Annotated in this window: 61 protein-coding genes, 3 other RNA genes, 3 pseudogenes and 1 riboswitch; of the genes and pseudogenes, 41 read left to right on the forward strand and 26 right to left on the reverse strand. The window is 64.3% G+C overall.

Features of this window, described 5'->3' with window-relative positions:
• Positions 1-95: 95 nt before the first annotated feature.
• The 4 genes and pseudogenes from XdyCFBP7245_RS24925 to XdyCFBP7245_RS14580 form a co-directional block, all read right to left on the reverse strand.
• A pseudogene (locus tag XdyCFBP7245_RS24925) lies at positions 96-770 on the reverse strand (hypothetical protein); the annotation flags it as partial.
• A 2,332-nt stretch (positions 771-3,102) separates the two neighbouring features.
• Positions 3,103-3,708 (reverse strand): dephospho-CoA kinase, encoded by a 606-nt coding sequence (coaE, locus tag XdyCFBP7245_RS14570; protein ID WP_104616295.1) that lies wholly within the window; start codon positions 3,706-3,708, stop codon positions 3,103-3,105.
• Between the two features lie 13 nt (positions 3,709-3,721).
• Positions 3,722-4,585 carry a prepilin peptidase gene (locus tag XdyCFBP7245_RS14575; RefSeq protein ID WP_104616296.1) on the reverse strand — a complete coding sequence of 288 codons (864 nt, stop codon included), beginning with the start codon at positions 4,583-4,585 and terminating at the stop codon, positions 3,722-3,724.
• Positions 4,586-4,591: 6 nt separating this feature from the next.
• Complete coding sequence (locus tag XdyCFBP7245_RS14580) at positions 4,592-5,851, reverse strand: type II secretion system F family protein (protein ID WP_104616297.1); 1,260 nt, start codon at positions 5,849-5,851, stop codon at positions 4,592-4,594.
• Positions 5,852-6,195: 344 nt separating this feature from the next.
• Between XdyCFBP7245_RS14580 and XdyCFBP7245_RS24760 the strand changes: the two genes are divergently transcribed.
• Positions 6,196-6,603, forward strand: a complete 408-nt coding sequence (locus XdyCFBP7245_RS24760) for a prepilin-type N-terminal cleavage/methylation domain-containing protein (protein ID WP_104616298.1) — start codon at positions 6,196-6,198, stop codon at positions 6,601-6,603.
• 314 nt (positions 6,604-6,917) lie between these two features.
• Positions 6,918-8,639 carry a type IV-A pilus assembly ATPase PilB gene (gene pilB / locus XdyCFBP7245_RS14590; protein ID WP_104616299.1) on the forward strand — a complete coding sequence of 574 codons (1,722 nt, stop codon included), beginning with the start codon at positions 6,918-6,920 and terminating at the stop codon, positions 8,637-8,639.
• A gap of 299 nt (positions 8,640-8,938) precedes the next feature.
• On the opposite strand, the gene XdyCFBP7245_RS14595 is transcribed toward pilB, so the two are convergent.
• From XdyCFBP7245_RS14595 to XdyCFBP7245_RS14605, 3 genes are all read right to left on the reverse strand, one after another.
• Positions 8,939-10,333: a sigma-54-dependent transcriptional regulator gene (locus XdyCFBP7245_RS14595; protein ID WP_170068658.1), complete on the reverse strand. Its 1,395-nt coding sequence runs from the start codon at positions 10,331-10,333 to the stop codon at positions 8,939-8,941.
• A 371-nt stretch (positions 10,334-10,704) separates the two neighbouring features.
• A non-coding RNA gene (locus tag XdyCFBP7245_RS14600) (sX9 sRNA) lies at positions 10,705-10,779 on the reverse strand.
• Between the two features lie 51 nt (positions 10,780-10,830).
• Positions 10,831-12,447 (reverse strand): sensor histidine kinase, encoded by a 1,617-nt coding sequence (locus tag XdyCFBP7245_RS14605; protein ID WP_104616301.1) that lies wholly within the window; start codon positions 12,445-12,447, stop codon positions 10,831-10,833.
• Positions 12,448-12,679: 232 nt separating this feature from the next.
• Between XdyCFBP7245_RS14605 and sucC the strand changes: the two genes are divergently transcribed.
• From sucC to XdyCFBP7245_RS14630, 5 genes are all read left to right on the forward strand, one after another.
• Entirely contained in the window at positions 12,680-13,849 is a 1,170-nt protein-coding gene (gene sucC / locus XdyCFBP7245_RS14610) for an ADP-forming succinate--CoA ligase subunit beta (protein WP_104616302.1), read from the forward strand.
• A 24-nt stretch (positions 13,850-13,873) separates the two neighbouring features.
• On the forward strand, positions 13,874-14,749 hold the full coding sequence (sucD, locus tag XdyCFBP7245_RS14615) for a succinate--CoA ligase subunit alpha (protein WP_011038208.1): 876 nt from the start codon (positions 13,874-13,876) through the stop codon (positions 14,747-14,749).
• A 140-nt stretch (positions 14,750-14,889) separates the two neighbouring features.
• Positions 14,890-15,165, forward strand: a complete 276-nt coding sequence (locus XdyCFBP7245_RS24285; protein ID WP_211287707.1) for a hypothetical protein — start codon at positions 14,890-14,892, stop codon at positions 15,163-15,165.
• Positions 15,166-15,189: 24 nt separating this feature from the next.
• On the forward strand, positions 15,190-15,561 hold the full coding sequence (locus XdyCFBP7245_RS14625; RefSeq protein ID WP_104616303.1) for an endonuclease domain-containing protein: 372 nt from the start codon (positions 15,190-15,192) through the stop codon (positions 15,559-15,561).
• A 21-nt stretch (positions 15,562-15,582) separates the two neighbouring features.
• Positions 15,583-17,223, forward strand: coding sequence for an NAD+ synthase (locus XdyCFBP7245_RS14630; protein WP_104616304.1), 1,641 nt, complete (start codon positions 15,583-15,585; stop codon positions 17,221-17,223).
• Here XdyCFBP7245_RS14630 and XdyCFBP7245_RS14635 read toward each other — a convergent pair.
• Positions 17,217-18,194 carry a glycoside hydrolase family protein gene (locus XdyCFBP7245_RS14635; RefSeq protein WP_104616305.1) on the reverse strand — a complete coding sequence of 326 codons (978 nt, stop codon included), beginning with the start codon at positions 18,192-18,194 and terminating at the stop codon, positions 17,217-17,219. The two genes, XdyCFBP7245_RS14630 and XdyCFBP7245_RS14635, sit on opposite strands and share 7 nt — an antisense overlap.
• 253 nt (positions 18,195-18,447) lie before the next feature.
• Complete coding sequence (locus XdyCFBP7245_RS14640; RefSeq protein ID WP_055848912.1) at positions 18,448-19,329, reverse strand: outer membrane protein assembly factor BamD; 882 nt, start codon at positions 19,327-19,329, stop codon at positions 18,448-18,450.
• A 120-nt stretch (positions 19,330-19,449) separates the two neighbouring features.
• On the opposite strand from XdyCFBP7245_RS14640, the gene rluD reads away from it, so the two are divergent.
• The 4 genes from rluD to XdyCFBP7245_RS14660 are packed head-to-tail and all read left to right on the forward strand — an operon-like array spanning position 19,450 to position 22,210.
• Positions 19,450-20,445 (forward strand): 23S rRNA pseudouridine(1911/1915/1917) synthase RluD, encoded by a 996-nt coding sequence (rluD, locus tag XdyCFBP7245_RS14645; protein ID WP_104616306.1) that lies wholly within the window; start codon positions 19,450-19,452, stop codon positions 20,443-20,445.
• A 1-nt stretch (position 20,446) separates the two neighbouring features.
• Positions 20,447-21,262: a peptidoglycan editing factor PgeF gene (pgeF, locus tag XdyCFBP7245_RS14650; protein WP_104616346.1), complete on the forward strand. Its 816-nt coding sequence runs from the start codon at positions 20,447-20,449 to the stop codon at positions 21,260-21,262.
• Positions 21,259-21,789: a DUF4166 domain-containing protein gene (locus XdyCFBP7245_RS14655; RefSeq protein WP_244907825.1), complete on the forward strand. Its 531-nt coding sequence runs from the start codon at positions 21,259-21,261 to the stop codon at positions 21,787-21,789. The genes pgeF and XdyCFBP7245_RS14655 overlap by 4 nt, the downstream gene beginning before the upstream one ends.
• On the forward strand, positions 21,776-22,210 hold the full coding sequence (locus tag XdyCFBP7245_RS14660; RefSeq protein WP_244907821.1) for a thiol-disulfide oxidoreductase DCC family protein: 435 nt from the start codon (positions 21,776-21,778) through the stop codon (positions 22,208-22,210). Before XdyCFBP7245_RS14655 ends, XdyCFBP7245_RS14660 begins: the two co-directional genes overlap by 14 nt.
• 287 nt (positions 22,211-22,497) lie before the next feature.
• On the opposite strand, the gene XdyCFBP7245_RS14665 is transcribed toward XdyCFBP7245_RS14660, so the two are convergent.
• From XdyCFBP7245_RS14665 to XdyCFBP7245_RS14695, 6 genes are all read right to left on the reverse strand, one after another.
• Positions 22,498-24,366, reverse strand: coding sequence for a methyl-accepting chemotaxis protein (locus XdyCFBP7245_RS14665; protein ID WP_104616309.1), 1,869 nt, complete (start codon positions 24,364-24,366; stop codon positions 22,498-22,500).
• 730 nt (positions 24,367-25,096) lie between these two features.
• Entirely contained in the window at positions 25,097-27,535 is a 2,439-nt protein-coding gene (locus XdyCFBP7245_RS14670; protein WP_211287710.1) for a membrane-bound PQQ-dependent dehydrogenase, glucose/quinate/shikimate family, read from the reverse strand.
• 915 nt (positions 27,536-28,450) lie between these two features.
• Positions 28,451-29,818 carry an alpha,alpha-trehalose-phosphate synthase (UDP-forming) gene (gene otsA, locus XdyCFBP7245_RS14680; RefSeq protein ID WP_104616312.1) on the reverse strand — a complete coding sequence of 456 codons (1,368 nt, stop codon included), beginning with the start codon at positions 29,816-29,818 and terminating at the stop codon, positions 28,451-28,453.
• Entirely contained in the window at positions 29,815-31,593 is a 1,779-nt protein-coding gene (locus XdyCFBP7245_RS14685; RefSeq protein WP_104616313.1) for a glycoside hydrolase family 15 protein, read from the reverse strand. Before XdyCFBP7245_RS14685 ends, otsA begins: the two co-directional genes overlap by 4 nt.
• A 40-nt stretch (positions 31,594-31,633) precedes the next feature.
• Entirely contained in the window at positions 31,634-32,398 is a 765-nt protein-coding gene (gene otsB, locus XdyCFBP7245_RS14690; protein ID WP_104616314.1) for a trehalose-phosphatase, read from the reverse strand.
• Positions 32,399-32,653: 255 nt separating this feature from the next.
• Positions 32,654-35,089, reverse strand: coding sequence for a TonB-dependent receptor plug domain-containing protein (locus XdyCFBP7245_RS14695; RefSeq protein ID WP_104616315.1), 2,436 nt, complete (start codon positions 35,087-35,089; stop codon positions 32,654-32,656).
• Positions 35,090-35,434: 345 nt separating this feature from the next.
• Between XdyCFBP7245_RS14695 and XdyCFBP7245_RS14700 the strand changes: the two genes are divergently transcribed.
• Both XdyCFBP7245_RS14700 and XdyCFBP7245_RS14705 read left to right on the forward strand, forming a co-directional pair.
• A non-coding RNA gene (locus XdyCFBP7245_RS14700) (sX9 sRNA) lies at positions 35,435-35,510 on the forward strand.
• Positions 35,511-35,563: 53 nt separating this feature from the next.
• Positions 35,564-36,043: a DUF3574 domain-containing protein gene (locus XdyCFBP7245_RS14705; protein ID WP_170068659.1), complete on the forward strand. Its 480-nt coding sequence runs from the start codon at positions 35,564-35,566 to the stop codon at positions 36,041-36,043.
• Between the two features lie 97 nt (positions 36,044-36,140).
• On the opposite strand, the gene XdyCFBP7245_RS14710 is transcribed toward XdyCFBP7245_RS14705, so the two are convergent.
• Positions 36,141-37,217: an aldose 1-epimerase family protein gene (locus XdyCFBP7245_RS14710; RefSeq protein ID WP_104616348.1), complete on the reverse strand. Its 1,077-nt coding sequence runs from the start codon at positions 37,215-37,217 to the stop codon at positions 36,141-36,143.
• Between the two features lie 419 nt (positions 37,218-37,636).
• Here XdyCFBP7245_RS14710 and XdyCFBP7245_RS14715 point away from each other — a divergent pair, with 419 nt between their 5' ends.
• From XdyCFBP7245_RS14715 to XdyCFBP7245_RS14725, 3 genes are all read left to right on the forward strand, one after another.
• Positions 37,637-39,238 (forward strand): SulP family inorganic anion transporter, encoded by a 1,602-nt coding sequence (locus tag XdyCFBP7245_RS14715; RefSeq protein WP_104616316.1) that lies wholly within the window; start codon positions 37,637-37,639, stop codon positions 39,236-39,238.
• Positions 39,235-40,404: a lysozyme inhibitor LprI family protein gene (locus XdyCFBP7245_RS14720; protein WP_104616317.1), complete on the forward strand. Its 1,170-nt coding sequence runs from the start codon at positions 39,235-39,237 to the stop codon at positions 40,402-40,404. Before XdyCFBP7245_RS14715 ends, XdyCFBP7245_RS14720 begins: the two co-directional genes overlap by 4 nt.
• A gap of 246 nt (positions 40,405-40,650) precedes the next feature.
• The gene (locus tag XdyCFBP7245_RS14725; protein WP_104616349.1) at positions 40,651-41,466 is read left to right on the forward strand and encodes a DUF3014 domain-containing protein; all 816 of its coding nucleotides are present in this window, start codon (positions 40,651-40,653) and stop codon (positions 41,464-41,466) included.
• A gap of 210 nt (positions 41,467-41,676) precedes the next feature.
• Here XdyCFBP7245_RS14725 and XdyCFBP7245_RS14730 read toward each other — a convergent pair whose 3' ends face one another.
• Both XdyCFBP7245_RS14730 and XdyCFBP7245_RS14735 read right to left on the reverse strand, forming a co-directional pair.
• Positions 41,677-42,384, reverse strand: a complete 708-nt coding sequence (locus XdyCFBP7245_RS14730; RefSeq protein ID WP_104616318.1) for a glutathione S-transferase — start codon at positions 42,382-42,384, stop codon at positions 41,677-41,679.
• A gap of 46 nt (positions 42,385-42,430) precedes the next feature.
• Positions 42,431-42,760 (reverse strand): GIY-YIG nuclease family protein, encoded by a 330-nt coding sequence (locus XdyCFBP7245_RS14735; RefSeq protein ID WP_211287711.1) that lies wholly within the window; start codon positions 42,758-42,760, stop codon positions 42,431-42,433.
• A 249-nt stretch (positions 42,761-43,009) separates the two neighbouring features.
• Here XdyCFBP7245_RS14735 and XdyCFBP7245_RS14740 point away from each other — a divergent pair.
• The 22 genes and pseudogenes from XdyCFBP7245_RS14740 to XdyCFBP7245_RS14850 all read left to right on the forward strand — a co-directional run bounded on the left by XdyCFBP7245_RS14740 (position 43,010) and on the right by XdyCFBP7245_RS14850 (position 68,173).
• Positions 43,010-45,262, forward strand: a pseudogene (locus XdyCFBP7245_RS14740) (TonB-dependent receptor).
• A gap of 67 nt (positions 45,263-45,329) precedes the next feature.
• Positions 45,330-46,658, forward strand: a complete 1,329-nt coding sequence (locus XdyCFBP7245_RS14745; RefSeq protein ID WP_104616319.1) for an LLM class flavin-dependent oxidoreductase — start codon at positions 45,330-45,332, stop codon at positions 46,656-46,658.
• 16 nt (positions 46,659-46,674) lie between these two features.
• Positions 46,675-47,715 (forward strand): L-glyceraldehyde 3-phosphate reductase, encoded by a 1,041-nt coding sequence (gene mgrA, locus XdyCFBP7245_RS14750; RefSeq protein WP_104616320.1) that lies wholly within the window; start codon positions 46,675-46,677, stop codon positions 47,713-47,715.
• A gap of 11 nt (positions 47,716-47,726) precedes the next feature.
• A complete protein-coding gene (locus XdyCFBP7245_RS14755; RefSeq protein WP_170068660.1) occupies positions 47,727-48,695 on the forward strand; it encodes an aliphatic sulfonate ABC transporter substrate-binding protein in 969 nt (322 codons plus the stop codon).
• 49 nt (positions 48,696-48,744) lie between these two features.
• A complete protein-coding gene (gene ssuC, locus XdyCFBP7245_RS14760) occupies positions 48,745-49,539 on the forward strand; it encodes an aliphatic sulfonate ABC transporter permease SsuC (protein WP_104616322.1) in 795 nt (264 codons plus the stop codon).
• Positions 49,536-50,369, forward strand: coding sequence for an ATP-binding cassette domain-containing protein (locus XdyCFBP7245_RS14765; RefSeq protein ID WP_104616323.1), 834 nt, complete (start codon positions 49,536-49,538; stop codon positions 50,367-50,369). The genes ssuC and XdyCFBP7245_RS14765 overlap by 4 nt, the downstream gene beginning before the upstream one ends.
• Positions 50,370-50,569: 200 nt before the next feature.
• A complete protein-coding gene (clpB, locus tag XdyCFBP7245_RS14770; protein ID WP_104616324.1) occupies positions 50,570-53,155 on the forward strand; it encodes an ATP-dependent chaperone ClpB in 2,586 nt (861 codons plus the stop codon).
• A gap of 121 nt (positions 53,156-53,276) precedes the next feature.
• Entirely contained in the window at positions 53,277-54,188 is a 912-nt protein-coding gene (locus XdyCFBP7245_RS14775) for a DUF6624 domain-containing protein (RefSeq protein WP_104616325.1), read from the forward strand.
• A gap of 151 nt (positions 54,189-54,339) precedes the next feature.
• Positions 54,340-55,626, forward strand: a complete 1,287-nt coding sequence (locus XdyCFBP7245_RS14780) for an O-acetylhomoserine aminocarboxypropyltransferase/cysteine synthase family protein (RefSeq protein WP_104616326.1) — start codon at positions 54,340-54,342, stop codon at positions 55,624-55,626.
• A gap of 68 nt (positions 55,627-55,694) precedes the next feature.
• Positions 55,695-55,770: non-coding RNA, sX9 sRNA (locus XdyCFBP7245_RS14785), on the forward strand.
• A gap of 706 nt (positions 55,771-56,476) precedes the next feature.
• Positions 56,477-56,702, forward strand: a riboswitch (cobalamin riboswitch).
• A gap of 115 nt (positions 56,703-56,817) precedes the next feature.
• On the forward strand, positions 56,818-58,695 hold the full coding sequence (gene btuB, locus XdyCFBP7245_RS14795) for a TonB-dependent vitamin B12 receptor (RefSeq protein ID WP_104616327.1): 1,878 nt from the start codon (positions 56,818-56,820) through the stop codon (positions 58,693-58,695).
• A 251-nt stretch (positions 58,696-58,946) separates the two neighbouring features.
• Positions 58,947-59,540, forward strand: coding sequence for a hypothetical protein (locus XdyCFBP7245_RS14800; protein WP_104616328.1), 594 nt, complete (start codon positions 58,947-58,949; stop codon positions 59,538-59,540).
• Positions 59,537-60,148 (forward strand): hypothetical protein, encoded by a 612-nt coding sequence (locus XdyCFBP7245_RS14805; RefSeq protein WP_211287708.1) that lies wholly within the window; start codon positions 59,537-59,539, stop codon positions 60,146-60,148. Before XdyCFBP7245_RS14800 ends, XdyCFBP7245_RS14805 begins: the two co-directional genes overlap by 4 nt.
• The gene (gene cobO / locus XdyCFBP7245_RS14810) at positions 60,145-60,756 is read left to right on the forward strand and encodes a cob(I)yrinic acid a,c-diamide adenosyltransferase (RefSeq protein ID WP_104616329.1); all 612 of its coding nucleotides are present in this window, start codon (positions 60,145-60,147) and stop codon (positions 60,754-60,756) included. Before XdyCFBP7245_RS14805 ends, cobO begins: the two co-directional genes overlap by 4 nt.
• Before the next feature lie 74 nt (positions 60,757-60,830).
• The gene (gene cbiB, locus XdyCFBP7245_RS14815) at positions 60,831-61,745 is read left to right on the forward strand and encodes an adenosylcobinamide-phosphate synthase CbiB (RefSeq protein ID WP_104616352.1); all 915 of its coding nucleotides are present in this window, start codon (positions 60,831-60,833) and stop codon (positions 61,743-61,745) included.
• Positions 61,746-61,829: 84 nt separating this feature from the next.
• Positions 61,830-62,813: a threonine-phosphate decarboxylase CobD gene (cobD, locus tag XdyCFBP7245_RS14820; protein ID WP_104616353.1), complete on the forward strand. Its 984-nt coding sequence runs from the start codon at positions 61,830-61,832 to the stop codon at positions 62,811-62,813.
• Positions 62,810-64,285 carry a cobyric acid synthase gene (locus XdyCFBP7245_RS14825; protein ID WP_104616330.1) on the forward strand — a complete coding sequence of 492 codons (1,476 nt, stop codon included), beginning with the start codon at positions 62,810-62,812 and terminating at the stop codon, positions 64,283-64,285. The genes cobD and XdyCFBP7245_RS14825 overlap by 4 nt, the downstream gene beginning before the upstream one ends.
• A complete protein-coding gene (gene cobU, locus XdyCFBP7245_RS14830) occupies positions 64,273-64,794 on the forward strand; it encodes a bifunctional adenosylcobinamide kinase/adenosylcobinamide-phosphate guanylyltransferase (RefSeq protein ID WP_104616331.1) in 522 nt (173 codons plus the stop codon). Before XdyCFBP7245_RS14825 ends, cobU begins: the two co-directional genes overlap by 13 nt.
• Entirely contained in the window at positions 64,791-65,837 is a 1,047-nt protein-coding gene (gene cobT / locus XdyCFBP7245_RS14835; RefSeq protein ID WP_104616332.1) for a nicotinate-nucleotide--dimethylbenzimidazole phosphoribosyltransferase, read from the forward strand. Before cobU ends, cobT begins: the two co-directional genes overlap by 4 nt.
• Positions 65,834-66,448 (forward strand): histidine phosphatase family protein, encoded by a 615-nt coding sequence (locus XdyCFBP7245_RS14840; RefSeq protein ID WP_104616333.1) that lies wholly within the window; start codon positions 65,834-65,836, stop codon positions 66,446-66,448. The genes cobT and XdyCFBP7245_RS14840 overlap by 4 nt, the downstream gene beginning before the upstream one ends.
• Complete coding sequence (locus tag XdyCFBP7245_RS14845; protein ID WP_104616334.1) at positions 66,445-67,179, forward strand: adenosylcobinamide-GDP ribazoletransferase; 735 nt, start codon at positions 66,445-66,447, stop codon at positions 67,177-67,179. The genes XdyCFBP7245_RS14840 and XdyCFBP7245_RS14845 overlap by 4 nt, the downstream gene beginning before the upstream one ends.
• Positions 67,180-67,321: 142 nt before the next feature.
• Entirely contained in the window at positions 67,322-68,173 is an 852-nt protein-coding gene (locus XdyCFBP7245_RS14850; RefSeq protein ID WP_244907823.1) for an AraC family transcriptional regulator, read from the forward strand.
• A 213-nt stretch (positions 68,174-68,386) separates the two neighbouring features.
• On the opposite strand, the gene XdyCFBP7245_RS14855 is transcribed toward XdyCFBP7245_RS14850, so the two are convergent.
• From XdyCFBP7245_RS14855 to XdyCFBP7245_RS14890, 8 genes are all read right to left on the reverse strand, one after another.
• Entirely contained in the window at positions 68,387-69,286 is a 900-nt protein-coding gene (locus XdyCFBP7245_RS14855) for an SEL1-like repeat protein (RefSeq protein ID WP_146091678.1), read from the reverse strand.
• A gap of 257 nt (positions 69,287-69,543) precedes the next feature.
• Entirely contained in the window at positions 69,544-70,740 is a 1,197-nt protein-coding gene (locus tag XdyCFBP7245_RS14860) for a type III PLP-dependent enzyme (protein WP_104616337.1), read from the reverse strand.
• Positions 70,737-72,506, reverse strand: a complete 1,770-nt coding sequence (locus tag XdyCFBP7245_RS14865) for an IucA/IucC family protein (RefSeq protein ID WP_104616338.1) — start codon at positions 72,504-72,506, stop codon at positions 70,737-70,739. Before XdyCFBP7245_RS14865 ends, XdyCFBP7245_RS14860 begins: the two co-directional genes overlap by 4 nt.
• Complete coding sequence (locus tag XdyCFBP7245_RS14870; protein WP_104616339.1) at positions 72,484-73,668, reverse strand: MFS transporter; 1,185 nt, start codon at positions 73,666-73,668, stop codon at positions 72,484-72,486. The genes XdyCFBP7245_RS14865 and XdyCFBP7245_RS14870 overlap by 23 nt, the downstream gene beginning before the upstream one ends.
• Positions 73,665-75,467, reverse strand: a complete 1,803-nt coding sequence (locus tag XdyCFBP7245_RS14875; RefSeq protein ID WP_104616340.1) for an IucA/IucC family protein — start codon at positions 75,465-75,467, stop codon at positions 73,665-73,667. Before XdyCFBP7245_RS14875 ends, XdyCFBP7245_RS14870 begins: the two co-directional genes overlap by 4 nt.
• Positions 75,464-76,690, reverse strand: coding sequence for an ATP-grasp domain-containing protein (locus tag XdyCFBP7245_RS14880; protein ID WP_146091679.1), 1,227 nt, complete (start codon positions 76,688-76,690; stop codon positions 75,464-75,466). Before XdyCFBP7245_RS14880 ends, XdyCFBP7245_RS14875 begins: the two co-directional genes overlap by 4 nt.
• Before the next feature lie 363 nt (positions 76,691-77,053).
• A complete protein-coding gene (locus tag XdyCFBP7245_RS14885) occupies positions 77,054-79,195 on the reverse strand; it encodes a TonB-dependent receptor family protein (protein ID WP_104616342.1) in 2,142 nt (713 codons plus the stop codon).
• Positions 79,196-79,957, reverse strand: coding sequence for an HpcH/HpaI aldolase family protein (locus tag XdyCFBP7245_RS14890; RefSeq protein ID WP_104616343.1), 762 nt, complete (start codon positions 79,955-79,957; stop codon positions 79,196-79,198).
• A gap of 538 nt (positions 79,958-80,495) precedes the next feature.
• On the opposite strand from XdyCFBP7245_RS14890, the gene XdyCFBP7245_RS14895 reads away from it, so the two are divergent.
• The 3 genes and pseudogenes from XdyCFBP7245_RS14895 to XdyCFBP7245_RS14905 all read left to right on the forward strand — a co-directional run bounded on the left by XdyCFBP7245_RS14895 (position 80,496) and on the right by XdyCFBP7245_RS14905 (position 82,983).
• Entirely contained in the window at positions 80,496-81,074 is a 579-nt protein-coding gene (locus XdyCFBP7245_RS14895; RefSeq protein ID WP_104616354.1) for a hypothetical protein, read from the forward strand.
• Positions 81,071-82,384, forward strand: a pseudogene (locus XdyCFBP7245_RS14900) (Tle-like phospholipase domain-containing protein). Before XdyCFBP7245_RS14895 ends, XdyCFBP7245_RS14900 begins: the two are co-directional and overlap by 4 nt.
• 29 nt (positions 82,385-82,413) lie before the next feature.
• Positions 82,414-82,983: a relaxation protein gene (locus tag XdyCFBP7245_RS14905; RefSeq protein WP_104616345.1), complete on the forward strand. Its 570-nt coding sequence runs from the start codon at positions 82,414-82,416 to the stop codon at positions 82,981-82,983.
• The last annotated feature ends 238 nt before the right edge of the window (positions 82,984-83,221 follow it).

Here is an 83,221-nt window from a genome sequence, read left to right on the forward strand (position 1 = left end):
CAGCGCTTGATCTGTTCTTCGTCCATCACTGCACTCATCGATGTCTCCTCTGAAAACTAACACCTGAGCAGAGTTTCAGTGGGTCATTACAACTTGGTGTCCAGGCCCTTGGGGTCGGTGACCTTGGTGAGGTTGTCCAGCGCGTCGTAGTCGAAGGTGGTGTCGGCCTTGATGCCGGCCACATCCTGCAGGGTGCGCGAGAGGCGGTTGAGCGGGTCGTACTCGCTCTGCGTAGCGGTTGCCAACGCATCGGTGACCTTGGTGGGGTTACCGTTGGCGTCGTACTCGAAGTCGGTCGGATCGCTGGCCGCGGTAGCCTGGGTCTTGAGCTGGCCAAGCTGGTTGTAGACGCGCGAGAGCGTGCGCTTCAACGTGCCTGCCGCATCTTTGGTGTCTTCCTTGATGCGATTGCCGGCATTGTCCAGCGTGTAATGCAGGGTATTGCCCGCATTGTCGGTCATGTCGGTCAGCCGGTGCGCCGCATCGTAGGTAAAGGCAGTGAACGCACCATCGGGCTGGGTGACCTGCTTGACCAGGCCGGTGGGCCAATAGTCGATGCGGGTGATGCGGTCATCGGCTTCGCCGGACGCGTCGCTTCCGCGCACCTTGGTGGCAGTCAGCCAACCGCGCGGGTGGTAGCTGTAGTCGGTGACGATGCCATTGGCGTCCTTGATGGACAGCGGGCGGCCTGCGCCATCGTAGGCGAGGTGCTCGGTAGTTTGGCCGAGGGCGTTGATGGTCTTTTGCAGGTCGCCTTTGCGGTGAAGGCATGTGCCACCGAGCGAACCGCAGCCGACATCATCAGCATCGAAGTAGGCGTACCGAACGGCCTGTCCACGCGCGGTGGTCTGCTGGAGTAGTCCCTCCTGCGGACATCCCGTTTGCCCGGATGCATCGCAGTATTGATAGGTTGTCTGCCTCACTCCCGCAGGCGCCGACGATTGACTGCCGCATTCGTATACCGATGGTTGCGCAATCGCAGGGTCATAGCGGCACGATGACAGGATCAACCCTAGCGAGTTGTATGTCGATGTTTCGGCGCTGACTGTGCTGGATGGTGAAATAACGTTGCGACTGACGATACGGTTATTAGTATTACGCGTCACCTCAGTTGTTCTCAGTTGTCCGGCCTGCGAAGACAAGGTCTCACGGACTAATAGTCCGGTATCTGCGGTGTCTACGAAGTCTCGATACGTTGAAACGCCGTTACGATCCGTACCTCCTCTAGGCCTTCCTCGTTCATCGAAGATCGAACTAAGCGAGCCGCGAGAGTTGGTAATCCCTGTCACTTGCGGAAAGGGTCCAGGAGATAGTGTGTAGACCGACACCTCGCCAAGAGGGCCTGTCACGGTTGCTTGCCCTGCAGCGGAGTACGCGATGACTGTCTTGTCCACCAAGTTCGAGCCAGCATGCAGCATGCTGCCGCTCACGTTTCCTAGGGCGTCGTAACTGAACGTCGCATAGCGAACATCGTTATCAAAAATGCCGGTGAGCAGATGTTCAATGTCGGTTGGCGCAAGGTCTTGCTCATCATATCGATAGGATCTGGACGATCCATCCTGATAGGTGACTTTTGTAAGGTTCCTGCTTTGATCGTATTCATACAATGCACCCGAGCCATCATCCAGCGACACGCGCCGCAGCAGCCCATTTTCATATTGGAAATGCAGTGCTCTGCCAGTTCCATCCACTGCGGCTTCTAGTTGTCCAGATTTGTACGATAGCGCTACATCGTAAGCAGGTCCTCTCGAAGATAAAATTTCCTGCAAGTAGCCAGTTGAGGAGTACGTGCGTCGCTCACCATCCACACGGATCAACAGCCATGAGTCATCAGGCAGGTGCTGCAGACGATCCATTGCATTTTGATCGCCTCTATAAAAGCCGTTGCCGAGTGAAGTGAATCGCTGCAGATATCCTTGCTCTGTGTACAGATAAGGTGTGTCAAACGAACTGCTATGGCTGAGACGTTCTAGAAACGTGTGGCTCCAGCCATGCGCCACTGCGGCTGTAACTTGCAGTTCTTTAAGAGAATGATAATAACGCGAGAACTCGCGGCCTGCGAACGACAGGTCGGGTTCAATCCGCATCTTGTCGCCAGTGGCAGGGAAGCACGGATTTTCATTGGCCGGGCAGGACGGGGTCTGACTTGGTCCTCGCCTCCTCTTTTTGGTAACGCGCTCTATTGGCTTTCCTGCCGTACAAAGGTCTGGCCAATCTGCGATGTGGTCTGATCCGGGAGAAGCATATGCTGGATTGAATCCCCATTTTCCATTGTATCCAGCAGGGCAGTCATAAGTTTGAATCTTTGTAATATCGAACCAAGCTGTTCTGTTGTCTCCCTCCCCGCAGCTGATTTCGTGCTCCATTCGCCTGAAATCAGGTGCGTTAAATGTGAGAACGCCGTAGCCTGGTCCGCCTGCGCTGCTATAGTAGAATGGCTCTGCATAAAAGCCTCGTAGTCGTGTTCCCGTAAAGCTGCATTCAGGTGAGCGTTTTCGATGATAATCACTCATATTGAGTGCGATCTCGTCTTCGTCGGCGCATAGGTTTGTAATATGCGGGTTTGAGGATCTTGTGCAAAATCCTGGTATGAATTCGTAGCCCCATCCGCCCATGCGATATCCGGCGGGCTGGAACTTGGTCGGAGGTTTATCTGGTGCGATATATAGGTAATTTATTTCTGAGTTTGCTTGGGGTGCCTCAGGCGCTTCTGTTCCAAACCGTTCCAGGCTTGACCCGTAGGCGACTCTCCGGCGCATCTCTGTCTCTGCCTGCTGTAGCAATGGAAAGCATGAGCTTCCATAGCAGTATTCCGTTGTCTCGTTCGCAGCTAGGCCGGGTTCCGAAAAAAACAAGAGAGGGAGGATTGAAGTGATGGTCTTTAGAGTAAGTAGGATGTGACCTTTGACGGTGGCTTTCATGCTAATTCCATTTGGCAGTTCGGGATAATGTGAGCGTCGTGGGTCTTTAGAAGCTTCGCCAATTGTGTCGGCGAGCGTCTCGATTTGAAGGAGTCACTCGGGCGACGGTATGGCGAAGCGTGATCTTGAATGGCTTGAGTTGGGGTGCCTTAGTCGGCTCTTTCAGCAAGGCCCGTAAAGATTAATCAGCATCGCGACGATAACGGATGTCGAGGTCATAGGCCGCTTGAGTGAGGTGCGCGAGCTGACTTTTGTTTACAACGACATCATCGGCAATGGCCAGGCGTTGCTCGCGCGTAGCTTGTGTGGCAATCATCTGGTCTGCCAACTTTGGCGTGGCACCGTCCCTCTGCATCAAACGCGCATGTTGCAGAGCAACCGGCATATCGATAACAAGAATGCGATTTAACCAGGGATATGCGTTTCTTCCGCCTGCTTCGGTCAGCAGGGGAATTTCGACGATCGTATAGAGGCCCAAGGCTTCTTTGGCGGCGCGCTGCAGCTCCGCACGGATGGCAGGATGTGTTATCGCTTCTAACACTTTCCGTTGGGCTGGATCGGCGAAGACGATCTGGCGCAGCGCTAGGCGGTCCAGTGTCCCATCCGGTAACAGGAGCCCGTGGCCGAAGTGCTCGGTAATGGCATCGAGGATAGGACCATGCGCCACCACCTGCCGTGCAACAACATCCGCATCGATCACCGCCACGCCCAGCTTCTCGAACTCGGCGGCCAGCGCGCTTTTGCCAGAGGCAATGCCACCGGTGAGGCCGACGATGAAGTCGCTCATCGTCGTGCTCCGGTCAACGCAGGCCTGCGAAGTGCAGGTAGCCGTCCACTAGATCATTGCCCCAGAAGAACACCACCCAGCCGGCGATGGCCAGGTAGGGGCCGAACGGGATCGGCGTAGCGCGGTCGCGACCCTTGGCCGCCAGCCAGATCGAGCCGAGGATGGCGCCGACCAGCGAAGAGATCAGGATGATCGGCAGGATGCCTTTCAGCCCGCACCAGGCACCGAGCGCAGCTAGCAGCTTGAAATCCCCGTGGCCCATGCCTTCCTTGCCGGTGAGCTGCTTGAACAGCCACCACACGGTCCACAGCGACACATAACCGACCGCCGCACCCAGCAGGGCGGGCTTGGCGGGCATATAGAGGTTATCCATCGAGCCGACCAACCCCAGCCACATCAACGGCAGGGTCAGCTGGTCCGGCAGCAGCTTGTGGCGCAGGTCGATGCCGGACATCGCCACCAAAAAGCAGCTCAGCACGATCGCACCGAAGCCCTGCCAGCCGAAGCCGAAGCGCCATACGCTGGCCACGCAAAGGATAGAGGTGAGCAACTCGACCAGCGGGTACTGAATGGAAATCGGCTTGCCGCTGTAACGCGACTTGCCGCGCAGCATCAACCAGCTGACGAGCGGAACGTTCTCCCACCACTTGAGCTTGTCGCCGGTGACCGGATCATGGGACGGCTCCACCACGATCCCCGGCGGTGGCGGCTCGTATAGCTCCGGTAGCTCGAGGATTTCGCGCGCATCGCGCCGCCACTGCCACTCCATGCGCTTGGGCAAGCGCAGGATCACCACGTTCAGGAAGCTGCCGATCAGCAGTCCCAGTCCGGCCGCGGCAGGAAAGCCGAGACCGGGATGCTGGTCGAGAAATGCCATTACGTCTTATCCAACCACTGCGCCGAGTTTGAAGATCGGAAGATACATGCCGATGACCATGCCGCCTACCACGGTGCCCAAAAAAACCATGATCAATGGCTCCATCAAGCTGCTAAGCGCGTCGACGGCATTGTTGACCTCCTGCTCGAAATACTCGGCGACCTTGAACAACATGGTGTCTAGAGCGCCGGCCTCCTCACCGATCGCCGTCATCTGCACCACCATGTGCGGGAACAGATTGACTTGCTTCATTGCCATGTTGACCGGGTAGCCTACGGAGACGTCGTCGCGCATTCTTAGCACGGCTTCTTCGTAGACCTTGTTGCCCGTTGCGCCAGCCACAATGCCAAGTGCTTCAACCAGCGGGACGCCAGCTTTGAAGGTGACCGCTGTAGTGCGGGCAAATCGGGCGATCGAGCTGTTGTGCATGATCTGACCAATAATTGGAAATTTCAGGATCAGCCTGTCCATCGCATGCTGCATACGCAGTGAGCGTTTGTAAGCAAACATGAATCCAAAAAAAGACCCCGCCGCGATCAATAGCAGTAGCCACCAGTAGGCCACCATGAAGCGTGAGGCGTTGACGATGATTTGTGTAAATGCAGGCAGTTCTGCGCCGAAACTTTGGAAAACTTCTTCGAACTGCGGGACCACAAAGATCAAGAGGATTGCACTCACGACAATGGCAACTGCCACTACCATTGCTGGATAAAAAAGAGCCTTCTTGATTTTTCCTTTCAGAGCTTCGATGTTTTCCTTATAGGTCGCCACCGTGTCTAACACTGTTTCCAGTACGCCCGCTCCTTCGCCCGCGCGGACCAGGTTGCGGTAGAGCTCGTCAAATTGAACGGGATGTTTGGAGATGGATTCATGCAGCGATGAGCCGCCCTCGATATCGGCTCTCACCTGGCCCACCATCTGTTTCATCCGCGGGTTCTTATGGCCCTCGCCGATAATCTCCAGTGAACTCACAATGGGGATGCCAGACTTCATCATGGTGGCCATCTGGCGGCTGAAAAAAGCGATATCTTTGGTGCCTATCTTTTTCCCGGCAGCGCCGAACAGTGGCTTCGGCTTGGCCTTGACTACACTAGGCGTAATTCCTTGACGCCGGAGTTCTGCGCGTAACATGTTCGCGTTGCGAGCAGTCTGCTCGCCTTTCATCTTGACGCCACGTTTGTCCGTGCCCTCCCACACGAACGGCTGCTGGAGCGATGTGTTCCTGCTTACAGGCTGATTTTTGACGGCGTTACGGGCAACTGACATGTGACATCCCCAGGTCCGGCCTTCCCCAGGCCTTCTTGCTCGTAATGGTATCTGGTTTTGAGGAAGGTGCGTGCGGTCCGCCGTAAAGCTCAGGTTGCCTCAGGGGGGCTGCCTTCTTGCGCAAAAGGTGACCCATAGCGTCACTTCGGGTAAGGCGTCTCATGCTGTGGCTTTGAGCTTCAAAGCTATGCCGCAGAAGGTCTTGCTGCTTGCGGACGCCCTTGGAGAGGCTGGACAAGAAAGTTGGCACGCTATCTGCATATGCCTTTGTGCAGAACTTGCGGGGTGCTAGCGCAAGTTCAAGGCGCAATCTTACAAATCACCACTCTCTAGGGGACATACGCATGAAGAAGCAACAGGGCTTTACCTTGATCGAATTGATGATCGTCGTCGCGATCATTGCCATCCTGGCCGCGATCGCGCTGCCGGTGTACCGTGACTACACCTCCAAGGCCAAGATCGCCAATGCGGTTGCCAGCTTGGCTGGGGAGAAGATTAAGGTCGGCGAGAACTTTGGAGCGGGTAAAGCCACCACGGCTTTGTGTGATGGCACGCTTACTGGCGTTTGTGTCGGGTCGGGTACCGGCGTGGTATTGACCGGGAGCAACAAGACGACGGGTACTGCCGATACCACCGTCACCATCACTGCGACACTTCCTACCGACTCGACTGGCCAGATCACCTGGGTCTGCGCGGTAACCGCTTCGCCGACCGCGCGCTATAAAGATAAGAACTGCGACAACCTCGGTTAATCGCTGGTGTAGAAAAGCCCGGGTTGTATGACCCGGGCTTTTTTTATTATTCAAACTGTTAGGGGTAACCAAAGCGCTCGCCCTTAGTAGCATTTGTTTTGCTTCTGTGTCATATGCTTGGTTTCATTGCACTTCCATAAAAACCGTGATGTGGTTGTTTCGGCATCTGCTCCGATGTGAAAAATCCCTCGGCGGTCGTTTGAGGGGGCGTGACTTTGCGAGGCACTTGAAAGCTGGTGGCTCTTGTTAACTGGATATCCTCCGAGATGAGTGTTTTACTTCTACAGCCTTCTTGGCAGATATCGGGATCCTAGATGAATCAGAATTTGGTTGGCATCACCGGTATCGCGCGGCGTCTAGTTCAAGATGGCGTGATAGACGAGTCTGTTGCCCGCTCAGCAATGGAGCAGGCGTCAACGGCAAAGATTCCTCTGCCGCAGTGGTTTTCCGATAAGAAACTAGTTTCAGCGCCTCAACTTGCCGCTGCCAACGCAGTCGAGTTCGGCATGCCCTTGATGGACGTGTCTGTTTTCGATGCCAACCAGAACGCGGTCAAGCTGGTCAGCGAGGAGTTGCTCCAGAAGTACCAGGTGCTGCCGCTGTTCAAGCGCGGCAACCGGTTATTCGTGGGGGTGAGCAACCCAACCCAGACCCGGGCGCTGGACGACATCAAGTTTCACACCAATCTGGTGGTGGAGCCGATCCTGGTCGATGAGGATCAGATCCGCCGGACGCTTGAGCAGTGGCAGGCAAGCAATGCGTCGCTAGGTTCATCGCTCGGCAATGACGATGACGACATCGGTGACCTGGACGTGTCGTCCGGGGATGAGGACATGGGCGCCGGCGGGGATTCCGGGGTCGATGCCAAGGGTGACGACACGCCGGTGGTGAAGTTCGTCAACAAGGTGCTGGTGGATGCGATCAGGCGGGGAGCCTCCGACATCCATTTCGAGCCGTATGAAGACGACTATCGGGTGCGCTTGCGCATCGATGGGTTGCTGAAGAACGTGGCCAAGGCGCCGGTGAAGTTGAGTCAGCGCATTGCGGCGCGCCTGAAGGTGATGTCGCAGCTGGATATCGCGGAAAAGCGGGTGCCGCAGGACGGGCGCATCAAGCTCAACCTGTCCAAGACCAAGCAGATCGACTTCCGTGTGAGTACCTTGCCGACGCTGTTCGGCGAGAAGGTGGTGCTGCGTATTTTGGACGCCAGTGCAGCCAAGCTGGGTATCGAGAAGCTGGGCTACGAGGCGGACCAGCAGAAGCTGTTCCTGGATGCGATCCACAAGCCATACGGCATGGTGCTGGTGACCGGGCCGACCGGTTCGGGCAAGACGGTGTCGTTGTATACGGCGCTAGGCATCCTCAACGACGAGACACGCAATATTTCCACGGCCGAGGATCCGGTCGAAATCCGCTTGCCCGGCGTGAATCAGGTACAGCAGAACGTCAAGCGCGGCATGACGTTTGCGGCGGCGCTGCGCTCGTTCCTGCGCCAGGATCCGGACATCATCATGGTCGGCGAAATCCGCGACCTTGAGACAGCCGAGATCGCGATCAAGGCGGCGCAGACCGGCCATATGGTGCTGTCGACGCTGCATACCAACGATGCGCCGCAGACCATCGCGCGTCTGATGAATATGGGCATTGCGCCTTACAACATCACCTCGTCGGTCACGCTGGTGATCGCGCAGCGTCTGGCGCGGCGGCTGTGCAACAACTGCAAGCGCAAGTCGACGCTGCCGGAGCATGCGCTGCTGGCGGAAGGCTTCACGCCCGAGCAGATCGCGAACATCGAGCTGTATGAGGCGGTGGGCTGCGATGAGTGTACCGAGGGGTACAAGGGTCGTACCGGTATCTATCAGGTCATGCCGATGACCGACGAGATCGGCGCGATCGTGCTGGAAGGCGGCAATGCGATGCAGATTGCCGAGGCCGCACAGAGGGTAGGTATCCGCGATCTGCGCCAGTCGGCGTTGATGAAGGCTTCGCATGGGGTAACCAGCCTGGCGGAGATCAATCGGGTGACCAAGGACTGAGCGCCCTCATCCGCCCTTCGGGCACCTTCTCCCGCAGGCGGGAGAAGGGTCTTAAGCGTGCTTCGTGTTGCGGGTTGGTGCTGCCTTGGGCCGTCCTCGGGCAGTTTGGTGCGTGGATGTAAAGGGCCGAGCGGCGGGGAGTCGGATTGGGAATTAGGGAATCGAAGGCGAGCCATGCGCGTGCTGATATCGACTCAGCTTCGGCTCCGCGAGAGTAATCGAAGCTGCTACGTTTTCCCGATCCCGATCCCGATCCCGATCCCGATCCCCCCAATCACCAATCCCCAATCCCGGCCTCTCTACTCCATCCCCAACTTCTTGAGCTTGTAACGCAGCGCCCGAAAGGTAATGCCCAGCTGCGCGGCAGTCTTGGTCTTGTTCCAGCGGTTTTCTTCCAAAGCTTTCTGGATCGCGGCGCGCTCGAGTTGCTCGATGTAAGAGGGTAGTGCAGACGACGCGGGGTCGATATCCACCACGGCTTCGCGCGGTTCGACCGCTGCGCTGCCGGGCGTCGCGGCTAGGCGGTGGCCGCCGTGAGCGGGTAGGCGCAGGTCGGTGGCGCTGATCTGGTCGTCTTCGGCCAGGGCCAGGGCGCGTTCGAGGATGTTTTCCAGCTCGCGGACGTTGCCCGGAAAGCCGTAAGTATTCAGCGCGTCCAGGGCTGATTGGGTCAGCAGTGGAATCGGCCGGCCGTGGCTGCGCGCCAGGCGCGCGATGATGGCGGCGGCCAGTTGCGGCAGGTCGCCACTGCGCTCGCGCAGCGGCGGCACGCGCAGTTCGATCACGTTGATGCGGTAGTAAAGGTCATGCCGGAAGCGGCCGTCGGAGACCAGGTCGCCCAGGTCCTTGTGCGTGGCCGAGAGGATGCGCACGTCCACCAGCGTTTCGCCGGAGGCGCCGACCGGGCGCACCGATTTTTCCTGGATCGCGCGCAGCAATTTGACCTGCATCTGCAGCGGCAGCTCGGCCACTTCGTCCAGAAACAGCGTGCCGCCGTGCGCGGCCTGGAACAGGCCGGGTTTGTCGGCATGCGCGCCGGTGAAGCTGCCCTTTTTGTGGCCGAAGAACTCGCTTTCCATCAGTTCGGCGGGGATGGCGCCGCAGTTCACCGGCACGAACGGGCCGGCGGCGCGGGCGCCTTGCTCGTGGATGGTGCGTGCCACCAGCTCCTTGCCCACGCCGGATTCGCCGACGATATACACCGGCGCCTGGCTACGCGCGACCTTGCCGATGGTGGCGCGCAGGCTCTCCATCGCGGTCGAATCGCCAAGCAGACGGCTGGCCTGTTCGGGCGGCGGCGGGGGCGGTGCAGGGCGGTCGCGGTTGTTCAATTCCAGCGCGTGCTTGACCAGGCCGCGCAGCACACTGATGTCCACCGGCTTGCTGACGAAGTCGAAGGCGCCGGCCTTCAAGGCCTCCACTGCCAGATCCATGCTGCCGAACGCGGTGATCATGGCGACCGGCGTTTGCGGATAGTGCTTTGCGATTTCGGTAACCAGTTCGATGCCGTTGCCGTCGGGCAGCCGCATGTCGGTCAGGCACAGGTCGTAGGGGTTGCTGGCCAGCAGCTCGCGCGCTTCGGCCAGGTTGGCGGCGGTGCTGATGCGCAGGCCCATGCGGCCCAGGGTGAGAACAAGCAACTCGCGGATATCACGCTCGTCATCGACAACCAGGGCACTTTTGGGTTCGCTCATGGTGCGCACGATAGCCCAGCGTGATGACAATCGACAATTGCCTGCACCGACGGCGCGGCAAGCCTGTTCGAAGGAGCTGTCGGAACGCGGGCCCGCGTTGTTGGACGGCAATCAAGGCCTCGGCGCGCTTCCTTGGCACATGCGATCTTATTTGCACGCGGCCTTTTCTGAGAGTGAAACCTGCTTTTTCAGCCGTTTTCAAGCGTTTGAGCATCGGCATACTGTTCTCGAAAGCATCGGCCGTAGACCAAACTACAGCGTGGACGTCGCCGCATCTCGGACGCATGCCCACGCGCACTACAGCAGCGGCGAACCAACCCTGCCCACACACGCAATCGCGAAACGCCCGAATCGGCAAACTCACTTGGAGCGGCTCAAAAAACATAGCGAGCACGTCAGGTGGGCGCGGAAGGCGCGGAGGAAAACGGGGCGTACTGGAGGTGCATGCCGACGTCGAGCATCGGCCGCGCCCGCCCGGCGGGTACCCAGTCCTTCTGTTAGCTGCTCTTACCCTGCAAGGTATTGGGACCCTGCAATGCAATCCGGAAACACGCTCCACCACCGGGAACCGGTACATAGTCCAGTTGCGCCTGGTTGGCGCGACACAGCTCCTGGGCGATGTACAGGCCGAGCCCGGTGCCGTGTTCGGAGGTGGTGTAGAACGGGCGGAACAGTTGCGCGGCCACCGTCTCCGGGATGCCGGGGCCACGATCGACGACATCGATCACCGCCATGCGCTCCTGCCGCTCCACGCGCAGTTTTACCCGAGCCGGTTCGTCCATGACGCGGCCGTACTTGAGCGCGTTATGGACCAGGGCGGTGAGAATTTGATACAGGTGCTTGGGGTCGACCAGGGCATGTACCGAGCTGCCCTGGATGCTGGCCTCAAGGATGTCGGTTTCCATCGACAGGGTCTGCCGATATTCGACCACGAAGCGACGCACGAACGCGGCCAGATCCAGGTTTTCCGGGCTGGCGCGTTCGCGGCGGGCCAGGCCGAGGACGCTTTCGACGATGCCGTTGGTGCGCTGGCATTGCTGATGGATGATCTGCAGCAGGCGGCGGTCGGCATCGCCGATGTCGGGGGATTCTTCCAGCAATTGCGAGGCGTAGCTGATCGCGGCCAGCGGGTTGCGGATCTCGTGGGCCAGGCTGGCCGAAAACCGCCCCATGGCCGACAAGGTCAGCGATTCGGCGCGGCGCGAGACCACCGTGGCATCGTCCAGAAACACCAGCACCATGTCGCTGTCGGCGAGCAGGCGCACGAAGCGCGGCTGCACTTCCGGACGGTCGGCACCGAGTTGCAGCGGCGCTTCTTCCTGTCGCCAGCCGCTGCGCCAGCGCTGCAGCCTGCGTGCCAGTTCCGGGGTGAGCGCGGCCAGCGACAGATCCGCCGGCGCATTGCGTTGGTCGCCATCGCCAAGCAGTGCCAGTGCCGCCTCGTTGGCCAGGGTGATACGGTTATGCGTGTCGACCACCAGTACGCCGGTGCGCATGCGCCGGATGATCAGCTCGTTGATCTCGTACAGATTGGCGACCTGCGCGCCGCGTTCTTCGGCCAGCACCTGGTTGCTGCGCGCGCGCGCGGCGATCTGCTGGCAGATGTAGGCCACCGCCACGTAGCTGGTGGCAAACATCGCCAGCTCGGCCAGCGGGCGGGTGGCGCCGCCTTCGAGCAGCGTCCATAGATATTCGAGCACGATGGCGATGCTGGCGAGCACCGCCACGCTCATGCCGTAGCGCAGTCGCAGCAGAATCGAGGCGGCGGCGACGTTGAATAGCAGCATCATCGCGATGCCGGCGCTGGCGCCGGGCAGGGCGTGGGTGGCCAGGGTGGCGGCGAGGATGTCGGCCACCACCGCGCACAACACGGTGGCGGTCAGCCGGCGTTCGCTGCGGCCCCAGAACAACAGCGGGATGGCCATGCACAGGTAGCCGATCGCCACTCCGGCAGCCAGGCGCGGGTAGCGCGGCTCGGGAATGGCGTCGGACAAGGGACTGAACACCAATGCGGCGATCAGCCCGGCCACCAGCACCCGGTACAACGAAAAGAAGTACAGCTCGCGCTGCGGCGCGGACTGCACCCGGGCGATGAGCGATGCAATGGAGGTCAAGCCGATTCCCCGCCGTAACAAGCCGCGAGTATAGGCAGGTGCGGTCCTGGGCACAGCGCGTGCGCACATTGTCGGGCGGCGCGCAAGCGCGGCGATCGGACAGGCAATGCCGGCGAATTTTGCGCCGCACGGCGTGGTCGGCCACAATAGGCGGCCCGTTCGCGTCTTTCGACGTGCCGCCCCGGCGGTCTGCGTTGCACGCAGCGGTCGTTTCCTTTTCCCACGGTGACGCATGAATTTCCACGAATACCAGTCAAAACAGCTGCTTGCCGAGTACGGCATCCCCGTTCCGGCCGGCAAGGTCGCAGCGACCCCGGACGAAGCGGTTGAAGTCGCCAATTCCCTGGGCAAGGGCCCCTGGATGGTGAAAGCGCAGATCCACGCGGGCGGCCGCGGCAAGGCTGGCGGCGTCAAGTTCTGCAAGACCACCGACGATGTGAAGGCCGCAGCGGCCAAGATGCTCGGCACCAAGATGTCGACCTACCAGACCGCCGGCGTCGAGCTGCCGATCAACCTGGTGCTGGTGACCACCGCCGGCGAGATCGTCAAGGAGCTGTATCTGTCGATCCTAGTCGACCGCGGCACCAAGACCATCACCTACATCGCCTCGTCCGAAGGCGGCGTGGAGATCGAGCAGGTCGCTGCCGAAACGCCGGAGCTGATCCACGCGCTCAACGTCGATTTCGTCGAAGGCGTGCAGGGCTACCACGGTCGCGATTTCGGCTTCAAGCTCGGCCTGAACGCCAAGCAGGCCGGCCAGTTCGCCAGCATCATGGTCAACCTGTACAAGCTGTTCAACGAAAAGGACCTGGCGCTGGTTGAGATCAACCCGCTGGCGATCCTGGACGACGGCAACCTGTACGCGCTGGACGGCAAGTTCGACAGCGACGACAACGCCGCATTCCGTCAGAAGCAGCTGATCGCCATGCGCGACAAGACGCAGGAAGACGAGACCGAAGTGACCGCTTCGGAGCTGGACATCAACTACGTCACCATGGACGGCAACATCGGTTGCATGGTCAACGGCGCAGGCCTGGCCATGGCCACCATGGACGTCATCAAGCTCAATGGCGGCGAGCCGGCGAACTTCCTGGACGTGGGCGGCGGTGCGAACAAGCAGCGCGTCATCGAGGCGTTCAAGCTGATCCTGTCCTCGGCCAAGGTCGAAGGCATCTTCGTCAACATCTTCGGCGGCATCGTCCGCTGCGACATGATTGCCGAAGGCATCATCGCTGCGGTCAAGGAAGTGGGCGTCAAGGTTCCGGTCGTGGTGCGCCTGGAAGGTACCAACGTGGAAGAAGGCAAGCAGCTGCTGCGCGACAGCGGCATGGCCATCATCCCGGCCGACAACATCAACGACGGTGCCAAGAAGGTCGTTGAAGCTGTCAAGAACGCCGCCTGATTCACGACACCGAAGGAACTATCCATGTCCGTTTTGATTAACAAGAACACCAAGGTGATCGTGCAGGGCTTCACCGGCCAGCAGGGCACCTTCCACGCCACTCAGATGATCGAGTACGGCACCCAGGTCGTCGGCGGCGTGACCCCCGGCAAGGGCGGCACCACGCATATCGACCTGCCGGTGTTCAACACCGTGGCCGACGCCGTGCAGAGCACCGGCGCCGATGCGTCGGTGATCTACGTGCCGCCGCCGTATGCGGCCGACGCGATCCTGGAAGCGGCTGCGGCCGGCATCAAGGTCATCGTCTGCATCACCGAAGGCATCCCGGTGCTGGACATGCTGCGCGTCAAGAACGTGCTGACTCGCTCGCATCCGGACACCGTGCTGATCGGGCCGAACTGCCCCGGCGTGATTACCCCGGGCGAGTGCAAGATCGGCATCATGCCGGGCCACATCCACAAGCCGGGCAAGATCGGCATCGTGTCGCGTTCGGGCACCCTGACCTATGAAGCGGTCAAGCAGACCACTGAAGTGGGCCTGGGCCAGAGCACCTGCATCGGCATCGGCGGCGACCCGATCAACGGCCTGAACTTTGTCGACTGCCTCAAGCTGTTCAACGAAGACCCGCAGACCGAAGGCATCATCATGGTCGGCGAGATCGGCGGCGACGCCGAAGAAGCCGGTGCCGAGTACATCAAGCAGTTCGTGAAGAAGCCGGTGGTCGGCTTCATCGCCGGTGCGTCGGCTCCGGCCGGCAAGCGCATGGGCCACGCCGGTGCGATCGCATCGGGAGGCAAGGGCACCGCCGAAGGCAAGTTCGCGGCGATGGAAGCCGCTGGTGTCAAGACCGTCCGTTCGCCGGGCGATCTGGGTGCGGCGATTGCTGCGCTGGTGAAATAAGTACTCGCTGCGCGTAAGCCTGCGAGTTGAGAGAGGCCACCTTCGGGTGGCCTTTTTTTATGGCTCGGTAGTGCTTCCCTCATCCGCCCTTCGGGCACCTTCTCCCGCATGCGGGAGAAGGGAGTGACGCACACAGTTGCGTGGCTGATAGATGGCCGGAGCGGGAGCAGCAGCAGGAGCAGCAGCAGGAGCAGCAGCAGGAGCAGGAGCAGGAGCAGGAGCAGCAGCAGCAGCAGCAGCAGCAGCAGCAGCAGCAGCAGCAGGAGCAGGAGCAGGGCCGGACTACTTTAGCTTGGTGCCTTGGATTTCCCCTCTCCCGCTTGCGGGGGAGGGGTAGGGGTGAGGGCGGCTTTCCCCTACACCCCAAATCGATCGCAACCGATCGCTGGCACGGGCAGTTCCATAACACGCTGTGATCTGACAAAAACCCGATGCATCCAATGCGCGCTGGCGAAAAAATCCGATTCGCGAAAACCTTGCGGCGCCAGATGACTGCCGCCGAGCGTTTGCTGTGGTACCGCCTGCGTGATCGGCGCTTGCTGGGCTTCAAGTTTCGCAGGCAGTGTCCGGTCGGGCCGTACATCGCCGATTTCGCCTGCCTGGACTGCGCATTGATCGTCGAACTTGATGGCAGCCAGCATCTGAACGCTTGTTTCGATGCAATACGCGACGTCTTCCTGCAGCGCGAGGGCTTCCAGCTGCTGCGCTTCTGGAATAATGCGGTACTGGCGCGCACCGACGCTGTGTGCGACGCGATTGCGCAACGTCTGTGCGTCGCTCGTTCTTCACTTCCTCCTTCCGGCGTTCGGTAGGAACCGCAAAAGGCTGCCGATATGTCCCAGACCCTCCGCATCGCCATGGCACAGTTCGACTTCCCGGTTGGGGCGGTGGCAAAAAATACCGATCGCATCATCGAGTTCATATCCACGGCACGCGATGAGTTCGAGGCGGATATCGTGCTGTTTCCCGAACTGGTGATCAGCGGCTACCCGCCGGAAGATCTGCTGCTGCGTCCCGGATTTCTGGCGCACTGCGAGCAGGCACTCACGCGCATCGCGGCGAGTGCGCGCGGCATCGTCGCGGTGGTCGGCTGGCCGCAGAGTGCCGGCAGCGTGGTCTACAACGCGGCCAGCGTGTTGCGCGATGGCCGCATCGAAGCGACCTACCGCAAGCGCGAACTGCCCAACTACGCGGTGTTCGACGAGCGTCGTTATTTCGATGTGGATCCGGATGGCGACAATTGCGTGGTCACGGTCAAAGGCGTGCAGGTGGGCGTGGTGATCTGCGAAGACCTGTGGTTCGCCGAGCCGCTGGCCAAGACGGTGCATGCCGGCGCCGAGCTGGTGCTGGTCCCCAATGCCTCGCCGTACGAGCGCGGCAAGCACGCGCAGCGCGATGCGCTATTGGCCGAGCGCACGCGCGAGAGCGGGGCGGCGATTGCGTATCTCAACGTGGTCGGCGGCCAGGACGCGCTGGTGTTCGATGGCGCCTCGGTGGTGGCCGATGGCGACGGCACCGTGCATCCGGCCGCTGCCGCCTTTGTCGATCAATGGCTGGTGGTGGACTATGCCGCCGGCGAACGCCGCTTCACCCCGGTGGTCTGGGTGGACGATGGCGACGAGAGCATGGACGCGCTCGCCTGGCGCGCGGTGGTGCGTGGCCTGCAGGATTATTGCCGCAAGAACGGCTTCAGCAAGGTGTGGCTGGGCCTGTCCGGCGGCATCGATTCGGCGCTGGTGCTGGCGATGGCGGTCGATGCGCTGGGTGGCGATAACGTCACCGCGGTTCGGCTGCCGTCGCGCTACACCGCCGGTCTGTCCAACGATCTGGCCGAGGAGCAATGCCGTGCGATGGGCGTGAAGCTGGAAACCATCGCGATCGAGCCGGCCTTCGAAGGCTTGCTCGCCGCGCTGGGGCCGATGTTCGAAGGTACCCAGCCGGATGTCACCGAAGAGAATCTGCAGTCGCGCAGCCGTGGCGTGATCCTGATGGCGCTGTCCAATAAATTCGGCGGGCTGCTGCTGACCACCGGCAACAAGAGCGAATACGCAGTGGGCTACGCCACCATTTATGGCGACATGTGCGGTGGCTACGCGCCGCTGAAGGATCTCTACAAGACCGAAGTATTCGGCCTGGCGAAATGGCGCAATACCGTCGGCGGTGCGCCGGTCATTCCACCGGCGGTGATCTCGCGCCCGCCGTCGGCCGAGCTGCGCGACAACCAGACCGACCAGGATTCGCTGCCGCCCTACGATGTGCTGGACGGCATCCTATACCGCTATGTCGACCAGGAGCAGTCGCGCGATGAGATCGTCTCCGCCGGTTATGCCGCCGACACTGTCGAACACGTGCTGCGCCTGGTGCGGATCAACGAATGGAAGCGCCATCAGGCCGCGCCCGGGCCGAAGGTCTCGCGGCGCGCGTTTGGTCGCGAGCGGCGTTACCCGATCACCAACGGGTATTCCGGTCAGTAATCCGGCGCGTCGGCCATCGCTGCGGTGGCCGGCGGTTGCGCAAAGCGGGTGAGCAAATCAAGAGTTGGTTTGGGCCGCGTCAGGTCGTACATCAGGCCGAAATGGCCTTCTGCGCCCTGGATGGTGGTCTGGTCCAGCAACTCGTAGACATTGATCTCGGCAACCACGTCGGCATAGTTGGCGCGTACGTTGCGCAGCAGCTGCGCCAGGCTGTCGTAGCAGCCGCGGTCGCCTTCCGCGCCTCCGGTGGTGTTGCCGGTGTAGACCTCGGCGCAGTTCAGCTCGTTGAAGAACACCGGCGTGTTGTAGGTTTGCGCAGCCGTGCGCAGCTGGCCCAGGTATAAGTCCGTCCAGTAGCCGGCATCGTGGTGGAAGGCGTAATAGTGGAAGCTGATGTGGTCGAAGTCGAAGCCGGCGGCCTTGGCCTTGGCAAGAAACCAGAGCGAGCCATTACGGTCGCCCGGGCAGCGCGCGTTGGCGCTGCGGTCGTCGCTGTTGCAGGCGGTGATGTTGATGGTGAAGCGCAGGCCCGCGCCTAGTTCATTGGAGGCCTGGCGCATGCCCAGATACATGGTGGTCATCGCGGCGATGCGGGCATCGGCTTCGGCGCGCACCAGGTCCTGTTCGTTGCCGATCTCCCAGACCTTGATGTCGGCCGCATAGCGACGTGCCAGTTGGTAACCGATCTCGCGCGACATCGGGTAGACCATCGGGCGTAGCGTGATGCCGTACTGACGCGCCAGTGGGACCAGCGCATCCAGCGTTGCGTAATCGCGCGGATCCACATCGAAGCGGTAGCTGCGCAGATTGCGCGCGGCCAGCAATTTGAAGCGTGCCTCGGCCTGGTTCATGGGGTAGCCGGGGCGATTGTCGTGGGCGTTGACGCCGTAGACGATCGGGGCCGCGACTGAGACCGCGCTCAGTGTTGCCAGCGACACCGCGAGCAAAAATAGGGCGATGAGACGAGACATGCGGCCTCCTTGGCTGGCGCCGGCGGGGAGTCGGATCTTCTGGAGAGTTGAGTATAGGCAGGCCAGCCGGGCGGTTCGGTGATCTGGCGCCGGTTACGGGACGCGCGATGCGTGAGCGGGGGATCGGTCGGGTGCGCGCCTAGGCTAGAGCGGCATAGCGCTTTTCAAGGTGGCGACTGCTTGTTGCACCAATCTCGCTGCCACGAAAAAGGGGCCTTTCGGCCCCTCGTGAATTCGGCAGTGATTGCAAGTGTTAGTCGCGGCTCATCTGTGCATTGCGCTGACCGGTGGCGGCGGACTTCTCGCCGGCAAACGGGTTGAGCTTGCGGATCGCCCAGGGGTACTTCGGCCAATTGCCGGTCAGCCACGGGTGCTGCGGGCTGTTGAGTTCGAGCACGCGGCGTGCGTCTGCGGCCAGGGTCTTGTTGCCCAGGTGTGTGTAGGCCTCGGCCAGCACCGCAACGGCGTCGTATTGATAGGCGCTTTGCGGGTAGGTTTCCAGCAGGTAGTTGGCGCGGCCGGCTGCGGACACCCAGGCGTTGCGGCGCAGGTAGTACAGCGCGTTATCCAGCTCGTGCTGGGCGAACACGTCGCGCAGTTCGATCATCCGCTTGCGCGCGTCGGGCGCGTAGCGGCTGTTGGGATAGCGGTCGGTGACCGTGTTGAAGTCGTTGTAGGCCTGCTGCGGCGACGACAGATCGCGGCGGCTCGGGTCCAGCGACCACACCCGGCGCAGGAACACCGTGTCGCGGTTGCTGTTGGCCAGCCCGCGCAGGTAGTACAGGTACGAGATGTTGCGGTGCGTGGGATAGGTGCGGATAAAGCGGTCGACGCTGGACACCGTGTCGTCGTGCTTGCCGGCCTTGTACTGGGCGTAGGCGCTTTCGATCATCGCCTGCTCGGTGTACGGACCATACGGGTACTGGGCGATCAGGCGCTTGTAGCTGGCTTCGGCGCCAGCCCAGTTGCCTTTCTCCATCAGGCCGTGGCCTTTGCCATAGAGCTGCTCGACCGGCATGCCCTCATCGGGATTCTTGTCCTTGGCACCGCGGTGGCAGCCGGTGACGACGAACGCCATGACCAGCATGAGGGCAATCAGGCGCGCAGGCGCGGAAAACGTGGACCGTCGGATCATGGGTCTGGGCAGGACGCGTCAGGAAAACGAAAGCGCGATGATAGCCTAGTGGCCTGTCCGGCGACTGACTCCTGCCGCCCGGACCCCCAAATTCCCGTTTTTGCCTGAGTGCCCGTGTCCATGTCCGACCCATCTGCCGACCCCACCGACCCGTCCATCCGTCAGGCCATCGTGCCCGATAACGCCGCAGGTCGCCGTTTCGACGCGGTGTTGGCCGAGCTGTTCCCCGAATTCTCGCGTTCGCGGCTGTCGGAGTGGATCAAGTCCGGCGATGCGCTGCTGGATGGCGAAATGGCGCGTCCGCGCGACACCTTGCGCGGCGGCGAGAGCGTGCAGCTGCAGGTGGTGCTGGAAACCCAGACCCATGCCGCCCCGCAGGACATCCCGCTGAACGTGTTGTACGAAGACGACCAGGTGCTGGTAATCGACAAGCCTGCCGGCCTGGTCGTCCACCCGGGCGCGGGCAATCCGGACGGCACCCTGGTCAATGCGCTGCTGTTCCGCGACCCTGCGCTGTCGGCGGTGCCGCGCGCCGGCGTGGTGCATCGCCTGGACAAGGAGACCAGCGGCGTCATGGTGGTCGCGCGCACCGTGCAGGCGCAGACCGCGCTGGTGGAACAGCTGTCCGCGCGCGATGTGCATCGCCAGTATCTGGCGGTGGTGGTCGGTGCGCTGGTGTCCGGCGGCACCGCCAATGCGCCGATCGACCGCCACCCGCGCGATCGCCTGAAGATGGCCGTGCGCGACGACGGCCGCGACGCGGTCACCCATTACCGGCTGCGCGAACGCTTCCGTGCGCATACCGCGCTGGAATGCCGCCTGGAAACGGGGCGCACCCATCAGATTCGCGTGCATATGGCGCATCTGAAGTCGCCGATCGTCGGCGACCCGCTGTACGGCGGCGCGCTCAAGCTGCCCAAGGGAGCCACCGACGAACTGGTGCACGAACTGCGCACCTTCAAGCGCCAGGCGCTGCATGCCGAAACGCTGGAATTCCTGCATCCGGTCAGCGGCCAGCCGGTGCGCGCCACCGCGCCAGTGCCGGCCGACCTGCAGCGGCTGATGACCGCCCTGCGCGAAGACAGCGAACGTGCCGCCGAGCTGGCGCGCCGCTGACATGGCCGTGGCCGCACCGTTTGTGCTGGCGGCCGATTGGCCGGCGCCGCCACGCATCCAGGCGCTGACCACCTTGCGTTACGGGCTGGGCGGCTCGCTGCCGCCGTTCGACACGCTCAATCTGGGCAACCGCAACAGCCCAGAGGGCGATACGCCCGAGCAGGTGGAGCGCAACCGGGCACTGCTGGTCGAGGCGCTGGCGTTGCCGAGCGCGCCGCACTGGTTGCGGCAGGTGCACGGCGTGGAGGTCGTGCGCGTCGAAGCGCCGCTATTTGCATCCGATGCGCGGTCCAATGGCGCGGGCGATCACGCGCCAGCTGCGTCCGAGCCGACGGCCGATGCAGCCGTCACCGCCGTGCCTGGCGTGGTACTGGCGATCCTCACTGCCGATTGCCTGCCCGTGGTGCTGGCGGCGGCCGATGGCAGCGAAGTGGCGGCCGCGCATGCCGGTTGGCGCGGGCTGGCCGACGGCATGCTGGAGCGCAGCGTGGCCGCCATGCGCACGCCTGCATCGCAGTTGATCGCATGGCTGGGGCCGGCCGCAGGACCGCAGGCGTATGAAATCGGGCAGGACGTCTTCGACGCCTTCGTCGCCGACGATGCGCAGGCGCAGGACGCCTTCATCGCCACGCGGCCGGGGCATTGGCGTGTGGATCTCTATGCACTGGCGCGCCAGCGCTTGCAGCGTGCCGGCGTGCCGGCCAGCGCGATCCATGGCGGCGGGCTGTGCACCATTTCCGATCCGCAACGCTTCTTCTCGCACCGCCGCGACTGTCGCAGCGGACGCATGTCCACGCTGGCCTGGATCGCGCCCTGAACACGCCGTTGTTTGCGCAGGTACTGGGCCAGGATGCCTTTGCACAGCTGCCTGCGCCGGTGCGCGCGCTGCATTCGGTACAGCAGCGGCAGACCTTTGGCGGACGGGCGCAGATCCAGCGCGGTCGTCATGCCTTGGTGCCGTTGCTGGCGTTGCTGAGCCGGTTGCCGCGCAGTGGCGAGGTGGATGTCGAAGTGGAGTTTCTGGTCGATGCGCACGGCGAGCGTTGGCATCGGCGGTTTGCGGGGTTGCCGATGTATTCGCGGTTGTGGCGGGAGGGCGGCGCACTGCGCGAGCACCTGGGCGCGGTGCGCTTCGAATTTGCGCTGCGCGCCGATGCCGACGCGTTGTACTGGCAGGCCACGCGCGTGTGGGCGTTCGGCGTGATTCCGCTACCTGCGCGCTGGTTCGATCGGGTGCGTTGCCGCGAGCATGCCGACGCCGGCCGCTATGGATTTTTCGTCGACGTACACTTGCCGTTGGTCGGGCCGTTCATTCGCTACGAGGGTTGGCTTGCGCCACGTTGAATCCCCGCAGGTCGCTACGCGCAGTGCGCCGGCCACCATCGTGTTCGATGGGGTGTGCCTGCTGTGCAATGGCTGGGTCAAATTCCTGCTGCGCCGAGATCGGCGCGGGCGTTATCGCTTTGCTGCGATGCAGGGGCAAGCCGGGCGTGCGTTGTTGCAGCAGCACGGGCTGGATCCCGATGATCCGTTGTCGTTTCTGCTGGTGGACGGCACCGGCGCATGGACCGACAGCGATGCGATCGTGCGCGTGCTGGCCGGTTTGGGTGGCGTTTGGCGCTTGTTTGCCGTGTTGCGCGTGGTGCCGCGCGGCCTGCGCGACATCGGGTATCGCCTGATCGCACGCAATCGCTATCGCTGGTTCGGGCGCACCGAGCACTGCATGCTGCCAACACCCGAGCAGCGTGCGCGGTTCCTGGATTAGCCCTCTCCGCTGCGAAGCCATCCCCGCGTAGGAGCGCACCCGGGCGCGATGGGGCGTTATCGATAAAGCTTCGTCGCGCCCGGGTGCGCTCCTACGATAATCCGGCTATCTGCGAGATGGCTTTGCGGTGCGGCGTGTTGTTGGGCTGTGTGCGCTGCATCAAGCATGGCGGACACGCACGCTTGCCTTGCGTAGGAGCGCACCTGGGCGCGACGGGGCGTTACCGATAAAGCTACGTCGCGCCCGGGTGCGCTCCTACGGGGACTGCGATTCGCTGCGCTGGCGGTTTAGGCCGCCGCGCTGTTGAAGCTTGCGCGCACAACACTCGCGTTGCCGCTGTGCGCAGGCTGCAGGCGGAAGATCGAAACCGCATCGGCCAGTTCCACCGCCTGTTCTTCCAGGCTGCGTGCGGCCGCGGTGGCTTCTTCCACCAACGCGGCGTTGCGTTGGGTGACCTCGTCGAGCTGCGCGACGGTGCGGTTGACCTGTTCGATGCCGCTGGACTGCTCGGCGCTGGCCGAGGTGATCTCGCTCATGATGTCGGTGACGTGTTTGACCGAGCCGACGATCTCGCGCATGGTCGCGCCGGCGCGATGCACCAGCCCCGAGCCCAGCTCCACCTTGTCGGTGGAATCGGCGATCAGCGTCTTGATCTCTTTTGCCGCATCGGCCGAGCGCCGCGCCAGTGCGCGCACTTCGGAGGCGACCACCGCAAACCCGCGGCCCTGTTCGCCGGCACGCGCCGCTTCCACCGCGGCGTTCAACGCCAGGATATTGGTCTGGAACGCGATGCCGTCGATGACACCGATGATCTCACCGATCTTGCGCGAGGCGGTGCTGATCTGGCTCATGGTGGAGACCACATCGTCCATCACCTGGCCGCCGCTCTGCGCCACTTCACCGGTGCCTACCACCAGGCGGTTGGCCTGCAGCGCGCTCTCGGCGTTTTGCTTCACGGTGGAGGTGAGTTCTTCCATCGAGCTTGCGGTTTCTTCCAGGTTCGCCGCCTGCTGTTCGGTACGTTCGGACAGATCGGTATTGCCGGCAGCGATTTCCACCGCCGCCTGGCGGATGGTGTCCGATGCCGTCTGGATGCCGCCGATGATTTCGGTCAGACGGGCGACGGTCTGGTTGGTGTCGTCGCGCAGACGCGCAAAGATGCCGTGCGCATCGCCGTCCACGCGCTGGGTGAGGTCGCCTTCGGCCAGCGCGCCGATCACGCGCGCCAACGCGGCCAGGTGGGTTTCCACCGAGTCGTAGATGCGGTTGATGCCTTGCGCCAGCGACAGCAACACGCCGTCCATGCCGTCGACCTGCATGCGGCGGCTGAAATCGCCAGCCGATGCCGCGTCGATGATCTGCATCAGCGCCTGCTCGGCGTTCACCTGCGCGGTGACGTCCATCCACTGCGCGATGGTGCCCAGTTTGGTGCCGTCGGCGGCAATGATCGGGCTGTAGACGAAATCGATCTGGCGGCCGAAGAACGGGGCGCGCACGGCCTTGGATGCAGTCAAGGCGCGCATGCGATCGATGGCGGCCTGGCTGTCGGGATAGATGTCGCCGATGCTGCCGCCGACGAACCCTTCGGCATGGAAGCTGGGGCGGAAGCTCTGCACATCCGGCTCGATCAGCTTGAGCATCGCGAGCAGCTTGCGGTTGGCGAACAGCACCTGGCCGTCGTCGTCGGCGATGCGGATCATGGTGTCCAGATCGTCGAGTGCCTTGATCACGAATTGCCCATGGCGCAGGCCTTGTTCCATCACGTCGATGCGGATGGCCAGCTTGTCCTGGGCTGCCTGCAACGTCTGCAGCAGCGGTGCGAGCTCACCGGATGCGGTGCGCAGGTCCAGGCGCTGGAAGCGGCCTTCGCCCAGCGCAGCGACCGCATTCACTGCCTGCTGCAGCTGCGCGCTGTTGCGACGACGCGTCCACCACCATAGGCCAACGCTGGCCGCGCCGAGCACCAGCAGGGCCGGGAACAGCTTCGCGAACGCGCTACCGATGCCGCCGGGCACCAGCGTGGCGGCGTAGAACGTCAGCAAAGCCAGCAGCCCGAGGTGTGCGGCAGCGGGCATCCATGCAGTCCAGGTGGTACGCGCAACGTTTGCGCCCGCCGGTGGGCGGGAAACGGGTGCGGCATCGTGTGAAGGCAACATAGGCTGAGTCCAACTAGTGTTCTGGGATAGGGGGAACGGTGTGCTGCAGGAGTGGCTGCAATGGGGGTATCGGCGGCCGAGCCCGAATCATGATGGTGTGAAAGGACCGTTTATCGGAATGCGTGCTGCGGACCACGTAAAAAGCTGATGTGGTTGATTTGGAAGGGTTTTCAGTTGCGGTGCGTATGTTTTGAGCAACTCGCGGGCGCCCGGAATCGGTGTTGGTAGTTGTAAATTTCGCGTGAATTTAGATCGTCGTGAGGTCGGGCAATTCCGTGCTCCGATGGAGTGCACATGGGCTGTTTGCTTCCATCTAATCTGGTCGCGGCGACTAGCGCGCGTTGCACCATTGCCGCTAGTCCGACATCGCGCTGAAATCGGAGCGGGCACGAACCACCGCCATGGCAGTGCAACGGGCGTCGGGAAATCGCAGCAGGAGAACGTGAAAGGCAGCGATCCGAAAAACTTCGCCAAAGACCTCAATCGGACAAGGCTCGGTGCGATGCAGATGGTTCGCCCGTCAAACCGCAGTTCCGGCACACCTGTCATCGGCGGACGCAACACCGTGCAGTCAGGCGTACCGCCAGAACCACGGATTCCGACCGCACACCGCATGCTCCGCCCCACCTGGGCAACGACGATCCGGCCGATCGGCAGGCCGCACCCATAAAAAAAACCGGCCGTCTCGCGACGGCCGGTCTGTGGTGTCACTGCACGACGGGTCTGGCGATTACTTCGCTGGCGCCGCCTTTGCATCGTCCGGCAATGCCCAGGCGATGACGCTGTCGCCGGACTTGGTTTCCATGCGGTCGTGTCCACCCACGGCGGCCACGATGTACTGCTTGCCATCGATGGTGTAGCTCATCGGGGCAGCCTGCGGGCCGGCCGGCACGCGGGTTTCCCAGACCTGCTTGCCGGTGCGGGTGTCGAAGCCGCGCATGAAGTCGTCCAGGGCTGCGCCGATGAAGGTCACGCCGCCGGCGGTGGCCAGCGAGCCGCTGTTGTTGGGCGTGCCGATCTCGAACTTGGTCTTGGACGGGATGCCCATCGGGCCCTGGTCGTAGCCGGTGCCCAGCGGACGGCGCCACAGCACTTGCTGGGTGCGCAGATCCACACCGGAGATGTAGCCCCACGGCGGCGCCACGCACGGGGTGTTGAGCGGCGACATCCACGGCTCCTTGCGGGCGCCGTAGGCCAGGCCCTTCTGCGCCATGTAGCCGGGGGTCTTGCTCTTGCCGTCGAACACCGACACGACGCCGAGTTCGTTCATTTTCTCGCGGGTATAGACCTGCAAGGTGTAGGGCAGGCGATTGCTGTTCATCACCATGATGCCGCGCTGCAGATCGACCGAGACGCCGCCCCAGTTGATGCCGCCGTGGTTGCCGGTGAACGCCAGCGAGCCTTGCAGCGTCGGCGGGGTGAACATGCCTTCGTAGCGCAGCTGCTTGAACTGGATACGGCAGGCCAGCTGATCGAACGGGGTCATGCCCCAGGCATCGGATTCGATGATGGTTTCGACCTCGCGGCTGGGCGCGCCCACGGTGTTGGGCATGCCCGGCGAGATCGGCTGGGTGGCAGCGGTCCAATCGCCATGATCGGTGCCCTGCGGCACGGCCATCTGCTTGACCGGCATCAACGGCGCGCCGGTGGCACGATCCAGCACGAACACCTGGCCGGACTTGGTGGCCTGGATCACTGCAGGACGGGTGCCGCCGCCGGCGACCGGCCAATCGACCAGGTTCGGCTGCGGGCCGATGTCGTAATCCCACAGGTCGTGGTTGACGGTACGGAAATGCCAACGCTCCTTGCCGGTAGCCGCGTCCACGGCGACCAACGAGGCAGTGTATTCCTCATCCTGCGGGGTACGGCCCTTGCCGAAGAAATCGCCGGACGCATTGCCGGTGGGCAGATACACCAGGCCCAGCTCGTCGTCGGCCGCCATCAGCGACCACACGTTCGGGGTCGAACGCGTGTAGGTCTGGCCAGCGGGCGGTTCGGCGGTGATCGCCGGGTTGCCCAGATCCCAGGCCCAGCGCAGCTGGCCGGTGAGGGCATCGAAGCCACGCACCACGCCGGACGGCGCATCGCCTTCCTGACCATCACGCACCTGGCCGGTCGGCTGGATCACCACGCCGCGCATCACCACCGGCGGCGAGGTCGGGCCGACGAAGCCCGGCTTGGTATTGCCGGTGCCTGCATTGAGGTCCACATAGCCGTTGTTGCCGAAGCTGGCGCAAAGCTTGCCGGTCTGCGCGTCCAGCGCGCCGAGGCGGCCATCGACCATCGGCCAGAAGATCCGCGTCGGGCACTCGGCAGTGCCTTCCGGCGCCTGGTAGTACGACACGCCACGGCAGGTGGTGGCGGCCACACCGGCCATCGCCTTGGGGTTGGTCTGTGGGTCGAAGCGCCAGCGCTCCTTGCCGTTGGCCGCTTCCACCGCGATCACCTTCTGGGTGGGTGTGCAGATGTACAGCAGGTCGCCGATCTTGAGCGGGGTGTTCTGAAAGGCATAACCCAGCTTGGAATCCTTCGGCTTCAGATCGCCGGTATGGAATTCCCAGGCCACCTTGAGGTTCTTCACGTTGTCCGGGGTGATCTGCGCGCCGGGGGTGTAGTGATTGGACAGGTTGGAACCGGCATACGCGGTCCAGTTGCTGGCGTCGTGATTGGCAGCGACATTGCCGTCCGGGCTGGGTACGTTGCCGCGGCTGAAGGCGGTGGCAGTGTCGGCCGGTTGCTTCGATGCATCCGCCAGTTCCACATTACGCGGCACAAACAGCGGCCACAGGATCAGGGCGGCGCCAAGGATCGGCAGCACGCCGGTCACCACGACATAGCCCGCACCGGACAACGGCTGCATGCGCCGACGCGCCACGCCCCAGAACGGCAGCAGCACCAGGCCCAACACCGACATCCAGGCCAGACGCGGGACCAGGCCCCAACCGTCCAGGCCTACTTCCCACAGCGCCCACGCGATGGTGGCCGCCAGCGTGGCGCCAAACAGCCACAGGCCGGCACGCTTGCCCAGCGCCAGCAACACGCCGGCCAGCAGCAGTGCGATACCTGCGAGCAGGTAGTACCAGGAACCACCAACGGCCACCAGGCGGCCGCCTTCGTAGGCGAGCACCGCACCGAGCACGGCGATCACCACGGCATAGGCCACCAGCAACCAGGTGCCTAGCCCACGTTTTGAGGATTGATCAGTCATTTTGAGATGTCAGGAAGGACTCGGGGCCGCAACGGGCGACAAGTCGTGGAGGGAGAGAGGTCGCCCGTTGGCAAAGGCTGCCGACGACCTTGGATATGAACGCGCAGCCCCTCCCAGGGTCCTCAGCGCTACTCATCTGAATATTTTAGACCCCTGAGCGCCGCCTGTCCGTGACGGAATAGGAACCACCGTTCCAACCTGCAGTTCGGATGCACTGAATTTGCGTGGAGTTGAGCAGTGCATCGAAGGACGCTGACATTTCGGCGGATGCGCGGTGACACCTGACGAGCGATCCACGCAAGACTCGCTGTCGCTGTGCCTTTCTGCTTTGCTATTGCTTTGGCTTCGCTTGTCTTTTTGCGTTGGCCTCACCCAGTCGCCTTAAAGCAAGCCGAGCACCGCAGTCACGCGTGGCCGAAGAGGTGCCCTTGTCTGAGCGAATCGAGTTTGAGCGCCGTGCCGCGCATGGGGAGGAGTACAGCGCACCGGTGCGGCCGTATCGCAGCGGAGTGCGTCGGGCGACAGCGGTTGAGGCCGGGCTTTGGGAATCGATAATCGGGATTTGCAAAGCACTGCGGTCACTCCAGCACCACGGTGAATCCAGAGCACAGAGCCGAATCAAGAGCACAGTGCCGAATCCAGAGTACGTCGCTCGCTCCAAAGCACAGCGCTCAAGCCGGGGCTGCGACAGTCCATCGAGCACAATGTCGGATTGCTCGCGTGACTGCCGTACCCTCATCCGCCCTTCGGGCACCTTCTCCCGGAGGGAGAAGGGAATGTATCCAGCCTCTCGCAAGAAGAATGTCTCCAGCCTCTGGCGGGAAGAAGGCAATGCACGCAGCGAGTCTGCGTACATTGCCCCGCACCGAGGAAAGCTTAGGCGTCTGCGAGCGCCTGCAGATACCGTTGGCGCCAGTGGTTGATGTTGTTCTTGCGCAGATGATCCATCATCGCTCGCCACCGCTCGATACGTGTTGCCAACGGCATGCTTGCTGCCGTCGCAATGGCATCTGCCACACCGTCCAGATCGTGCGGATTGACCAGCAGCGCTTCCTTCATTTCGTCTGCCGCGCCGGCCAGCAACGACAGCACCAGGACACCGGGATTCTCAGGGTCCTGCGCGGCCACAAATTCTTTGGCGACCAGATTCATGCCATCGCGCAATGGCGTTACCAGGCCCACCGATGCGGCCCGATAGAAACCAGTCAACGTCGCATGGCTGAAGTTCTGGTTGACGTAGCGCAGCGGCGTCCAGTCCGGCCCTGCATGTCTACCATTGATGTGGCCGGCGATCTGTTCCAGCTGCCCGCGCAATTGACGGTATTCGGTGACATCGCCGCGCGATACCGGTGCGATCTGCAGATAGGTCAGGCTGCCGGATTGATCCGGATAGCGTTCCAGATAGCGCTCGAAGCCCTGGAAGCGTTCCGGCAGGCCTTTGGAATAATCCAGCCGGTCCACGCCGATCGCCAACTGCCGCCCGCGCAGACTCTCGCGCAGATCGCGCACGGCTTGCTTGCTGACGGACGCCTTTGCCTGATTGGCAATCAGATCGGTGTCGATGCCGATGGGGAACGACGAGGCCGTGAAACGTCGCCCACCCGGGCCTTCGACCAGATCGCCGTCAAGAACGCGGCCGCCGCCGAACAGGCGCACATACGCCTTGAAACGTTCGGCATCGCGCTGGGTCTGGAAGCCCACCAGATCGTAGGCATAAAAGGTGCTGAACAAGCGTGCGTGATCGGGCATCGCCTGCATCAAATCGGCCGATGGCATCGGCACATGCAGGAAGAAGCCCATCTTGCAGCCCACCCCCAGCTCGCGCAGCATCGCGCCCAGTGGGATCATGTGGTAATCGTGAATCCACAAGGTGTCGCTGTCTTTCAGTAGCGGCGCGAGTTTTTCCGCGAACAGGCGATTGACGCGCAGATAGCCTTCGCGCTTGGCGCGGTCGTAATCGACCAGGTCCAGCCGGAAGTGCAGCAACGGCCACAACGTGCGATTGGCAAAGCCGTTGTAGTACGAATCGATGTCGCGCTTGTTGAGGTCCATGGTGACGAAGGTGATGTCGCCTTCGGTCTGCTCGTGCATGCCGCCGCTATCGCCACGCACGGTCTTGCCGCTCCAGCCGAACCACATGCCGCCGCGCTCCTTGAGCGCGGCCAACAACCCGACTGCAAGGCCGCCCGCGCGGTTTTCGCCGGGCACTGCAACACGATTGGATACCACCACCAAACGACTCATGACGCCTCCTGCCAGCTCCGCGACAAGCGCATCGCTGCGATGATCAAACCGACATGCGAATAGGTCTGAGGGAAGTTGCCCCAGGCTTCTCCGCCTTCGAACGATAGGTCTTCCGAGAGCAAGCCCAGGTGATTGCGGCGCGCGAGAATGCGCTCGAACAATTCACGTGCCTCGTCCTTGCGGCCGATGGCGGCCAGCGCATCGATGTACCAGAACGTGCAGATGGTGAAGCTGGTTTCCGGCTCGCCGAAGTCGTCGGGCGCGATGTAGCGATACAGCGCATCGCCATGCTTGAGCACGCGGCCGACCGCTTCGACCGTGCGCACGAAGCGGCTGTCGTCGGCATCCACGATGCCGATGTCGGCCAGCAGCAACAGCGACGCATCCAGGCGGTGGCCGCCGAGCGTGTCGGTGAAATGGCCGCTTTCTTCGCTCCAGGCTTCGTCCAGCACGCGCGTACGGATGATGTCGGCGCGCTCGTTCCAATAGGCGCTGCGCTCGGGCAGTGCCAGCCGCTCGGCGATCTTGGCCAGCCGGTCGCAGGCGGCCCAGCACATCGCGGCGGTGTAGGTGTGCACTTCGGTGCGGCCGCGGAATTCCCACAGGCCGGCGTCGGGCACGTTGTGCAGCGCATAGGCGCGCTCGCCAAGCGGTTCGAGCCGGCGGAAGGTGTCGGCGTCGCCCTGATCCTTCAGCCGCAGGTCGAAGAACAATTGCGTCGAGGCCAGCACCACGCTGCCATAGACATCGTGCTGTTGCTGGATCCACGCCAGGTTGCCGCGCCGCACCGGGCCCATGCCGCGGTAGCCGTCCATCGTGTCGACTTCGTGTTCTTCCAGCTGCGATTCGAAGCCGATGCCGTACAGCGGCTGTAGCGTCCCGTCGCTGGTGGCGATGTTGAAGATGTAGCCGATGAACTGCTCCATCGTGCGCGTGGCGCCGAGCCGGTTGAGCGCGCGCACCACGAACGCGGCGTCGCGCAGCCAGCAGTACCGGTAATCCCAGTTGCGCGGCGTATTCGGCGCTTCCGGAATCGAGGTGGTCATCGCGGCGATGATGGCGCCGCTGTCTTCGTACTGGCACAGCTTGAGCGTGATCGCGCTGCGGATCACCGCCTCCTGCCAGTCCAGCGGAATGGAAAGATAGCGCACCCATTCGCGCCAATATTCTTCGGTGCGTTCCTGCGCTTCCTGCACGTAACCGCTGAGCGAGCGGGTCAGCGATTCGTCCACGCCCAGCACCAGACTCACCGGGTGGCTGAGCACGAACGGCAAGCCGTCGCGCACGAAGCGTACCGGCACGTCGGTGGTCAGGCGTAGGGTGAATTCCGGCAACACCCAGCGGATATGATTGCTGCCCCAGGTGGTATCGGGCGTGCGGCCACCCCAGTCGGCGAGCGGACGTGCGCGCACGACGATGCGCGGGTTGCCAGCGAGCGGGCGAATCTGCCGGATGATGCTCACCGGCCGATAAAAACGGCCGTTATTGCGCCAGCGCGGTGCGAAGTCGATGACTTCCACTTCGCCGCCGTGGCTGTCGCGCAAGACGGTGCGCAGCACGGCTGTGTTGGGCAGGTAATGCTGCTCGCTGCTGACGAAGTCTTCCAGCTCCACCGCAAAGTCGCCGCCTTCGGTCTTGGGCGAGAGCAGGCTGCAAAAGGCCGGGTCGCCATCGAAGGCGGGCAGGCAGCTCCACACCACGCGTGCCTGTCGATCGACCAATGCGCCAAAACTGCAATTGCCGATGACGCCCAGATCCAGGTTTGGCTCGGTCATGAGGTGCAAACGATCCTGTAAGTAACGAGAGGAGGTGCGCCTACGGTGACGCGTTGCGCGCGTTGTGTTGTAGCCACGCATGCACAGCGGCAGTGCCGTCGACGCGAAAACGCGCACTGGTCTGCGCGCGATCGCCGACCAGAATGCTCCAGCCGCCTAAGCGATTGGCCGCATCGAAGCCGAATTCGTCGGTGAGGTCGTCGCCGACAAACACCGGCGTGCGGCCTGCAAATGCGGCGGTCTGCATCAGTTGTTCGACGGCCAGGCCCTTGTTGCTGCCTTCGGGGACGAATTCGACCACGTGGTCGCCCGGTTGCAGGCGATAACCGGAGAGCTGGGCGATTTCGTCCTGTGCGAAGGCCAACACATCCGGGCCGGCGTCCGGTTGTGCGCGCCAATGCAGCGCAACGCTGACGCCTTTGTCTTCGACCAGCACGCCTGCGTGTTTGTGCGTCAGCGCCGCAGCGCGTTGATGCAGGCCATGCAGGAATTCGGATGTGTCCTGCGGCATGGCGGCACGTGCGGCAACATCGCTACGCAGCTCATGCCCATGCAGGCCGGCGGCCGGCAGCAGCAATGGTGCGAACAAGGCATCGAGCTGTGCGAGCGGACGCCCGCTGACCAGGGCGATGGCACCGTTGAGGCGCTCGCTCAGCTGGACGATCACTTCGCGTACCTCGGGCAATAGCCGCACGGACTCGGGGCTATCGGCAAAGTCGATCAGGGTGCCGTCCACGTCCAGAAACAATGCGCAGGCATCGTCCAGCAATGGCGGCGACGGAAGGGGGGAATGCGCGTCTGCCATTGCGCTAGTGTGCGCAAACCGGTGTGAGATTCAGGTTATGGAACGGCAGTGGGTGTTGGTAGACACGTGCAACTGCCTATCCTTCTCTCCTCGGGAGAAGGTGGCGCGTAGCGCCGGCTGAGGGTACGTGCGAAGCCTCGTGCAGTTGGAAGGACACGGGAGCTTCGCCCGTACCCTCACCCCAACCCCTCTCCCGCAGGAGAGGGGCTAGAGCACGCCCCTAGGGGAAAGAGGGTTTGCAGCCTGCGCTGTTGCTCAGAAGGTATATCGCACCCGCCCATACCAGTACGCGCCATTGCTGCCGATCGGCGAAAGCACGTCGTAGGGCAGGTTGCCGAAGTAGGCGATATCGTCGATGGAGCGGTCCGAGTAGTTGTCCAGGATGTTCTGCCCGCCGATGGCCAGCGTCCACTGCGTGCCCAGGTGGTATTCGGCTTCCAGATCCAGCTGCCATTCGGCGCCATAGGTCTGACGTGGCACGAAGCCGCCGCCGAAGTCGAACACGCGGGTGGCGCTGCCATAGCGGTTCACGCGCGTCTGCAGGTTCCAGTGTTGGTTGCTCCAGTTGGCGGCCAGCGCGGCACGCGTGCGTGGTGCCGCATCGGTGAGCGTGTTGCTCTCTTCCACGCCGAACAGCACATAGTCCGGGTTCAAGGCCAGCAATTGCCAGGGTGTTGCGATGATGTTTTCCAGCTCGGTCTTGGCATAGCTGTAGGTGCCGGTCAGCAACAGATCGCCGCCGAACGCGTACTGGCGCCAGTTGGCGACCAGCTCGGCGCCGCGGGTACGGGTGTCGGCGGCGTTGAGGAAATAGCTGGCGCTCTGCACGCCGGTGACATCGAAGTTCTGCTGCACGAAGCTGGTCAAGGCGTCGCCGGTGATGTCTTCGGACAAGGCGATGCGGTCGTCGATATCGATCTGGAAAAAATCCAGCGACAGGTCGAAGTGGTCGCCCAACTTGCTGGTGAAGCCCAGGCTGTAGTTGACCGACTTTTCCGGCTTCAGATCGGTGGCGCCGAGCGCGCGGGCGATCGGGTTGTTGACCGACAGCAGGCGGCCCTGGGTCAGCCGGCCGGCGGCGTCGTAACCGGTGGAGGTAGCTTCGTAACCGATCTGGCTGAGCGATGGCGCGCGCACGTTGTTGGAGATGGCGCCACGCAGCGCGAATGCAGGGGCGAACGCATAGCGCGCGGCTAATTTACCCGTCCACTGGCTGCCGAAATCCTGGTAATGCTCATAGCGACCGGCCAGGTCGGTGGAGAATTTTTCACCGAACTGGCTGGAGACGTTGGCATAGGCGCTGGCGACATTGCGCGACAGATCGGCTTCGTCCTGCGGGGTGAGCCCGCCGCCGGCCTGCGAGCCGGTGGGGCGATCGGTGAACGGGCCCGCGGCGTAGCTGGCCGGGTCGCCGGCATGGGTGCGGTATTGCTCGCGGCGGAATTCGGCGCCGGTGCCGAAGGTATGGGTGGCGCCGGCAATGTCGAACACGCGGGTCAGATCGAAATTTCCCACGGTCTGCGCAAACGCAAAATCGCCGGTCTTGAACGCGGTGGTGCTGCCCGGGCCGAGCGAGGCGTTGAGCGAGTTGCGCAGGCGGTAGGTGAAGTCGTTGCGGCCGTAGTTGACGCTGGCGTCGTAATCCCAGTTGCCCCACTGCCCACGTGCACCGGCAACAAGTTGTAGATCGCGATTTTCGCCTTCGGAAATCGGCCGGTAGCCGTTGGGGTAGATCTCGCGCCAGTTGGCGCTGCTGTCGGGGTAACGGAAGTAATTGGCGCCTTCGGTGTCGCGCTGGTTGTAGGTGCCGAAGGCATAGAACTCGCCGCTGACGCTGAAGGGAATCTTGGTGTTGAGCCAGGCGTTCAGGCCCTTGGTGGCGCCGTCGCCGAGCACGTAATTGCGCCGGCCGGCCAGGGCCAGGTTGGCCGGGGTCTGCTCTTCGAACGGCGGGATCTGATCGAAGCCGGCGCGGTTGGTCGCTTCGCGATTCTTCAGTTCCAGGCCGACCTTGAAAAAGCCGCCGTCATCGCCCAGCAGGCTGCCGACCTTGGCGCTGGCGTAGCTGGTCTGGCCGTCGGTGACGCGGCGATCGATCGGCGCCACATCGGTGTTGTAGGCGCCGAAGCTGGCTTCCAGCTCGCCGCGCTCGGGGTTGTCGTCCAGGATCACGTTGATGACACCGGCAATGGCATCGGAGCCGTATTGCGCGCCGGCACCGTCGCGCAGCACTTCGATGCGCTTGATGGCGTTGATCGGGATGGAGTTGAAATCCACCGGCGTGGTGCCCTTGCCGATCTTGCTGTCGGTATTGACCAGTGCCGAGGTGTGGCGGCGCTTGCCGTTGACCAGCACCAGCACCTGGTCGGGCGAGAGCCCGCGCAGCTGCGCGGCGCGGATGTGGTCGGCGCCGCCGGAGTTGGACTGGCGCGGGAAGTTGAAAGACGGCAGCAGCGCCTGCAGCGCGCTGCCCAACTCGCCATTGACCACGCCGGCCTTGCGGATGTCTTCGGCGGTGAGCACGTCCACCGGCACCGTCGATTCCAGCACGGTGCGATCGCTGGCGCGGGTGCCGGTGACGATCACGGTGTCCAGGGTGGTGGCCCCAGCATCGGCCTGCTGGGCCTGCGCGTTGGCGCTCAGTGCCGCGGCCACAGCCAGGCCGATCATCGAAAGGGTGGGGCGGGTCATGCTCTCTCCTGCAACTGCAAACGCGCAGCGGCGCCGGCGTCCGGCCGGGCTGGTGCACAAGGGGGCGGACTGTTCCACATTCATCCGGATAGAGAGATTATCGTGTTGTTCACGCCTGCGCGAGATGGCGCGGTACGCGCCCCTGCATGAGCTGATACCGCAGCCGCATCAGCGGTGGCGCTACTGACTCGACGTTCGCAACAGTGACGCTCGTACACTTGCAGCATTCGCCTGCCGTTTGCAAGAGTCGACTGCGGTGCGCCACGTGCCCATCGCTGTGCTTAGAGCAGCTAACAAAACTACTGTGCAGCCGCCAGGCGGGTGCGGCCGGTGCTCGGAATCCTCATGTACCACCCGTACACTCCGGTTCCTCCGCGCCGTCCACACCCACCTGACGACTGCTCGCTACGTTTTGTTAGCCGCTCTTAGTCACCCCGATACCTAGTCCCCCCCCTGAAACCGTTGGAGAGATCGATGAAGTTGCTGCCGTCCGTGTTGATCGCCGCCGTGCTGGCGTTGTCTGGTTGTGTCACGACGCCGGGCAGGACGCCTGCCGCGGCGACTACCACCGCCAGCATGCAGGGCGATGCGCAACGCCCCGGCGATGCGCATGGGTGGATGCGCAGCGAGCTCTATTTTGGCGTGGGCGAGGAGACCGGCCCGGCCGATCGCCCGCAGACCCGCATCATCGATGAGACGCAGTGGCGCGCGTTTCTGGACAAGGAAGTGACCCCACGCTTCCCGGATGGGCTGACGGTGTTGGATGCCTATGGCCAGTGGCTGTTCCGCGGCGCCAAGGAGCCGAACAGGCTCGGCACCAAGGTGCTGGTGATCCTGCATGAAGACACCCCGCAGCGACGCCGCGACATCGAAGCGATCCGGCTGGCCTGGAAGCAGGCCACCGGGCATCAGTCGGTGTTGTGGTCGCGACAGGCGGTGGATGTGTCGTTCTGAGCGCGCCTGGCCGTTGTTACGTGTGGACATCGTGCAGTGCTCTGTCTGGCACTGCGTGAGTCCTCGGATACCATGGATCGACCCGCGACGCCTCGCTTCAGGGCTCATGCGCCAGCGGAGTCTGCCGGACCTTGGGCGGCTGGCGAGCCTGCAGCGTCCTGACCTCCTGCAGCGCCGTTTCTACCGCCTCCGGCGTGGCAAGCAGACGATACTGAAGGACGAAGTCGCGCGTTGCACCCGCTTCGATGGTAGGGACCAAGCCCAGGCCACGTTGCAGGCTGCGGTTGTAGGAAAAACTGGTGCCCGGCTCCAGGCCCGTGACGTAGCCCGTGGCGAGGCTGTCGGTGTTCTTCCATAGCGAGAACACTGGCAACTGGGTGATGTTGAAGTCCAGCTCGATGCCGCGCCGAGCGCCGGCGTCATGAAGCACCGCTAGGCTCTGCCCCTTGCCATCGTCGAGGGGGTAGATGTTGTAGACCGTTTCGCCATATCCGGCGGTCGGGCCGCGGAAGATCTGCCAATCGTTCAGTTCTTGCTGGGCACGCGCGTTGAAAGGTGAGATCTCGCGTACGGGTATCGCAACGCGCGCACCTTGTTCCAGCAGCGGCGTACCGATATTGCTGTGGTAGAGCGCCTGATACTCCATGGGCTGGTCGCCCTGATTGGTCAGCCGATCGTGCAGCGTGAACGCGGTGGCGCCGGGTTCGGTGATCAGCGCCGTGTCGATACGAAAGTTGACCTTCTTGAAGGCGGCCTCGCTGAGCGTGCCTGTCAGCGTGATCCGATGCGGTGAGTGATCGTCAATGCTGAGCACCACCGTGCGGGCGGGCAGGGAGGAGGCTCGCCCATGCAGGGTGAGTAGCTCGCCACGGTCGTTGCCAGGGTGGCCGACCCACTCGAAGCCGCAGCGCGCCACGAGCTCATTGAATCCTTCCAACCAGCCCAAGCCGCTGCGGCTTTCCAGATTGAGGAAGGCAGGATTCACGACCTCGGTCACCGGAGAATCCCAACCCAGACGGACACTGCCTGCCTGGGCGCGCAGCACGTTCATGCCGCGGGTAGGCACGACGGTCAGCTGCATGCTGCCGGTATCGATCTCGATGAGGGCGCTGCCCTCCTGGCGGCCCCCCCTAAGTCGATGCAGCCGCACCTTGAAGGCCGGGCCGTCGCGCATGTTCAGCTGTGTACTATCGATGCTCCAGTCGCCATCCGGTGTGTCCGGAGAGATGAGGGTGAACTCCACGGCATTGGCGGGAAGCGCGAGGGCGGCAACAACGCAGGCGCCAAGCAGGCGGACAATCAGCATGTACATTCTCGATGCAGGGCGGAAAAAATGAAGCGAGCACGCGATATTTGCAAGTTATCGCCGTAGCGACCGCGCCTACTGCGCAGAAAGTGCATTTCTACGCTGATGGATCAATTCCTTCGGGTGTGGCGGCATGCGCATCACTGTTTGCGGCGCCGCCACTGCCAGCTTGCGGGGCCGATGCAGTCGACACGTCGAGGCACTTCGCTTCGGCGTAATCCATCGCGACGCTGTCGCGGGTACGGAGCAGCGGCTACCATCGCCTGTCCCCACGTCTGCAGATCGCTATGTCCGCTCCCTCTTCGCGTCCTGCGGCCTCGCCGCGCTGGTTCGTCGCCGGCGACCTCAATGGCTTCTTCGGCCTGGTGGTCGACAATCTGTCCATCCTCGGCTTCATCGCGATGGCGCTGGTGGGCATCTTCCAGTTTCCCGCCGAGGTGGTGTTCGGACGCATGTTCCCGGGCACCGCGTTCGGCGTGCTGGTGGGCAACCTGCTCTACACCTTGATGGCGCGACGGCTGGCCGCACGCACCGGGCGCGACGACGTCACCGCGATGCCGCTGGGCCTGGACGCGCCGACCAGCATCGGCATGGCCTTGCTGGTGCTGGGCCCGGCGTTTGCCGGCTTCAAGGCGCAAGGGCTTGATCCGCAGGCGGCTGCACTCGCCACCTGGAAACTGGGCATGGCCGCGCTGGTGGTGATGGGGTTGCTCAAGCTGGTGCTGTCGTTCGTTGGCGAGGCGGTGACGCGTGCGCTGCCGCGCGCAGCCTTGCTCGGGTCGATCGCCGGTATCGCGCTGGTGCTGATGGGCCTGTTGCCCTTGCTGGAAACGTTGCGTTCGCCGGTGGCCGGCTTCGTCACCCTGGGACTGCTGCTGTACGTACTGCTGGCCAAGGGCCGCCTGCCGACCAAATTGCCGGGCGTGCTGGTGGCGTTCGTGATCGGCACGGCGCTGTATTACGGGCTTGGCCTGGCCGGATTGGGCGCGCCGGGCTTCACCGTGCCGGCGTGGACACCGCCGCAGATCGTGCTGCCGTTGCCGAATCTGGGCTTTATCGAAGGACTGCCGGCCACGGTGGCGTATCTGCCGTTGCTGTTGCCGTTTGGCCTGTTGATGGTGGTGGGCGGCATCAATGTCAGCGAGAGCGCGCGCGCTGCCGGCGATGACTACCGTACCCGCGACATCCTGCTGGTGGAGGCACTGGCCACGCTGGTGGCCGGGGTGTGTGGCGGCGTGGCGCAGACCACGCCGTATATCGGGCAGCCTGCGTATAAACACATGGGCGCGCGTACCGGCTATACGTTGCTGACGGGATTGTTCGTCGGCATCGGCGGCATGTTGGGCGTGATCAGCGGGCTGGTGCAATGGCTGCCGCTGGCGGTGTTGGCACCGATCATCGTGTACGTGTCCATCGACATCACCACGCAGGCGTTTCAGGCCACGCCCAGACACCACGCCGGCGCGATGGTGCTGGGGTTTCTGCCGTCGGTGGCGTACCTGCTGACCATCAAGGCGCCGGGCTGGATCGCGCCGGAGCAACTGGTTGCGTTGACCACCAAGGTGGATGGCCATGGCCTGCCGGAACTGGCGGTGATCTTCGCGCTGGGTAATGGGTTCATCATCACCGCGATGCTGTGGATCGCCGCAGTGGCGGCCATGATCGATGGCCGGCTGCGCCGCGGTGCGGTGTTCTTGCTGGTCGCTGCGGGCTTGACGCTGTTCGGCCTCATCCATTCGGTGGACCCGCGCGGCGGCATCTATTTGCCGTGGTCGCTGCAAGGCCTGGCACGGGTGATCAGCTGGCAATTCGTCGGCGCCTATGTCGCGCTGGCGGTGACCTTGCTGTTGTTGTCGCTGCTGCCGGCACGCAAGGAGGCAGTGCAATGAACCATCGCGCGTGCGTGGTGCGACTGCTGCTTGGCGGCGCTCTGGTGCTGAGCGCCGGCGGTGCATGGGCGGCGTCGTTCGACTGCAAACAGGCCAGTACGCCGGTAGAAAATCGCATCTGCGCAGTGCCCGCACTCGGTCTGCTGGACGATCAACTGGACGAAAGCTACCAGGCGCTGGTGCAAACGACGCCGCGCGCTGCGGTGGCCGGCGTGCGCGAGCAACAACGCGCCTGGCTGCGGCAGCGCAACGCCTGCGCGCAGGACGCCAAGCCGGACGACTGTTTGCAGCGCAGCCTCGGCGCCAGGGCCGATGTGCTGGCCAACGCGCTCACCACGCAGCAACAGGCGCTGGACCGCATCATCGCCAGCATCCCCGGCAAGCCTGCCGAGGCCGCGCGGCAGTTGCAGGCCTACGACGCACCGCTGGCATCGGCGTGGCTGGCCTATCTGCATCAGTTCGTGCCCGCCGCCGGTGTGGATGCCGCCTTGGCGAACGCGCGGTTCGAGAGTGCGCGCAAGGCACTGCGCAAGATCGATGACTTTGCGGCGTCTCTGCTCGACGATGTGGCTGCCGGCCCGGTCTCGCAGGACCCGAAGAAGGTGTTGTTGCTGCTGCGCATGTGGATCGAGCAAGACGGCAGCGGTAATCGGCCCTACGTGCATTGCTTCATTTTCGCGGCGGTGGGTGAGCCGGCGTACGAGGCATTCGGCCCGCTGTATGGCTCTACGCGCGACTCGTTCGCCCCGGTGTGCGAGCCACCGGGTGGCCTGTTTGCGCTGGCCAGCTGGAAGCAGCTGGACGATGGGTTCGATTCCTTGATCGAAGCCTTGAGCAAGGACGCCGGCACCATCCGCTATGCCAGCTACGCCGAGTGGCAGGTGATTGCGCTGCGCGCCTCGGTGTCGCCGCTGTTGTACCTGCAGCCGGCCTTGCGCAAGCGCTATGGCGATGATCCGGACCAGGCCATCGCGGCCTGGGACGGCGATGACAGCGAGTGGCCGGCCGCAGACCGCAAGGCGGCGCGCGCCTTGTTGCCCAAGGTCCGCGCGGACACCGCGGCGTGGCTGGTGCGCGAAAAGCAGCTGCCCGCAAAGCAGGCCGATCAGGCTGCCGCCGCGATCGTGGCGGCCTGGGTGAATGCGCGCTTGGACTTCGCCAATTGAACGCGGTGTGCCGTGTAAAGCGCTTCGTTTTTGGCGTCAGCGTTTCGTAGTTGGTAGTTCGCGCCGGACCCCGCGTCGAGGGCTGCTGCGTGGCGCGCAGACTGAGGGTGTGTGGCGCGCGCCTGACAACGCATCGCCTGGCAATGCACGCGCGCGATTGATGAATGCGCGGCGGCCTGACATCGATGGAACCACCGCACCATCTCATGGTCACACCCTGGTGTTGTCGATGTCAGGAGTTCCATGATGCAAACCAAGTCCTCGCGCTGGCCGTGGCTGTTGGCGGTACCGTTCATTGCTGGCGCGGCCTGGTGGCTGTTCCGCGGGCCATCCGACCCATCCAGCGCGTTGCCCGCGCCAATCAGCCAGACCGCGAGCGCGGTGGCTGCCGCTGTCGCGCCGTCGCCGCCGGCACCCGCCGAGCCGCGTCATCCGGTGCAGACGCCATCGGCCGACGCGGCGGATGCGGCGATTCCTGCATTGGCGCAGAGCGACGCTGCTGCATGGCAGGCGCTGTTGGACCTGGTGCAGCAGGACGACGCGCTGTCGATCGTGCTGCGCGCGCACCTGATCGAACGCGTGGTGGTGATGGTCGACAACCTCACCCAGCCCAGCATCAGCCGTCGCGTCTCGGTGCTGCAGCCGGTGCCGGGCGAACTGCAGGTGTCCAGCGCAGCCGATCGCAGCGTGATCGACCAGGCCAACGCCGCGCGCTATGCGCCGTATGTCGCCGCGTTGACCAGCGTGGATGCGCAGGCGCTGGTGCGGAGTTATGTGCGCTTCTACCCATTGTTTCAGCAGGCCTACGCGAACCTGGGCGCGCCGGACCGTTACTTCAACGACCGCGTGATCGATGTGATCGATCATCTGCTGCGCACGCCGGAGCCACGCCAACCGATTGCCGTGGTGCGCGATGCGCATGGCCGCTATCTCTTTGCGGATCCGGCGCTGGAATCTGCATCGGTCGGGCAGAAGGCACTGTTGCGGCTGGGGCCGACCCAGGCTGCCGCGGTGAAGGCGCAGTTGCAGGCCATTCGCGCGGCGTTGTTGCAGGGACGTTGAGGTTGGCGGTTCGGCTGCGTCCAAATCAAAGGTCGCATTTGTGCGGCCTTGCATGTGCGATCTCTGGGGACGCGTAACCGTGCCCAATAACACGGGCGAGCTACCACAGCACCGAACGCGCAGCAAAAGCGACTTGCGCGCGTCAGCCGTGCATTGACCGACATTGAAGCTGACCGGCACACACGCGCTGCGTGATGCCGGTGGCATCGCCTATGCCGCATCCAGCTCCGGATAGTGGCGGAAGATGCCGTTGGTGTTGAACGCCACGCGGCGTTCGGATGCGAGATACGCGGCAATGCGCGGGCGCTCGGCCACGCGTTGCTGCAGGGCCTTCAGCCCCGGCAACGTCTTCGACAGCGTTGCCATGCGCCTGGGGAACATGTACTCCAAGCCGCTGATCAGCTGAAACAGCGATAGATCCACGTACGAATGGGTGCCAAGCACATGCGTGCCGCCTGCCTGTTGCAGCACTTGCTCGAAGTAGCCAAGGAACTTTGGTAGCCGGTTTTCGCGCAGATCCTTGGCGCGTTTGGCCGCTTCGGTTTGTTGATCTTCGTAGTACAGCCCGACGCCGATCGGGTGATGGGTGTCGTGCACTTCGGCCACCAGGTCGGCGATGGTCATCTGTAACTGCAATGCCTGCAGGCGCTGCGCCTCTGACTCGGGCACCAACTGCAATTGCGGGCCAATGGCATGCAGGATGGCTGCCACCTGCGACACCACCACCTCGCCCGCACGCAGAAACGGCGGTGCGAATGGGTATGCACCAGCGTGCTTGCCTTCCAGAAACGCGGTCATGACCTCGTCGCCGTCGATGCGCGCGACGTCGGTGTAGCTGGCGCCGGCATCTTCCAATGCCAGGCGGACGAACTCACCGCGGCCTTGCAGGCCGGTCCAGTAATAGAGCTGATAGTGCATGCGCTGCTCCGGTGTCGGATGGCGCTACAGCGTAGGGAGCGGGCGGCTAGGCGGGCGTGATCGGGGTGTCGGTAGCGTGTGACCCGGCGCTGCATGGCGGCTGCGCCAGCAGCCAGGCCAGCTTGCGCGCTCGGGGTTGGCGTTTGAGTGCGCACTCCGCACGCGAAGCGCTGGCGCGGTCGGGATACGGGTGGCTGGCGAGGATCTGCAGTGGCGGATTGGCCCGCGTGTAGCGCGCACCTGTGCCCCGCACATGCGCCTGGAAGCGCCGTTCCAGATCGTTGGTGATCCCGGCGTAATAGCTGCCGTTGCGACATTGCAGCAAGTAGAGATACCAGGGTTTGGGCGCATCCATCTGCGCATTATCGCCATGGATGCCGCGCTTGTGCAGCGCGCTGTCGCAAGGTCGCATCGCCGGCCCGTGCAGGCGAGACGGCGCGTGAGTGAATAACCACCTAAACATTGGTTATTTGACGCTCATGGCGCTGGCAAACAGCATGCCGTATCGCCATTCGCGGTCGAGGCGGCTTCGCGCTCAACGCGTCATCGCACAGCGTGCAACGCGGCCGAGTCGCCGCAATGCGACTTGCCCCATAGCGCTCTCCAGCCCATACGAAGGACCTGCATGCTTGTGCAACACCGAACCCCTGCGAGGATCGTACCTGCGTCGAGGGTGTGGGGAACACCTCAGTTGCTGGCGTGGAGTCTTGCAGTGGCGTGCACACCGGCGCTGGCCAACGCGTCGAGCGAAGCAGCAGGGCCGGAGAGCGCGGCACAGACGCTGGGCGCGGTGACGGTGACCGCCACGCGCCGCGAAACGACCTTGCAGCAGGTGCCGGTGGCGGTGTCGGTGGTGCAGGGCCAGACCCTGGAGCGCGAGAACCGCAACAGCGTGGCCGACCTGCCGGCGCTGGTACCCAGCCTGACCTTTCGCAGCGGCGCATCCAACAAGGACACCTAGTTGTTCCTGCGTGGCGTTGGCACCATTTCTACCTCGCCGGGCGTGGAGCCCAGCGTGGCCACGGTGATCGATGGCGTGGTGCTGGGCCGCCCGGGGCAGGCCACCCTGGACCTGCTCGATGTCGAACGTATCGAAGTACTGCGTGGGCCGCAGGGCACCTTGTTCGGCAAGAACGCCTCGGCCGGCGTGCTCAATATCGTCAGCAAGCCGGCGCCGGAGGTGTTTGGCGGCTATGTGGATTATTCCCACTTCGGCGGCGGCGACGAAGACCGCGTGCATGCCAGCATCGGCGGTGCGCTGGTGCCGGAGGTGCTCAAGGCCAGCGTGTCGGCGGTGTGGGCCGAATACGGCGGCAACGTGCGCAATGTGGCCGACGGGCAGACCGTCAATGGCTACCGGCGCGCCGGCGCACGCGTGCGGCTGGACCTCACGCCAAGCCCGGACTTCAGCGCGACCTTGCTCGCCGATTACCTGAAATCGCATAGCGATGCGCCCAGCGGCGTCGTCGTTGCCAGCACACGCACCGACTTTGCCGCTGCGCTTGCGCCGGTACGTGGCAGTGCCGACAACCGCAAGATCAACAGCGATTACCCCACCTTTCTGGACGACATCAACAAGGGCGCGTCGCTGCAACTGGACCGGCATATCGGCGAGGTGGTGCTGACCTCGATCAGCGCATGGCGGCAATGGGATAACACGCAGTTCCAGGACGGCGACCGCACTGCCCAGCGCAGTGCGGCATTTCCGGCATCGCACGATCGTGGCGAGCTGGGCTACACGCAGTATTCGCAGGAACTGCGCGTGCAGACCCCGCGCGACCGTGCAGTGGAAGCGGTGGCCGGGCTGTATTACCTGCACGCTCGTAGCGACGAAACCTATCGCCGCAGCGTGACCACACCCACCGCCAGCAATGTGGGTGTGGCCGATTACGACACCCGCGCGCAGACCTATGCGCTGTTCGGCGAGGCCACCTGGCATTGGCGCCCGGACCTGCGCGCCTTGTTGGGCGCGCGCGTCACCCGCGACACGCTCGAGTATCAGCATCAGCGCGTGTCCAGTGCGGCAACAGCGGTCACCGGGATTCAGCCCTCCACGGCCAGCGCCGGCAGCACCTCCGAACATGGCGTGTCCGGGCGCGCCGGCCTGCAGTACGACATTAACGAGCAGACCACCGGTTACCTCACCTATTCGCGTGGCTACAAGGGCCCGGCCTACAACGTGTTCTTCAACATGCAGCCGCGCGACACGCCGGCGCTGAGGCCGGAGACGTCAACCGCCTGGGAGTTGGGGTTGAAGACGCGCGCGCTGGACGACCGGCTCAGTGCGAATGTGGCGTTGTTTCACACCGACTATGCCGATTACCAGGCCAACTTCTTCGACACCGTGGCCGGGCAGGTGGTGACGCGGTTGATCAATGCCGGGCAGGTGCGCACGCAAGGCCTGGAGCTGGATCTGGACTACCGGCCTACCGAGCGGCTCAGCCTGGCCGCATCGCTGGCGTATACGCAGGCGCGCATCCAGCGCTTCGCGTGCCCGGCGGCAGCGGCGGCCAACTGCAATGTCGACGGCAAGCCGCTGCCGTTTTCGCAGGACTGGAAGGGCAATCTGCGTGCCGGCTACCGCGTGCCGCTGCGTGGCAGCCTGGCCGTGGAGTTCAACGGCGATGTGAGCTGGCAGGACAGCGTGCAGTACGACCTCAGCCAGACCGCGCAAACCCTGCAGGGCCCGTATGCGATCTGGAACGCCAGCATCGCGCTGGCCGACGACGCGCATGGCTGGCGGGTGGCGGTGCTGGGCCGCAACCTGGGTGATCGCGCGTATGCGCCGCTGTTGGCCAATGCCACCGGCAATGTCTACCGGCTGGTCCCGCGCGACGACCGGCGCTACGTCGGCGTGCAAGTGCACAAGGATTTTTGAGGATGCAATCGATGGGTTTACACAGTGAGATCAAGCACACGCAGTGCGTCCTGCTGGGTGGTCGGCGATGAGCGCGCCACGGCAGCTGTCGCTGGGTGCCTTCCTGATGGCGACCGGCCACCACGTCGCGGCCTGGCGGCACCCGCAGGCGAGCGCAGACACGCTGGATTTTGCGCAGTACCGCGAGATGGTGCGCATCGCCGAGGCCGCCAAGTTCGATGCCGTGTTCGTGGCCGATAGCCTGGCCGCAGCCGGCGGGCCGATCGCACCGCGGATGGCGCGTTCCAGCCTGTTCGAGCCGCTCACGCTGCTCAGCGCGCTGGCCACGGTGAGCGAGCGCATCGGCCTGATCGCCACCATGACCACCAGTTACAACGAGCCGTATCACGTGGCGCGCAAGTTCGCCTCGCTGGACCATCTGTCTGGCGGACGGGCCGGGTGGAATCTGGTCACCTCCGACGCCGCCGATGAGGCGCTCAACTTCAATCGCGATGCGCATTACGTGCATGCGGAGCGCTATGCGCGGGCGCGCGAATTTCAGCAGGTAGTCGCTGGCCTGTGGGACAGCTGGGACGATGACGCGTTCATTGCCGACAAGGCGGCCGGCCTGCATCACGACCCGGCGCGTGCGCATGTGCTCGATCATCGCGGCACGCACTTTCAGGTGCGCGGGCCGCTCAATATCGCGCGCGCGCCGCAAGGGCATCCGGTGCTGGTGCAGGCCGGTTCGTCCGAGCCCGGGCGCGCGCTGGCGGCAGAAACCGCCGAGGTGGTGTTCACCGCGCAATCGTCGCTGGCCAAGGCACAGGCGTTCTATGCGGATATCAAAGAGCGGCTGGAGCAGTTTGGCCGCACGCGCGATGCATTGAAGGTGCTGCCGGGCGTGTTCATCGTGGTGGGACAAAGCCAGGCCGAAGCGCAGGAAAAATTCGAGCAGTTCCAGGAGCTGGTGGAGCCTGAGGTCGGCATCGCGCTGCTGTCGCGCATGCTGGGCAACTTCGATCTGTCCGGCTATCCGCCGGACGGACCGTTGCCGGAATTGCCGCTCACCGAAACTGGCCAGCGCAGCCGCCAGCAGTTGTTCACCGAACTGGCCGAGCAGGACCAGTTGAGCATTGCCCAGCTCGGCCGGCGCATTGCCGGTGGGCGCGGGCATTACAGCCTGATCGGCACGCCCGCGCAGATTGCCGACGAGTTGCAGGCGTGGTTCGAGCAAGGCGCCGCCGATGGCTTCAATGTGCTGGTGCCGCACCTGCCTGGTGGCCTGGCCGATGTGGCCACGCACGTGGTACCGGAGCTGCAACGGCGTGGTCTGTTTCGGCGTGACTATGCAGGGCGCACCTTGCGCGATCATCTGGGGCTGGCACGCCCCGTCAATCGCTTCAGCGCACGCTGATCTACCGGACATTCTGATGACCTATCTCGCACATCCCGATCGTTACGACCGCATCGCCTACCGCCGTGTCGGCCGTAGCGGCCTTGTCTTGCCCGCATTGTCGCTGGGGCTGTGGCACAACTTTGGCGACAGCACGCCGATCGACACCCAGCGCGCCTTGCTGCGCACCGCCTTCGATCTGGGCATCACCCATTTCGATCTAGCCAACAACTATGGCCCGCCGTATGGCAGCGCGGAGCGCAACTTCGGCCGTTTGCTGCGCGAGGATTTCAAGCCGTATCGCGATGAATTGATCATTTCCACCAAGGCCGGCTGGGACATGTGGCCCGGCCCCTACGGGCAGGGCGGCAGTTCGCGCAAGTATCTGTTGTCCAGCCTGGACCAGAGCCTGCAAAGGCTGGGCGTGGACTATGTGGACATCTTCTATTCGCACCGTTTCGATGCGGACACGCCGTTGGAAGAAACCGCCGGCGCATTGGCCAGCGCCGTGCAACAAGGCAAGGCGCTGTACGTGGGCGTGTCGTCGTATTCGGCGGCGCGCACGCGTGAGATCGCCGCATTGCTGCGCGAGTGGAAGGTGCCGTTGCTGATCCATCAACCGGCCTACAACCTGTTCAACCGGTGGCTTGAGCACGAGCTGCTGGATGCCACCGCAGACATCGGGGCCGGGGTGATCGCATTCACGCCGCTGGCACAGGGCCTGCTCACCGGCAAGTATCTCGATGGCGTGCCGGCCGATGCGCGCGTCAATCGCCCAGGTGGGCAATCGCTGCGGCCGGAGCATCTGTCCGACGACAACCTGCAACGCGCGCGTGGATTGAATGCGATTGCGCAGCGTCGCGGACAAAGCCTTGCGCAGCTGGCACTGGCCTGGGTGCTGCGCGATGCGCGGGTGAGTTCGGGGTTGTTGGGTGCCAGCCGGCCAGAGCAGTTGGTCGAAAATGTCGCGGCATTGCGCAACCTGAGTTTCAGCGCAGACGAGTTGGCCGAGATCGATCGCTTCGCGGTCGAGGGCGGCATCAACCTGTGGGAAAAACCGTCAACCGATTGGCAATGAGGAGATCGTCGATGCGCATGCGTGTGGCTTGGGCGGTGATGCTGTTGGTAAGTGTCGCGTGGTTGCCGCGCGCGTCTGCGGCCGACCCTGCACAGCTGCGTATCGGCTATCAAAAAGCGGTGTCGAGCCTGGTGCTGGCCAAACAGCACCGTCTGCTGGAGCATCGCTTCCCGCGCACCAACATTACCTGGGTGGAATTTCCAGCGGGGCCGCAATTGCTGGAAGCCTTGAACGTGGGTAGCGTCGATCTGGGCGGGGCCGGCGATATTCCGCCGTTGTTCGCGCAGGCGGCCGGTGCCGATCTGTTGTACGTGGGCTGGGTGCCGCCGACGCCGAAGGCCGAAACCATTCTGGTGCCGGCCAAGAGCGCGCTGCGCCGCGTGGCCGATCTCAAGGGCAAGCGGGTGGCGTTTCAAAAAGGATCCAGCGCGCATAATTTGCTGCTGCGGTTGTTGGCCAAGTCCGGCCTGAGCCTGCGCGACATCACCCCGCTGTATCTGTCGCCGGCCAATGCGCGTGCCGCGTTTGCGGCCGGGCAGGTGGATGCCTGGGCGATCTGGGACCCGTGGTATTCGGCGTTGACGCTGGATGGCAGTGCGCGCCTGCTCGCCAATGGCGAAGGGTTGGGGTTGACCGGCGGGTTCTTTCTGTCGTCGCGCCGCTATGCCACGGCATGGGGCCCGTTCGTGCAGCAGGTGATGGGCACGCTCAATCAGGCCGATGGCCTGCTGGAACGCGACCGCGCCGGCAGTATCAAGGTGCTGGCGCAGGTGAGTGGGCTGTCGCCTGCGGTGGTGGAGCGCACCTTGGCGCACCGCCCGCCGGCCAGCGTGCAACCGCTCAGCGCCGAGGTCATAAAGGCGCAGCAGGCCACCGCCGACCTGTTCTATGCGCAGCGGTTATTGCCCAAGCGCGTGCTGGTGGCACCCGCGGTGTGGCGCGCACCGGCCACGGTTGCCGCGCAAGCGGCAGGCAAGTGATGCGCACGGCTGCGTCGTCGCTGCGCACCGGCAACACGAGAGCGATGCCATGAGCGCGCGTGCGTTGCGCTGGGGCAACCGGCTGCTGCCGTGGGTATTGCCATTGACGGTGCTGGCGGCATGGCAGGGCGCCGCATCGGTTGGCTGGCTGCCGCAGCGCATCCTGCCGGCGCCGGATGCGGTGCTGCGTGCGGCGGCCACGCTCGTGCAAAGCGGCGAGCTATGGCAACACCTGGCAATCAGCAGTTGGCGCGCCGCCGTGGGCCTGGCCATCGGCGGCAGCCTTGGCCTGGCGCTGGGCCTGTTGACCGGTGTGTCGCGCGTGGCCGAGCGCCTGCTCGACAGCAGCCTGCAGATGCTGCGCAACGTGCCGCATCTGGCGCTGATTCCGCTGGTGATCCTGTGGTTTGGCATCGATGAGGGCGCCAAGTTGTTTCTGGTGGCGCTGGGCACCTTCTTCCCGATCTATCTCAATACCTATCACGGCATCCGCAGCGTGGACCCGGCGTTGATCGAGATGGCACGCAACTACGGCTTGCGTGGGCCGCAATTGTTTATCGATGTGTTGCTGCCAGGCGCGCTGCCGTCGATTCTGGTGGGGCTGCGCTTTGCATTGGGGCTGATGTGGCTGACCTTGATCGTGGCCGAAACCATCTCCGCCAGTTCCGGCATTGGCTACCTGGCAACCAATGCGCGCGAGTTCCTGCAGACCGACATCGTGGTGGTGGCGATCGTGCTGTATGCGGTGCTTGGCAAGCTGGCCGATCTTGCCGCGCGCGGGCTCGAAGCCTGGTGGCTGGGCTGGCACCCGGCGCAACAACGGCGCGCGCAGGTGCGGCGATGACGGCGGCAGGCAACGGGTTGCCGCTGACCCTGCGCGGCATCGGCAAGCGCTATGGCGGCAGCGATGTGTTGCGCGGCATCGATCTGGAGATTGCAGCGGGTAGTTGTGTGGCGGTGGTCGGCCGTAGTGGTTGCGGCAAGAGCACGCTGCTGCGCGTGATCGCCGGTCTGGAGAGCGCCGATGCCGGTCGCGTGGACAGTGGCGATGCACCTTTGGCGCGTCGGCGCGATGCGGTGCGGCTGATGTTTCAGGATGCGCGGCTGCTGCCCTGGAAGCGGGTGATCGACAACGTGGCGCTCGGCCTGGGTCGCGCGGGGCGCGCACAGGCACAGGCGGCACTGGATGCGGTGGGGCTGGGCACGCGCGGCGGCGACTGGCCGGCGGCGTTGTCCGGTGGGCAGCGGCAACGCGTGGCGCTGGCGCGCGCATTGGTGCATCGGCCGCGGCTGTTGCTGCTGGACGAGCCGCTGGGCGCGCTGGATGCGTTGACGCGGATCGAGATGCAGCAGCTGATCGTGCAGCTGTGGCGGCAGTACGGCTTCACCCTGGTGCTGGTGACCCATGATGTGGCCGAAGCCAGCGCACTAGCCGACCGCATCGTGGTGATCGAGCAGGGCCGGGTCGGCCTGGATGTCGCCGTGCCGGTGGCGCACCCGCGCGCACCCGGCACCCCCGCGCTGGCAACGATCCAAACGCAGGTGCTGTCGCGTCTGCTGGGCGCTGCGCAGGCAGGTGCGGCGGCAACTCCCGCGCAGGGCGATGCGGGGCAGGGCATCGCGGGTGGCGGCAGCGCTTTGCATGCGGCAGTGCCGTTGCGACGGATCGTGTAGCAATCGTCCGTTGGTCGGCCCCGTGGCCGATGCCAGACCGCGCTGCCCGCAGCTCGCAACGACACTCGGGGCCGGAGAAGGCGGTCTCGGTGGCCGTGGTCTCGGTTCGTTCCGTGCCGATCAAACCTTGAAACCCCGCTCGGCAGCCGCATCTGCACGGTATCGCCGGCGTTGCCGGCCACCCGTTCAGAGGATTTCCCATGCGGATGGACAAGCTCACCTCGCGGTTCCAGCAGGCACTGGCCGACGCACAGTCGCTGGCCGTGGGCCGCGACCACAACATCATCGAGCCGGTGCACGTGCTGGCCGCGCTGCTCGATCAGAGCGGTGGCAGTACGCGCCCGCTGCTGTCGCAGGCCGGGGTCAACGTGCCGTCGCTGCGCGAGCGTCTTGGCGAGGCGCTGGATACCTTGCCCAAGGTGTCCGGACAGGAAGGCAACCTGTCGATCGGCAACGATCTCAATCGCCTGCTCAACCAGACCGACAAGCTCGCTCAGCAACATGCCGATGCGTTCATCGCCAGCGAGTGGTTTGTGCTGGCCGCCGCCGACGATGCCAGCCCGCTGGGCGTGGCACTGCGCGCGGCCGGCGGCGACAAGAAGAAGATCGAAGCGGCCATCGACAAGCTGCGCGGCGGCGAAACCGTGCAATCGGAAAATGCCGAAGAGCAGCGCCAGGCGCTGGAGAAATACACCATCGATCTCACCGCGCGTGCGGAGAGCGGCAAGCTGGATCCGGTGATCGGCCGCGACGAAGAAATCCGCCGCACCATCCAGGTGTTGCAGCGCCGGACCAAGAACAACCCGGTGCTGATCGGCGAACCCGGCGTGGGCAAGACTGCGATTGTCGAAGGCCTGGCCCAGCGCATCATCAATGGCGAAGTGCCTGAAGGCCTGCGCGGCAAGCGCGTGCTGTCGCTGGACATGGGCGCGCTGATTGCCGGTGCCAAATTCCGCGGCGAATTCGAAGAGCGCTTGAAGGCGGTGCTCAGCGACCTGTCCAAGAACGAAGGCCAGATCATCCTGTTTATCGATGAGCTGCACACCATGGTGGGTGCAGGCAAGGCCGATGGCGCAATGGACGCCGGCAACATGCTCAAGCCGGCGCTGGCGCGCGGCGAGCTGCATTGCATCGGCGCCACCACGCTGGACGAGTACCGCAAGTACATCGAAAAAGATGCGGCATTGGAGCGTCGCTTCCAAAAAGTCTTCGTGGGCGAGCCGACGGTGGAAGACACCATCGCCATTCTGCGTGGCTTGAAGGAACGCTACGCCGTGCACCACGGTGTAGAGATCACCGACCCGGCCATCGTGGCGGCGGCCACCTTGTCCAACCGCTACATCACCGACCGCCAGTTGCCGGATAAAGCCATCGACCTGATGGACGAGGCCGCATCGCGCATCCGCATGGAAATCGACTCCAAGCCGGAAGAACTCGACCGCCTGGAGCGCCGGCTGATCCAGCTCAAGATCCAGCGCGAGATGTTGAAGAAGGAAAAAGACGACGCCTCGCGTCAGCGCCTGGCCGATCTGGAAACCGATATCGACAAGCTCGAACGCGAGTTCTACGACCTCAACGAGCTGTGGAAGTCGGAAAAAGCCGCGCTGCAGGGCACCACCAAGGTCAAGGAGCAGATCGAGCACGCCAAGCTGGAGCTGGAAGCGGCGCAGCGTCGCCAGGACTACGCCAAGATGAGCGAGATCCAGTACGGCGTGTTGCCGCAGCTGGAAAAGCAGATGCTGCTGGCCAACGAAGTGGAGCATCACGACTTCAAGCTGGTGCAGGACCGCGTGACCGCCGAAGAAATTGCCGAAGTGGTGTCGCGTTGGACCGGCATTCCGGTCAACAAGATGCTCGAAGGCGAGCGCGACAAATTGCTGCGCATGGAAGACGAACTGCATCACCGCGTGGTTGGTCAGAACGAGGCGATCAAGGTGGTGTCCGATGCGGTGCGTCGCTCGCGTGCCGGCCTGTCCGACCCCAATCGTCCGAGCGGCTCGTTCCTGTTCCTGGGGCCGACCGGCGTGGGCAAGACCGAGTTGTGCAAGGCGTTGGCGGACTTCCTGTTCGACAGCACCGAAGCGATGATCCGCATCGACATGAGCGAGTTCATGGAGAAACATTCGGTGTCGCGCCTGATCGGTGCGCCTCCGGGCTACGTGGGCTATGAAGAAGGCGGTTATCTCACCGAAGCGGTGCGTCGCCGCCCGTATTCGCTGATCCTGCTCGACGAGGTCGAAAAAGCGCATGCCGATGTCTTCAATATCCTGTTGCAGGTGCTCGACGATGGCCGTCTGACCGATGGTCAGGGCCGCACCGTGGACTTCCGCAACACGGTGATCGTGATGACCTCCAACCTGGGGTCGCATCAGATCCAGGAGCTCTCCAGCGACGGCAGTGCCGAGGCCTATACGCAGATGAAGGCCGCGGTGATGGGCGTGGTGCAGGCGCATTTCCGCCCGGAGTTCATTAACCGGCTGGACGACATCGTGGTGTTCCATCCGCTGGACAAGGCGCAGATCAAGTCGATCGCGCGCATCCAGTTGCAGGGCCTGGAAAAGCGCCTGGCCGAACGCGGACTCAAGCTGGATCTGGACGATGCCGCGCTGGATCTGCTCGGCAACGTCGGCTTCGACCCGGTGTATGGCGCGCGACCGCTCAAGCGCGCGATCCAGTCGCAGGTGGAAAATCCGCTGGCCCAGCAGATCCTCTCCGGGCATTACATCAGCGGCGACACCGTGCGCGTGCGTGTCGAGGGCGGGCGTCTGGCGTTTGGAAAGGCTTGATTGAAGGGCGGGTCGTCCCGCAGGATACGAGGCGTCGTCTGCATCATTCAGGTCGTTTGGGAGCGTGGCGAACCGTCGCGCTCTTCTCCAATCGAACGTCTCATCTGGCAAGGAACTTCAGATGCGTATTGCGTATGTCCCGATCTACCTCGGCGTCGCCTTGGGATTGGCAGGTGCCCTGCACGCAGGGGAAGTGCCGGATGTTTTCGCCGCGCTCAATGCCTACGAGGCAAAAGACTATGCGCGCTGTGCCGAGGTAATGGACGCATTGCAGCGCTCATCCGGCGAACTGCCACAGAATGGCGAACTCCTGCGCGCAGAATGCCTGGCGGCAGCAGAACGGACCGATGAGGCGATGCGCTATCTCGATGATGAAATTCCACGAGGGCGCATTTCCATCGATGATTTGCGCAGCAAGGATCGACCTGGCCTGAATCGTCTAAGAAAGATGCGCGGGTGGCCTGCACTTTTGGCGAAGGCCGAACGCATCAATGTGCAGCAGCAGGCGGCACAGAATCCGCAGTTGCGGCAGCAATTGCTTGCGCGCGTGGAGAAGGATCAGCAAGCGCAAAATGCAGCAATCGCTGCTGGGGGCAAGCCAGCCGACTGGGCATCTATCGTGCCGGTGACGCGCGAAAATACCGAATGGCTCAAGCAAGTCGTCGCAACGCAGGGGTGGCCGGGACGGCGCCTGGTGGGCGAAGACGGTGCCAATGCAGCATGGACACTGATACAGCACTCCGACGCCGACCCAGCGTTTCAGGCGCAGGTGTTGGCACTGATGGAGGCGGCGCTTGCCAGGCAGGATGTGGCACCTGACGACGTTGCGCTGCTCACCGATCGCGTCTTGCGCGCGCAAGGCAAGCCTCAGCGCTACGGCACCCAGTTTCAGACCGATGCGGATGGCCGCATGTCGTTGCAGCCCACTGAGGACGAAGCTGGCCTGGATGCACGTCGCCAGCGCATGGGACTACCTCCCATGGAGCAGTACAGAAAAATGTTGCACGACGTCTACCATAAGCCGGTCCACTGATCGACAGTTGCAGGGGCGCAGAGTTGCCGGTAGCCATCGCGGGTGCGCCGTTGCAGGAGCTGACAGTTGGCGATGTCGTCATAGCGTTCTGTCATGAGGGGCATGGCAGCAGCCGCGTATCGTCCTTGTTTTCTCCCGACCGAGCCGCACCATGACCGACCCGCAGTGGAAGCCCGAAACCATCGCCGTGCATGGTGGGTATCGCCCCGATCCGACCACGCGGGCGGTGGCGGTGCCGATCTACCAGACCGTTGCCTACGCCTTCGACAACACCCAGCACGGCGCGGATCTGTTCGATCTGAAAGTGCCGGGCAGCCTCTACAGTCGCATCACGAACCCAACCAACGATGTGCTGGAACAGCGCGTCGCGGCGCTGGAAGGCGGCATCGGTGCACTGGCGCTGGCGTCCGGGCAGGCGGCGGTGACCTACGCCATCCAGACCATCGCCGAGGTGGGCGACAACATCGTGTCGTCCAGTGCGTTGTATGGCGGTACCTATAATCTGTTCGCGCATACGCTGCCGCAGTTCGGCATCAGCACGCGGTTTGCCGACTATCGCGATCCGCAGGCGTTTGCCGGCCTGATCGACGACCGTACCAAGGCGGTGTTCGTCGAGTCGATCGGCAATCCGCGCGGCAACATCACCGATATCGAAGCGGTGGCGGCCGTGGCGCATGCGCATGGCGTACCGCTGATCGTGGACAACACCGTGGCCACCCCGTCGTTGCTGCGGCCGATCGACTTCGGCGCGGACATCGTGGTGCATTCGCTGACCAAATATCTGGGCGGGCATGGCAACAGCATCGGTGGTGCGATCGTGGACAGCGGGCGCTTTCCGTGGGCGGAGCACAAGGCGCGATTTGCGCGTCTCAACGAGCCGGACGTGAGCTACCACGGCGTGGTGTATACCGAGGCGCTGGGCGAGGCCGCCTACATCAGCCGCGCACGGGTGGTGCCGCTGCGCAATACTGGGGCGGCGTTGTCGCCGTTCAATGCGTTTTTGATCCTGCAAGGCATCGAAACCCTGCCGCTGCGCATGGAGCGCATCAATGCCAATACATTGGCGATTGCAAGGTATCTGCAGCAACACGCGCGGGTGGCCTGGGTCAATTACGCCGCGTTGCCGGATCACCCCGAGCATGCGCTGGCGCAGAAGTATCTGGGCGGGCACGGCTCGGGCGTGCTGACCTTCGGCCTGCCCGGTGGACGTGCCGCGGGCGCGCGGTTTCTGGATGCGCTGCAGCTGTTCACGCGGCTGGTCAACATCGGCGATGCCAAATCGCTGGCGACGCATCCGGCATCCACCACGCACCGCCAGCTCGGTCCGGCCGAACTGGAACATGCCGGCGTCAGCGAAGACACCGTGCGCCTGTCGATCGGCATCGAACATATCGACGACCTGCTGGCGGATCTGGAGCAGGCGCTACAGGGAGCGTGAGGTTTTAGCGCAGCCAACACGCCGACTGTGCTCACCGCCAGGCGAGCGCGGCCGGTACTCGGTGCGGCATGGACCACGCGTCCACTCCGGTTCTTCCGCGCCGTCCACACCCACCTGACGACTGCTCGCTACGTTTTGTTGGCCACTCTTGGAACAACGCTCCCGTCGGATACCAAGGCACGGCGGGAGCGCCACCGGTGCGCGTGTCTTGGTGCGCGCGTACTGCTAGCGCGGAGCGGGGTGGGGTTGGGTATGGCAAAGCACGATGCCCGCCGGTACTGGCTTCGGTGAGCGCGGCAGCGCGGCTGGGGATCGGCTCTTCGGCTCGGTCAGACATCCTGTCTGACTCGCCGCCGCGGCACATCCTTGTGCCGCTCTCCGCCAAATCCCCAGCCGCGCTGCCGCCTCGTGACCTCGCTTCCATGACCCGGACATCTTGAACACGCCAATGACGCTTGGCTTGAAGCCTTTCTCCCGCCCGGAACGGCTCGCCCCTCTCCCGTCGGGGCGAGGAGGCACAGCTTGCGCGCGATGGGCGCGGGTGGCCTTGGAGCGCACGCGCCGCAAGCGCAAGCGTGGGCTGGGGCGCGGAGCGGGTGTGGGGGGGGCGATCTCAATGACGGGGGCGAAGCCCACGCATATGTGCGAGATCAAGCTCGATGGCGGACATGCAAGCAACCCAGCATGCTGCTTCTATCCATGGCATGAGGCTGCGCTCTGTCCCCTCATCCAGCGCTGCGCGCCACCTTCTTCCGATGAGAGAAGCAATCAGTAGTCACCACCCCGGCGCGTGGCGACGCGCTGCGCTTGGTCGGTCGCACCAGAGCGCTGAGGCGCCAGCCAATCCTGCTACCATGCGCGCCCCTGAGGTGACTGCCGGCTGGCCGGTGGTTTAAACGGGAATCCGGTGCGCGCATCGCCTTGGGCGAGTCGTAATTCCGGAGCTGCCCCCGCAACGGTGGGCGAGACAAGGGTCTGCACGTCACGCCACTGTGCTTTGCATGGGAAGGCGCAGACCCGGGAAGCATCCGCTTCCGCTCGCAAGCCCGGAGACCGGCCTGAGGGATTGACCCGGCACGCGGTGGGCGTGGCCTTGCGCGTCCGATGCTGCTGCGTCGGACGGCTGGCCCGTTGCTGCGTGTCGCCCCATTGCCCCCGCGCGGGTCGGCGCGGTTTCAGGAGCAGCAGTAGATGTCCCTTTCTTCCGTTTTGCCATCTCGCGCCGTGTTGGCCGCGGGATTGTCGCTGTGCGTGATCAATCTGGCCCAGGCCGAAGCCGCCATCGATCTCGACGAAGTGGTGGTCACCGCCTCGCGGACCGCGCAGACCCAGGACCAGACGCTGGCGCCGGTCACGGTGATCGACCGCGCGCAGATCGAGCGCCGCCAGATCAATTCGCTGCAGGACCTGCTGCGTGGCGAAGCCGGGGTGTCGCTGGCCAATAACGGTGGTCCGGGTAAGGCGACCTCGTTGTTCCTGCGCGGCACCGAATCGGATCATCTGGTGGTGCTGATCGACGGCGTGCGCATCGGCTCGGCCACTGCGGGCGGTGCGGCATTGCAGGATCTGCCGATCGAGCAGATCGAACGCATCGAGATCGTGCGCGGGCCGTTTTCCAGCCTGTATGGCTCCGAAGCGCTGGGCGGCGTGATCCAGATCTTTACCCGTCGCCCGCAAGGCCGCTTCGTGCCGACGCTGAGCGTGGCGGCCGGCAGCGACAATGCGCGCCGTTATGGCGCCGGTGTCGCCGGGCGCAGCCAGGGCGATCTGAGCGAAGCCGGCGGCTGGTATTCGCTCAACGCCGTGCATGACCAAACCGATGGCATCAATGCGTATCTGGACACCAGCTCGAGTGCCTACGATCCGGACCGCGACGGCTACCGCAACGATTCGCTGAGCGCGCAGGGCGGCTGGCGCTTCAACCGGCAGTGGGATGCGGACGTGCACGCCTTGCGGGCGCAAAGCCGCAACGAATACGACGGCTCGGCCTTCGGCGGCAATCTGTCCAAGGGCGTGCAGCAGGCCGTGGGCGGGCGCGTGCGCTATGCGCCCAGCGATGCGCTGACCTTCACCGCCAGCCTGGGTAGCAGCGCCGATTTCAGCGACGCGTATTACGACGGTGCGTACCTGTCGACCTACGACACGCGCCGCAAGCAGGGCTCGTTGCAGGCCGACGTCAACACCGGGCCGGGCCTGCTCACGGTCGGTTTCGACTGGCAGCGCGACGCCATCGCCAGCAGCGACACCTACGATGCCGACAGCCGCATCGACCGCGCCGCGTTTGCGCAGTGGCAGCAGAGCTTCGGCAGCCAGTCGCTGCAGGCCAGCCTGCGTCGCAACGACAACAGCCAGTTCGGTGGCAAGACCACAGGCAGCCTGTTGTGGGGCCGGGACTTCGCTGAGCATTTGCGCGTGACCGCCAGCTACGGCACCGCGTTCAAGGCGCCCACCTTCAACGAGTTGTATTACCCGGATTACGGCAATCCGTTGCTGGGGCCGGAAACCTCCAAGAGCGCCGAGATTGGGCTGCGCGGCAGCTACGCCTGGGGCACCTGGACGCTCAATGCCTTCCAGACCCGCATCGACGATCTGATTGCCTACGACGCGGCGCTGGTGGATGCCACTCACCCGTTCGGGCAGCCGAACAACATCGACCAGGCGCGCATTCGCGGCGTGGAAGCGGGCTACGACACCGAGCTGGCCGGCTGGACCCTGCGCAGCGCGCTGACCTGGCTGCAGCCGCAGGCCGATGGCGAGGTCGATCACGGCAACTGGTTGCCGCGGCGTGCGCGGCAGAGCGGGCGCATCGATGCCGACCGCAGCTTCGGTGCCTTCAGCGTCGGCACCAGCCTGTTCGGTTCAGGTAAGCGTTACGACGATCTGGCCAACACCGAGCGGCTGGCCGGTTACGGCCTGCTGGATCTGCGCGTGAGCTATGCGATCGATGCGGACTGGAAGGTGCAGTTCACCGCAAACAACGTGTTCGACCGCCAGTACGAGACCGCACGCTGGTATGCCCAGCCGGGACGCAATTATCTGCTCACCTTCCGCTACCAGGCGGCGCAGTAGCGCGCGGGCAGCCGGTGCATGTGCGATGGCGGGATGCATGCGGCCGGTGGCGATTGGACGCATGCATCGCGCAGTTGCTCGTACCGGCGACAGTGCCTCGCGCCGAGGCCCCAATGGGGAAACGGCTGCAGATATGCCGGCGCCAGTGACACAGCAGCATCAGCGGTCATGCGCCACCCGTACGCTGCAGCATCCACCGGTTGCCTGTTCCCACCGCTAGCGCAGCTGCGTCTGTCTTCAAAGGAACACCGATGACTCCGCTTTCCCGTGCCGCCGAACGCGCTGTCTTCATCGCCTTGATGCTGGTGATGACCGCTACGCGCTTCCATCACGTCAGCGACTGGCTGCATCTGCCGGATGCATCGATGGCGGTGTTCTTTCTGGGCGGTCTGGCGGTGCGACGGCACGCGTTTTTTGTCGCCCTGCTGCTGTTGTCGGTGGCGATCGATTGGGCCGCAGTCACGTTGGCCGGTGTCAGCGACTTCTGCATCACCGCCGCCTACGCGGCGCTGCCGCTGGCGTACGGGGTGCTGTGGTACGCCGGCCGGGCCTATCACGCGCGCCTTCGCCCGGATGCGAGGTCGATGTGTATTGCGTGGGCGCTGGGCACCTTGGCCGCAGTGGTGTCGTTCCTGATTTCCAACGGCGCGTTCTACTGGTGGGGCGGGCGCTATGCCGAGCCGCATTGGGCGCAGTATCTGCAGCGCGCAGCGCAGTGGGGCCCGTTGTTCGTGCGCACCACCGCGCTGTATCTGGCGGTTGCGCTTGCCGGTGCGTGGTGTGTGTTGCGCTGGCGTGCCGCGCGCACTGCGTCGCCGTTATCGGCCCCGCTGGAGCGGTCATGACGGTTGCGCGGCAAACGCGCACGCCGGCACGCGCGCCACTGCAAGGCACCGCCGCATGGATGTGCGGTAGCGCGCTGGTGCTGTTGATGGTGGGCACGCGCGGCGAGCATTTCGCCAGCGTGGATGCATTGCCCAACGCATCGTGGGCGGTGTTCTTTCTGGCCGGTGCCTTGCAGCGCCCGCGGTGGATGCTGCCGCTGCTGTTCGGGGTGGCGTCTGCGCTGGATCTGATCGGCCTGGTCTCCGGCAGCATCAGTGACTGGTGCCTGTCGCCGGCCTATTGGGCGCTAGCGTTGGCGTATGCGGCATTGTGGTTGGGTGGGCGCGTGTATGCCTTGCAGCTGCACCGCGACGTGTGGCGCGATGCGGCCCGCCTGCTGTGCGCAGTGCTGCTCAGCGGCAGCCTGGCGTATTTACTCTCCAAGGGCGGCTTCTACTTCTTGTCCGGCCGCTATCCGCAGGCCACGTTGGGCGGTTTTGTCGCGCGCGTGCCTGACTATTACCCGCACGCACTCGGCACGCTGGCAGGCTATGTCGGCGTCGCTTTCGCGCTGCTGGCTGTACTGCGTGGCATCGCCACACGTCACCCGATTGGAGCACGCGCATGAGCACACCCGAACACGACGACGCACATTACCGCGAACGCGCGCAGCGCAAGAAGGAGCTGGTGGACAGACGCATCGCACGCGCGGTCATCGACCGTGGCGTGCTGCTGGTCAATACCGGCAACGGCAAGGGCAAGAGTTCGTCCGGCTTCGGCATGCTGGCGCGCTCGCTCGGGCATGGCCTGTACTGCGGCGTGGTGCAGTTCATCAAGGGCACGTTTTCCACCGGCGAAGAAGCGTTTTTCCGCCGCTTTCCGGATCTGCTCGACTACCACGTGATGGGCGAAGGCTTTACCTGGGAAACCCAGGACCGTACACTCGATATCGCCGCTGCGCAGGCCGCCTGGCAACTGGCGCGCGGCATGCTGGCCGACCCGCGCTACGACTTCGTGCTGCTGGACGAACTCAATATCGCCCTGGTCAAGGACTACATCGCGCTGGACGAGGTGATTGCAGCCGTGGCCGCGCGTCCGCCCGGACAGCATGTGGTGATCACCGGGCGCGGTGCGCCGGCCGGGTTGATCGAGGTCGCCGACACCGTCACCGAGATGCGCCTGATCAAGCATGCCTTCAACGCCGGCATCAAGGCGCAGCTCGGCATCGAGTTGTAGACATGACCACGCGCGTGCAATTTTGCCTGCAGCTGCATCGGCGTGTGTCCTGTCATGACGCAGGGCGGCCCACCATGGCGCTGGTGATTGCCACGGCGGCCGTGCTGCTGGACCTGCTGCTGGGCGAACCGCGGCGCGCGCATCCGCTGGTGCTGTTCGGCCAATGGGCACAGCGCGTGGAAGCACGCCTGTACCGCGATCGTCGCGGTGCAGGCGTGCTGGCCTGGTGCGCGACGGTGGTGCCATGGACGCTCCTGGCAGCCGCGTTGCAAGCGCTGCTGTGGTGGTGGTCGGCGTGGGCGGCAACTGTCTTTGCCGCCGTCATGCTGTATCTGGCGCTGGGATTGCGCAGCCTGGGCGAACATGCGCAGCCGGTGATCGACGCATTGCAGGCCGACGACCTGGCAGCGGCGCGTCTGGCCGTGGGCCGTATCGTCAGCCGCGACACCGCCGCGCTCGATGCCACGCAGGTTGCCGCCGCAGCGACCGAGTCGGTGTTGGAAAACGGCAGCGATGCGGTGTTTGCCGCGCTGTTCTGGGGTGTGCTGCTCGGCGCGCCGGGCGCGGTGCTGTATCGGCTGTCCAATACGCTGGATGCGATGTGGGGCTATCGCACGCCGCGCTACGCCAACTTCGGCTGCGCTGCGGCGCGCATCGACGATGTGCTCAATTGGCTGCCGGCGCGGCTCACCGCCGTGACTTACGCGTTGCTCGGCCGCAGCCGTACCGGCATGCGCTGCGCCTGGCAGCAGGGGCGCGGCTGGAAGAGCCCCAACGCCGGCCCGGTGATGGCGGCAGGTGCCGGCGCGCTGCAGGTGCAATTGGGTGGGCCAGCGCCGTACCACGGCCACTGGCAGACACGGCCGCGTCTGGGCAAGGGCCTGCCGGCCAGCGCCGGTAGTGTGCGCCGCGCGCTGCTGCTGGTGCGTGCCGGGGTGCTGCTGTGGTTGTTGCTCGGTGCACTGGCGTTGGCGTTGGTGACGCCATGACCGGCCGCCAACCCCTTGCGCGCAGGCGCTGCGTCGACCATCGGCAATCTCTGTGCAGTCACGCACCATCTCGTGGAGTCGCTCATGCTTGAACACGGAGGCCGGTTGCGCCGCGCCGCGCAGACCTACGGGATTGCGTTGTCGCACTGGCTGGATCTGTCCACCGGGGTGAGCCCGTTCGTCTGGTCCGTGCCTGCCATCCCGGAGCAGGTGTGGCACCGTTTGCCGGAAGACGACGATGGCCTGGTCGGCAGCGCCGTGGCCTATTACGACGCGCCGCACGTGTTGCCGGTTGCGGGTTCGCAGGCGGCGATTCAGGCCTTGCCGCTGTTGCGCAGCCGCAGCCGGGTGGGCGTGCTGGCACCGGGGTATGCCGAACATACACACGCGTGGCGACGCGCCGGCCACACCGTCGTGCCGCTGCCGGCGGGACCGTTGCTGCAGACGGCGGAGACCTTCGATGTGGTGGTGCTGATCCATCCCAATAACCCAGGCGCAGAGACCTTCGATCGCGAAGTGCTGTTGCAGCTGCATGCACGTCTGGCGGCACGCGGCGGTTGGTTGGTGATCGACGAAGCTTTCATGGATGCCACACCGCACGACAGCGTGTGCGCGCAGACGCCGCAGCCGGGCTTGATCGTGCTGCGCTCGGTCGGCAAGTTCTTCGGCATGGCCGGTGCGCGGGCCGGGTTCGTGTGTGCGCAGCCGCAGCTGCTGGATGCACTGCGCGAGCAGTTGGGGCCATGGACGGTGAGCGGCCCCACCCGCTGGGCGCTGCAGCAGGCGTTGGCAGATACCCACTGGCACGCGCAGGCCCGCGAACGCCTGCACGCGGCATCGCAGCGGCTTGCGCAGCTGTTGCGCAGCCACGCGATCGCACCCACCGCAGGCACTGCGTTTTTCCAATGGTGTCGGCGCGACGATGCGGCGGTGTTGCATGCGGCGCTGGCGCAACGCGGCATCCTGACCCGCCTGTTCGATACCCCGGCCAGTCTGCGCTTCGGCCTGCCGCCCGATGCGGCCGCCGAAGCACGCCTGGATGCGGCACTGCGCGAGGTATTGGCGTGAGCGCCCGCGTGTTGATGGTACAGGGCTGCACCTCCGATGCCGGCAAGAGCACGCTGGTGGCCGCGCTATGCCGCTGGTTGCATCGCCAGAGTATTGCGGTGGCACCGTTCAAGCCGCAGAACATGGCGCTGAACTCGGCAGTCACCGTCGATGGTGGCGAGATCGGCCGCGCGCAAGCGGTGCAGGCGCAAGCCTGCGGACTGGAGCTGCACACCGACTTCAACCCGGTGTTGCTCAAACCCAACAGCGACACCGGCGCGCAGGTAATCGTGCATGGGCACCTGGTCGCCACGCTGGATGCGGTGGGCTACCACGCTTACAAGGCCACCGCGCTTGCCGCGGTGTTGGCCTCGCACGCACGACTGGTCGAGCGTTTCGACGTAGTGCTGGTGGAAGGCGCCGGCAGCCCGGCGGAGATCAATCTGCGCGCCAACGATATCGCCAACATGGGCTATGCCGAGGCGGTGGATTGCGCAGTGATCCTGATTGCCGACATCGACCGTGGCGGCGTGTTCGCGCATCTGGTCGGTACCTTGGCCTTGCTGTCGCAGAGCGAACGCGCACGCGTTGCCGGGTTTGTCATCAACCGCTTTCGTGGCGATCTGGCGCTGTTGCAACCGGGCCTGGACTGGCTGGAACGCGAAACCGGCAAGCCGGTGCTCGGCGTGTTGCCGTATCTGCACGGTCTGCAGCTGGAGGCCGAAGATGCGCTGCCGCGGCAGGCGCTGCACAAGCCGCACGCGCAGCTGCGCGTGGTGGTGCCGGTGCTGCCGCGGATCAGCAACCACACCGATCTGGATGCATTGCGGGCGCATCCGCAGGTGGAGGTGCAGCTGGTCGGCCCGGGCCAGATGCCACCGCCCTGCGACCTGATCGTGCTGCCCGGCAGCAAGGCGACGCGCCAGGATCTGCAGTGGCTGCGCGCACACGGCTGGGACACCGCCATCGCACGCCACCTGCGGTATGGCGGCAAGCTGCTCGGGATCTGCGGTGGTCTGCAGATGCTGGGCGAGCAGATCCACGACCCCGATGGCATCGAAGGCCCGGCCGGCAGCAGTACCGGGTTGGGCTGGCTGGCACTGGACACGCAGCTGCACCCGCACAAGCAACTGCACCGCGTGCATGGGCGCCTGGCGCTGGGCGATGCGGCTGCCAGCGGCTATGAAATCCACTGTGGTCTCAGCACCGGCGCTGCGTTGGCACGGCCGTTGGTGCAGCTGGACGATGGCCGCAGCGATGGCGCCATTTCCGACGACGGCCAGGTGCTGGGCACCTATCTGCACGGCATCTTCGATCACCCGCAGGCACTGGCCGCGTTACTCGCATGGGCCGGCCTGGCGCAGGCAACGCCGCTGGATCTGGCCGCGCTGCGCGAGGCCACGCTCGACCGTCTTGCCGATGCGGTGCACACGCATCTGGATACCGCCGCGCTGACGCGGCTCACCAGCAAGGAGCCGGCATGCGGCAATTGATTCTGGGTGGCGCGCGCTCGGGCAAGAGCGCACTGGCCGAACGTCTCGCCGCCAGCGCGGCCGAGCAGGTGTGCTATGTAGCCACCGCGCAGGCGTTCGATGACGAAATGCAGCAACGCATCGCCCATCACCGCAGCCAGCGCCCGTCGCATTGGCAGTGCGTGGAAGAACCCATCGCATTGGCCGCCACGCTGCAGGCGCTGGCCGCGCCCGATCGCTGCGTATTGGTCGATTGCCTGACGCTGTGGCTGAGCAACCTGCTGGGCCACCCGGAGGCGGGCGCGTTTGCGCGCGAACGCGACGCACTGCTCGCAACGTTGCCGCAGTTGCCCGGGCAGATCGTGCTGGTCAGCAACGAGGTAGGGCAGGGCATCGTGCCGCTGGGCGAACTCACGCGTCGTTTCGTCGACGAGGCCGGCCGGCTGCATCAGGCATTGGCGCTACAGTGCGAGCGTGTGGTGTTTGTCGTGGCGGGTTTGCCGATGGTGTTGAAAGGAGAACAGCTGTGAGTAGCGACTGGATCTTTGCCGCATGCGCGGTGCCGGATGCGCGCGTGCGCGCGGCTGCGCTGGCACGGCAGGAACAACTGACCAAACCGCCCGGCGCGTTGGGCCGGCTGGAGCAACTGGCCGTGCAGTTGGCGGCCTGGCAACGCAACGCGCAGCCGACCTTGCAGCGCGTGTGGATTGCGGTGTACGCCGCCGACCATGGCGTTGCCGCCGAGGGCGTGTCGGCGTTTCCGCAGGCGGTCACCGGCGAGATGGTGCGCAATTTCGCACGCGGCGGTGCGGCCATTGCGGTGTTGGCGCGCGAACTCGGTGCGCGGCTGGAAGTGGTGAATCTGGGTGTGGTCAACGACCCCGGCGAGTTGCCGCGCGTGCGTCGCGCCTGGATCGCCCCCTCCAGCGCCAACATCTGCGAGCAACCGGCGATGACCCCCGGCCAGTTGCGCGACGCGCTGGCCGCCGGTGCGGAGAGCATCGCGCAGGCCAAAAGTTGCGACACGCAGTTGTTCGTCGGCGGCGAAATGGGCATCGGCAACACCACCGCCGCTGCCGCCCTGGGCTGCGCGCTGTTGTCGCAGTTTCCGCAGGCGATGGCCGGCGCCGGCACCGGCCTGGACGCCGAAGGCATCGCGCACAAGGCAACGGTGATCAGCCGCGCACTGGCCTTGCATGCCGACGCCGCCACGCCGCTGGAACGGTTGCGCCGGCTCGGCGGATTCGAGATCGCCGCCCTGGTCGGCGCGTATATCGCCGCCGCGCAGGCCGGCATTCCGGTGCTGGTGGATGGCTTCATCACCACCGCTGCGGCGCTGGTGGCCACCCGTCTGAATCCCGGCGTGCGCGAATGGCTGTTGTTCGGACACCGCTCGCAGGAGCGCGGCCACGCCGCGTTGTTGCACGCGCTGGATGCCGAGCCGTTGCTGCAACTGGACCTGCGTTTGGGCGAAGCCAGTGGCGCGGCGGTGGCGATTCCACTGCTGCGCAGCGCCTGCGCCTTGCACAACGGCATGGCTACCTTTGCCGAAGCCGGAGTGTCCGACGCATGAGCACGCAGATCACCTTGCTGCGGCACGGCGACACCGGGCAGCGCAGCTATCGCGGCCAGCTCGACGACCCGCTCACCGAGCTGGGTTGGCAGCAATTGCGCGCAGCCACCGCCGAGGGCGAATGGGAGGTGGTGGTGTCGTCCAGCTTGCAGCGCTGCGCGGCCTTCGCCACCGAACTGGCCGGCGCGCGCGGCTTGCCGCTGCAGCTGGACGCACGGCTGCGCGAATATCACTTCGGCCGCTGGCAAGGCGTACCGGTGGCCGAGATCGATCGCGACGAAGGCGAGGCGCTTGGCCGCTTCTGGGCCGACCCGCTGCGCTACCCGCCGCCGCAGGCCGAGCCCTTCGAGGCGTTCTGCGCGCGGCTCGCCGCGGCGCTGGATGCGGTGGTCGCCACCTACCCGGCGCGCCGCGTGCTGGTGGTCACCCATGGCGGTGCCATCCGTGCAGTGCAGTGCATGGTGGCTGGCAATGGATTCGGCCGCATGACCGAGCTGGCGGTGCCGCATGCCTCGCTGCATCCGCTGGCCTGGACACCGGCCAACGGCGTTGCCGCAGCGCTGCCATCTGTGCCGGCAGCAGCACCGCAGTCTGCACACGACGCCGGATGATCGATGGGCTGCTCGCGGCGATCGGCTTCCTGACCCGCATTCCGGTGCCCGGCGCGGTGTTCGCCCGGCCGGGCGTGCAGGCACGGTCGTTGCCGTGGTATCCGGCGGTCGGCCTGCTGCTCGGTGCGCTGCTGTGTGGCCTGGCGTGGTGCCTGCGCGATATCGCGCCATTGCTGGGCGCGGCATTGCTGTTGAGCGCATTGACCTGGCTGACCGGCGCCCTGCACCTGGACGGGCTGGCCGACATGACCGACGCCTGGGTCGGCGGTATGGGCGACCGCGCACGCACCCTGGCGATCATGAAAGATCCCACCAGCGGACCGATGGCAGTGACCGCCGTGGTGCTGGTGTTGCTGCTCAAATGCGCCGCACTGGCCACCCTGCTGCCGCATGCACCGGGTGCGCTATGGCTGGCACCGTTGCTGGCACGCGCCGCGGTGGTAGCTGCATTTTTGACTACACCGTACGTGCGCGCTGGCGGCATCGGCAGCGCGCTGGTCGCCGCACCACGCGCAGGCGTGTGGCTGGCGTTGATAGTGGCGGTCGTGGTCTGCATCACCGCCGGCCCAGCGATCGCGGCTGCCTGCCTCGGCACTGCCGCCGTGGTCTTCGTTCTATGGCGCCGCGCCTGCATGCAGCGCCTGGACGGCATGACGGGCGATACCTGCGGCGCGCTGGTGGAACTGACCGAAACCGCGGTGCTGGTGACGTTGGCGGTGTGGCTGGGTTGAGCCCCCACGCTGTGCAACGGGGTGAAACATTCCGCAAGATCGGGACCGCGCCGGCACGCGATGCAGGCGATGCTGATGCCGTCGCCAGGGAGCCAACGCCATGCATGCAGCAGACTCAGCAGTTACCAATTGGCAACGTGGCGTGAAGTGCGTCATCGCGCATCTGCAGGCCAGCATTCGCAGCGGCGCCGCATTGCCGGATTTGGCCGAATTGGCAGGCATCGCGCACCAGTCGCCGTATCACGTCCATCGGGTCTATCGCGCCCTGACCGATGAGACCGTCGGCCACACGGTGGCACGCTTGCGGTTGAGTCAAGCCCTGCATTTATTGGGCAGCGATGATGCGTCAGTGACCGAGGTCGCGCTCGCGGTCGGTTACCAGACACCGCAGGCGCTGGCGCGTGCCTGTCGCAGCGCACCGCAGGCCAGTCCCACCATCTTGCGCTCGGCGCCCGCATTGCGGGCCAGCAAGCTGCAGCAGTTATCGACGCCGGCAACGTTGGCAAACAGCTCGTCAGCACCGCTGCGGGTTAGCGTGCAGACGCTGGAGCCATTCGAATTGGTTGTGCTACGCAAGCGCGGCTCGTTCGACGACCTGGATCGCGGCTTCGGCCGCATTGCCGGCTGGGCCGAGCGGGTGGGGGTAATCGAGCAGCTGCACGCATTGATCGGCATCCCGTTGAGCGACCACCGCGACGTATCCCCGGCGCAGCACGTGTTCGAGTGCGGAATCGCCTTCGCCACCCATATTGCACCGCTGCAGCTGCGCGTGCTGGGCGAAGGTGCGCATGCCGTGCTGCGGCATACCGGTAGCTATGCCGGAATGGAACAGGCACTCGACGGCCTGCTCGCGGATTGGCTACCCGGTAGCGGCTACGCGCTGCGCGATGCCCCGCTGCACTACCTCTATCTAGACGATCCCGAGACAGTGGCAGAGACGGAGCTACGCGCGGATGTGCGTGTGCCAGTTGTCGAGGTCTCTCGGACGAGCTGAAAAGCTGGTAGAGCAGACAGACACCGTAAAGTTAGTGCTGCGTTGAGCTTGCCGATTCATTCCAATGTCAGTAACGACATATCGATTTGGAGCCACCCACAAAACTGCCGCGGCGCTACCAAGCAATTACAGCAAGTATTCGGAATCGGCGCTTATCACTCGGCCCAGAGCTCAGCAGTCCATGCCTATCTGGCGATTGCGCGCGACGATTCGTTAGCCGCTTTCCGTTGGCTTATCCCTGTTTGCCTGCCGAAGGAGAAATCTGATCCGCTCTACGTCCCGCTCCAAGAATTTCTGTTGCCCGGGTGGAACGAAGTGGTACTTGATCAGGCTTTCGTAGCCGGATGCATTGCTGCACATGCCGCTGCTGCAGGCAGCATCGATGCGGTACGACCCATAACCACACGCAGCCCCGGCACGGCAGGCAGCCAGTTCCCACGCATGCTCTGCATAGTCTCCACCCACCTGCGATGCATAAGATCCCAGGTCAACGGATGTCTTTGCCAGACTCAGCATGTCGCCAATGGCAAAGATGGCCTCGGGATCCCGGCTCTCAAAGGCTTTGGCGACAAGTGCGCGGTAGGTTTCTTCGTTCGGCTGGTGTTCGACGGTAGTTGCGACTTTTATCTGGGCAATCACATCCCCCCGCCGCGCAGCCTCGGCATACCAAAGTTGGTACGCCTCACTCGGGATAGGCTTGCCCCCATCGATCGAGTCGCAATAGTGAGAAACGCGTTCTGCCACCTCGGCATAGCGCTTTGCGTGTTGCATGTCCTGCTTGGCAAAGAGCGCCATCAATCCTCTGAAATTCTGCGGTGATTGGCTGTACATCATGCACCGCTCATACATTTCTGCGAGCTTTCGTTGCGCCACAGGGTCGCCCGACTCTGCTTTGCGCTTTGTCTCATGGAAGTCAAGATCGATCTGGGTGCTGGTGGCCGATGCCCACATGGACGGAGCGGCAGCCTTGCGTGCACTATCTGTCGCGGCATGCTGTGGATCGGCTGTCCTGTTGCCAGCAGTATGTGCAGCACCTGCAGGCTGTCGCTTCGCCGCTTCGGATTGCACGCGTAGATAGAAGAACAAGACAGCGATCAAGGCCAGCAGTACCAACGAAATCGATGCGATTCTTTTCACAGGTGGACCGAAGGTAGTGGGCTGATACGGTTCAAGACCGGCAAGCGCATACGTCCGTGAACGACACTTGCATCTGCTCGGCGTTGCGCGAAGTCATACACATCCACATCTGTGTCAATGGCGCGATCACAGTAGCCATCATAGCCGACGAATGTGTGCCGCAAATGGATAGGTAGGGCTCTCACGCTCTACAGAAAAGCCGTGAGACTTGTGGAGCGAAGGACGATTAGTGTTCAACGTGGAATCGGCAAAAACACCTTCTGCGGCGGCGGATGCATCAAAAATTGCTGGTGCGAAATATTCCACGCATAAGCGCCTGCCAGCGGAAACGCGAGGCAGTCGCCCGGCGCCAGTGCGTCGACGGGTTGGTTGCGTGCCAGGACGTCCTTGGGCGTGCAAAGCTGGCCGACCAAGGTCACCGGTGTGTCGCTGATGACCGGCGCGTGCGTCCCGCGCAGCACGCGGAATGGGTGGTCGTGCGCTTGCGCGGCCGGTGTGCGGAAGTGATGGGTGCCGCCGCGGGCGATCGCGAACCACTGGCCGTGGCTGCGCTTGAGGTCCAGCACCTCCATCAGGTACCAGCCGCAGTTGGCGCTGACGTAGCGTCCGGGTTCCAGGCGCAGACGCAGCGCGCTGCCGTGTTCGTGCAGCAACGCGGGCAGCCCGGCACAGAAACCGGCCCAGTCGAACGAGGACTCCGGCGCCAGATAATCCACGCCGAAGCCACCGCCCGCATTGACCCGTAACGGCCCGAGCGCATAGGTCTGACGCCATTGCTGGACGGTGCGCAAGTACGCAGCAACCAGATGCAGTTGCGCGCCGGCATCGCGTTGATGCGACATCAGATGGAAATGAAAGCCCTCCAGTCGCAGCGACGGGCTGGCGCGCAGCAGTTGCATGGCAGCGTCCAGATCCTGCGGGTCCAGGCCGAATGGCGAGGGCTGCCCGCCCATCATCAACCGCGTGCTCTGTGCGCCGGGCACGGCGATGTTCATGCGCAGAAACACCGGGACGCAGCGGCCAGCGTGTGCCGCAATCGCTGCCAGCCGTTGCAGCTCGCCGATACTTTCCACGTGCACGGTGCAGTCGGGCAGGGCAGCGGCCTGGGCCAGCTCGCTGTCGAGTTTCCCCGGCCCGCCAAACAGCAGCGCTGCCTGCGGTTGCTGCGCATGCAGCCAGGCCAGTTCGCCACCGGATGCGGCTTCAAAGCCATCCACATGCGGCGCCAGCGTCTGCAGAATCTGCGGTTCTGCATTGGCTTTTGCCGCATAGAACAGCTCGCACTGCGCCGGCAGCTGCGCGCGCATCCAGGCCGCATGCGCGTGCAGCGCGGCCAGATCGTACAGGTACGCGCACAGCGGGCCATCGCTGCTCGCCCGTAGCTGCGGCAGCGCATGGATCACTGCGGCGGTATCGATGCGCAGGCTCATGCGGCCACCTGCCGTGCGGTGGCGATGTGTGCAATCGGGTTGGGCAATGGGGTGTAGTCAGACTGACGATCGGCCCGTTGCAGCAGGCGCGTGCCGAGATTGTTTTTGCCAGGCAACGGAGCGCCGTCGATCAGGCCCTGCAGCGCGGGTTGCGCGCCATAGCGTTGTTGCCAGCGTGCGGCGAGCTCGCCCACGCATTGCCACAGCCGTGCTTCCAGCACGCCGTCGCCTTCGGTCAGATGGAAGATGGCTTCCGCCAGATTGTTCACCAGCGCGCAATAGGCAACGCGGTTCCAGCCTTGTTCCGGCGTGTAATACAGCGATTGCCGCGCACGTTCGCCCACACCCTGCAGGCGGCTTTCCGGCCAATGGTGGGCCAGCAGCTTGGTGCCTTCCAGGTCGCGAATCCACACGCGCGTCGGCCAGCCGTCGGCAAAGCCGATCACGGTGTTCTGCAGATGCGGTTCCAGCGCGATGCCATGCTGGAACAGCGCGCTCCACACGCCATCCAGCAACAGGGCCGCATAGGCGCGGAACCACAGCAGCGTGGCGGTGTGGCGGTCCATCTGTGCGCTGCTCAGCGCCTGCAAGCGCTGGGCACACACGCTGTTGCCCTGCGCATCACAAGTAAACAGGGCGGCCGCCACCTGCGGCTGCCAACGTGCGCGTTGCGCAGCAGGAATGGTCTTGCGATACAGGATGCCGAAACTTTCGGACAACGCACGTGCGGCTTGCGGGTCGGCATCGTGCAGGCCGCGGTCGATCTGCGCGACATCCAGCGACGTGGCCGCAGGCTCCAGCATCACGTCGAAGCCCGGTACCTGCGCTGCCAGTGCCTGCCAGCTGGGCGCCAGCAGGTCGGTCAGCGCCACCGCACTTTCCAGCTCGTACCAGGCGTTCTTGCGGACGCAATTGGTCAGCCGCACATGCACCGAGCACTTGAGAAAATAATCCAGCTGCGGGTGATACAGCGTCCGTACCGACGAGGTGGGCCGTAGTGCGTCGCCGCGCAGGCCGACCGGCGTGATCCATCCGCGCGCTTGCAAGGTGCGCAGCAGCGGGTCGTCGAGCAGGCGTTGCGCCTCCCACGGATGGCAGGGGTAGAGATCGTCGCTGCCGGACAGCTGCCTCAAGCTGGCGCGCACGTCCTTGCCTTGCACGCGTAGCAGGCGTGGGTCGATGCGGAACCAGAACAACTGAAATGCCGCACGCGCTTCCGGTGCACAGGCCAGTACGTGGTCAAGCGCCACGCCTTCGCGGCTTTTCGGTGTGGGATGCAGCGCGTGGCCCCACAGCATCGATTGCTCGGCATCGATCATCGCATCGCCGGTGGGGGCGGTGCGGTGCGCCTGGCGCAACATCGCCGCGGTGATCGCCACGCTGTTGGCGCTTTGCGCAAGCAGCTCCGGATTGACCGCCTGCGTGCTGCCCAGCGATTGCAGCAGGCAGCGTGCCAACGCATGCGCGTCGAGCGCGTGCCACGGTTGGCCGGCACTTTTGAGGAACGGCGTGGACGCAAAGCGGCAGCGGCCTAAACGGTCTGCGTAGGCAATGCGCACGCACACCGCGCCGGTATCGCCCAGGTCGATGCGCAGCCAACGTTGCTCGGCCATGCGCGGCCCGGGGCGATCCAGCCCGCGGTAATCGAAATCGGCTGCGCGCTGCGGGATGGCGAACTCGCGCAGGTAGCAGTTCAACCAGCAACTGCAGGCCTGTGCATCGGCCATGCTGTCGTACCAGGGGTCATGCATCGTGTGCAGCGACATCGGCAGTTCTCCTCGAAGGAAAGCGCACCGCAACGGTGAGCGCAGCGCCAGCCGCAGCCACTGCAGCGGCCAGGAAAGCAAGTGCGGGGCCGGCGGCCTGGGCCAGCGCACCGGCCGCGGCGCCAGCAGCCACGCCGGCCCACTTGCCGCAGGCATCGAAACGGCCGAACAGGCGGCCAGCGCCCTGGCCGCTGGCGACCAGCGCCAGGCTGCGATTGAGCCCGCGCAGTCCGAACAACATGCCAACGCCGAACAGCAGCCGCGCCACCGCCAGCGCGACGGCGTCGTGCAACAGCGCCTGCCACAGGCAGGCCAGCGCAAACAGCAGCAGCCCCGGGATCAGCCATGCCTCGCCATCGCCGCGCCGCCACCACGGCAACACCACCAGATAGACCAGATGCGGCAGGCTGTAGAGCAGGCCGGCAAGCGCGTCGTGACCAGCACCGCGTGCAAGCGCGTATGGAATGAAATACGGAAACGTCACCACCATCGCGAAGCAGAACAGAAACTGCGCGAGCAACAAGGCCGGCCACGACGATGCTGTGGCGGCCGACGGGCGTGTTGCAGGTTCGGTAGCTGATGACTTCGTCGCAGATGCACGTGGACGCGCGGTGGGCTGATCCGCCGGCAACCGCCAGGTCAATGCGAACGCCAGTAATGGCAGTAACGCGAGCGCGCGGTAGAGCGATTGCGCCGGGCCCAAGGCAAGCGCCAGCCCCAGCAACGCCGGTGCGCTGACCATCGCCAGCCGCGCCGAATACTGCGTCCAGTCCAGTGCGCGCGCCAAGGGGCCGGCCTGCGGTTGGCTGGCCAGATACGCATTGGCCGCCGCCAGCGAGCCGCCGCAGGTGCCTTGCACGATCAGGCCGATCACCAGCCAGGTCAGCGACGGTGCGAAGCCGGCAATCGCAAAGCCCAATGCCAGCCCCAGTTGCGCGCGCAGCAACGAGCGTTTGCGTCCGTAGCGGTCCGCCAGTCGCCCCCAGGTGCTCGCCGTCAACGCAGTGCACAAGGTGGGCAACACATACAGCACGCCGCTCCAGCCCACCGCCGCGGTGGGCGCCAGTTCGGCCAGAACCTGCGGCAGAAACAGCGGCATGCCCAGGGCGGTGAAGGCCGCCAGATAGTGGGCGGCCAGCACCGGGGCGAGGATGCGTTTCATCGCTGACCACCGGCATGGCGACGCGGCTGCGGCTGTGTGTGCGCAAACGCGTTGCCGAACGGATTGGGCGCGCTGTCGCCGTAGAACTTGTTGATGTCGGTCGCACCGGTGAGCTGCTTGCTGAGCAGGCTGCCGGCGCTGAGCAGGTACTTTACCGGCAACCGTGGTGCAGCCAGCAGGCGCCGCGCGGGCGCGGTGTCGATGCCATCGGCATCCAGCGTTGCCAGCGTCTGCGCAACCTGGTCCTGCAGTTGCGCAGCCAGCGGCGCGCGCAAGGCCGGCTGCCAGTCGGCCAGGCCTTCGAGGACCGCCTGCAGATCCAGTTGCAGCACGATGGTGCAGAACATCTGCGCCAGCGCGTGTGTCTCGTCCACCGCGATCCGTGCGTCCTGCAGCGCGCCCAGGGTCTCGATGTCCTGCAGCTGCGCACGCAATTGCGGCATGGCGATCCGCGCGGCGTCGTTGTCCTTCATCAACAGGCGCGTGGGCTGACCGGGCGCGTAGACCAGCACGCTGTTCTGCTGATTGGCTTCCAGCGCAATGCCGTAGCGCAGCCACAGCCGCAGATGCACTGCCAGCAACAGTTCGGTGTATTCGCGCCACCAGGCCTGCACGTCGCCGTGCGCAAACCGGTCGGCCAGATGCAGCGCCAGCGGCCGGCCATCGGGCATCGGCGCGCACAGCGCGGCCACCGGGACCAGCGTGGTGGCGTCCAGCGGCGGATAGCGCCGCACCAGATAGGCCAGATGCCGGGTGTCGCCGACATGCCCGCCATGCGACTCGTCGACGAACACGCAACGTCCCCGCAATGCGGGGTCGTGCGCATCGATGCGGCGTAGCGCGCGCTCCAGCCAGTGCCCGTCGTACAGCGTGGAAGGTTTGATCAGGCGCACATTCAATGCGCCCAGCGTGCGCATCGGGATCGGCAGCTTGAGATGCAGATGCGGATGCTGCAGCGGCACCAGCGTGCGCACCGACAGGGTGGGGCGCACTTCCAGCCAGGCCTGCGGTGCGCGCAACGTACCGGGTGGAAGCGCGAAGCCCGGCTGCTCCAGACGCGCCCAGACCAGCGGATGCACCGGCCAGGCGATGTGCGTCGCGGCGAGCGCGGGCGGCAGGCCCAGGGTAGCGAAGTCCGGCCATAACGCCTCTGGCGGTGCGCTGGTGCAACTGGCCAGTGCGCGCGGAATCGCCAGCCAACGCAGCGCGAAGGTCGGCGCAAATTCCGGTGCGTAGTGGCGCAGTTCGTCTGCGTCCAGGCCCGCCTTGGCGCGTGCGGTGGGGTAGAACGGATGATCGCGGTAGCTGGCCAGCTGGTCGCAGCGGTACGCGCGTTCGGCGGCATCGTCATGCTGCAGCGCCTGGGCCAATGCAGGCGCCTGCGCGGCATACGCCTGTTGCGCAAGACCACGGTGCGCGGCAGCGCACTCGGCTTCGTCGGCATAGGCACGATGCAGCTCCTGAGTCTGCACATCCAGCTCGGCGCTCATGCGTTGCAGCCATGCGCGTGCGCCCTGTTCGACATACGCAGCGTCGGAGCCCTGCACGATCCAGCGATCGCCGCAGGCGCTGATGTCCTGCAGCACGCCGTGGCGATGGATCGGCAACCATAGCGTGCCGTTGGGCAGATGCGCGATGCGCCACCAGCCGTCCACCGGGCTGGGGTCGGCCCACGCGGCCAATACGCGCGCGTCGGGCATGGCTGGCGTGCCACGGCTGACGATCGCGCGCAGGTCCTCGCGCAGGCAGGCATCGATGATGCGGGTGGCGATGTAGCGCTGGTCGGCGGTGCTGCTCATGCGCGCACCTGCGCGTTGTCGATGCGCCAATGCAGGCACGCTTCGGCATGCACCACGGCCTGTTGCAGCGCCTGTGCATCGCTGGCCACTGCGCTCAACACGCCCAGGTAATCCTTGTTGGAATGGCTCAGCTGGATGCGCTCGCCCGGTGTACGCATGCGCCGGTACCGCACGTCGCTGTGCGCATCGTGATGACGGTGGTCTTCGCTGGCGGTGACCAGCTCGCCGTCGCGCTCGGCGACGTAATAGCGCAGCAAGGCATGCGCGCGGTCGCTATGCAGCTGCGGCAATGGCTGGCCCAGGTGCGGCGCCAGCGCGGCGGAAAACCATTGCCCGCCGAACATGCCGTCGAGCAGGAATTCGCGGCGGTCGCCGATGCTGCGGTAGTTGATCTCCACCAGCACCGGACCATCGTCGGTGAGGATGAATTCGCTATGGCATAGCCCAAATCCGACGCCGAAGGCGCGCAGCTGCTGCAGTGCCTGCGCAATCACCGGGGTCTGTACATGCGCATCCCACTCCGCCTCGCATTCGACGAAATGCGGCGGTGGCGACAGCCGCACCTTGAAACCGCCGATGGCGTGCAGCGTGTGCCCATCGCCCAGCGTTTCCAGGGTGAACAGCGGTCCGTGCAACATGCCTTCCAGCAATACGGTGCGCTGCGGGTGGCGCTGCCACAGATCGTCCAGATAGCTTTGCAATTGCGCAGCATCGGCGCAGTGGCGTACATCCAGGCTGGCCACGCCTTCGCGCGGCTTGGCCACCACCGGCCAGGGGATATCCGTTGGCACTGCGGCGCCCGACGTCAGCGTGCAGAACCACGGGCAGGGCAGGCCGCGTGCACGCAGGCGTTGCCGCATCGCCGCCTTGTTCTTGGCGGCGTGACACACCTGCCAGTCTTTGCCCGGCAGCCCAAAGCCGGCGGCCACCAGCGCGGTGCTGGTCTGCAGATGATCGCTGTTGCTGAAGACCGCGCGCGGCGCAATGCCGGCATCATGCAGGACGTCCAGCACGCCCAGCGGATTGAAGACATCGCATTCGATCACCCGCTGCGGCGCCTGCGCAGGGTGGTCGCGGAAATAGGCCAGGTGGTCGAGGCGGTGGTCGGTCAGCAACCACACCGGAACGCCTTGCGCGTGCGCGGCCGGCAAAAAGCCGTCGGTGATGGCCGGGTGGCAGACATGGGTGAGGATCACCAACGGTGCAGCAGATGTTGCAGTCATGGCAGTTCTCGTTCGACAGGGCGGTGGGAAAACCGGTACTGAAACGGGCTGCCTGGCGCCATGATCGGCGTTGGGTGGCCTGCGATACATCGATCGCAATGCCGCGTGCTGCGGCGCTGATGCGTGCTTCGTGCACGCCGTGTTTCTGGCGGCGGCCACAGCGGGACCGCCGTTGCCGTCATAGGCGACCGATGCCCCTGTAACATCGGTCGTGTGGTGCCGCTGCTGGTCCGTGCAGCGTTGACGCTGATAAAACAGTGCAGCCCTTGATCGGGTGAACGCGGCGGTAGCGGGCAATCGCAGTGCGCGAGCGGCACCTGCCGGTTGCTGCCGCTAACCGTGCACACTGCGTGCGCACCGCGGTTAGAACGTGTACTCCAGGCCTGCAGTGAAGGTCCGCCCGGGTGCGGCCTGACGGCCCCATGGGCTGGTGTCCACGCCGCGGAACCAGTACTGCCGGTCGAACAGATTGTTGATCGCCAGCGACGCGCTGAATTTTTGTCCATCGCGTTCGAACAACGTATGGCTCACCTGCGCGTTCCAGACCATGTAGGCGGGCAACTGGCCCACCGAGGCGATGGCGTTCTCCTGCACCGTATTGGCCGCATCGCTGAAGGCCTTGCTGAAGTAGTAGCCGGAGAGCGCGACAGTGGTATGACCGAGCGCGTAGTTACCGCCCAGGGTGATCTGGTTGCGCGAGGTGTAGGGCACGCGGAAACCGCGGAACGCCCCCGATTCCTGGCTGGCATCCAGATACGCGTAGCCTGCGTTGAGGGTGAGCGCACGCAGCTGTTCTGGGCTCCATTGCAGCTCCACCTCGCCACCTTGATGGCGGGTCTTGCCCAGATTGCGGAACACGCGGGTGGTGTTGTCCAGCTGGATCTGTTGATCGAAGTCGATCAGGTAGCCACCGACCTGGATGCGGGTACGCTCGTTGGGTTGATAGCGTGTGCCGGCTTCGTAATTCCACGCCAGCTCGGCATCGAGATTGTTGCCGAAGATGATCTGGGTGACCTGCGGCGCGCGCATCGAGCGCTGCCCGTCCGCATAGAAGAACCACTGCGCGTTGGCCTGGAAACCGACCGTCAGGCCGGGCAGTACGTCGCGGGTCTGGTTGAGCGTGCTCACCCCGGTAGCGCGGTTGAAATAGCGCGAATCCAGGCGCTCGTAGCGCAATCCGGGCGTGATGGTGATGCGCTCGTCCGGCAGCGTGATCGCATTGCTGACGTAGGCGGCCAACGCACGGTCTTCGAACTGCCAATCGCGCACACTGGTGAACAGGCCATCGCGCAAGCGTAGGTTGCCAACCAGAAAATCGATGTCCTCGCGCACCGCACGCACGCCGGCGGTCCACTGCTGACGCACGCCGCCGGCCTCGCCCATGCTCCAGTTCAGCCGTGGCTCGCTGCCCACCACGCGGAAGTCGCGCGGTGCGGTCTGGCGCAGTTGCGGCGGCAGGTCCGAGCGCCAGGTTTCGGTGGCGGCCTGACGCATGCCGACGATGAAGTTACGGCTGCTGCGCGCGCTGAAATTGGTCCAAGACAACCGAACATCCTGCAGCGGCCCCCAATCGCCCAAGAGTTGCTCATAGCTCAACGATGCACGCGTGGTGCGCCCGTTGAAGCTATCCAGCGGGCGCGTGGACTGGCGCGGGTCGCGCCGATAATCGTCCGGGCTGAGCGCACCGGCCAGATCCATGTCCACCAGATACCGCTGCACGCTGGCCTTGATCAACTTGGTGTCGTCCAGCCACCACTCCGCACGCACGCGCAGATTGCTGATGTCGGTATCGCTATGCGCACGCCAGTATTCGCCCCAGGTGCGATTGGCATCGATCTGCATGCCGAAGTTGTCGGTGAGATAGCCGCCGCTGCTCAGCGCGCTGTCCTGCAGAAACTGGCCCTGGCCGCCGGCAGTGACCTTGTGCGCCAGGGTGGTGCTCCACTCGCTGGGAATCTCCTTGCTGACCAGATTGATCACCCCGCCCACGTTATTGGGCCCGTATTGCACGGCCGCGCCGCTGCGCACGATGTCGATGCGATCGATCTGATTCAGACCCACCGGAAACAACGACAAGCTGGTCTGCCCGTACGGCGCCAGCGCCAGCGGGATGCCGTCTTCGAGCACCTGCACGCGGCCGCTGCGGCTTTCGTACAGGCCGCGCAACATGATCTGCGGCAGTGCGCCGGTGCCGGTTTCGTCGAAGATCTTGATGCCCGGCACACGTTGCAGTGCATCGTCGAGCGAACGATTGCCGCCAGTGCGCAGCTGCTCGCGGTCGATCACCTGGCGGCTGCCCGCGTAACGTTGCACGTCGTCCGGTCTGGAACGGCCCAGCAGGCTGCCCTGCACCTGGATCGCATCCAGTGCGCGGATCGGTGTCTGGCCATCGACGACAGTGGCTTCATTGGCAGCCGACGCATCATTGGCAAGCGCCACCTGCGGCAGACCGCAGCAGGCCGCAGCGATGGCGAGGCTCAGGGTGTGCAAACGGATCGGCGACATCTACGGCGTGCTCCTGCAGGCGGGTAGGGAGGCGGGCGCGTCGAACGTGGCCAGATGGCCGCGCAGCGCGCGTTGAATCAGGGCGCGATCTTCGCCGGCGAGCAGCCAGCGCAGATCCGGTTGTTGCAGCCAGTGCGCGCGTTGCGCATCGGTGCGTGGATTGGGGCAGAACGGCACATCGGCGGCGCGGCAGTGCGCATGCAGCTGCAGCAGCAACTCCCAGACCTGCGGATGCGTGGGCTGCGGGCCCAGGCCCAGGTCCAGTGCAAGATCGAGCGCGCCTTCCATCACCAGGGCCACGCCGGGCACAGCGAGCATCTCCGGAAGCGCGGCAACGCCGGCAGCGCTCTCGATCATCGGCACGATGCGGATATCGCGGTTGGCCTTGGCGATATACGTGGGCAGATCGACGTTGCCGAAGCCGGTGACGCGGCCGCCGGTGATCCCGCGCCGGCCCAGCGGCGGGAACCGCGCCGCGGCGACGGCGCGCGCCATCTGCTGCGCCGATTCGGCACGCGGCACCACGATGCCGCGCGCGCCGGCATCGAGCACCAGGCCGATCAGTTTGTCGTCCACCTCCGGCACCCGCACCCACGCCTCGCAGCCAGACAGCTCACAGGCGCGGATCGCGTGTTCTAGCTCGTCCGGCGCGCGCAGCACGTGCTCCAGGTCCAGCACCACAAACCCATAGCCAATGCGGCCCAGCAGCTCGCACAGCTGCACGCTGGGCAATGCATTCAGAACGCCAACCGCATACGCCATGGAAGAGGCTGCCAAGGAAACGGGCGCTCATCCTGCTCTTGATGGGAATGATTATCAAGTGTGTTGGGTGGTTACTTTTCGTGACTAGGACACTTGCGCCCGTTGCCATTGTCCCTAGCCCCACGATGCAGAGAGGCTGAAGATCAGCGCTTCTGGCGCCGGTTGAACCCAGGCAGATGCGCTCTATTCGTTGGGTAGTGTGGCATCGCCATACACGAGTGGCAGCATGATTTAACTGTAGCAATCGGTTTGAGTGTTGCGAGTTCTGAGCCTATCGCCATGGTTTGCGTTTTCCAGCCAAACGTCACGTGGATGAATGCATTCCGTGTGTTGGAGGTATAACGCATGTGTAATTGATGCCGAAAAGACCTCAGGAAAGACGTAATAGTTAGTGAATCTTGCGTGCTCCATGGAAGCGGCGTAGGCTCCCGTGAAAGGATGCTGATTGGCGAAAAACACCATGTGTCGCAACTTCGGCTTATTGCTTTGCGTATCCCTCGCCATGACATTGGGCGCTTGCGGTTTAAAGGAGACGAGCATGCAGTCACAGGATAAGCAGGTGAGTGACGCCGAAGGGGATCCTGTCTACCGTAAGAATCCGCATCCCAAGCAGGCCTATCGGATTACGATGACTATCAATGATGCGCCGGGGTCGTTTGAGCAGGTGTTAGGTAAAGCGTTCTACGATATGACGAACCGCGATCAGTGCGCGCCTTTCGATGAGTCGTTAGGTATGTCTACAAAGCCAAAAGAGCATGCAATACCCATTGTTTTTCAGAAGATCAATAGCACGGCCTACGCTGCGATAGTTTATGCGGATGGCATGGTTGATGCTGACTACTACGGCAAGGGTGTCTGCCATTGGGAGTTTGGAGGTCTCGGCGTTTCCCTAAAAGCAACAGGCAGTAAGGTGGAAACGGCCTTCTCGCCTAGTCTGGAAAAAGAGTATTTTTATAAAGATAAGTCCAAAAAGATATTTTTTTGGTCAGGCGGATATCCCAGGAGTAAGCTGGAAGGTTACGTCGACTTTGGTGAAGGGGTTGCTGAAAAATATGCAGAGCCAAATAGAAGTGACTTGTTTCTCATAACTCTCAACGCAGAGAGGGTTGCCCCGTGAGTCTCACTAGTCAGCAGTATGCCGCGCTGACGCGCGATGCATATGACAAGCCTGAAGATACCGGAGAGCGAAGCGCTGTTGTAGATATTGGCGGTTTGCCTGTCCGACGTCTGCAATAAGTGGACAAGCCGTCAGGCTACCAAGGCTTGATCTACGAGAGAGTCGATACCGGTGAAATGGTAGTTGTCCACCGAGGAAGCGAATTCGATCGCCAGCCCATCCTGGACGGCGCACTCGCCGACGGTGGAATGGTCGCGACTCGTCACAATGCGCAGATAGCAGATGCCATCGCTTTTACTCAGGGCGCCTTGAACCGTGCAGAACAAAAGCATCTCAGTACCGGCCAGCCAGCGCCCGATGTGACGGTTGCTGGTCACTCGCTCGGCGGCAATTTGGCGCAGGTCACCGCGCATCACTTCGGCCTCAAGGGCCAGACCTTCGACGCCTACGGTGCGGTCAGTCTGGATAGGCGGATTCCGGAAGGTGGCAATGACCTCATCAATCACGTGATGGCCGGCGATGCGGTCAGTGCTGCCAGCCGGCACTACGGGCGGGTCGAGATCTATGCCACGCCGAATGAAATCGCTACGCTGAAAAAGTCCGATTACGCCAACGACAACAGTGTGCTGGACGCGCGCGATCCCTTGTCTGCTGCAGTCAGGTTGGGCGAGTCGCACCGCATGCACAACTTTCTTCCGGTCGATGGCGCAGGCAAGCCAGATCGCTCCGTGCTGGAAGACCCGACAACACAGCAGCTGGCACGGCAATACGCGCCGATGATCGCAAAGTATCGCGATGACGTAGAAGCGCTGCGCTCAGGGTTGACGTTGTATTCGCGAGGCGTGCCGGGGCTTGCCCGCGATGGAGTTGATCACCTGCGCGGTCCGGTGGAGCCGGGTGTTGGGCGCCGGGAAATGGAGGCGCCGAGCTGGCAGCAGCAGATGCAGGAGTTTCAGCGCGACCGCGAGCGCAGCCATGCACCGCAGGCATGGCAGGTTCCGCTGAGGGAAGACGTGCAAGTTGATCGAGCGGTAGCACCGCAGGGTAGCGGTGCTCCATCGGTGCGGGAAGATCCAGGCGCGTTCTTGGACCGCATGTTGGCCGCTGCGCAAAGCGGTGATCGCGACCAGTTCCGGCAGATGACCCAGGTATTGGCCAGCGAGCCGCCCGGCCGTGCGCTACGCGCCGAAGCCGTCGAGGCGGTGAATCAGCAGGAACAGCAGGCCGCGCAGCAAGCGATGCAGGCGCAGCGGCAGCAGGCAGAGGCACAACAGCAGCAAACAATGCGCGTCGGCGCGCGCAGCCTGTAGTCGTCATCAGGAGAGAGGCAGGACGCACGATGAACGCACAAGATCCGCTGGCGCTGGTTAGCAAGGCAGCCTCGCTCATGGAGCAGTTCGAGCGCCGATGCATCGAACTGGAACAGCAGCAGAACCGCCTCGCGCAACAGCTGGAGCACGTTGCGCAGTCGCTGCCTGGCGTGATGACCCGGTCGGCGGAACAGACGCTGCAGCGCGTGCCCGACACCTTGATTCGCAGCATGCAGCAAGGAATGGAGCAACCCGTCGCCGGTTTCGAGAAGCGGCTGCAGCAGGCTGGCAGCTTGATCGGTGAAGGCGCGCAGTCCTTGTCCGATCAACTCAGACGCATCGAGCGCGGGCAGCGCGTGTTGTTGTTGAAGGGTGCGGCCGTCGTTATCGGGAGCCTGCTGCTAGTACTGGCTGGTGGCGGATGGTTGCTGACCCAGTATCGCGATGAGATTCGTGACAATCAGTTGCGTGCCGAATTACTGCGCGCCTACAACGCAGCCGATGTCACCCTATGCGACGGCAGGCTCTGCGCCAATGTCGAGACCAAGGGCGCAGCCTATGGTGACCGACGGCAATATCGGCCAGTAAGGCCGCGCTGAGATCCTGCGTGACTCACCAGTTCGCCGGCACCACCACTCATCCTGCAAATTCGTCGGACGCAGCGAGTGCCAGCCTGTCCGACATCCACTCCTGCAGTAGGCCGGTGCAGCGGCTGGAGTTTCGCCCCGGGGTAGCTGCCGCCTGTATCTAGGGAACCTCTGAACAAAGCACGGCAGATGCGCGACACTACCCGCCTCGTGTTGAGGAATCATCCATGCAACTGACGTTCGGCGACGC

This window comes from Xanthomonas dyei (assembly GCF_002939865.1).
GTDB lineage: Bacteria > Pseudomonadota > Gammaproteobacteria > Xanthomonadales > Xanthomonadaceae > Xanthomonas > Xanthomonas dyei.

Excerpts from the sequence above, each read along its gene's own strand:
- coaE (WP_104616295.1), bottom strand. The coding sequence starts at position 3,708 with ATGAGCGACTTCATCGTCGGCCTCACCGGTGGCATTGCCTCTGGCAAA.
- XdyCFBP7245_RS14575 (WP_104616296.1), bottom strand. The coding sequence starts at position 4,585 with ATGGCATTTCTCGACCAGCATCCCGGTCTCGGCTTTCCTGCCGCGGCC.
- XdyCFBP7245_RS14580 (WP_104616297.1), bottom strand. The coding sequence starts at position 5,851 with ATGTCAGTTGCCCGTAACGCCGTCAAAAATCAGCCTGTAAGCAGGAAC.
- XdyCFBP7245_RS24760 (WP_104616298.1), top strand. The coding sequence starts at position 6,196 with ATGAAGAAGCAACAGGGCTTTACCTTGATCGAATTGATGATCGTCGTC.
- pilB (WP_104616299.1), top strand. The coding sequence starts at position 6,918 with ATGAATCAGAATTTGGTTGGCATCACCGGTATCGCGCGGCGTCTAGTT.
- XdyCFBP7245_RS14595 (WP_170068658.1), bottom strand. The coding sequence starts at position 10,333 with ATGAGCGAACCCAAAAGTGCCCTGGTTGTCGATGACGAGCGTGATATC.
- sucC (WP_104616302.1), top strand. The coding sequence starts at position 12,680 with ATGAATTTCCACGAATACCAGTCAAAACAGCTGCTTGCCGAGTACGGC.
- sucD (WP_011038208.1), top strand. The coding sequence starts at position 13,874 with ATGTCCGTTTTGATTAACAAGAACACCAAGGTGATCGTGCAGGGCTTC.
- XdyCFBP7245_RS14625 (WP_104616303.1), top strand. The coding sequence starts at position 15,190 with ATGCGCGCTGGCGAAAAAATCCGATTCGCGAAAACCTTGCGGCGCCAG.
- XdyCFBP7245_RS14630 (WP_104616304.1), top strand. The coding sequence starts at position 15,583 with ATGTCCCAGACCCTCCGCATCGCCATGGCACAGTTCGACTTCCCGGTT.
- XdyCFBP7245_RS14635 (WP_104616305.1), bottom strand. The coding sequence starts at position 18,194 with ATGTCTCGTCTCATCGCCCTATTTTTGCTCGCGGTGTCGCTGGCAACA.
- XdyCFBP7245_RS14640 (WP_055848912.1), bottom strand. The coding sequence starts at position 19,329 with ATGATCCGACGGTCCACGTTTTCCGCGCCTGCGCGCCTGATTGCCCTC.
- rluD (WP_104616306.1), top strand. The coding sequence starts at position 19,450 with ATGTCCGACCCATCTGCCGACCCCACCGACCCGTCCATCCGTCAGGCC.
- pgeF (WP_104616346.1), top strand. The coding sequence starts at position 20,447 with ATGGCCGTGGCCGCACCGTTTGTGCTGGCGGCCGATTGGCCGGCGCCG.
- XdyCFBP7245_RS14665 (WP_104616309.1), bottom strand. The coding sequence starts at position 24,366 with ATGTTGCCTTCACACGATGCCGCACCCGTTTCCCGCCCACCGGCGGGC.
- otsA (WP_104616312.1), bottom strand. The coding sequence starts at position 29,818 with ATGAGTCGTTTGGTGGTGGTATCCAATCGTGTTGCAGTGCCCGGCGAA.
- XdyCFBP7245_RS14685 (WP_104616313.1), bottom strand. The coding sequence starts at position 31,593 with ATGACCGAGCCAAACCTGGATCTGGGCGTCATCGGCAATTGCAGTTTT.
- otsB (WP_104616314.1), bottom strand. The coding sequence starts at position 32,398 with ATGGCAGACGCGCATTCCCCCCTTCCGTCGCCGCCATTGCTGGACGAT.
- XdyCFBP7245_RS14695 (WP_104616315.1), bottom strand. The coding sequence starts at position 35,089 with ATGACCCGCCCCACCCTTTCGATGATCGGCCTGGCTGTGGCCGCGGCA.
- XdyCFBP7245_RS14705 (WP_170068659.1), top strand. The coding sequence starts at position 35,564 with ATGAAGTTGCTGCCGTCCGTGTTGATCGCCGCCGTGCTGGCGTTGTCT.
- XdyCFBP7245_RS14710 (WP_104616348.1), bottom strand. The coding sequence starts at position 37,217 with ATGCGCGACGGCCCGGCCTTCAAGGTGCGGCTGCATCGACTTAGGGGG.
- XdyCFBP7245_RS14715 (WP_104616316.1), top strand. The coding sequence starts at position 37,637 with ATGTCCGCTCCCTCTTCGCGTCCTGCGGCCTCGCCGCGCTGGTTCGTC.
- XdyCFBP7245_RS14720 (WP_104616317.1), top strand. The coding sequence starts at position 39,235 with ATGAACCATCGCGCGTGCGTGGTGCGACTGCTGCTTGGCGGCGCTCTG.
- XdyCFBP7245_RS14725 (WP_104616349.1), top strand. The coding sequence starts at position 40,651 with ATGCAAACCAAGTCCTCGCGCTGGCCGTGGCTGTTGGCGGTACCGTTC.
- XdyCFBP7245_RS14730 (WP_104616318.1), bottom strand. The coding sequence starts at position 42,384 with ATGCACTATCAGCTCTATTACTGGACCGGCCTGCAAGGCCGCGGTGAG.
- XdyCFBP7245_RS14745 (WP_104616319.1), top strand. The coding sequence starts at position 45,330 with ATGAGCGCGCCACGGCAGCTGTCGCTGGGTGCCTTCCTGATGGCGACC.
- mgrA (WP_104616320.1), top strand. The coding sequence starts at position 46,675 with ATGACCTATCTCGCACATCCCGATCGTTACGACCGCATCGCCTACCGC.
- XdyCFBP7245_RS14755 (WP_170068660.1), top strand. The coding sequence starts at position 47,727 with ATGCGCATGCGTGTGGCTTGGGCGGTGATGCTGTTGGTAAGTGTCGCG.
- ssuC (WP_104616322.1), top strand. The coding sequence starts at position 48,745 with ATGAGCGCGCGTGCGTTGCGCTGGGGCAACCGGCTGCTGCCGTGGGTA.
- XdyCFBP7245_RS14765 (WP_104616323.1), top strand. The coding sequence starts at position 49,536 with ATGACGGCGGCAGGCAACGGGTTGCCGCTGACCCTGCGCGGCATCGGC.
- clpB (WP_104616324.1), top strand. The coding sequence starts at position 50,570 with ATGCGGATGGACAAGCTCACCTCGCGGTTCCAGCAGGCACTGGCCGAC.
- XdyCFBP7245_RS14775 (WP_104616325.1), top strand. The coding sequence starts at position 53,277 with ATGCGTATTGCGTATGTCCCGATCTACCTCGGCGTCGCCTTGGGATTG.
- XdyCFBP7245_RS14780 (WP_104616326.1), top strand. The coding sequence starts at position 54,340 with ATGACCGACCCGCAGTGGAAGCCCGAAACCATCGCCGTGCATGGTGGG.
- btuB (WP_104616327.1), top strand. The coding sequence starts at position 56,818 with ATGTCCCTTTCTTCCGTTTTGCCATCTCGCGCCGTGTTGGCCGCGGGA.
- XdyCFBP7245_RS14800 (WP_104616328.1), top strand. The coding sequence starts at position 58,947 with ATGACTCCGCTTTCCCGTGCCGCCGAACGCGCTGTCTTCATCGCCTTG.
- XdyCFBP7245_RS14805 (WP_211287708.1), top strand. The coding sequence starts at position 59,537 with ATGACGGTTGCGCGGCAAACGCGCACGCCGGCACGCGCGCCACTGCAA.
- cobO (WP_104616329.1), top strand. The coding sequence starts at position 60,145 with ATGAGCACACCCGAACACGACGACGCACATTACCGCGAACGCGCGCAG.
- cbiB (WP_104616352.1), top strand. The coding sequence starts at position 60,831 with ATGGCGCTGGTGATTGCCACGGCGGCCGTGCTGCTGGACCTGCTGCTG.
- cobD (WP_104616353.1), top strand. The coding sequence starts at position 61,830 with ATGCTTGAACACGGAGGCCGGTTGCGCCGCGCCGCGCAGACCTACGGG.
- cobU (WP_104616331.1), top strand. The coding sequence starts at position 64,273 with ATGCGGCAATTGATTCTGGGTGGCGCGCGCTCGGGCAAGAGCGCACTG.
- XdyCFBP7245_RS14840 (WP_104616333.1), top strand. The coding sequence starts at position 65,834 with ATGAGCACGCAGATCACCTTGCTGCGGCACGGCGACACCGGGCAGCGC.
- XdyCFBP7245_RS14845 (WP_104616334.1), top strand. The coding sequence starts at position 66,445 with ATGATCGATGGGCTGCTCGCGGCGATCGGCTTCCTGACCCGCATTCCG.
- XdyCFBP7245_RS14860 (WP_104616337.1), bottom strand. The coding sequence starts at position 70,740 with ATGAGCCTGCGCATCGATACCGCCGCAGTGATCCATGCGCTGCCGCAG.
- XdyCFBP7245_RS14865 (WP_104616338.1), bottom strand. The coding sequence starts at position 72,506 with ATGTCGCTGCACACGATGCATGACCCCTGGTACGACAGCATGGCCGAT.
- XdyCFBP7245_RS14870 (WP_104616339.1), bottom strand. The coding sequence starts at position 73,668 with ATGAAACGCATCCTCGCCCCGGTGCTGGCCGCCCACTATCTGGCGGCC.
- XdyCFBP7245_RS14875 (WP_104616340.1), bottom strand. The coding sequence starts at position 75,467 with ATGAGCAGCACCGCCGACCAGCGCTACATCGCCACCCGCATCATCGAT.
- XdyCFBP7245_RS14880 (WP_146091679.1), bottom strand. The coding sequence starts at position 76,690 with ATGACTGCAACATCTGCTGCACCGTTGGTGATCCTCACCCATGTCTGC.
- XdyCFBP7245_RS14885 (WP_104616342.1), bottom strand. The coding sequence starts at position 79,195 with ATGTCGCCGATCCGTTTGCACACCCTGAGCCTCGCCATCGCTGCGGCC.
- XdyCFBP7245_RS14890 (WP_104616343.1), bottom strand. The coding sequence starts at position 79,957 with ATGGCGTATGCGGTTGGCGTTCTGAATGCATTGCCCAGCGTGCAGCTG.
- XdyCFBP7245_RS14895 (WP_104616354.1), top strand. The coding sequence starts at position 80,496 with ATGCAGTCACAGGATAAGCAGGTGAGTGACGCCGAAGGGGATCCTGTC.
- XdyCFBP7245_RS14905 (WP_104616345.1), top strand. The coding sequence starts at position 82,414 with ATGAACGCACAAGATCCGCTGGCGCTGGTTAGCAAGGCAGCCTCGCTC.